Here is a 115,343-nt window from a genome sequence, read left to right as displayed (position 1 = left end):
GCGCCGCTCGACCATCGCGGCAGCCGCAGCGTCGTCACGAAGCTCGCCGCATGCAGTGCGCAAAGCAGGCCGAACGCCCACGCGTAGGCGGCCCCGTGCGTGCCGCCGGTCGACACGGATTCGGCCTGCAGCCGCCATGCGAGAAGCAGCGTGCAGATCGTCGTGAACGTCGGGCCGCCGAGGCGCTGGACGATATTGAGCGACGTCGTCGCCATCGGCAGGTTGCGCCGTTCGACCGACGCATACGCGGCGGAAATCGACGGTGCGCCGATCGCGCTCTGGCCCATCCCGCGCAGAAACAGCGCAGGCACCAGCACGTAGGGATCGTAGCCGGCCAGCGCGAGATACACGAACGGCAGCGTCGCGGCGAGCGCGAGCAGCGCGCCGGCGGCGGCCAGCCGGCGCACGCCGAACCGGCCGGTCAGCGCGCCCATCGACGGATAGGTGACGAGCATGCCGAGCCCGAGCGGCGCCAGCAGCCAGCCCATTTCGCCGGGGGAGCGGCCGCACGCTTCGATCAGGAACACCGGAATCAGCATCTGGCCCGCGTAGATCGCGCCGTTGGACAGGAACTGCGTGGCAGCGGCCGCGCTGAATACGCGCGAGCGAAACAGCGCGAGGTCGATCAGCGCATGCTCGCCCTTGCGCCGCGCGACGCACAGGAACGCGGCGAGCAGCAGCACCGAACCCGCGATCGCGGCGATGCCGGGCACCGCGTCGATGCGCTCGGCGCCATACAGGAACAGCACGAGCGCCGGCGACAGCAGCGCGAGGCCGACCCAGTCGAGTTCGCGCCGCTGCGTTTGCTCGCGGTCGCCGGGCAGGAACCACACGGCCAGCGCAAGCGCCAGTGCACCGACCGGCAGATTCACAAGAAACAGCCAGCGCCATGATGCGTGCTGCAGGATTGCACCGGCGATGACGGGCCCGAGGATCGGCGCGATCAGCACGGGCACCGCCGCGTAACCGATCACGCGCGCCATCTGCTGGCCGGCCACGCGCGCGATCATCATCTGCGCCATCGGCGCGAGCAGCCCGCCGCTGACGCCCTGGAGCACGCGGAATGCGATCAGCGACGGCGCGGACCACGCGAGCCCGCACAGCGCGGACGTCAGCGTGAACGCGGCGAAACACCACAGGTATAGCGCCTTCGCGCCGATGCGGTCGACCAGCCAGCCGTTCAGCGGCAACACCAGCGTGAGGGCGAGCAGGTAGGCGCTCGTCACCCACTGGATCGTCGACAGGCTCGCGTGCAGGTCGGTCGCGAGGCTTGCCAGCGATACGTTGACGATCGTCGCGTCGAGTTGCGACAGCAGCGAGCCGAGCGTTGCGACCGCGCTGACTTTCCAGATCGATGGATCGAGCCGGCCGGCCGCGTGGCCCGGCACCCGCTGAGCGCGTTTGTCGCTCACGCGCCGCGCCGGTCGAGCAGCGCGAGGATTTCTTGCGTCGGGCCCGTCTCGCCTAGACGCGGGAACAGCCGTTCGACGCTGTTCGTGTGCGCGTCGGCGTTGAGGTCGGTCATCGCGTCGACCGCGAGCGTCACGTTGTAGCCGAGCTCGTGCGCCTGGCGGGCCGTCGATTCGACGCCGATGCTCGTCGCGATGCCGGTCAGCACGATCTGTGTGACGCCGGCCGCTTTCAGGTGCGCGTCGAGACCGGTGCCGGTAAACGCGCCCCAGGTCTTCTTCGTCACGATATGGTCGCTCGGCTGGCGGTTCAGTTCGGGCAGAAGATCGGTCCAGTCGGCGGGAAGGGCATCCACACGCACCTGCTGCTGCGTGCGGCCCGGCGCGCTGCCGGCGACGTTGACGAGCACGACGGGCAGGCCGCGGCTACGGAAGGCGTCGAGCAGTTCGCGCGCACGCTCGATCACCGGTGCGACCGGGTGGGCGGTGGGCAGCGCAACGATGCCCTTCTGCAGGTCGATGACGACGAGCGCCGTTTGCGTGTCGAGACGGGTTGTGCTCATGGCGTGATGCTCCGTGAATTGGGCGAAGAAAAGCGTGCGCGCGGATGCCGCGCATCACGCAGGCGGGGTCATTGCTCGCCGATGCGCCGGATCAGCGGAATCGCGGCGGCGAGTGTGCAGATGTCTTCCGGGCCGAGCTTCTCGATCGCGGCACCGAGCCACTTGTGCTTCGCGCTGTCGCGCTTGCGACGTGCCGCGAGGCCGGCTGCGGTCAGCAGGAACAGGATCTGGCGGCCGTCGGTCGGATGAGGCTCGCGTTCGACGAGCCCGTCTTCTTCGAGGCTTGCGAGAATGGCCTTCATCGACTGCGGCTTCATCGCCTCGGCGCGGGCGAGATCGGCGGTGGTCATCGGGCCCTGTCGTTCGAGCCGCGCGAGCGCGCTCGTCTGCGACATGCCGAGCCCTTCGGATTCGATCTCGGAACGCAGCCGGCGGATCAACTGGCCGACCGCGAGGGTCAGTTCGGCGGCGACGGTATCGGCGGAAACGCCGGGTGTGCGTGGCGGTGTCATGCGGCGGATCATATAACACGACAGTTTAACTTGCAAGTTAAACTGTCGAATTTGACATCGATGCGGTCGGAGTGGCGGGTGGTGGCGCGGCAACCACCGGTGGGCGGGACGTCGGCGGCGGGCGGCGGCGCGTTACGCGCGGCGCGGCGACGGAATCGGCACGACGTCGTTGTACTTCGGCGATGCATCCTCGTGCAGCAGGTCGCCGAGATATTGCGCAAGTTCGTCCGCGGCGAGCGCGGACGGAATCTGCAGGTTGGCCGGTCGTCGCTTGCCGTCGGCGCCGAGATCGAACACGGCCCAGCGGCCGTTCGAACGCACGACGGCGAGCAGGCGTCCGAACGCGTTGAAACGGTATTCGTCCTGCATGGCATCGCTCCTTCGTGAATGAGCGCGCCGGCCGCGCGCGTCGTGCCTACTGGATCGAGCAGGCCAGCCAGCGATGGATCTTCAGTGCATCGCTCGACACGCCGGCGCGCGTCGGCGCGCCAAGCAGCACGACAGTTTCGCGGCGGCCCTTCACGTGCATGCGCATGACGACGCCGTGCCCCGATTCGTTGATGAAGCCGGTTTTCTGCATCCGGATCGGCAGTCGGCCGTAGCGGACGAGCGGATCGGAGTTCACGTACAGCAGATCGCCATCGCCGGCCTGCACGGTGGTCGACGTGTCCGTCGAGAAATAGCGGATCAGCGGATCCTGCGCGGCTACGTCGACGAGCCGCGCGAGATCCTCGGCGGTCGACACGTTGTGCGGCGACAGGCCGGTCGGTTCGCGGAAATGCGTATGGCGCATCCCGAGCCGGCGCGCCTCGCGGTTCATCGCCTTCACGAACGCGGCGCGGCCACCCGGATAGTCGCGGCTCAGCGCGGCGGCCGCGCGATTTTCCGACGACATCAGCGCGATATGGAACATCTGGCGGCGCGACAGTTCGGCGCCGATCGGCAGCCGTGAACCGGTGAACTTGATCGTGTCGCGGTCGCGCGAGCTGACGCGCAGTACGCCGTTCAGCGGCCGGTCCGCGTCGCGCGCGACGACGGCGGTCATCAGCTTCGAGATCGACGCGATCGGCCGCACCGTGCGTGCGTTGCGGGCCAGCAGCGGCGTGCCGGAGTCGACGTCGAGCACGTAGGCCGCGCGCGAGTGCAGCGAGCGTACCGCGCGCGGGCTGTAGCCGCAGCTCGCGAGCAGGCGCGGCTTCGCGGCGGGGCGTGGGTGGACCGCGTTCGTGCGTTTCGCGCGCCGGTGCGGTGCGGGCGCCGCGTGACGCTTGACCGCATGATGCTTCACGCGCGGGCGGCGATGCTTGACGGCCTTGTGCTTGCGGGTCGCGGGTTTCTTCTTGACGACTTTCGCATGCGCATGCGGCGACGCGGTCCGGTGCGGCTGCGCGGATGCGTTTGTCGCGAACGCGAGTGTCAGCAATGAGAGGGCGATGATCAGGGTGGTCCGGGCGCGAGGCAGGCGCGCGATGAGGCCGGTCAAGCGAAAGTCTCCTTTTCACGCGCGTTGCGGCGGCGCGAAATGCGTGGGCGGTCAGTGGCTGCGGGAAATTATAAGGTCGATCGCGTGGAGATGACGATGGATGTGTGCGCATTGATGCGTGATGCGCGCGGATTTCTGCTGTTTTTTTGCGGAGGGTCGAACGCGTGCGTTCGTCGGCGGGCGCCTGGCGTGTCGACTCAACGCGGCCAGTTCCGCCGCGATACGACCGCGAAGCTGATCGCGATCGAACCGGTGACGGCACGCGGCTGCGCGTCGTCCAGCGCATTGCCGAAGCGGAAGCGGCGGCTGCGACCGTCGGCGCGTGCGGTGCGACGCTCGGGCGCCGGCGCGTCGGGCTCGGCATCGCTTGCGTCGGTGACGACCGTGTCGTGCGGCACGTCGGTCAGGCACTCGGCCGCATGATCGAGAGGCATGATGGTGAATTCCGAAAGGGGTGTGCCCGTATTGAACGTCACGCCATTCGATCAGTAAAATGAATGTTTCGATCGATACGATTCCTTTGAAGAATGGAATTGAAACTGCTGCGCACTTTCCTGACGGTCACCGAGCTCAGCCATTTCAGCCGCGCGGCCGACACGCTGCACATGAGCCAGCCGGCGCTGAGCAAGCAGATCGGCGCGCTCGAGGCGAGCCTCGGCGGCAAGCTGTTCGAGCGCGGGCGGCATGGCGCGGAGCTGACGCCGTTCGGTGAACGCTTCCTGCCCGACGCGCAGGCGCTCGTGCGCGATGCCGACGAGATGCTCGCGCGCGCACGGGAGGCGACCAGCGGGCAACGCGGGCATTTGCGGCTCGGCATCTGCCTGTCCGTGCTGACGCTCGTGCCGAAACTTGTCGCGGAATTCCGGCGCAGCAATCCGGGCATCGCGGTCACGCTGAGCGACCTGTCGTCGTCCGAGCAAACGCGTCGGCTCCGCGCGGGCAAGCTCGACGCGGGGTTCCTGCGATTGCCGCCGGATGAAGGATTGTCGTCGTTCAAGGTGATCGACGAAGGGCTTGCGCTCGCGGTGCCGCCGCACCTCGGCTTCAAGCGCGTGCCGGCCGATCTCGACGTGCTCAACGAGATCGGCTTCATCGCGCTGCAGCGCGCACGCGGCCCCGGGCTCGCCGCGCAGATCGACCGGTGGTGCGGCGAGCGGCGCTTCGTGCCGCAGGTCACGCAGCAGGCGGAGGACGTTCAATCGGTGCTCACGTCGGTCGCGGCCGGGGTCGGCGTTGCGTTCATTCCGTCGCGTGCGCAGTACCTGCTGCGCGACGCGACCGTGTTGCCGCTCGCCGGCAGGGACGCGAAATGGCGCGTCGGGCTGGCGTGGCTGTCCGGCCGCGACGATCCCGTGACGACGCGTTTCGTGTCGTTCATGCGCGCCGCGATCAAGGGCGCGTGACCGGGCGTATAGTGTCCGCGATTGCATCCGTCCTGAATGCCGGTCCCGCGCCGGCTCGCGAACCCGAACCGATGACTTCAGAATCCGACGACGCCCCGCTCGATCCCGCACTCGTTGCGACGCTCGCGACGCTGCACGAAGCCGCGACCGATCCGTCCGGCAGAACGTGGTCGCTGCCGAAGATCGCGAAGCGCGCGCAATTGCCGATGAGCACGCTGCGTCGCGTGCTGACGCAACTCGACGCCGCCGGCCTGAGCGCGACGACGCTGAACGACGACGGCACCGGCAGCGCCGCATTGACCGAAGAGGGGCGCGCCGTGTGCGCGCAACTGTTCGGCGCGAACGACGGCCAATGAGAAAACGGGCCGCCCGAAGGCGGCCCGTGGTGGTGCGGTCAGACATGCGGCGTCGGCCGCATCACCGCGGCATCACCACCGCGCCGTTACGCCACCCATGATGGAATGACGGTAGGTCTGGTCGTTCAGCCCGTGCCGGTAGCCGATGTCGAGATCGAACCAGCGCTTCGGCGAGTAGATCGCGCCGGCGATCACGAACGCAGGATTCGCGCCGGCCGTGCTTTCGGTGTTGCGCGACAGGCCGATGTCCGCCACGAACTGCAGCGTGTCGGTTGCCTTGTAGAGCGCCGCGGCCGACACGGCCCAGACCGAGCGCAGATCGCCCTGGCGGTTCGGCTGGTAGGCGAGACCCGCATTCGCGAGCAGCGAGAAGCGCGCGACGTCGGCTTGCGCGAGCAGCGTCGCGCCGGTGCCGACGCGGCCCGTGCCGAGCCCGCGTCCGTCGTTGCCGGTCGGCATCGTCACCTTCGGTTTCAGCGCAAGCGATAGCGGCCCGTGTTCGACGAAGCGCCATTTCATGCCGATCTCGACATCGCCGATGCCCGCGCCGTTGTCGTCGGTCCGCGTTTGCAGATGCGTGTAAGGCGCGTTCACGTAGAGATCGACGTGCTCGCCGAACCCGCGCGTGAGCGTCGCGTTCCACAACTGATGGCGGCCGTTCTCGTCCTGTTTCGGGGTTTCCTCGCCGTTGAACTCGAACTGCCAGTTCGCATTGCCCTGCGTGCCCGTGTCGTCGCTGACGAGCGGATGAGCCGCGTAGGCATCCAGCGGCGCGAGGAGGGCGCTCGCGGCCGCGAGCGGAAGCATTCTTCTTTTCATCATGTCACCTGTAGTGCGTCGTGGGCGGCCGGCCCATGCGGGCCGGCACGCCGTCGCCCGGGGGAAATCAGAACCACTGCTTGTAGCGGCGCACATAGATCGTCTTGACGATCTGCGCGAGCAGGATGTAGCCGACCATCGTTGCGGCGAGCCACAGCCAGTAGGTGCCCGGCAGGTGCATGAAGCCGAGCGAATCCGCGAACGGCGAGAACGGCAGCCAGCAGCCGATCGCGATCGCGGTGAATGTCGACAACAGCACAGGCAGCGCGGCCGTGCTCTGCAGGAACGGAATCTTCTGCGTGCGCAGCAGGTGCACAACGAGCGTCTGCGATACGAGGCTCTCGATGAACCAGCCCGAGTTCATCACGATCTGGCCGCCCGAGCCGCCTTGCAGGTGATACATCGCGCCCGCACCGAACACGGTCCACATCAGCACGTAGGTCGTGATGTCGAACACCGACGACGTCGGCCCGACCCACAGCATGAAACGGCCGATGTTGCCGGCTTCCCATTTGCGCGGCTTCTTCAGGAACTCCGGATCCATCTTGTCCCACGGCAGCAGCATCTGCGACGTGTCGTAGATCAGGTTCAGCACGAGCAACTGCGTCGCGAGCATCGGCTCCCACGGCAGGAACGCGCTGGCGACGAGCACCGAGAATACGTTGCCGAAGTTCGAGCTGGCCGTCATGTTCAGGTACTTCAGGATGTTGCCGAACGTCTCGCGGCCCTTGATCACGCCTTCCTCGAGCACCATCAGGCTCTTTTCGAGCAAGATGATGTCGGCGGTTTCCTTCGCGATGTCGGCGCCGCTGTCGACCGAAATGCCGACGTCGGCGTCGCGCAGCGCGGGTGCGTCGTTGATGCCGTCGCCGAGGAAGCCGACCGTGTGGCCGTTCGCCTGCAGCGCCTTCACGATGCGCGCCTTCTGCAGCGGCGTGAGTTTCGCGAACACCGTCGTGCGTTCGACGACTTGCGCGAGCGTCGCATCGTCGAGCGCCTCGATTTCGGCGCCGAGCACCGGCTTGCCCGGTTCGAGGCCGACCTGGCGGCACACTTTCATCGTGACGGTCGGGTTGTCGCCCGTCAGCACCTTCACCGACACGCCGTTATCGCGCAGCGCGGCGAGCGCCGGTGCGGCCGATTCCTTTGGCGGATCGAGGAAGGTCAGGAAACCGCGCACGACGAGGTCGCGCTCGTCGGCGGTGCGGTATTGTTCGCGTTCGTCGCCGCGCGGGATCGCGCGCGTCGCGAGCACCAGCACGCGGAAGCCGTCCTCGTTGTATGCGTTTGCCTGTTCGAGCAGTCGCTTGCGCGCGACGAAGTCGAGCGGACGCACGCCGTTCTCGTCCTGCACGTGGGTCGATACCGCGAGCATTTCCTCGACCGCGCCCTTGCAGATCAGCAGGTGCGCGCCGTGCGTGTCCTCGACGACGACCGACAGGCGGCGGCGCACGAAGTCGAACGGCAGCTCGTCGATCTTCCTGTAGCCCTGCGGCTTCACGCGCTCGCCGATCTCGTCGGCGCGCGCGACCACCGCGATGTCGATCAGGTTCTTCTGGCCGCTCTGATGGAAGCTGTTGAGCCAGCCGAGCCGAAGGATGTCCTCGTTCCGGTGGCCGGACAGGTCGAGATGGTGTTCGAGGATGATCTTGTCCTGCGTGAGCGTGCCGGTCTTGTCGGTGCACAGCACGTCCATCGCGCCGAAGTTCTGCACGGAGTTCAGCCGCTTCACGACGACCTTGCGGCGCGCCATCGCGATCGCGCCGCGCGCGAGGTTCGCGCTGACGATCATCGGCAGCATCTCGGGCGTGAGGCCGACGGCCACCGCAAGCGCGAACGTGAGCGCGCTCAGCCAGTCGCCCTTGGTCAGGCCGTTGATCATGAACACGATCGGCACCATCACGAACATGAACCGGATCAGCAGCCAGCTCACGCTCGCGACGCCGCGGTCAAAGCTCGTCTCGATGCGCTTGTGGCTCACCACGTTGCGCGCGAGCGATCCGAAATACGTGTCCTCGCCGGTCGCGACGACCACGGCCGTCGCGGTGCCGCTGACCACGTTGGTGCCCATGAAGCACACGTTCTCGAGATCGAGCAGCGACGTCGACGCGTCGTTCGCCGCGCCCGGCGTGCCCGCCATGCCCGCGTGGGCCGACTTGCCGGCAACCGCGCCGAGCGTGTCGTACTTCTCGACCGGCAGCGCTTCGCCGGTCAGCACCGCCTGGCTGATGAACAGGTCGCGGGACGCGAGCAGACGCACGTCGGCGGGAATCATGTCGCCGGCCGACAGGTGCACGATGTCGCCGACCACCACTTCGCGCATCGGCACCTCGCGTCGCGCCGGCTCGGACGTTTCGGTCACTGCGCGCTGCACGGTCGCCGTCGTGCGAACCATCGCCTTGAGCTTTTCGGCCGCGCGCAGCGACCGGAATTCCTGCACGAAGCGCAGCAGCGCGCTGATCGTGACCATCGCCAGCAGGATCGTCATGCCGACGTAGTCGCGATCGTCAGGTGCCGCGAAATAGACGTCGGTGAAGAAGCTGATCGCGGCCAGCACCAGCAGCACGTAGACGAACGGATTGTGGAACGCATGCAGCAGCTGGCGCGTCCAGTGCGGCGGCTTGTCGTGCGCGATTTCGTTCGGGCCGTCGTGCTGCAGGCGGTCGGCGGCCTGCGCGCAGGTGAGGCCGCGCATGCTGGTATGCAGCGACTTGAAGGTTTCTTCGAGCGGGCGAGCCGCTTCCTGCGCGGCGCGCATGACGCGCGGTTCGTTCTGCTGACCGGGGCCGGCGTTGATGAAGCCGCGCTGTTTCTTTTGCGAGGTGTTTCGTTGTGTCATGAGTCGCTCCTTGCGCACGCGGCGGCGGACGGGAAGCGACCGTGACGTTATCGACGCACGAACGCTTCCCGCCGCGTCGCGCCGGGCGCGATCGGCTGTGGATCGGTGAAGGGAGGAAGGCTCGCCGGCGCGCGGAGTGCGGTCCGCAGGACGAAGCGCGGCGTCGCACCGGCGAGCGGTAATCGACTACTGTCGTCTGAGTTCATCTGTACTCCTGTCGGTTGCGGGTCGGCGGCACGGGCGATCGGCAGCCGCGCACGCTCGAGGGCGCGCGGCCGGACGGCACGCGAACGGAACACGCACGCGGCGTGCGCTGCGTGCGGCGCGAACGTATGCGCGCGGCAACGCACGGTTGCGCAGCGCGTACGTTCGGCGATATTGAAAAAATGGGCGGGGGATTCTGGCCGGTCAGGCCGGAAGGGCGCCGCATCCTGCTTCCCGGGATGCGGCAGAAGACGAGGCTCTGCGCGGTTTCCTCAGGCAGCAGTCAAGTCGGTCGAGGACCAACTACAACTCGCATCGGTGTTCACAGAACACTCCATGTAATCAGACGGGGGCGATGGTAATGGGTCGTCGTGCGAAGCGTCAACCCTTTTTCCGCCCTTTTTTCAGGCAATTCCTGGAATACGTCGGCGCAATGGCGCCGGCTCCGCGGACGAAAAAATGCGCGCACGCCAGGCAGGCATGCGCGCGGTTGCGTCGAGGCGACGTACCGGTTACTGCGTGGCCGCGGTGACGGCAGCGCCTGCATCGGCGATACCGGAACCGGCCGGCAGCGCGGTGCACGACGTGCTGGCCGGCAGCATCGCCGCACGCGCGCCGCCTTGCAGCTTCTGCTGGATCTGAGCGGGCGTGAGGTTGCCGTTCACCGACAGCATCAGCCCGACGATGCCCGTCACCTGCGGTGTCGCGAGGCTCGTGCCGCTCGCGGTGCCATACGTGTCCGTGCCCGGTGTCGTCGTACCGCTGTTGGCCGTCGACAGGATGTTGACACCCGGCGCGCTCAGCGCGACGTCGGAGCCGAAGTTGCTGAACGATGCGCGGCGCCCGGTCGCGTCGGTCGCGCCGACGCTGATCACGCCGCGGCAGTTCGCCGGCTGGTCGAGCGCGGTCGACAGGCCATCGTTGCCGGCGGCGACGACGACGGTCACGCCCTTCGCGTTCACATCGTCGATCGCCTGCTGGAACGTCGCGCTGCACGCGCCGACGCCGCCCAGGCTCAGGTTGATGATCTTCGCGGGATTCGGGTTCGTCGGCACGCCGGCGACCGGGATGCCGGCTGCCCAGCGCATCGCGTCCGCGATGTCGCTCGTCGTGCCGCCGCACTTGCCGAGCACGCGCACCGGCAGGATCCGGCCGAGCCACGACACGCCGGCGACGCCGATGCCGTTGTTGGCGGCGGCGCCGATCACGCCCATCACGCGCGTGCCGTGCCAGCTGCTGGTGCTCGGTTCGCTCGCGCAGTGATAGTACGGGCCGCTGGTGTCGTCCAGTTCCTGCTGCGTGACCCAGTCGCCCGGATCGGATGCATCGGTGCCGCGCGTCTGACCGTTGTTGCTGGTGTTGGCGTTCGAGATGAAGTTGTAGCCGGACAGCAGGTTGCCGACGAGGTCGGGGTGCGGCCGGTAGCCGGTGTCGAGCACCGCCGTGACGACGGTCGGCGCACCCTTGGTTCGCGTCCATGCGGGCGGCGCGTTGATGCCGACGCTGGCGTCGGACAGATACCACTGCTGGCCATATGCGGGGTCGCTCGGCGTGTCGCGGATTCGCATCGGGTGATCGGGTTCCGCGTAGTCGACGTCGCCGTCAGCCGCGAATGCCTGCGCGAGCGCCGCCGCGTCGCCGGACGCGATGCGCTGGCCGATCGATAGCACGGCCGCGCCGTCCGAGAGGGTTCGCTCCACCTGCACGTTCAGCGGTGCCTGCGACGTCGTCACGGCGGCATACGTCCGTGCGGCGCCGGTCGTCGTCGGCGCTGTCCAGCGCGTCATCGAGCGCTGGATCACCGCGTCGAGCCGCGTGCCGGTGTCGATGGCCGCCATCGCGCGCGCGGCTGTCGGCGTCTTCAGCCTGACGATCAGGTGATCGACCGGCGGCTCGGCCGGCGCGGTCGGCTGGGCAGCCATCTGCACGGCGGCCTGCTGCGTCGCGCATGTATTGCTGCCGTTGGTCGCGGGCGGGGTCGTCGGGGAAGGCGAGGGCGAGGGGGCCGGCGCTGCATTGGAAGGCGACGGACTGCCGCCGTCGCCGCCACCGCCCCCGCAGCCGGCGATCGGAAGAAGGGCCGCGGCAGACAGCATGCCGGCGAGCATGCGCGCATGAGCGGAGCGGGCCAGCGCGAAATTGAATCGTTTGGCTCTCATGGTGAAACTCGATCCTCGTAGATAACCGTCGTGCTGGCGGTTGTGCCTGGCCGGCGTAAACCGGACCTGTTTTTTATCGGGCGTGCACGGGACTGCTGCGACGCGCCATGCATTGGGTAACGGCTGATGAGGCGGTTTCTTGAATATGTTTTCGGGTGAAAAAGTGCGAAACGCAAACGATTGCCTTGCTGTATCGCAGCATGAACGCGCGTTTGGAACGGATGATCTGTTCACGCGGTGCAAGATCGCAGGCGGTTGATCGGGCGAAACGTGCGGCGCGGGCGCTTTTGCGCGCCACGGAAACGATTGTTCGCGGCGTGGCCTCGACGATGGTGTTTGGCGCTTTCCCCGATGAGGTGCGAATTTTGTCAGGCGTACGATCGCGATTCGATCAACGTTTCGTCAGGAGAAAAGCATGGATCGCCGCTTCCGTTGGCTGGCCGTCGCACTGACCTGCGCGCTGGCGGGCACCGCGCATGCGCAGGCGCTCACCGGCACGCTGAAGAAGATCAAGGACACGGGCATCGTGTCGCTGGGTATCCGCGAATCGTCGGTGCCGTTCTCGTATTCGGACAACCAGCAGAAGAACATCGGTTACTCGCGCGACATCGCGGCGCACATCATCGATGCGCTCAAGGCCGAGCTGAAGACGCCGAACCTGACGGTGAAGGAAATCCCGATTACGTCGCAGAACCGGATTCCGCTGCTGCAGAACGGCACGATCGACTTCGAGTGCGGGTCGACGACCAACACGCTGGAGCGGCAGAAGCAGGCCGCGTTCTCGAACAGTATTTTCCTGTACGGGATCCGCTTCAGCACGCGCAAGGATTCGGGTGTGAAGGACTTCACGGACCTGGCCGGCAAGACGGTCGCGACGACGGCCGGCACGTCCGACGAGCGCCTGCTGCGCAAGCTCAACGAGGAGAAGGGGATGAACATGACGATCATCAGCGCGAAGGACCACGCTGAAGCGTTCATGAACGTCACGACGGGGCGCGCGGTCGCGTTCGTGATGGACGAGCCCCTGCTGTATGGCGAGATCGCAAAGGACCGCAATCCGGGTGCGTACACGGTGACGGGCACGCCGCTCGTTCACGAAAACTACGCGTGCATGATGCGCAAGGACGATCCGGCGTTCAAGCGCGTGGTCGATGGCGTGATCGCGAAGATGCAGACCTCCGGCGCGGCCGAGAAGCTTTATGACCAGTGGTTCATGCAGCCGATTCCGCCGAAGGGCGTGAGCCTCAATTATCCGCTGTCGCCGGAGATGAAGCAGCTGTTCAGGAATCCGACGGATCAGGCGCAATACTGATCGAAGCGTCGTCGTGGTATTGCATCGCACATGAAAAGCCGCCGGCAGATGCCGGCGGTTTCCGTTTCTGGTGCGCTCGCTGGCGCGGCGAAAGTGTGCGTCAGACCTGATTTCCGGCCCGGGTGCTGCCGGCCTGTCAGGTGTGCCGAAATCGGCATTCAACCGTGCCCGCGCCATGGGATTCCTGTCGCGCTGCGCAACAACAGGCACAATACGCACTTCGCCGCGCACCGTTGTTCGTTGTTCGAACAGCACGGCGCGTGTCGCCGCCGTCCGAATCTTTCCCGGTTGTCATGAACGCCTCGCTCACACCCGCGCGCGAATCGAACTCGCCGCGCTTCCTGTTGTTCCTGATCTGCCTGTTCGCCTCCGCCGGCCAACTCGCGATCGACATCTACGTGCCCGCGCTGCCCGATATGGCGCGCTCGTTCGCGACCACGCCGCAGGCGATCCAGTCGAGCGTCTCCGGCTACATGGCCGCCTACGCGCTCGGCCAGCTGATCTTCGGCCCGGTCGCCGATGCGTACGGGCGCAAGCGCGTGCTTGCGTTCGGGCTCGTCATCTACACGATCGGCTGCCTGCTGTCGCTCGGCGCGCCGAACCTGGAGACGTTCGTGCTGGCGCGCTGCCTGCAGGGCTTCGGGATCGCGACCACGAACCTGCTCGCGAAGGCGATCATCACCGACTCGTTCTCGGGCCAGGCGCTGATGCATGCGTTTACGTACATGTCGATCGCGTGGGGGCTCGCGCCGATCATTGCGCCGGTGATCGGCGCGCACCTTCAGGAATGGTTCGGCTGGCGCGCGTGCCTCGTGTTCCTGCTGGTGTACTCGCTGGTGATGTGGGCGCTGCTGTGGCGCTATCGCGAAACCTTGCCGAAACCGGTCCATCTCGAGCCGCGCACGCTGATGGCGAACGCGGGCAAGGTGCTCGCGAGCCCGGTGTTCCAGAGCTGCTTCCTCGCGCAGGGGCTGTGCTACAGCATCCTGCTGGTGTTCAACATCGTCGGGCCGTTCATGGTGCAGACCACGCTGCACAAGCCGCCGACCTTCTTCGGCTATCTCGCGCTCGGGATCGGACTGATGTATTTCCTCGGCGGGCTGTCGAACCGGATTCACGGGCGCGGGCTGCCGAGTGCCGAGCAGCGGCTGCGCATCGGCGCACGCGTGATGGCGGTCGCGGCGGTCGCGATGCTCGTGCTGGCGCTGACCGTCGGCCTGCGCGTGTGGACGCTCGCGACGCCGGTGCTCGTGATGGGCTTCTGCGCGGGCGCGATGTATCCGACGCTGATGGCCAAGGGCAATTCGCTGTTTCCGCATATCGCGGGGCTGACGAGTGCGATCCTCGGGTGTGCGCTGCTGCTCGTGTCGTCCGCGATGATGGGCCTCGCCGGTTTCGTGTCGGTGCAGGTGCTGACGCCGCTCGCGGTGTTCTTCGTCGTGCTGTCGTTTATCGTCGTATGGATGGTGACGAAGCTGCTGCGCTACCTGACGCAGCAGCAGGCCGCGAGCGTGGCGTGCGGGCGCGGGGAAGCCGCGTAAGCCATATAGGCCGCGTGAACGCGTGCCGCAACGGCACGCCGGCCGCTCACAGCGGCTGCGCCGCGCCCGCCTGCGCCAGCAGCGAAATCGCGGCCGGATCCGGCATTCCGTTCGAATCGATCGCGCCGGCCTTGGCCAGTGCGTCTAGATCGCTGTCGACGCCCGGCTGGCCGACCACGAACGGCGTCGTCAGGAAGGCCGGTGTCGACAGTGTGACCGAATAGCGCTGCTGCAGATTCGTCACGACCGCCGATTGCGCGGACTGCACCGCACCCGGGCTGCCCATTACGCTCTGGAAGTGCGCATTCCCCTGGAAATTGCCGATCAGCCCGGCCGTGTTGGTGCCGAGTTGCGCGGCGAGATAGACGAGCATCAGCTCGGTCTCGGGCGTCGTGTTGAAGGTGCCGCCCGCGTAGGCGAGCGAATGCAGGCTCGTGCCGCTAGACGCGACGGTGATCACGCACGGCAGCACGGCGTTGACCGTCACGCGGTAGTTGCCGCCGCCGTCGGTCAGCGTCGTCGCCGAGCCTTGTGCGCAACTGACCGTCACCGACGCGCTCGCGAGCGCGGCGCCCGTGGCGGCCGTGCCCGACAGCGCGATGGTCTGCGTGTTGGTGTTGTTGAAGCAGACGTCGACGCCGAAGCAGGCGTCGCCGTTGCAGCCTGCAAGTGCCGCGACGGCGGCGACGCAGGCGGTGCCCAGCGCGGGGCGGATGAAGCGCGGGTGGCGAAGGTTCATGGTCGCGGGCCTTTGGGCGAGTGAAGCAACCGGTGGGCGCCGGCGGGGCGGTGCCGCTCCTATTTTATGTCTCGAATCCGGGCGGTGCTTGCCCGTTTTCCTGACGGGACGCGGCCGAACGTGCCGGATCCTGAACCTTTCGATTCCCTTCGCAATTGGTTATGCTGCGGGACGATTAAAAAACGACGAGAGAACGCGCCGTTCCCGACGGAGCCGGTGCGCCGTTTCCGACATGAACCTGAAACGACTGATGGGGCGGTCAAGCCTCCCGGATTGCGAGGGCGATCCGGCATCGATGGCATGCACGCCCCGCGACGCGGTGCGACCCGCGCGTATCCGCGGCAAGGCCCGCATCGGCAACGCGGCGGTGGCCGCCGCGCTGCTGGCCGGCGCGGCGTTCCTTTGCGTCCCGGCCTTAGCCGCCCCGGCCGACGCCGGCGATGGCGCGATTCCGTCGGTAGCCAATGCGCCTTCGGCCTGCACGAACGTGGCTGCCGCAGCCTCCTATCCCGTGGCCCACGACCCCGAAGCGGCGCCGCCGCTGACAGGCCGCGTGACCGACATGACGGGCGTGCTCAGTGTCGCCTGTGCGTCCGAATTGACCGACCGTCTCGCCGATCTCGAGCGCCGGCTCGGCGTGCAGATGGCGATCCTGCTGGTCGGGTCGACCGGCCACGCGACCATCGAGCAGTTCGCGACCACGGTGTTCGAGAAATGGCGTCTCGGCGAGAGCAAGATCGACAACGGTTTGCTGCTGGTCGCCGCACTGAACGATCGCACCGTCCGGATCGAGGTCGGATACGGCCTCGAAGGCGCGATTCCGGACATCGTCGCAGGGCGAATCATCCGCGAGCGCATCGTGCCGGCGTTTCGCGAGAAGCGTATCGAAGCCGGCGTGAGCGATACGGTCGATGCACTGGTGCGGGAGATGACGCCGCCGCAAATGGCGGCGTCGGATAGCGCACTGCCCGACGAGGACGCTCGGCGCGCGGCGTCCGGCGATGCGAAGCGGCTGTCGAACGGCTTGCCGGAGACTCCCCCCGACGACGTCGGGAGCTTCCTGTTCTGGTTGCTGCTCGGCCTGACCGGCGTCACGCTGGGTGTCGTCACCGAATGGCGCAAGCTGCGTTGGCAGGTGATGTTGCCGGCCAGCTTCCTCGTCGCGACGATCGTGCCGGTTGCGATGTTGCCGGTCGGCGCGATTTTCAGAGGCGATCTGGAAGCGATCCTGGGTGCGCTGGCGATCGTCCCGACGAGCATCGGTGTCGGTGCGTGGCTGCTCGGTATCGGCGTCGTTCGCTCCGCACGCGTGCGCAAGAATACGGCGATCATCGGCGGGACGTTGCTGGCGTTGATCGGGATCGGGCATCTGATGGGATATTCGCCCGGCGAGGTTCTGGTGGCGGTCTTCTGCGTGGTGGTGGCGATCCTGTGGATCGTCGAAAAACTGACGGGCAGCGATGGGTCGTCATCCAGCTCCACGTCCTCGTCTTCGTCTTCGTCCTTCAATTGGCCATCGTCCGGCTCGGGCTCGTCCAGTTCCAGTTCCAGTTCGTCCGACTCATTCACCGGCGGTGGCGGCTCGAGCGGCGGCGGCGGGGCATCGGGCCGCTGGTAACCGCCATGCGCGGCGCGTGCGCGAACGTTTCTTTTCAACTTACCGCTCCAGCCGGAGCGTTCAACCGGAAGTCACAAACAATGAAATGGTTTCGAATCCTGCTCGTGTGCTGCGTGCTCGCGCCGCTCGCCGGTTGCGGCTACAACGCGATCCAGTCGTCGGATGAGGACGTTAACGCCGCGTGGTCGGAGGTGCTGAACCAGTATCAGCGTCGTGCCGACCTCGTGCCGAACCTTGCCGCGTCGGTGAAGGGCTACGCGTCGCACGAGGAACGCGTGCTGACCGAGGTGGCGTCGGCCCGCGCGCGCGTGGGTAGCGTGCAGATGACGCCGGAGATGGCAAAGGATCCCGCCGCGTTGGCGGCGTTCGATCAGCGGCAGGGTGAACTATCGGGCGCGCTGAGCCGGCTGATGGTGGTGTCGGAGCGATATCCGGAGCTGAAGGCGAACGAGGCGTTTCGCGACCTGCAGACGCAGCTCGAAGGCACCGAAAACCGCATCGCGGTCGCGCGCGGCCGCTATATCAAGACGGTGCAGCAGTACAACGTGCAGATCCGCCAGTTCCCGGGTGTCGTGATCGCGCGGATCTTCGGCTATCAGCCGCGCCCGAACTTCAGCGTCGCGAACGAATCCGCGATTTCGACCGCGCCCGTCATCGACTTCTCCAATCAGCCGCCGAAGACGAACGCAGCCGGCCAGTAAGCGGCCTGCCCGCGCACTCAGGGCTTGCGCGCGGCCGGCTTCGCGAACGCGCCGCGCACCTCGAAGCCGATCGCATCCGCCACGTTGCCGCGCGCGTCGACGAGTTCCAGCCGGTGCCTTCCCGGCCACGGCATCCACGCGAGGCGGTCGGCGTGCCCGATCACCTTGTCGTCGAGCCGCCACGCGAACCGCGCCGCATGCCCGGAAGACCGCTCGAACCAGATCCGCTGGTTCTTCGGCGGAATGTCCGGATCGATCGCGAAGATCGTGCCGTCGGTCGGCGCACCGATCGTCAGCGGTGCGCGCGCGCCGTTCTTGCCCGGCGTGACGGGCGCCGCGAGCCGGATCGTGTCGAGCGCCGTGCCCGCGATGAACCACTCGTCGCGCGACGGCTCGACGTCGCGCTCGAACGTGATGCGGCGCGTTTCGACACCGGCCGGCGGACGTGGCGCGCGGCTCGGCAAGTCGCGGTGCAGGTAGCCGACGACGGCCGACCACACGGGCGACGCGCCCGTCACCCCTGACACGTCCCACATTGGCGAGCCGTCCGCATTGCCGACCCACACGCCGACCGTATAGCGCGACGTGAAGCCGACCGTCCAGTTGTCGCGCATGTCCTTGCTCGTGCCGGTCTTCACCGCCGAGAAGAAGCGCGTCGCGAGCGGATTGTCGAAGCCGAACGTGCGCACGCGCGCGTTGTTGTCGGAGAGGATGTCGGTGACGACGAAGCTGGCTGCTTCGCTGAATACGCGCGTGCCGTTGTCCGTGCGCCCCGATCCCGATATGCCGGACGTGGGCGACGGCGCGGGCAAGTCGACGATCTTGCGCGCGACACCGCCGTTCGCGAGCGCGCGATACGCGTTGGTCAGCGACAGCAGCGTGACGTCCGCGCTGCCGAGCGCAAGGCTGAAGCCGTAGTAATCGCCTTCCTGCGCCAGCGGCAGGCCGAGCGCGGTCAGCGTGCGCGCGAAGCGGTGCGGCGTGACGAGCACGAGCGTGCGCACGGCCGGCACGTTCAGCGACCCGCCGAGCGCGCTGCGCACGCTCACCCAGCCCTTGAAATCCTTGTCGTAGTTCTGCGGAATGTAGAGTCCGCCACCGGCCGCGAGGTTGATCGGTGCGTCGTCGAGCAGCGATGCGGCGGTCAGCCGTTTCTCGTCGATCGCCTGCGCATAGAGGAACGGCTTGAGCGTCGAGCCGGCCTGGCGCGGCGCGAGCACGGCGTCGACGTCGCGCGCGCTCGACAGCGCCCCCGACGAACCGACCCATGCGCGAATCTCGCCGGTCGCGTTGTCGATCACGACGACCGCGCCGTCCTGCACGTTGCGCCGGTGCGCGGGCGCGTTGAGCTCGGTTAGCGCGCGCGTCAGCGTGTCGCGCGCGAAGCGCTGCAGCGGCGCATCGAGCGTCGTGCGCACCTGCGCGCCGGCCGCCGGTCTGACCTCGGCCGCGATGCGGCGCGCGAAGTGCGGGGCGAGGGCGGCGCCGTCGTCGCGCACGGCGTTGGCCGGGCGTGCGATCACGAGCTGCACGTAGCCGTCGAGCGATGCGCACGCCTGTTCCGCGTGCATGTCGCGCAGGATCCGGCACGCACGCTCGGCGACCTTCGCGCTTGCTGCGTTGGGAGCACGCACCAGCGCGGCCGCGATCGCGGCTTCACGCGCGTCGAGGCCGGACGGCGCCTTGCCGAACAGCACCTGCGACAGCGCGGCGAGCCCGACCGTCTCGCCGCGGAACGGCACGAGGTTCAGGTAGGCCTCGAGGATCTGGTCCTTGCGCCAGCCGCGCTCGAGCAGCAGCGCGTTCATCGCCTGCGTGGCCTTCTGCGGCAGCGAGCGCTGGCCTGAGCGGCGCGGCGAATCGCTGAGCAGCCCGGCGAGCTGCATCGTCACGGTCGACGCGCCGCGCGTGCGCTCGTTCCACAGATTGCCCCACGCCGCGCCGGCGATCCCGCGCCAGTCGACGCCGCTGTGTTCGTAGAAACGCTTGTCCTCGGACACGACGATCGCCTCGCGGAACGCGGGCGACACGTCGGCGAGCGATACCCAGTCGCCGCGCCGTTCGGTGAGGTCGACGCGCGTGCGCTGCAGCGGCGTGCCGTCGCGCGCGAGCAGCACCCAGTCGGAACTGCGCCAGTTGCGGCGCACGTCGTCGTAGCCGGGCAGCGCGTGCGCGACCAGCGGCGCGGCGAGCACGACGGCGACGAATACGCGGCCGGCGAAACGCACCGGCCGCGGCAATACACGATCGATCATCACGTACTCGTTACTTGCCCGCGTCGGCCGGCTTCACGGTCATCGGCGGGTTCGGCCACAGGCCATATACGGACGGCGCGTACAGCGCCTCGACGCGCGTCGGCGGCAGCCCGAAGGTGCCGACGTTGTTCAGCCGCACCGTGTATTCGACCGAGAGTTTGCCCTTCGGCAGATAGTCGTAATACGCGCGGTAGCCGTCGAAGTCGCGTTCGATGAACGCCGGCCACGCGCCGTCCGGGGATTTTTCGCCCTGCGTCGCGGCTTCGGAGTCGCGGCCGAGGCCGGAGCCGAGGATCGTCGCGCCGGACGGGATCGGATCGTTGACGACGACCCACGTCATGTCGCTCTGCGCATCGATGTCGAGATGCACGCGCACGACGTCGCCGCGCGTCAGCACGCCCTTGACGGCGGGCGACACGGGCGTGACCGTCTTCGTGATCCGGTAGCCGGCCGCGAACGGCGCGCGCAGCGGAACGGCCGCGAGGCTTTCGACGGTCGCCCACGGGCGGCCCGTTCCGTCCTGGATGACGGACAGCGTGGCCGGCGCCTGCGCCGCACGCGGCCACGGCATCAGCACGCTGCGCGCGGCGGCGGCGCGGGTCGCGGCGGTGGCCGACGCGGGGGCGTCGGCGGGCGCCGGCGGCTGCGACCAGGAAATCGCGCGCTCGTTGCCGCCGAGCGCGACCTTCGTCGTGCCCGCCACCGGCGTGCTCTCGTAGGTGCGCGAGAAGCGTTCGATCGCGAGCTGGCCGAGCGCGTTCGACGTCGTCGTCTGCCATGCGCCCTGGCGTTGCAGCGCGAGGAGGCCGGTCGCGATGCGCGGCATCTCGTCCTTCCACGCCGGGTCGCCCGCGAATTCCAGCGCGAGACGCGCGGCGTTGGTCTCGTTGCTCGTCATCAGCCACCACAGATCGTCGTCGCGCGCGGTCGAGAACACGAGCTGCGTGCCCTGGTACGTGAGGCGCGCACGCAGGATCTGCTCGACCTGCGCGCGTTTCTCGTCACGCTGCGGGATGTCCTTCACACGCGTGAGGATCGCGTGATAGTCGATCACCGCCGACGTCGGCCACTGGTTCGGTGCGATCTCGATCGAACCGAGCATGCGGCCCTGCGCTGCACCGTAACGCGACAGCGCCTCGATCGCGGCGAGCTTGCGCAGATCGCGATCCTGGCGCGGCGCCCACGCGTTGCGCTCGATGCGGCCATCGACGAAGCGTGCGAGCCCGGCCTCGAGCTGCGTGCGCAGGTCTTCCGGCAGCGCGAAGCGCGCGTCGAGGCGTGCGGCCTCGTCGGCGACCACGAGCAGGTAAGACGACAGCGTCGGGCTGCCGTAGTGTGCATCGTCGGACGACGGTGGGAAGTAGCTCGCGAGGCCATCGCTGTCGAGGTACACGGGCATGCGTGCAACCAGCGCCTGCCATTGCGCGGCGTCGTGCAGGCCGATCGCGCGCGACGTCTGCTGTTCGAGGCAGCGATACGGATAGCGCTCGAACCAGCGCCGCACGCCGGGCAGGCCGTCGGCGAGCTTCGACTGCAGCGACACGGCGATGCCGCCGCGCGGCGCGCCCTGTGCGTTGTTGACGGCGCCGGCCGGAGCCGACACGGGCACCGTCAGCGTGCCGTCGACCTGCGTGAGCGTGGCCTGCTGCACGGTGACCGGCAGCGCGGGCACGACCTTCTGCGCGACGGCCAGCGCATCGGACGCGCGCTTGCCACCTTGCTCGGCCGCCTCGATGCGCCAGTTCAATGCGCCGGCCGCGTCGAGCGCCTGCTCGGGCACGGTGATCGTCCATGCAACCTCCGTCGCCGCATTGGCCGCGAGCGACACGGTTTGCGGCGCGACGTCGAGGCCCGTCACGCGCGGCGTCACGACGACCTGCATCGCGCGGTCGGTCGTGTTGCGCAGCGTGACCTGCGCGCGGAACGCATCGCCTTCACGCACGAGCGGCGGCAGTCCGGAGATCAGTTGCAGATCCTGGGTGCTGCGAATCGACGTGCTGCCGGTGCCGAAGCGATCGGGGCCGACCGCCGCGATCGCGACGATCCGGAAGCGCGTGAGCGCGTCGTTCAGCGGCACTTCGACGGTCGCGCTGCCGTTCGCGTCGAGCGTCACGCGCGGGTTCCACAGCAGCAGCGTGTCGAACAGCTCGCGTGTCGGCGAGCTGCCGCCGCCGCCGCCCGCCGGCACGGCCTTGCGGCCGAAGTGGCGGCGGCCGACGATTTCCATCTGCGCGGTGGCCGTCTCGACACCGTACGCGCGTCGCTGCAGCATCGCGTCGAGCAGGTCCCAGCTGTTGTTCGGCATCAGCTCGAGCAGCGCCTCGTCGACGGCCGCGACCGCGATCTGCGTGCCGGCTGGCGCCGGCTGGCCGTTCGGCAGCGTGACCTTCACGTGCGCCTGCGCCTTGCTGCGCACCGTGTACCGCGTCGCGTCCGTCGTCACGGACACGCCGAGACGATGCACGCCCGTGCCGACCTTGATCTCGCCGAGGCCATAGCGGAACGCGGGCTTCGACAAATCGACGAACGCGGTCGGCGCTTCATAGTGACGGCCTTCGCGCCAGAACGCGCGGGCCCATTCGACCGGCGCCTTCCAGCCCCAGGTGAAGAACGAGTACCACGGCACTTCGCGAATTCGGCCGCGCAACGCGAGCACCGACACGTACACGTTCGGCCCCCACGATTCGCCGACCTTCAGGTCGACGGTCGGGTTCTTGCCGTTGAGTTCGACGATGTGCGTTTCCATCACGCCGCCGCGTTCGACCGCGACGAGCGCGGTTGCGTAGCGGAACGGCATGCGAACCTGGAAGCGGGCCGTTTCGCCCGCCTCGTAGGACGTCTTTTCCGGGATCACGTCGATCCGGTCGGTGTTGTCGCCGCCGAACCAGAGTTCGTCCTCGCGCGTGACCCAGACGGACGTCGACGCATTCGACGTGCGGCCGTCGCCGTCCTTCGCGACCGCGATCAACTGGACGTTGCCGGCCTGTTCGAGCGTCGCGTCGCAGGCCATGCGGCCCTTGTCGTCGGTCTTGCCCGAGCACAGCACGCCGAGGTCGCGCGTGTCGCTCTTGTTGTCGTATGCGTAGAAGCCGCCGACCATCCGCTTGCGCGACGACGTCGTGATGTGCGCGACGCCCTTGATCTCGACCGCCACCGATGCGCGCGGCTTGCCCTGCAGGTCGACCGCGAGCGCCTGCACGGGCACGCGCTGGCCGACCGACACCCAGCGGCCGGCCTTGATGCCGGCCACGACCGCGGCCGGCCACAGGATCGTGTCGCCGCGGATCGTCTGCACTTCGCCGTTCGGGTCCGCGAACGTCGCCTCGAGCGCGATGCGCTTTGGCGCGTCGACGTCGGGCAGGCCCTTGAGCGTGACGGTGCCCGCGCCGTTGCGGTCGAGCGTCAGCGGCAGCTTGTCCGCGATCAACCGGGTCGCGTCGGGATCGTTGTTCGCGGCCGATGCGCTGTCGCCGTCCTGCGCATCGTCGTCGGCATTGCCGTCGCTGCGCTCCGGACGATACGGCGTGAAGCTGAAGTCCTCGAAGCGATCCGCGAACGGCGGCGACGCCCACTTCATCAGCGCCGACACCTGCACGGGCAGGTTCGATGCGCCGCCGCCCGACACGTAGTCGATCTGCACCGCGAGCGGCGCTTCCTTGACCGCGACGAGCGGGCTCTTCTGCGCGTCGCGCGCGCCGATCGACCCCTTGAGCACCGGCAGGCGGAATGCCTCGACACGGAAGCTGCCGCTGTAGTAGCTGGCGGTCGGTGCATCGTCGGGGCCGCCTTCGAGCGAGACGCTGTATTCGCCGAGCTTCGCCGCGGGCGGCAGCGTGAATCGCGTGTCGGCGCTGTGGTCGGCGGACCACGTGAGCGGCAGCTTGTAGGTCTGGTCGGAGCCGAGGTGGCGGATCGTCACGCGCGTCGGGTATTGCGCCGGAAACGCGAGGCTCTGCAGCGTCTCGGTGCGCAGGAAGTGTTTCATCGACACGGTTTCGCCGGCACGCAGCAGCGTGCGGTCGAATACGGTATGCGCGCGCACGGTCGGCGCGCTGTCGGTGTCGGTCGGCACGTTGAAGCGCCACGATTCGATCCCGCGGTTCCAGTTCGAGCTGACGAACGCCATGTCCGGGCCGGTCCTGGGATCGTCGACGCGCGCCGACACGAAGTAGTCGTCGAAGCGCTCCGACTGGCTGCATTCGTGCTTCGGCTCGAATGCACCGTCGATCTTCAGCAGGCCGTGCACATCGGTCTTGCCGGACGCGATTTCGTCTCCGTTGCAATCCGACACGCGGATTCGCGCGTTCGGCACGGGCTTGCCCTTGTCGAGCGTCGTGACCCACACGAGGTTGTTCTCGCGGCCCTGTTTCAGATGCACGCCGAGGTTCGTGACGAGCACGGTGGTACGTACGTACATGCTCGACGGCTTCGCGAGCAGCGAGCGGCCGAGCGCGGGCGACGCGAGTTCGAGCACGTAGAAGCCGGGTTTTTCGATCGGCACGCCGACGACCTCGAACGGACGCAGCGCCTTCGGATCGGCCTTCGGCAACGTCAGTGCCTGCGCACCCGGCTCTCCGGCGAGCAGCGACAGCGAGCGCACGTCGATGCGACGGTTCTGCGGCGCGGGCATCTTTTCGCCGGCCTGGAGCGGCACGTAGACGGGGTGCTGGCCCTTGCGACGGAGCAGGCCCGGGATGCGCTCGTCGATCGTGCCGGCCGTCATCGACCAGTTGTCGAAGCGCTCGACGGTGCGCATCCATTGACGAATCGCGGTGTCGTCGTCGACTTTCAGGTTCGAGAATTGCGCGCCGCTCGTGTTGAGGCCCGCGACATGCAGGTCGGCCTCGACGTTGCGCAGTGTGACGGGCACGAGCGCAGGCGTATCCGGTTCGGCGAAACGCTCGACGATCCCGAAGGTGCCCGACGAGAATTTCGCGAGCGGCGGCATCGGCGCGGTGCGCGTTGCGAGCGGGAACAGGTCTGCGTTCGCGAGCGCGCGGTCGGTCACGTCGTGCAGGCCGGACGGCAGCTCGATCGTCAGGTTCTCCTGCGCGGGCAGCGGCGGGTTGAAGGTGACGGTCGTCACTTCGTCGCTGTGATCGTCGGCCGCGAAGGTCGGTGAAAGCGAACCGTCAGGGCCGCGCAGCTTGATCGCCTCGGCGTTCTTGCGCGAGATCGGCGCATTGAACGACAGCGTGAGCGGACGCAGCGGCGTGCAGGGCGCCTTCGCATTTTCGCGCTCGCACGAGAAGCTCGCGGCGAACGGCGCGCGCACGGTGAAGTCGAAGCGGCGCTCGGTGTCGTTCGCGATGCCGCTCGGGCTCGCGACGCCCTTGCCGTAGACGAGTTGCATCTTCGCGCTCGCGGGCAGCGCCTGCGCGCACGACAGCGTCAGCACGCGCGCGGCGTCCTTCTTCAGCCCGAAGTGGTCGAGCAGCGCGTTGCGGGTATCGTCGTCGGCGGCCGTGACGGGGATGCGGTTGCCGATGCCGACCGCTTCGCACCAGATGTTCGCGAGCGCGGAGCGCGGCTCGGCCGGGCCGTTCAGCTTCAGCACGAAAACCTGGCGCTCCTCGATCTCGCGCGAGCCGGGGCGCACCGTCACAGGGAACGGGCCGCCGGTCTGAAACGTGAAGCGGCGCGGGCCGCTGACCGCATTGCCGGCGACCGAGCGCAGCGTGTCGTTGAGCGCGACGGAGCAGCGCACGCCGGGCGGCAGGTCGTTCTCGAAATCGTAGACCCACGTCTTGTCGTCGAGCCAGTGTCCCTGGCCGCGTGCGGCGGTGGAGTCGTTGCAGGTCATGCGCGCGGGACTCGGCGCGGAGGCGGAACCGAACGCGACCATCGGTTCGTCGAACTTGACGACGCTTTGCCGCACTTCGGTGACGGTGCCTTGCGGCGACACGCTCACCGTGCGTGCGGCGCCCGCATGCAGCGACAGTGCCGCGGCAGCGCCGAGCGCCGTGACCGCGCCGATGCGCCAGAGCAGCCGTTTGGTGTGACGGGTTGAATTCGTATTGTTGTGCTTGTCGTGCTGCTTCATCGCTCGATGCCCTCGGAGGGAAGCTTTCTGTTTGATTGCACGCGATTCTAACCGACGCGCATGTGAGCGGATGAATGGAGACGGCGTGTCGCCGGCTTGCGACACGCCGGCATTCCGAAGCAGAATTGTCGCGTCGACGACACAAAAATGCAGCGAAATGTCGATTGTCTCGGATTGCGGAACATTTATTGGACTATAAAAGCATTGTCCAATTCGAATTGTGCGCGTACATTTCAGGGCCGCGCGAAAGTTTGAGAAATATCAAGCGTGGTTTTCCCGAATCCGGTGTTCGAGAGAAGGAAACATGCACAACGACAACACCCCCCACTCGCGTCGCGATCGCGACGCAGCCGCATCCGGCATCACGCGGCGTCAATGGCTGCAGGGCGCACTGGCGCTGACGGCGGCAGGCCTCACCGGCTCGCTGGCGTTGCGAGCCTTGGCCGATAATCCCGGCGCCGCGCCGCTCGATACGTTCATGACGCTCTCCGAAGCACTGACAGGCAAGAAAGGGCTGAGCCGCGTGCTCGGCGACCGCTTCCTGCAGGCCTTGCAGAAGGGCTCGTTCAAGACCGCCGACGGTCTGTCGCAACTCGCCGGCGCGCTCGCATCCGGTTCATTGAGTCCCGATCAGCAGGCCTCCGCGCTGTCGATTCTCGAAGCGTGGTATCTCGGCATCGTCGACAACGTCGTGATTACGTACGAGGAAGCATTAATGTTCAGCGTCGTATCCGATACGCTCGTGATTCCTTCGTATTGCCCCAACAAACCCGGCTTCTGGGCCGAAAAACCGATCGAGAGGCAAGCCTGATGGCCGATACCGATACGCAAAAAGCCGACGTCGTGGTCGTCGGATCCGGTGTCGCAGGCGCGATCGTCGCGCACCAGCTTGCCATGGCCGGCAAGTCGGTGATCCTGCTCGAGGCAGGCCCGCGCATGCCGCGCTGGGAAATCGTCGAACGCTTCCGCAACCAGCCCGACAAGACGGACTTCATGGCGCCGTACCCGTCGAGCCCGTGGGCGCCGCATCCGGAATACGGCCCGCCGAACGACTACCTGGTCCTGAAGGGCGAGCACAAGTTCAACTCGCAGTACATCCGCGCGGTGGGCGGTACGACGTGGCACTGGGCTGCGTCGGCGTGGCGCTTCATCCCGAACGACTTCAAGATGAAGACCGTGTACGGCGTCGGTCGCGACTGGCCGATCCAGTACGACGACCTCGAGCATTACTACCAGCGCGCGGAGGAAGAACTCGGCGTGTGGGGCCCCGGCCCCGAGGAGGACCTGTACTCGCCGCGCAAGCAGCCGTATCCGATGCCGCCGCTGCCGTTGTCGTTCAACGAGCAGACGATCAAGAGCGCGCTCAACGGCCATGACCCGAAGTTCCACGTGGTGACCGAACCGGTCGCGCGCAACAGCCGTCCGTACGACGGCCGGCCAACCTGTTGCGGGAACAACAACTGCATGCCGATCTGCCCGATCGGTGCGATGTACAACGGCATCGTGCACGTCGAGAAGGCCGAGCAGGCCGGCGCAAAGCTGATCGACAGCGCGGTCGTCTACAAGCTCGAGACGGGTCCGGACAAGCGCATCGTCGCCGCGATCTACAAGGACAAGACGGGCGCCGACCATCGCGTCGAGGGCAAGTATTTCGTGGTCGCCGCGAACGGCATCGAGACGCCGAAGATCCTGCTGATGTCGGCGAACCGCGACTTCCCGAACGGTGTCGCGAACAGCTCCGACATGGTCGGGCGCAACCTGATGGACCACCCGGGCACGGGTGTGTCGTTCTATGCGAGCGAGAAGCTGTGGCCGGGTCGCGGCCCGCAGGAAATGACGTCGCTGATCGGTTTCCGCGACGGTCCGTTCCGCGCGACCGAAGCCGCGAAGAAGATCCATCTGTCGAACATGTCGCGCATCAATCAGGAGACGCAGAAGATCTTCAAGGCCGGCAAGCTGATGAAGTCCGACGAGCTCGACGCGCAGATCCGCGATCGTTCGGCCCGCTACGTGCAGTTCGACTGCTTCCACGAAATCCTGCCGCAGCCCGAGAACCGCATCGTGCCGAGCAAGACCGCCACCGACGCGATCGGCATTCCGCGCCCGGAAATCACCTATGCGATCGACGACTACGTGAAGCGCGGCGCCGTGCACACGCGCGAAGTCTATGCGACCGCGGCGCAGGTGCTGGGCGGCACGGACGTCGTGTTCAACGACGAGTTCGCGCCGAACAACCACATCACGGGCGCGACGATCATGGGCGCGGATGCACGCGACTCGGTCGTCGACAAGGACTGCCGCACGTTCGACCATCCGAACCTGTTCATCTCGAGCAGTTCGACGATGCCGACCGTCGGTACGGTGAACGTGACGCTGACGATCGCGGCGCTGGCGCTGCGGATGTCGGACACGCTGAAGAAGGAAGTCTGACCGTGCGGAAATCTACTCTCACCTTCCTCCTCGCTGGCTGCCTCGCGCTGCCGGGCCTCGTGCGCGCGGCCGACTCGGCCGATCCCGCGCAGATCAAGCGCGGCGAATATCTCGCGGTCGCGGGCGACTGCATGGCCTGCCACACCGCGAAGGGCGGCAAGCCGTTCGCCGGCGGCCTCGGCATGCCGGTGCCGATGCTCGGCAAGATCTATACGAGCAACATCACGCCCGACCCGGACACCGGCATCGGCAACTGGACGTTCGACGACTTCGAGCGCGCGGTGCGTCACGGCGTGTCGAAGAACGGCAACAACCTGTACCCGGCGATGCCTTACGTGTCGTACGCGAAGATCAACGACGACGACGTGCAGGCGCTGTATGCGTACTTCATGCACGGTGTCGAACCGGTCAAGCAGACGCCGCCGAAGAACGAGATTCCCGCGCTGCTGAGCATGCGCTGGCCGCTGAAGATCTGGAACTGGCTGTTCCTGAAGGACGGCGCGTACGCGCCGAAGCCGACGCAGAGCGCCGAGTGGAACCGCGGCGCGTACCTGGTGCAGGGCCTCGCGCACTGCAGCACGTGCCACACGCCGCGCGGCATCGCGATGCAGGAGAAGTCGCTCGACGAGACGGGCGGCAGCTTCCTGTCGGGTTCGGTCCTCGCGGGCTGGGACGGCTACAACATCACGTCCGACCCGAACGCGGGGATCGGCGGCTGGACGCAGCAGCAACTCGTCCAGTACCTGCGTACCGGCAGCGTGCCGGGCCTCGCGCAGGCGGCCGGTCCGATGGCCGAGGCGGTCGAGCACAGCTTCTCGAAGATGACCGACGCCGACATCGGCGCGATCGCGACGTATATCCGCACGGTGCCGGCGGTGGCCAGCGGCGACGCGAAGCAGTCGCGCTCGTCGTGGGGCAAGCCGGCGGAAGACGGCCTGAAGCTGCGCGGCGTGGCGCTCGCGTCGTCGGGCATCGATCCGGCGCGGCTGTATCTCGGCAACTGCGCGACGTGCCACCAGATGCAGGGCAAGGGCACGCCGGACGGCTATTACCCGTCGCTGTTCCACAACTCGACGGTGGGTGCGTCGAATCCGGCGAATCTGGTGCAGGTGATCCTGAACGGCGTGCAGCGCAAGGCCGGCAGCGAGGACGTCGGCATGCCCGCGTTCCGCAACGAGCTGTCGGATGCGCAGATCGCCGCGCTGGCGAACTACCTGACCGGCCAGTTCGGCAATCCGGCCGCGAAGGTGACCGAGCAGGACGTCGCGAAGGCGCGTTGACGCCGGACGCGACGCGGCACGAAGCAGGGCAACACTGACAAGAGGAGGCGCACAGCACATCGGGCGGACCCCGATGCCGGTTGTTGCAGAGCGGGGCGGGCGGCCGGCAGCCGCCCGTTCCGGTTCACAGGCAATCCGGTGCGCGCGGTTCGCGCACTGCTTTCGTTGATCACACCATGACACCGAATCAACCGTTTCTCGCTTCCCAGCGCGATGTGCTGCTGCTGCTGTCCCGAATCCTGCTCGTGATCCTGTTCGTGATGTTCGGCTGGAAGAAGATCGTCGACTTCTCCGGTACGATCGCGTTCATGGGAAGCGAGGGTGCGCCTGCACCGATCGTTTCGGCGGCAATCTCCGTCGTGATGGAGCTGTTCGCCGGCATCGCGATCCTCGTCGGTTTCCAGACGCGGCCGCTCGCGCTGCTGCTTGCGCTGTATGCGATCGGCACCGGCTTGATCGGCCACCACTACTGGACGATGACGGGCGGCGAGCAGATGAACAACATGATTCATTTCTACAAGAACATCGCGATCTCGGGCGGCCTGCTCGCGCTCTGCGCGGCGGGCCCCGGACGTTTTTCGATCGATCGCGGGTAAACGGATCGCCGGCGCGCGCATGGGGCGCGTGTCGGACGGTCGGGACTCCGAGGGGGCAACATTTTGCGACTCAAACATTTCGCATGGCTGATCGTGGCCGCCACGCCGGCGGCCGCGTTCGCACAGACAAGCGTGACGCTGTACGGCCGGATCGACGGCGGCGTCGAATACCTGAACCACATCGCGACGCCCAACGGCAGCTCGACGCGCTGGAGCGCGGAAGGCGGCGACTGGGGCACCAGCATGTTCGGCCTGAAAGGCGTCGAGGATCTCGGCGGCGGGATGTCGACGGTCTTCAACCTGGAAACCGCGTTTCAGGTGATGAACGGCACGACGGGCGGCGGACGCATGTGGTCGCGCCGCGCGTATGTCGGGCTGAAGAGCGACACGTGGGGCCAGTTGCAGGCCGGCCGCAACCTGTTCATCGACAGTGATGGCGTGTGGGAATTCGATCCGTTCGTGCAGCAGGCGTTTTCGTCCGCATCGCTCGTGCGCGGGCGCAACTGGCAGCAGAGCAGCAACAACATCGAATATCACAGCCCGGTGATCGGCGGCTTCGACGTGCAGGCGCAATATGCGTTCGGCAACCAGTCGCGCGGCTTCAACTACGGCGCGGCCGACGACTTCGGCCGCTCGGACGGGATCATGATCTCGTACCACTCGCCGGTGCTCGACGTGCGCGGCATCTACGACGAGCTGCGCGACAACAACGGCAAGTTCAGCAATATCTTCACCGCGTCGCGCGAGTATTTCGTCGGCGCGAACGTGAAGGTGTCGAAGTTCAAGATCCAGGGCGCGTATACGCACTACCAGGCGCCGGATAGCCCGGCGGGCGTCGCCGATCGCGCCGATCACTACTGGCTCGGCGCGACCTACACGGCAACGCCGCAGTGGGCCGTGACGGGCGGCGGGTATTACGTGAAGGTCGGTGACGGCGGCGGCGATGCGTCGCACGATCCGTCGGGGCACGCGATCATGTACGTGCTCGGTACGACGTACAACCTGTCGAAGCGCACGTTCCTGTACGGGACGGTCGCGTATGTGCGCAACGGCGGCAACTCGAACTTCTCGCTGCTCGCGTCGCCGCGCGACGCGACGTCGGGCACGAGCCCGATGACGGGCGAGTCGCAGACGGGCGCGTATGTCGGGATGATGCATACGTTCTGATCGAGGCGTAGCGCACGCAAGGCACGGGTGACGGTGGCCCGTGCCTTGTTGCGTTTACGGCGACGGACGGTCCTCCGGCGCTGCCGGTTCATGTGAGCAGTGTCGATCACACAAAAGGAAAGACCCCGCCGAAACCGGCGGGGTCGGTGGATCGACGACGTTGCGGCCGCGCACGTGCCGCGCATCGCCTGTCAGTTAATCGAGTGCCTTCCCGGCCTTCTCGTCCATGCAGCGAATGGCGAGCAGCGTCATCGCACCACAGCCGATCGCATACCACGCGGGTGCGTTCGGGTTGCCGGTCGCCGCGATCAGCCAGGTCACGAAAAACTGCGCGAAGCCGCCGAAGATCGCGACGCCGACGCTGTAGACGAGCGCACCGCCGGTCGCCCGAACCGCACGCGGGAACAGCTCGCCGAGCATCGCACCGGTCGCGCCGATGTTGATCGCGTGCACGACAGACAGCGCGGCGATGATCGACAGCAGCGACGCGGCGCCTGGCCACCGGTTCAGCGCGACGAACGCGGGGTAGATCGCGGCCATCAGCACGATGCGCGTCCACCAGACGATTCGGTTGCGCCCGTAGACGTCGGACAGGTGGCCGCCGATCGGCGTCACCAGCATCAGGATGGCGCCGGCGACGCAGCCTGCCGTCATCGACAGCCAGGTCGGAAGATGCAGCACCTGCACGCCGTAGATCGCCATGTAGAACACGATGATGTAGTGGATCGACGTGCCGCCGATCGTCACGCCGAGGCCCGCGAACACGGCCTTGCCGTGGTGGCGCAGCACGTCGGCGAGCGGCAGCGACGCGACCGGCTCGTCGTGCGTGGCGGCGTGCGCGGCAGCCGGCACTTCCTCGACGGTCTTGCGCAGCCAGTAGCCGAGCGGTACGAACAGCGTGCCGATGATGAACGGCACGCGCCAGCCCCAGCTTTCGAGCTGCGCGGCATTGAGCGTCGACGTGAGCGCGACGCCGGTCAGCGCGCCGGCGAGCGCGGCGAGCCCCTGGCTCGAGAACTGGAACGACGCGTAGAAGCCGCGGCGGTGCTGCGGTGCCTGTTCGAGCAGCAGCGTCGTCGACGCGCCGACTTCGCCGCCCGATGCGAACCCCTGCAGCAGGCGTGCGAGCACGAGCAGCAGCGGCGCGGCGATGCCGATCTGCGCGAAGGTCGGCGCGACCGCGATCGTCGCGGTGCCGAGCGCCATCAGCAAGAGCGTCAGGATCATCGCCTTCTTGCGGCCGGCGCGGTCGGCATACATGCCGATCACGAGGCCGCCGAGCGGACGCGTGACGAAGCCGACGCCGAAGCTCGCGACCGCGAGCATCAGCTGCCCGAACGACGAGTGGACCGGAAAGAACAGCTTGCCGATCAGGATGGCGAAGAAGCTGTAGACCGTGAAGTCGTAGAACTCGAGCGCGTTGCCGACCGCGGCGGCCGCGATCAGGCGGCGTTTCTTCGCGGCGGCGCGGGCATCGGCCGGCGACCCGGCGAACGGAAGGGCGGACGTTTCCATGGGGTTCCCCTGCTAAAGCGCGAAACTGCGTGATGAAGGGCCGTCAGGCCGCGAGCCAGGCTTCGGCGACGCGGACCCAGTAGCTCGCGCCGATCGCGAGGATGTCGTCGTTGAAGTCGTAGCCGGGGTTGTGCACCATGCAGCCGCCCTTGCTGCCGATCCCGTTGCCGATGAACGCATAGCAGCCGGGGCGCGCCTCGAGCATGAACGCGAAGTCCTCGCTGCCCATCAGCGGCGCGGCCTCGGTCTCGACACGCTCGGCGCCGAGCATCCGGCGCGCGATGTCGGCTGCAAACGCGGTGGGTTCGGGATGGTTGACGAGCACCGGGTAGCCGTAGTCGTAATCCACTTCCGCGGTGAGGCCGAAGCTTTCTGCCTGGCCCTTCGCGAGCGCTTCGATGCGGCGGGCGAGCAGCGCGCGCACGTCGGCGTTCAGCGCGCGCACCGACAGCTTCATCACGACGGTTTCGGGAATGATGTTGAAGGTCTCGCCGGCCTGCACGCTGCCGACCGTGATCACGGCCGCATGCTGCGCATCGACCTCGCGCGCGACGATCGTCTGCAGCGCGACCATGATGCTGCCCGCGGCCGACATCGGATCGCGTGCGAAGTGCGGCATCGCCCCGTGACCGCCGACGCCGCGCAGCGTGATCGTCACGCGGTCGGCCGACGCCATCGCGGCGCCGGCGCGGAATGCCATGTCGCCGGCGGCGCGGCCCGGCATGTTGTGGATCGCGAAGATCGCATCGCACGGGAAGCGGTCGAACAGGCCGTCGTCCATCATCGATTTCGCGCCACCGAAGTTTTCCTCGGCTGGCTGGAAGATCAGGTTCAGCGTGCCGGAGAACTGGCGCGTCGCGGCCAGGTGACGCGCCGCGCACAGCAGCATCGCGGTGTGGCCGTCGTGGCCGCATGCATGCATCTTGTTCGCATGGCGGCTCGCGTAGGGCAGGCCGGTGGCCTCGGCGAGCGGCAGCGCGTCCATGTCGGCGCGCAGGCCGACGGTGCGCGTGCCTTGTCCTTCGCGCAGCACGCCGACGACGCCCGTCTTGCCTATGCCGCGATGCACTTCGTAGCCCCAGCCGGTGAGCAGTTCCGCGACGAGATCGCTCGTCAGCGTTTCCTCGAACGCGAGTTCCGGGTGCGCATGGATGCGGCGGCGCACTTCGATGAGGTCTGGGGCGATCGCGGCGATGCCGGGGATGACGGGGTTCACGGCTTGCAGCATGGTGTCTCCTGTGGGGCCGGTGGACGTTTGACGCGCATATGACGGTAAAGGATATAAATTTCTTTTGCGCACCAGAAGCTGCTAAATTGCTTTGGTGCACACCACCGGTTGCCGCTCGGGAATACCCTGAGCCTGCATGCGCCGCGCTGCACGGGGGTTTCCACGAATCACGCATGCCGCCATGAAATACCATCAGTTGAAAGCGTTCGTCACCGTCGCGGACGAAGGGAGCATCCGAGCGGCCGCGCGGCGCCTGAACGTGTCGCCGGCGGCGTTGACGAAGGCGGTCAAGGAACTGGAGATCGCGCTCGGCGTGTCGCTCGTCGTGCGCACCGCGCGCGGCGTGCAGCTCACGGCGTTCGGCCAGCAGTTGCAGGTGCGCGCGCGGCTGATCGTCGCCGAGATGCAGCGTGCGCGCGACGACATCGAGCAGGCGCAGGGCGCGATGACGGGCTCGGTCGCGGCGGCGATCACGCCGGCCGCCGCGGTGACGATCCTGCCCGACGCGTTTCGCGCGTTCCGGCGGCGCTTTCCGGTCGCGCGCGTCAATCTGATCGAAGGGTTTCCGGGCGTCGCGCTGCCGCGGCTGCACGACGGATCCCTCGATTTCGCGGTGGCCGTCGTCGTGCCCGAACTGCTGGCGGCCGAGTTCGATCACGCGGAACTCTATGCGAGCCGATCATTGATCGTCGCGCGCAAGGGGCATCCACTCGCGTCGGCCACGTCGCTCGCCGATCTCGTCGAGGCCGACTGGCTGATGAATCCGTCGCCGGAAAGCTCGACCCAGGTGCTGTTCAACACGTTCATCGCATACGGGCTGCCGGTGCCGCAGCGGGTCGTCGAATGCCCGAGCTTCGGCCTCGCGCACAGCCTGATGACGGGCTGCGACCTGATCGCGTCGATGCCCGAACAGCTGCTGCAAGGGGAGTGGGCGCGCGACCAGCTCGTGGTGCTGCCGATCCGCGAGCGGCTGCCCGGCGTGTCCGTGCAGGTCGTCACGCGCCGCGACAGTCCGCTCACGCCGGCTGCGGCAATGCTGCTCGACTGCCTGCGCGATTCCGCGCGACGCAAGGGGCTCCGTTGAGCATGCTCCATGCGGGCCACACAATGCATCGAATAGTGATCCTGATTATTGGTCGCACGCCTAGGATCGGCCCCGCTTGCGGCACGCCCGCCGCGAGCCGGTATCATAGCGGCCGGCCTGCCGCCCCGGCCGGCTTCCGACAACACGCCATCCGGCATCCAGCAATCAGAGGCATCACATGACCAGTGCAACCCAATTCGACAACGTATCGGTCGTCAAGCGCGCGAACGTCTATTTCGACGGCAAGTGCGTGTCGCATACCGTGCTCTTCCCGGACGGCACGCGCAAGACGCTCGGCGTGATCCTGCCGTGCGCGCTCAACTTCGGCACGGACGCGCCCGAATTGATGGAAGTGCAGGCCGGCAAGTGCCGCGTGAAGCTCGACGGCAGCAGCGACTGGCAGACCTACGGCGCCGGCGAATCGTTCTCGGTGCCGGGCAAGAGCCGCTTCGACATCGAAGTGCTCGAGACGCTCGACTACGTCTGCAGCTACCTGTAAGCGCGCAAGCACGGTCGCGACGCGTGCGTGCGGCCCGTGCGCCCACACAAAAAAGCCCCGCCTAGGCGGGGCTTGTCGCATGCGGACGGCGCAACGCCGTCCGGCGCGGGGCTTACAGGCAGGCGCTGATGTCGCCGGCGGCAGCCGCGTCGCCGCGCACGCCGACCCACGTCTTCGCGTCCGGCTTCGACGACGGGCGAACCATCGCGGCCACGCCGTTCGGCGGCTGCTGGCCCGGTGCGTAGACATCGGTCGCGAGGCCGTTCGCGAGCACGTTCTGCGAGATCACCTGCTGTTGCGACTTGTCGGCCCAGGTCTTGGCGATGCACGCCGAGACGTCCGGGGCGGCCTTCTGGCTTTGTCCCACGTTCTGCACGGCCGGATCGGCCGCGTGAGCAGAAATTGCCACGGTCAATGCGATGAGCGGTAAGTATTTCACGTTCACGTTTTATCTCCCTCGAGTCGTGATTGATTGAGTGGGATGCGCAGCAGAACTGCGTGCCTGTGAGATTGCATCGGACAAATGCGGTTCCGGCGATTCCGAAACAAGTTGTTAACGCGCTTGCCAAACGGCACTCCGGATGCAATGCGTTCTGTCGCGCGGCGGCATGCGTCGTGCGCGGTCCGTGTGGAGACGCGACAACGACGTCATGCGTCGTGAGGTCGGCTCGCTGCCCTGAGGTGTGGCGGATTGACGGCCGCGGCGTGCTGCATGTGTCTGCATGTCGCGCCGCGACGCTTCTTTATTGGATGACGATGTGGAACGGCTGAATGATGGCCCCGTCGCATGAGTACCATGATGACAAACTTTCGTCCGATCGATTGTCAACGAAGTTTAAACGCCGGACGCGGCGGCGCGCGCGGTGCGTATCAGCCCGCCTTGCGCATACCTGCGTCGCGCAGGTTGACGGGTACGACCGGACGGAAGCGTTCGCGCTTCTGTTCGTCGTCGAAGTGCTGGAGCGCGGGCTTGATCAAGTCGCTGCGCGACACGATGCCGATGATGCGCAGCGATTGCGGATCGTCGACGACCGGCAGGCGTTCAAGGCCGAGCATCGCGAGCCGCGATGCGACCACGCGGCACGTTTCGTGCGCCTGCGCGACGGCCGGCACATGCTCGGCGAACGCGTTCGCGACCACGCCGCCGGGACCGGCCTGCGCGCGCTGCGCGTCGAGCGTCGCGCGATCGACGATGCCGAGCAGGCGGCCGTTCTGCACGACCGGGTATGCACGGTGTGTCTGCTTTACGCCGAAGTACTGCGACTCGACCGCGTCGAGCGTCATGGCCCCGTCGATCGCGACGAGTGCGTCGGCCGAGGTCATCACTTCGGCCACGTCATGGCGTTCGAGCGGATCGACGCCGTATTCGCGGTAGATGTGATACCCGCGGCGCGCGATCTTTTCCGTCATGATCGAACGCTTCATCACGACGGTCGCGAAGCCGTGTGCGACGAGCGTCGCGGCGAGCAGCGGCAGCAGTGCGTTCGCGTCGTGCGTGAGGCCGAACGCGAACACGATCGCGGTCAGCGGCGCGCCGAGCGTCGCGCCGAGCGTCGCGGCCATGCAGACGAGCGGCCAGAGTGCCGGATCGCCGCCGGGCAGCACCGGCGACAGCACGGTGCCGAGGCCGGCGCCGAGCATCAGCAGCGGGGCCAGCACGCCTCCCGACGTGCCGGAGCCGAGCGCGATCACCCACATCACGGCCTTCACGATCAGCAGCGCGAGCGCGATCTTCAGCGCGATGTGCTGGTGCAGCAGGTCGCCGATCACGTCGTAGCCGACGCCGAGCGCGCGCGGCTCGAGCCAGCCGCCGACGCCGATCACGATCGCGCCGAGCGCCGGCCACCACATCCAGTGCACAGGCAGCTTCGCGAAGGCGTCCTCGACGCGGTACAGCGCGGCCGACAGGCCGCACGCGAGCATGCCGGACAGCAGGCCCGCGACGATGCACGACAGCAGAGCGACGGGCGTCGGCGATGCGGTGGCCAGCGGAAACAGCGGGCCGACACCGAAGAACACGGCGCGGGCGAAACCGGCCACCGCGCACGCGAGCGCGACCGGCAGGAAACTGCGCGGACGCCATTCGAACAGCAGCAGTTCGACCGCGAGCAGCACGGCGGCGACCGGCGTGCCGAACACGGCGGTCATGCCGGCGGCCGCGCCCGCGACGAGCAGCGTCTTGCGTTCGGCCGCGGTCACGTGCACACATTGCGCGATCAGCGAGCCGAGCGCGCCGCCCGTCATGATGATCGGGCCCTCGGCACCGAACGGGCCGCCGCTTCCGATCACGACGCCGGACGACAGCGGCTTGAGGATCGCAACCTTCGGCGACATGCGGCTCTTGCCGAACAGGATCGCCTCGATCGCTTCGGGAATGCCGTGGCCGCGGATCTTCTCCGAACCGAAGCGTGCCATCAACCCGACGATCAGCCCGCCGATCACCGGCACGACGATCACCCACGCGCCGAGCGTGTTGTGGGCGGGCGAGCGGTCGGCGAACGAGAACTGCTGGAAGAAGAACAGGTTCGTGAATAGGTGGATCAGGCTCAACAGCACGAACGCCGCCAGCGTGCTGAGCACGCCGATCCCGGCAGCCAGCAATGCTATTCTGGGCAGGCGTTCGTTGGTCGAGAAATCGCGTTTGTGTGGTGCGTTCATCGGAGCAGGGAAAGGTTGGTCAAGCCTGGGTCAATAATCGATCTGCGGAACCTGGAACGTGCCCTTGAGCGATTTCAGTTCCGTGCGGTGCATGGCCGCGAGGCGGGCGAGCAGCGTTTCGCCGGCTTCCTCGAGGTGGACCTCGACCTGCCGGCGGTCCGCTTCGCTCGTCTTGCGCTTCACGAGCCCGAGCGCCTCGCAGCGCGTCACCAGCGCGACGACGCCGTGATGCTGCGCCTGCAGGCGTTCGGCGAGTTCGCCGATGGTGGCCCATTCGCGATGCGGGTAGCCCTTGATGTGCAGCAGCAGCAGATACTGCAGCGGCGTCACGCCTTCGCTTTGCGCGGCGCGTTCGGAGAAGCGCTCGAAGCGGCGCATCTGGTAGCGGAACTCGGACAGTTGCTGGAAATCGGCTTTGGTCAGCGAGCGTCGGGTATCGGTCATTGCGGTCGGTCGGGCAGGAGTTTCGGCAACGTGAAATATATCACAATATGATATAAATGGACGATTTTCAGCGGAATGGAGCACATTTCGTTGTTCGTCGGCGTTACGCGGCCTCGAGCATCCGCGTCTGCTGGTACAGGCCCGTGACGAGATCCGTCTGCGTAATGATGCCGACGAGCCGTCGCGATGCGTCGACGACCGGGATGTGGTGGTGGCCCGAATGTGTAAACAGCGGCACCAGCGCGGTGATCGGCATGGTCTGCGGCACGGACGCGACGTCGGGGGTCATCACTGTCGCGACGCTGGGCGGCTGGCCGCCGAACGACTGCGGCAGCCGCGCGGCCAGCTGCTGCCACAGCGGAGCGGGGCGGCGCAGCTGGCGCGTGAGGTCGGCGCGCGTGACGATGCCGATCAGGCGATCGTCGCCGTCCACGACGGGCAGTGCCTTCACGCGATGGCGGTCGAGCAGCGTCAGCGCCGCCGTCACCGAGGTCGACGGGGCGACTTCGATCGCGTTCTTCGTCATCAGGTCGGCGCACGTGAGCTGGCTGAACGTGCGCGCATACGCTTGCATCTCGGTTTCGCGCAGCAGCATCTCGAGGTCGTCCGGATCGACGTCGAGCCATTCGCCGCGGCGCTTCAGCACGGCGTCGAGATCGGCGCGCGTGAAGCCGCCGCGTGCCGGCGCGGCGTTGGCGCCTTGCGGCTTCGCGTCGGGACGCACGCCGCCGTGCGGATAGCGGTGGCCTGTCAGCGCGTGGTACACGAGCGCGGCCGACAGCAGGATCGCCGATTGCAGCGCGATCGGCTCGACCACGAAGCCGAAGCCGAGCGAGTGGATCGCGGGGCCGCCGAGCACGGCCGTCAGCGCGACCGCGCCCGACGGCGGGTGCACGCAGCGCAGTACGAACATGCCGCCGATCGCGAGGGCGACCGCAACCGCGGCGGCCGTGATCGGATCGGCGATCGACTGCGCACACGCGACGCCGACGGTCGCCGCCACCAGGTTGCCGCCGATGATCGACCACGGCTGCGCGAGCGGACTCGCGGGCACCGCGAACAGCAGCACCGCCGACGCCCCCATCGGCGCGACGAGCAGCGGCACGAGGCCCGGCACGCCGGGCAGCAGCCGCATCGTGACGCCGACCGTCGCGATGCCGACGAGCGCGCCCGTGCACGAGCGCATGCGCTCGCGCCAGCCGAGCGTCATCGGATGGGGAATGAAGCTGTGCAGCCATTGGCGGAATGTGCGGCGCGACGGGGAGGAGCCTGACGACATGGACGATAAGCGGTAAAAATGACGACGCGGATGACGCAGCGCAAGGAAGGCGTAGATTATATCGTGTTGTGATATAAATTGTCGCGCTGCATCAAGGCGTGGCAGGCGCGCGACGCGTCCGTCTTGCAAAAACCTTTCATCAGATGAAAGCTTGGCGACGCTGCAACCGCGCAAATTTGTCTGCGGCGGCGTACAATTCGGGCCACCGAATCCCCCGATATGCCACAACCACGCACGCGATGCCCGCTCTCCCGCCCGTTCCCCGGCATGGCGATCGCTTGCGCATCGTTCGCGCGCACGCCCCGATTCCCGTCTGACGCGAGCGCCGCCGACGTTTTCCCACCGACACTCCCCAAGCCAATTCAATGGACATGCTCGAAAACATGCGCCTGTTCGTGCGCGTTGTCGAAGCCGGCAGTTTCACCGCGGTCGCCAAAGAAATCGATGCGACCACCGCGCAGGTATCGCGCGCGGTGTCGAATCTCGAAGCTCACGTACAGACGCGGCTGCTGCATCGCACGACGCGCCATCTCGGCCTCACCGAAAGCGGCGAACGCTACTTCGAGCGTGCGAAATCGATCCTCGCCGAATTCGACTACGCGAACGCCGAGGCGCGCAACGCGCTGCTGCGGCCGAGCGGCAAGATGCGCATCCATGCGATGACGGGGCTCGGGCAGAGTCATGTCGTATCGTCGATCGTGCGCTACCAGGAAGACAACCCGGACGTTTCGATCGAGCTGACGCTCGCGCAGCGGATGCCGAACCTCGTCGAGGAAGGCTACGACGTGTCGATCGTGACCGCGTCGCAGCTGCCCGATTCCGGCTACGTCGCGCAGACTTGCGGAACGAGTTGCAGCGTGCTGGTGGCATCGCGCGAATACCTGGCGCGGCATGGCACGCCGACGACGCCCGATGATCTGCCGAACCACGTGTGCCTGCGCCTCGATACGCCCGCATCGCCGGCCAGCGAGTGGCGGCTCGAGCGTGGCGACGACGAGGATACGGTGTACGAGCTGCAGCCGGCACCGTTCCAGGTCAACGTACCGGATGCGCTGTGCGTCGCGGTGCGGGCAGGGCGCGGCATCGCGTGCGTCGCGCTGTACACCGTGCTCGACGACATCCGCGAAGGGCGGCTGATTCGCGTGCTGCCCGATTACCGGCTGCAGACGGTCAGCGTGTATGCCGTCTATGCGACACGCCGCTATCTCGACGCGAAGATCCGCACCTTCCTCGACCATCTGCGTACGACGCTCACGCCGGCGCTGGAGAACGATCTGCGCGAACTCGACCGGCTCGCCGTCGAGCCGGCGCCGGGCAGCCGCCAGCGCGCGTGATGCTGCCGCCGTTCGCTCGCCCGGCGGCGCCGGGCGTCATGCGTGCGGCGTGACCCGAATCCGTTCGAAGCGGCCGGCGAGCCACGCGTAGGCGGCGATGCCGATCAGCCCGTGTGCTGCGACGAACCACAGCGCGCCCGCGAACGAGCCCGTGTGCGCGACGAAATAGCCGATCGCGAGCGGCGTGACGATCCCCGCGATGTTGCCGAGGCCGTTGAACACGCCGCCGCTCAGGCCGACCATGCCTTCCGGCGCGGTATCGGCAAGCACGGCCCAGCCGACCGCCGCGAGGCCCTTGCCGAAGAACGCGATCGTCATCAGCGCGATCACGACGGTGTTCGACGACGCGCCGTTCGCGAGCACGAGCAGCGTCGCCATCGCCATCCCCACGACGAACGGCGTCTTGCGTGCGCGCGACGGATGCACGCCGCGCCGGATCAGCCAGTCCGACAGCACGCCGCCGAGCACACCGCCGGTGAAGCCGCAGAGCGCCGGCAGCGCGGCGACCCAGCCGGCCTCCATGATCGTCATTCCGCGTCCCTTGATCAGGTAGATCGGGAACCACGTGATGAAGAAATAGGTGAGCGCCGTGATGGCGTACTGGCCGACATAGATCGCCCACAGGTTCCGGTGGCGGAACAGCTGCGATGCGTCGCGCCACGATACGCGCTGCCGGTGCCGGACGCGGTTCGCCTCGAGATCGACGAGCGCGCCGCGTTGGCGCAGGTCGTCGCGCTCGGCGTCGCTCACGCGCGGATGGCTGTGCGGCTCGCGATACCACGCGAACCAGAGCGCCGACAGCGCGACGCCGAGCATCCCCATCCACAGGAACACGTGTTCCCAGCCGAGCGCGTGCGTCAGCCAGGCCATCGCGGGCGCGAACAGCACGACGGCCATGTACTGCGCGGAATTGAACAGTGCCGATGCGGTGCCGCGCTCGGCAGTCGGGAACCAGCACGCGACGATCCGCGAATTGGCCGGGAACGCCGGCGATTCGACCAGGCCGAGCATGAAGCGCATCGCGAACAGCGCGAACGTCGCGGCGGCCCCCTGCACGGCAAACCAGCCGACCGTGCCCTGCAGCATCGTGAAGACCGACCACAGCAGCAGGCTCAGGCCGTACACGCGGCGCGCGCCGAAGCGGTCGAGCAGCCAGCCGCCCGGAATCTGGCCGATCGCATAGGCCCACGCGAACGCGGAAAAGACGATACCGAGCTGCACGGGCGTCAGCCCGAGGTCGTGCGCGACGCCGGTGCCGGCGATGGACATCGTCGCGCGATCCGCATAGTTGACGACGGTGACGGCGAAGATCAGTGCGAGGACCGTGTAACGGACGCGGCCGATCGTGCGCGACGCGGTGGATGAGGCGGGCGACGCGGCGACGGCGGCGCTGCCGCTGGATCGATTGGGCATGCGAGTCTCCTGGCCTTCGTCGTGCGAAGGTGATTGGTTTGGTGTCGTGGTCGGGGAAAGCGGGCGGCGCTCAGTTCGTGACGCTGGTCGGCGGGCGCTGGCCCGCGAAGCACGCGGCGAGGTTGGCGAGCACGATCCGGCCCATGGCGTCGCGCGTCTCGTGCGTGGCGCTCGCGCGGTGCGGCTGCACGACGACGCGTTCGAGTTCGAGCAGCGCGGCCGGCACGCGCGGTTCGTCCGCGAACACGTCGAGGCCCGCGCCGGCGATCGTGCCGTCCGCGAGCGCGCGCACGAGCGCGGCTTCGTCGACGAGCTTGCCGCGCGCGACATTGATCAGGAATCCTTGGTGGCCAAGCGCGGCGAGCACGTCGGCCGTCACGAGCACGTTGCCGTGATCGGCCGATGCCGCGAGCACGAGCACGTCGCTGTCGCGCGCGAGCGCGACCAGGTCGGGCACGTAGCGGTAGCCGCTGTCGCGATGTTCGCGCGGGCCGAAGTAGCTGACCGGCATCCGGAACGCCTGCGCGCGCTGCGCGATCGCGCGTCCGACGCGGCCGAGGCCGACGATGCCGAGCCGCTTGCCCGTCACCTGCGTCGCGAGCGGCTGCGCGGTCTTGCCCCAGCGGCCGGCGCGCACGATGCGCTCGCCGGCGCCGAGGTCGCGCAGCGTCATCAGGATCAGCCCCATCGCCATGTCGGCGACGTCGTCGGTCAGCACGTCGGGTGTCGTCGTCACGTGAATGCCGCGTGCGCGGGCGCGATCGAGATCGACGGCGTCGGTGCCGATGCCGTTGATCGCGACGATTTCGAGCGCGCTCAGCCGGTCCATCAACGCGGCGGACAACCCGTTCGCGCCTCCCGTGACGACGCCGCGGATGCGCGACGCGACGCGGTCGAGCAGCGCGTCCGGCTGGTCGGCAGCGTACAGGCAATGCACCGCGTAGCGCGCGGACAGTTCGGCGTCGATGGTGTCGGGAAGCGGCTGGGTGAGCAGGATGTCGATGGTCATGAAGGTCTCGGTCGTCGTGCGCGGCGCGGGCCGCGCATCAGGTGCAACCGAGTATAGGAACCGTATCGATATCGGTCTAACATCAAGAGACTATTGATTGATTCACGATTTGAATGATTGAACTGAACCAGCTTCGTTGCTTCGTCGCCGTGGCCGAGGAACTGCACTTCGGCCGTGCGGCCAAGCGGCTCTTCATGACGCAGCCGCCGCTCAGCCGGCAGATCCAGTTGCTCGAACATGCGCTCGGCATCGCGCTGCTCGAACGCAGCAGCCGGCAGGTCAGGCTGACCGCGGCCGGCGAGCGCTTCCTGCGCGATGCGCGGCACATCCTCGAGTTTTCCGCGCGGGCCGAGCAGGCCGCGCAGCGCGTCGCGCACGGCGGGGCTGGCCGCATCACGCTCGGCTTCACGGCCGTCAGCGCGTACCGAATGATTCCGGCGCTGCTCGCGCATGCGGCGCACGCGCTGCCGGACGTCGACGTCGAACTGCGCGAAATGGTGTCGACCGTGCAGATCGACGCGCTCGCGTCGCGCATGCTCGATGCGGGCTTCGTGCGCCAGCGCGCGGCGCGCCATCCGCTCGAATACCGGCTCGTGCAGCGTGAGCCGATGCTCGTCGCGGTCGCGCAGGGCACGCCGCTGGCGGCGTACGAGCGGATCGGCCCGGACGAGCTGGACCGGCAGCCGTTCATCGCGTATTCGCCGAACGAGGGCAAGTACTTCCACGACATGATCTCGGGGATGTTCGCCAGCGCGGGGCGCTTGCCGAACTACCTGCATTACGTCGGGCAGACCCATACGATCCTCGGCCTGGTGCGTGCCGGGCTGGGTGCCGCGCTGGTGCCGGCTTCGGCGCGCGAGCTGCATGTCGACGGTGTGGTGTTCCGGCCGCTCGCGGGCGTCGACGTGGCGGCAGAGCTGTATCTCGCGTGGCGCGCGGACAACGACAATCCGGCGCTACCGCTGTTCAACGCGATGGTCGGGCAGTTTCTGACGGAAGGGGCGGACGGCGTCGTCGTTTAGAAAAAGTCAGTTGTCTGACGATATCCGCCGGCACGCCTGACGCACGCCAGGGGCCCGAGAGACCGTAATGCGCCGGCTCCGCGTTGCGCTCCGGCCCGAAATTGCCACCAGCAATCCCGGTTTTTTCATGCCCGTCACGGGAAAACCCGCATTTCGCCCTCATCGGTCGTCGTATTACTGTATCGATACACTAAATCGATACAGTCGCATCGGAAGACGCGATTGAAAAGGAGACGGCCATGAGTACCTTCACCCGGCGGCGCTTTCTGCAAACGGCGTCCGCCGCCACGCTCGCGGTCGCGGGCGGCTTGCCGGAAATCGGCCGCGCGGCGCAGACCGTGACGCTGCGCTGCTCGTCGTCGATGCCGGCCGACCAGAACGCCGCGCACTACGTGTGGTACGAGCGCCTCGCGGCGAACCTGAAGGCGAGCGTCGGCGACGCGATTCGGGTCGACTACTTTCCGAACAGCCAGCTCGGCAAGGAGAGCGACGTCGCGCAGCAGGTGAAGATCGGCGCGATCGACATGATGATCGCGGGCTCGTCGATCTGGGCCACGATCGCGCCGGAGCTCGGCATGCTCGATCTCGGCTACCTGTTCGACAGTTATGCGCACGTCGCGAAGGTGCTCGACGGCCAGGTCGGCACCAGCCTGAACGCGCTGCTGCAAAAGCGCGCGGGCTGCTCCGTGCTGACCTGGGGCTCGCACTTCGGCGGACGCTGCGTGTTCACGAAGCAGCCGGTGACGGCGCTGCAGGGCGTGAAGGGCACGAAGCTGCGCGTGTTGCCGACGCCGGCATTCATGGACACCTTCAAGGTGATGGGCGCGGTGCCGACGCCGATTCCGTTCGGCGAGCTCTACATGGCCGTGCAGACGGGCGTCGTCGACGGGCTCGAGCACGATCCGGCCACCGTGCTCGCGAGCCGCTTCGACGAGATCGTCAAGTCTTGCTGGCAATCGCACCACGTGTTCGCGGCGATGACCGTCGTGATGGGGCGGCGCGCGCTCGAGCGGATTCCGGCAAACCTGCGCCCGGCGTTCGACCGCGCGGTGGCCGACGCGACCGCGCAGCAGCGCGCGATCGCGACGCAGAAGGCCGTGCAGGCGGAGGCGGCGCTGAAGCAGCACGGGATGACGTTTCATCCGATGGCGGATGCCGAGCGCACGGCGCTGCGGCAGGCGATGCACGACCGCCTCTATATGGCATTCGCGAAGCAGTATCCGGCGACCGCGCCGCTGTTTCCGGCGATTGCCGCCGCGCGGGGTTGAGCGATGGATACCGGTTCCGTTTCGAGCGTCGCGCCGGCCGTCGACTCAGGGCGCCCCGTGCGCGCCGCCCGCGCGCTGGATGCGGCGATGCGCTGGATCGAATACGTGTCGGCCGCCGTGCTGGCCGTCGACGTGCTGGTCGTGTTCGTGTCGGTCGTCTTCCGCTATTTCCTGCACGATCCGGTCGACTGGGCCGAGGAAGTCGCGAGCGCGCTGATGATCGTGCTGGTGTTCTTCGGCGCGGCGACGGTGCTCGGCCGCAGTCAGCACGTCGGCATCGACCTGTTCCGCGGCTGGCTGCCGGCACGCTGGCAGGGCGCGCTCGTGCAGATCGGGCACTGGATCGTCGCGGCGGTGTCGCTGAACCTGCTGGCGTCGTCGTGGCAGTTGCTCGGCGACTCGTACGATCAGTTGACGACCGGCGGCCTGCCGGGATGGATCAACGTGTATCCGATGATGTTCGGCGCGCTGTTCATGAGCGTGTTCGCGCTCGCGAACGCACTGAACGCGCCGCGCCGTCGCGTGCTCGGCACGCTTGCGTGCTGCGCCGTGCTCGCAGGCGCCGTGTACGGCTGGAACGCGCTGCGGCCCGAGCACGCGATCGCGCCGGGGGCGCTGCTGATCGCCGGCTTCGTCGGCGGGCTCGTGCTGGGCGTGCCGATCGGCTTCGTGCTCGCGTTCTCGGCGCTGCTTTACTTCCTCGCCGATCCGACGCTGCCGTTGCTCGTCTACTCGCAGCAGGTGATGGCAGGTGCCGATCACTTCGTGCTGCTCGCCGTGCCGTTCTTCGTGCTGGCCGGCTTGCTGATGGAGTCGAACGGGATGTCCGCGCGGCTCGTCGAGTTGTTGCTGCGGATCTTCGGGCGCGTGCGCGGCGGGCTCGGGCTGATCGTGATCTTCGCGACGGCGTGCTTTTCCGGCGTGTCGGGTTCGAAGCTGGCCGATATCGCGGCGGTGGGCAGCGTCGTGATGCCGGCCGTGCGCCGCGCGCGGCAGGATCCCGACGAAACCGCGGCGCTGCTTGCGTGCAGCGCGGTGATGGCGGAGACGATTCCGCCGTGCGTGAACATGATCATCATGGGCTTCGTCGCGAACATCTCGATCGCGGGGCTGTTCGTCGCGGGCATCGTGCCGGCGGCCGTGCTCGCCGCGTCGCTGGCGGTCGTGACCGTGATCTGCGGACGCCGGATCGACATCGACGCGGTGTTCGTCGAACGCCGCGCGTGGCTGCCGCTCGCGGGCGGCGCGCTCGTCGCGCTGATCATGGTCGCGATGATCGGCAAGGGCGTGACGTCGGGCATCGCGACGTCGACGGAAGTGTCGGCGTTCGCGGTGGTCTATGCGCTGGTGGTCGGCTGGGCGGCGTTCCGCGAACTGACCTGGCGCTCGGTCGGCCGCGTGTTCGTCCGTGCGGCGTCGATGGCGAGCGGTATCCTGTTCATCGTCGCGGCGGCGTCGAGCGTGTCGTTCGCGTTGTCGATCGAGCAGATTCCCGCGCTCGTCTCGGGCACAATGACAGCGTTTGCCCATCAGTACGGCTCGACGGCGTTCCTGTTGCTGGCGGCGCTGCTGATGATCGTGTTCGGCGCCGTGCTCGAAGGCGCGCCCGCGCTGATCATCTTCGGGCCGCTGCTCGCGCCGATCGCGCTGCAGCTCGGCATCAACCCGCTGCATTTCGGTACGGTCGTGGTGGTGGCGATGGGGCTCGGTTTGTTCGCGCCGCCCGTCGGGCTCGGGCTGTTCACGACCTGTGCGATCACGGGGACCGAGGTCGCACGCGTGGCGCGGCCGATGGTGAAATACCTGCTGGTGCTGTTGGTCGCCCTCGTGGCGCTGATCTTCGCACCGGCGTTTTCGTTGTGGCTGCCGGCCCGTTTCGGCCTGTAGCCCGTTCATTGCAAGACGACATGAGTACGATTCAGGACGTGGCCCGTCATGCGGCCGTTTCGGTCAGCACGGTTTCGAACGTGCTCAACGGCCGCACCGATCAGATGAAGCCGGAGACGCTCGAACGCGTGAAGGCGTCGATGGATGCGCTGCAGTACCGGCCGAGCACGCTGGCGCGCCAGCTCAAGACGGGACAGACGCCGCTCGTCGGGCTGCTGGTGCCGTCGATGGCGAACCCGATGTACGGCTACATCGCGCGCGAGATCGAGGCTTGCGCGCAGGAGCAGTATGGCCATCGCGTGCTGATCGGCAACACGTACCGCGACGCGGGCAAGGAGGCGTCGTTCTTCGACGACCTGTTCGCGCACGGCGTGCGGCGCGTGATCGTGATCTCGTCGCTTGCCGACGAAAGCCACCTCGAACGCGCGGCCGAACGCGGGATGACGGTCGTCAGCTACGACCGCCGCGCAACGCCCGGCGCACAATCGAAGGTCGATCACGTGACGGCCGACAACGAGGCGGCCGCGCGGCTCGCGACCGACTGCCTCATCGCCGCGGGCCATACGCGGCTCGCATTCGCGACGGTGGCCGGCGTCACCGTGAGCCGCAGCGACAAGATTCGCGGCTTTCTCGCGGCAGCGCGCGACGCGGGCGCCGATGCGCAAGTGCTCGATGGCGGTCCGGCGAACGAATATGGCGACGCCGTGATCGTCGAAGTCGGACGTGCGCTCGGCGCCGCGCTGGCGGCCGATCCCGCGCGGCCGACCGGCATCGTCGCGGTCAACGACCTGTTCGCGCTGGGCCTGATGGCCGGGCTGCGCGACGGCGGATTGCGCGTGCCGGACGATGTGTCGGTGGTCGGGATGGATGGTCACTTCCTGTCGGCGATCTCGTGGCCGGCGCTGACCACGGTGCAACTGCCCGTCACGGACATGGCCGCGGAGATGGTGCGGCGCGTGATGCGGCACGACGGCGACCTGTCGGAGCCCGGGCAGTGCGTGTTCCCGGGCGTCACGCTCATCGAGCGCGCATCGGTCGCGCCGCCGCCGCGTGCGGTCGAATCGAACGGAGCCCCCGCATGACGCGTGTCTACGTGACCCATCCGTCCGGGATGCTCGATTACTACTTCGGTGCGAAGGCGCTGCGCGCGCTGCAGGCGATCGCGGACGTCACGTGCAATCCGCTCGACCGTGAGCTCGGCACGGACGAGCTGATCGCCGCCGCCCAAGGATGCGATGCGATGATCGCGTACCGGCAGACGCCGGCGCCGCGCGCGCTGTTCGCGGGGCTGCCCGCGCTTGCCGCGTTCCTGCGCTGCGCGGTCGACATTCGTACCGTCGACGTCGACGCGGCGAGCGAATTCGGCGTGCTGGTCACGCAGGCGAGCCCCGGTTTCGGGCCGGCCGTCGCGGAGTGGGTGATCGGCGCGATGATCGACCTCGCGCGCGGGATCGGCGCCTATGCCGCTACGTACCACCGCGGCACGCCGCCGCTGCCGCGGATGGGCCGCGAATTGCGCGGCAGCACGCTGGGCGTGGTCGGCTATGGACAGATCGCGCGCCATCTCGCGCCGATCGCGACGGCGTTCGGGATGCGCGTGCTCGTGTGCGATCCGTACGTGCGGGTCGACACGCCGTCGATCGAACAGGTCGACCGCGCGACCCTGCTGCGCGATGCGGACTACGTCGTGTGCCTCGCGCCGGCGACGCCCGCCACCGCGAACCTGTTCGACGCGGGCGCGTTCGCCGCGATGAAGCCGGGTGCGTGCTTCATCAATGCGTCGCGCGGCGAGCTCGTCGACGAGCAGGCGCTGGCCGACGCGCTCGACGGCGGCAGGCTGGCCGGTTGCGCGCTCGATGTCGGCCGGGCGACGGACCAGATGCCCACGCCCGAGCTCGCCGCGCATCCGCGCGTGATCGCCACGCCGCATATCGGCGGACTGACGCGGCCGGCGGTCGAGCACCAGGCACTCGAGACGGTCGAACAACTCGCCGCGCTGCTTGACGCACGCGTGCCGAACGGCGCGGTCAACGCCGCGCACGCGACGCGGCTCGCACGCTGGCGGTCGGTCGACGCATCCGCCGCGCCGGGCGCGCGATGACGCACGACCTGGCCGGTACACGGTCGTCGCCCGCATGCGATTGCCATATTCACATTTACGACGATGCGTATCCGCTCGCGCCGACGGCGACGTTCCGCCCGCCGCATGCGCCGGTGGACGCGTATCGCCGCGTGCAACGGGCGCTTGGCCTCGCGCGCGTGGTCGTCGTGCAGCCGACCGGTTATGGGTTCGACAACCGCTGCACGCTCGATGCGCTGGCCGCGCTCGGCCCGCAGGCGCGGGGCGTGGTGACGTTGCCGGTCGACGTGCCGGACGCCGAGCTCGAGCGGCTGCACGCGCGAGGCATCCGCGGTGTGCGGTTCATGACGCTGTCGGGCGGCGTTGCGCGATGGGACGAGCTCGAGCGGATGGCCACGCGAATCGCGCCGCTCGGCTGGCACATCGACCTGCAGCTCGATGGCCGGACGCTGCCCGACGTCGAGGCGATGCTGACGTCCTTGCCGGCGCGTGTCGTCATCGATCACACGGGCAAGTTCCTGACGCCGGTGGCTCCGGGTGCGCCGGCGTTCGTCGCATTGCGGCGCCTGCTGAATCGCGGCCACGTTTGGGTGAAGCTGTCCGCGCCTTACGAGACTTCACGATCCGGTGCGCCCGGTTACGACGACGTCGCACGCCTTGCCACCGTGCTCGCGCGCGAACATTCGGCGCGCTGCGTGTGGGGCAGCAACTGGCCGCATCCGAACGCGTCGCCGGTGCCCGACGATGCGCATCTGCTCGGCTGGTTGCACGCCTGCGCGGCGGACGAGGCGGTCGGCCGCGCGATACTCGTCGACAATCCCGCGGTGCTGTACGGGTTCGATGCGGACACCTCGATCGGCGCCGCGACGTAAGATCCTGTCGGCCGGACGCGGGCCGCGCTTCGATGGAAATCAATCCCGACCGGGTGCGATGCGTCGCGGCGTCGGCAACATCCTTACTGTTCGGAAAGCTGACGCGCCGCGCACGCTTTCGATCGCGAAAAGGCAACGCGCCGCCGTGCCGACCGCTTGACGCTGCATGCCGGTCGGCGCAGGATACGTGCGTGCATTTGGAGCGGGGCGCGCTGGCCGCGTGTTCCCGCATCAGCGACGCGCACAAGAACAACGATGAGCCTTCACGCACTCGTACCGGAATCCCGGCGCCGCAGCCGCCGGCCCGCCACGATTTTCCCGACGCCCGTCGCGTCACGTATCCGTCATCCCGTTTCGTACCGTGCATCGGTACACTTTCCCGTCCGCGCGCTGGCCGCGACGACGAGCGGTGCCGATCGGCGCCGGCGCGTCGCGCGCCAGCCCGTCGCGCCCGAATACCGTATCGCGCATGACGCTTACACCGGCGTGTCGTGACGCCGCCGCCACGCGTCCACGCATCGTGCCGTTAACGCTCCCGCGCGCGCGGCGGCACCGGAGTCCGAAGCATTTCGATTGAGCATGACGCAGCTTACGCACGCAGTTCAGTTCGAGGTTCAAGGAGAAAAACTCATGTCGCAGCTTTCGAATGAAGCAAACGGCAGTTCGGGGAGTGGCAAGGCAAAGCTGATCAAATGGGCGATCATCATCGCCGGCGTCGCGATCGCGGCACCGGCCGCGCTGTTCGTCCTGAAGGGGATGATCGCGCTGATCACGGCGGCCGTGATCGGCCTCGGGGCGATCTATCTCGCGCCGGTCGTCGCGATGAAGTTCGCGAACCAGAAGGTGAAGATGATCGTCGAGGAAGCGCAGTCGAATCCGATCGAGACGCTCATCAACCAGCTCGCGGAAAAGCGCCAGGCGGCGCAGAAATTCGCGGACAGCATCACCGCTTTCCGCACCGAAGTGAAGAACTTCGAAAACAAGACCGAGCTGTTCGAGAAGCAGTATCCGGAAGACGCGCCACGCTTTCGCGCGCAGCTCGACACGATGAAGCAACTGCTTGCGTTTCGCGAAAGCCGCTACAAGCAGGTGCAGGCGGAACTGAAGAATTTCGCCTCCGCGATCGACCGCGCGAAGGCGATGTGGGACATGTCGCAGGCGGCCCAGCACATGAACAAGCTCGCGGGCCGGCAGACGGCCGATACGTTCGAGCAGATCAAGACCGACGTGGCCGTTGATTCGGTGATGCGCTCGGTGAACAAGGCATTTTCCGAAATGGAGACGTCGCTGCTGGACAATCCCGAGGTCAAGCAGGCGCAACAGCAGGCGGTGATGAACGGCACGCCCGTGCCCGGCCCCGATGCGGCACAGGCCGCTGCATTGCCGTCGAAACCACAATAACTTCCCGCAGGCACGCAACCATGAAAAAACTTCTCGGTGCAGTCGTGTTTCTGGTGGTGCTCGTCGGCGTTTGGATCGTCCACCAGGGCGGCCTGTCGACACTGATTCCCGCGCACGATGCGGCGCCGGGCGCGACGTCCGCACAGGCAGGCGACGCGGGCCAGCCCGCGCAGACGTCGACGTCCTCCAACGTGCTGCCGGCCGGCTTCACGCCGCAGACGAGCACGCTGAAATCGATCGCCGAAAACGGCGTCGTGCGCGTCTCGGTGCAGAACCCGAGCGAGCCGTTCTTCGGCGAGGACAAGGGCGCGCCGCACGGCTTCAACGTCGAATTCGCGCGGCTGCTGTTCTCGGATCCGTCGTTCTCGCATGGCGGCAAGCCGGTCGTCGTCGATACGCGTCACGAAGTCGACACGTACCCGGGCGTGCCGAAGCAGCTGCTCGACACCGATGCGAAGGGCAACCATGTCGTCGATGTCGCGATGGACGGGCTGACGTTCCCGGACAACACGCCGGCGGGCGTCGTCTACTCGGTGCCGTACGTCGATGATTTCGGCTATTCGCTGATCGTGCGGCAAGGCTCCGCGATCCGCTCGGCCGACGATCTGGCCGGCAAGACGGTCGGCATCCTGAAGGGCGACCCGGACGTGCGTGCATTCGTCACGCGCCAGTATCCGAACGTCCGGTTCGTCGAGGTCGACGATTCCGATCCGGCGTTCATCGCGAAGAGCCTCGACGGCCATGCGGTCGACGCGTTCATCTACGACTATCCGTTCGCGGTCAGCTCGATCAAGGGCACCGACCTGAAGTTCGCGGTGACCAAGCTCGACGGCTCGAACATTGCGTACAAGATCGGCGTGCGTGCCGACGACCAGGACCTGCTGATCTACCTGAACGCCGCGATCGCGAAGCTCAAGCAGTCGCCGCAGTATCTGGACCTGCTGCGCAAGTACTTCGTCAGCGACCAGACGATGACGACCGCGGCCGCGTCGGGCGAAAAGACGTACGTGGTGAAGGCGGGCGACACGCTGAACATGATCGCGGCGAGCAAGCTCGGCAGCGGCCAGCGCTATCGCGAGATCCAGCGCCGCAACAACCTCGCGAACCCGAACCTGATCCTGGCTGGCCAGCATCTCGTGATTCCGGTCCGGTAGGCGCGGCGTGGAGCGAAGAAGGTGAAGTGGGGAAGGTGAAGCACGGCGCGCGGCACGGCGGATCGTTTTCGCCGTGCCCCGCGACGCTTTGCATCAGTGCGTGATCGACAGGAACAGGTAGGCTGCGAACAGCGACAAATGCACGACACCGTGCAGCACCGTCGTGCGTCCCTGGCTGAGCGTCAGCGTGCTGACCAGCAGCGTCAGGGACAGCAGCACGGTTTCCATCGCGCCGATGCCGAGCGTGAGCGGCTGGCCGACCCAGATGAACACGGCCGCGACGGTCGGAATCGTCAGCCCGATGCTCGCGAGTGCCGAGCCGAGCGCGAGGTTCATGCTGGTCTGCAGGCGATTCGCGCGTGCGGCGGTGACGGCCGCGAGCCCTTCGGGCAGCAGCACGAGCGCGGCGATCACGATGCCGACCGCCGCTTCCGGCGCGCCGAGCTTCATCACCGCATGCTCGACGGCCGGCGACAGCAGCTTGGCGAGCAGCACGACCGCGACGAGGCTCGCGAACAGCAGCACGAGGCTGGTCAGCGCGGTGCGGCCGCTGGGCGGCGCCGCGTGCACCGATTCGTTCGCGCTGTCGTGCTCGGTGAGGAAGTAGTCGCGGTGGCGCACGGTCTGCACGAACACGAATGCGCCGTACAGCACGAGCGACGACACGCCGGCGAACGCCAGCTGCGATTTCGAAAAGAACGGGCCCGGCGCGGCGTTCAGATAGTTCGGCATCACGAGCGACAGCACCGACAGCGACGCGAGCACCGCGAGCGCCTTGCTCGCGCCGCGCCCCTGGAAATCCTGTTCGCCGTGCTTCCACGCACCGACCAGCAGGCAGAGGCCGACGATGCCGTTGCAGATGATCATGACGGCGGCGAACACGGTGTCGCGCGCGAGGCCCGATTTCTCGGGGCCTGCGCCGAGCATCACCGACACGATCAGCGCGACTTCGATGACAGTCACGGCGACTGCGAGCACGAGCGTGCCGAACGGCTCGCCGACGCGGTGCGCGACGACTTCGGCATGGTGGACGGCGGCGAACACGGCGCCGGCGAGCGCGGCGGCGAACACGGCGATGACGAGGCCTTCGGCCGGCACGACGCGCGACAGCGCGAGTACCAGCCATGCGGCAAGCGGGGCCCAGAGGGTCCAGCGCGGGAGCTGGTTGGACGAGAGCGGCATGGACGGTTTCCTATGCGAGTGACGGCGCGCGACGTGCCGTCACGGGTTGACGAAGCCCGGCCGGATGATCCGCCGAACGAGGATGATGAAGCCGATGCGCGGCAGCACGGAACTGCGCTGCCACGGGTTCGCCGCCGTAAGGCGGCGAGGGGCGCGGGCGGGCGGAGGCCCGTCGCTGGATGAAACGGTTCGATGCGACCGAGTGCTGGAGGCGGGCACTCGCACGTGACGACAGGCATGCCGGGCGGTATTGAACCGACCCCGAAAGGGCGCGGACGATGGACGGCAACGTCGTGACACGCGGTTTCCCCCTGAAATCCGGCGAATTGTCGAATTTTATCAGGCGTTCGGGGGGCACTATCTCATATTCGAACGCTTTCATTGACCTTTCGATTTGCAAAAAGTGCCCCGACCGTTCGATTTTTTGAGTTTTACAGTTTCCGTAACGGTCTCTTGCACGACAAATTCGGGCTCGCCCTGACATAAATCTACCGACCGGTCGGTTTATAATCGCTCGCACCTCCACTTCATGACGGATCGCAAGCGATGGCTGTTTCTTCTGCACATTCGGTGAATTCGGGCGCGCTGGCGCCGTCGGCGGTCGTCGGCGTGATCGGCGCGGGCGCGATGGGCGCGGGCATCGCGCAGGTTGCCGCGGCGGCCGGCCATGCGGTGCTGCTGTACGACCTGAACGAAGCCGCGTGCGACAAGGCGCTTGCCGGCATCCGCGCGCAGTTCGCGCGGCTCGCGGAGAAGGGCCGTCTCGAGCCGGCGCAAGCGGAGGCGGCCGGCAGCCGCATTCGCGCGGTGCGCGCGCTGGACGAGTTCGCCGGCGCGGCGCTGATCGTCGAGGCGGCGGCCGAGCGGCTCGACGTGAAGCGCGAGATATTCGCGACGCTCGAGCGCCATGTCGACGATCGCTGCGTGCTGGCGACCAACACGTCGTCGATCTCGATCACGTCGATCGCGGCCGGGCTGCGAGCGCCGCAACGCGTGGCCGGCCTGCATTTCTTCAATCCGGCGCCGCTGATGGCGCTCGTCGAGGTGGTCAGCGGGCTCGCGACCGCGCCGGAAGTCGCGCAGGCGCTGTACGACACCGCCGCCGCGTGGGGCAAGCGGCCGGTGCTGGCGAAGTCGACGCCGGGCTTCATCGTGAACCGCGTCGCGCGGCCGTATTACGCGGAGGCGCTGCGCGTGCTGAACGAGCAGGGCGGCACGCCGGCGTCGATCGATGCGGTGATGCGCGAAGCCGGCGGCTTCCGGATGGGGCCGTTCGAGCTGATGGACCTGATCGGCCACGACGTGAACTTCGCGGTGACCGAGTCGGTATTTCGCGCGTACTTCAATGACCCGCGCTACACGCCGTCGCTGATCCAGCAGGAACTCGTGAACGCGGGCTTCCTCGGGCGCAAGTCGGGGCGCGGCTTCTATTCATATGCCGACGGTGCGACACCGCCCGCGCCCGAGCTGGAAGCGCCGCGCGATGCGCCGGCCGACGTCGCGCTGTTCGCGCAGGACGGCCCGGCCGCCGCGCTGCATGCACGCTTCGCTGAACGCATCGCGGGCGCACGGCAGAGCGGCGCGCATGCCGACGAACTGCTGGCCGTGGCCGGCCGCGCGTCGATCGCGCTGACCGACGGCCGCACCGCGACCGCGCGCGCCGCGCAAACCGGCGTGGCCGATCTCGTGCTCGTCGATCTTGCCCGCGATTACGCGCAGGCCGGGCTCGTCGCGCTGACGCGCGCGCTCCAGTGCAGCGATGCGGCCTATGCGGACGCGGTCGGCCTGTTCCAGCAGGCGGGTTTTCGCGTCGTCGGCGTCGCGGACGTGCCGGGCATGGTCGCGATGCGCACCGTCGCGATGCTCGCGAACGAGGCGGCCGACACGGTGAACCAGGGCGTGTGCTCGCCCGCCGATCTCGATCTCGCGATGGAGAAGGGCGTGAACTACCCGTGCGGCCCGCTCGCGTGGGCCGATGCGATCGGCATCGGCCGCGTGCATCGCGTGCTGTCGAATCTCGCGGCGAGCTACGGCGAGGACCGCTATCGCGTGTCGCCGCGCATCGCCGCGCTGCACGCGGCCGGCCGCACGTTCCGGTCGTAGCCGCCGACCCCGTTACCCCGAACACGATAACGACATCACTCCATTGGAGGAGCACCCCGATGACTCACCCGACGCATCCCGCCGCCGCCTTCGAGCCGATCGAGACCGCCAGCCGCGACGAACTGCACGCGCTGCAGCTCGAGCGTCTCAAGTGGTCGCTGCGCCACGCGTACGACAACGTCCCGCACTATCGCCGCACGTTCGATGCGGCGGGCGTGCATCCGGACGACCTGAAGTCGCTCGCCGATCTCGCGAAATTCCCGTTTTCGACCAAGAACGATTTGCGCGACAACTATCCGTTCGGGCTGTTCGCGGTGCCGCGCGAGCAGGTCGTGCGCGTGCACGCGTCGAGCGGCACGACGGGCAAGCCGACGGTGGTCGGCTACACCGCGCGCGACATCGATACCTGGGCGAACGTCACCGCGCGCTCGATCCGCGCGGCCGGTGGCCGCCCGGGCGACACGCTGCACAATGCCTTCGGCTACGGGCTCTTCACGGGCGGTCTCGGGATTCACTACGGCGCGGAACGGCTCGGCTGCATGGTCGTGCCGATGTCGGGCGGCCAGACCGAGAAGCAGGTGCAGCTGATCCGCGATTTCGAGCCGAAGATCATTCTCGTCACGCCGTCGTACATGCTGAACCTGATCGACGAGATGGTGCGGCAAGGGATGGACCCGGCCGAATCGTCGCTGAAGATCGGCATCTTCGGTGCCGAGCCGTGGACGCAGGCGCTGCGTGAGGAAGTGGAGACGCGCGTCGGCATCGACGCGCTGGACATCTACGGGCTGTCGGAAGTGATGGGCCCGGGCGTCGCATGCGAATGCGTGGAGACGAAGGACGGCCCGGTGATCTGGGAAGACCATTTCTATCCGGAGATCATCGATCCCGTCACGGGCGAAGTGCTGCCCGACGGCAGCCAGGGCGAGCTCGTGTTCACGTCGCTGACGAAGGAAGCGATGCCGGTGATCCGCTACCGCACGCGCGACCTCACCGCGCTGCTGCCGCCGACCGCGCGCACGATGCGCCGTCTCGCGAAGATCACCGGCCGCTCCGACGACATGCTGATCGTGCGCGGCGTGAACGTGTTCCCGAGCCAGATCGAGGAGATCGTCGTGGCGCTGCCGCAGCTGTCGGGCCAGTTCCAGATCACGCTGTCGCGCGACGGTCACATGGACCGGCTCGACCTCGCGGTCGAACTGCGCTCCGAAGCGGCCGCGTCGGTCACCGAAAGCGCTCGCGCGGCGCTCGCGCGCGAGTTGCAGCACCGGATCAAGACGATGGTCGGTGTGTCGTCCGGCGTGACAGTGCTGGCGGCTGGCGGCATTCCCGCGAGCGCGACCGGCAAGGCCCGGCGCGTGATCGACCGCCGCCAGGCCGCGTAATTCGGATGTTTGCCGTTCTACCTGAGGAAACCTGTTCGATGGATGGATTGAAGACCCTGGCTGTCGCCGTCGATGCGCGCGGCATCGCGACCGTCGCGCTGCAGCGCGGTGACGTGCTCAACGCGTTCGACGAGACGATGATCGCCGAGCTGACCGACGCGTTCACGACGCTCGGCGGGCGTGACGACGTGCGCGCGATCGTGCTGCGCTCGGACGGCCGCGCGTTCTGCGCGGGTGCCGACCTGCAGTGGATGCAGCGCGCGAGCGCGAACGACGCGGCCGCGAACCTGCGCGACGCCGAGCGGTTCGCCGCGATGATGCGGGCGATCCGGCAGTGCCCGAAGCCGACGGTCGCGCGCGTGCAGGGCCACGCGTTCGGCGGCGGCGTCGGCCTGTGCGCGGCCTGTGACATCGTGATCGCGAGCGATCACGCGCGCTTCTCGGTCAGCGAGGCACGTTTCGGGATCCTGCCGTCGGTGATCGGCCCGTATCTGGTCGAGGCGGTCGGCCAGCGCCAGGCGCGCCGGCTCGCGCTGACCGCGACGCAGCTCGCGGCCGCCGAAGCCGTCGCGATCGGGCTGATCCACCAGGCCGTGCCGCCCGACGCACTCGACGCGGCGCTGGACAAGACGCTCGCCGAGCTGAGCCGCAATGGCCCGAACGCACTGATGGAGATCAAGCGCTTTTTCGACGCGATCGGCGAGTATCCGCCGTCGGACGAACGCGCGGCGTTCACCGCGCAGACGATCTCGCGCGTGCGGGCGACGCCCGAAGCAAAGGAGGGCTTCGCCGCGTTCTTCGCGAAGCGGCCGCCGGCGTGGGAGCCGGTCGCCGAATAAGGGCGGGGCGCGGCCCGTCGGGCCCGCGGCGCGATTTGCGTCGCGGGCGCGGGCGCTTGCTCTACAATGCGTGACCCCCGGCGCGCCGCCGGCCCAGCCCTGACCGCTTCTTCGCTTCCGATGATCGTCAATCGCCTTATCTCCGAGATCCTGTTCGGCTTCACCGGCTTGATCGGCATCATCAATCCGATCGGCATCGCGTTCCTGTTTCTCGAGCGCACCGAGGCGCTGACCGAGCACGAGCGGAACCTGCTCGCGAAGAAGGTGGCGTTCAACGCGTTCATCGTGTTGCTGGTCGCGTTCTTCGCTGGCACGCCGGTGCTGCACTTCTTCGGGATTTCGATGGAAGCGCTGCGGATCGGCGGCGGCTTCGCGGTCGCCGTCGCGGGGTGGCAGATGCTGAACGAGCCTGACGGCCCGGCGGGCGGCGGCGATACGCCGATCAAGCCGATCAATGCGAACGCGATCATGACCCGCGCGTTTTTTCCGCTTACCGTCCCGCTGACGGTTGGCCCCGGCTCGATCGCCACCGCGATCGCGCTGAACGCGAATCGCACGCACAAGCTGTCGGAGTTCATGCTGTCGAGCATCGTGTCGATCGCGGTTTCCGCGCTCGTCGCGGTCGTCATCTGGCTGACCTACAGCCGTGCCGCGCTACTCTCGCGCTATCTCGGCACCGAAGGCACCAAGGTCGCGAAGCGCGTGTCGGCGTTCCTGCTGCTGTGCATCGGCGTGCAGATCATGCTGACCGGCTTCTCCGAATTCCTGCAGCCGCTCGCCGACCAGATCAAGTAACTTCGTTCGTCATTCGACGCGCAACCCGGGCCCGAGCGACGTGTCCGGGCTGCGGGGGGCGTTCGTCCGTCCGGCCTTGGCCGGCAGCGCGCGTGCGCACCGATACGCGTTTGCGCGCCGCGGGATACCATGCGACGTCCGGCGGATGCATGCCCCGGCGTTCGCGCCCGGCGCGGCGAACCGGGGTGCGCATCCGGCCGTCACCCCACTTCAATGACGAGGCGCGCGATGGAATACGTGAAATTCGGGTCGACCGGGATGGACGTGTCGAAGCTGGTGCTGGGCTGCATGACGTTCGGCGAGCCGTCACGCGGCACGCATCCGTGGACGCTGCCGGAAGCGGAAAGCCGCCCGATCATCCAGCGCGCGATCGAGGCCGGCATCAACTTCTTCGATACCGCGAACATGTATTCGGACGGCACGTCGGAAGAGATCGTCGGCCGCGCGCTGCGCGACTTCGCGAAGCGCGACGACGTCGTGATCGCGACCAAGGTGTTCTACCGGATGCGGCCGGGGCCGAACGGCGCGGGGTTGTCGCGCAAGGCGATCATGACCGACATCGACCAGAGCCTGAAGCGGCTCGGCACCGACTACGTCGACCTGTACCAGATCCACCGCTGGGATTACGGCACGCCGATCGAGGAGACGCTCGAGGCGCTGCACGACGTCGTGAAGGCCGGCAAGGCGCGCTACATCGGCGCGTCGTCGATGTTCGCGTGGCAGTTCGCGAAGGCGCTGTACACGTCGAAGCAGAATGGTTGGACCCGCTTCGTCAGCATGCAGAACCACCTGAACCTGCTGTATCGCGAGGAGGAGCGGGAAATGCTGCCGCTGTGCGAGGCCGAAGGCGTCGCGGTGATTCCGTGGAGCCCGCTCGCGCGAGGTCGGCTGACGCGCAACTGGGACGAGTCGTCCGGCCGGCAGCAGAGCGACGACGTCGGCCAACGGCTCTACGACGCGACGGCCGATGCCGATCGCGCGGTCGTCGAGGCCGTTGCCGCGATCGCCGCCGCGCGCAACGTGCCGCGTGCGCAGGTCGCGCTCGTGTGGGTCGCGCACAAGCGCGGCGTCACCGCACCGATCGTCGGCATCTCGAAGCCGCATCATCTGGACGATGCGCTCGGGGCCCTGCAACTGAAGCTGACGGACGACGAAATCGCGGCGCTTGAGGGCCCTTACGTGCCGCACGCGGTGGCTGGCTTCAACTGACCAACCGCGCGAAACCGGCGGGCTGCCGCCGCCGCCCCGTCGCGCACGGCGTTCAGCGCGCGGCGGCGAACATCGGGTAGGTGAACAACCCGAAGTGGATCGCGTTCAGCCCCGCATGCGCGAGCGCGGACGCGAGCAGCCCGCCGCGCCGCCAGGCGAGACCATAGCCGAAGCCGGCCACCGTGCCGAGCACGATCCAGGGCCAGCCGCCGGCCGCGTGCGCGGCGCCGAACAGCACCGCGCCGATCGCAAGCGCGGCCCATGGCCCCCATCCGAACCGTCCGAGCACGCGCGTGAGTCCACCCTGCACGTAGCCGCGGAACAGCGCTTCCTCGGCGAGCGTGACGAGCAGCACGTTGTTGACGAGCCACATCCAGCCCGACGCCGGCCATTTCGGCGCCCAGCCGACCATCCCGAAGGCGAGCGCGCCGGCCAGGCAGGCCGCCGCCGTCGCGACGGCCGCCACGGCACCGGTGCGCAACGCGCGCGCCGGCGGGACGTCCGGCGCGGTCCACGGCAGCGCCCACAGCAGCCACAGGCCGACGAGCGGCTTGTCGAAATTCAGGTACATCGTGAACGGCACGGCATCCGGCGTGAAACGCATCGGCTCGATCACGCGCGGATTGTGGAAGCCGGGGATCAGGTGCAGGGTCAACGCGATCGCGAGCGCGGCAAACACGACGTGCGCGCCGATCCGCACCGCGAACGGACGGCCCGGCGCGACGCCCCAGGCGGCGGCCACGAGCAGCGCGATCGGCGCGAGCACGATCGGCTCGAGCTTGCCGAACGCCAGCGCAGCGGCATAGCCGAGCGCGGCAAGGGCGATGCTCAGGACGTGCAGCGGGCGCTGCCACGCGAATGCAGCGGCCGCGAACAGCGCGAGCCAGATCGTGGCACACGGGAGAAGCGAGAGAGACATGGGGCGATGCAGGGTCGGACGAAACGCCGCGCATCATACCCTAGCGGCCGTGACATGCCGCGGGGCGGGCAGTCAGCGGCCGGCGATTTCGGTGACGCCGTCGCGGCCAGGGATGTCGACGCGGTTGCGCTCGCGCATTCGCCGCCGGTACCAGAAGGTCCACAGCAGCAGCGTGCCGAACACCGTGTAGCCCATGATCGGCGACACGACGAGCACGCGCTCGACGGGCCATGTGACGACCATCCACAGGCGCAGCAGCATCTCGAGCGTCATGCACGCGCCCCACACGAAGGTCATCAGCCGCAGCATCTGGCGCAGCCCCGGCTGCTCGGCCCAGACCGCCTCGAAACGCGCGGCGCCGCCGGCCATCTCGCGGGCCACCGTCGCGCGCGCGAGATAGAAGATCAGCGGACGATCGCGGAACAACGACAGCAGGAACACGACGCCGATCGTGCCGGACGCGAGCGATTCGCGCATCAGCAACGTGCGCGCGCTGCCCCCGAGCGCCATGCCGGCGATCGACAGCGCGATGCCGAGCAGCACGACGGCAGCCACCGCATCGATGCGGCGCGAGCGGATGAATTCGACGACGGACCAGACGATCGGTGGAATCGCCGACGCATACAGTGCACCGGTTTCGCCGAAATACGGATGCGCCACCCGGTATGCGACCCAGGGCAGCAGCAGGTTGACGACGAGTTCGAGGATCAGGCCGGCTCGTGGTTTCACGGAAGCGGGTGCGCGGGCGGGGCGCGGGGCGGTGATGTCGCTTCGAGTATATCGAAGTCCGACCCCGCGCGCCCGCGCCCGGTGCCGTTGCGCGCGCACCGAGAACGGGCGGGACCATGTACCGGCCGGGCGGGCGTCGCGGCGGCGACAGGGTTGCCCCGGCACCGTTCGGCGCCGCGTCCGTCCGGCACGCGGCGGTCATCGGCCGGTCCGAGGTTCGTCAGGCGGTCGCGGGCTGGACGATGATCTTCACGTTCCGATCCTTGTGGTTGACCAGTTCCTCGAAGCCATGCGTGACGATGTCGCCGAGGTTGATGCGTCCGGTGATCAGCGGCTGCACGTCGATGCGGCCGTCCGCGATGAAGCGGATCACGTCCGCGAATTCGCCGTTGTACGCGAGCGATCCGATCACTTCCTTCTCGGTCGACACGATGTCGAAGAAGTTGAACGACGTCGGCTCCTCGAAGATGCCGACCATCACCGACCTGCCGGCCTTGCGGATCACGTCGATCGCAAGCTGCGCGGTGGCCGTGTGCCCGATGCACTCGAACGACACGTCGGCACCGTAGCCGCCCGTCAGCGCCTTGACTTCCGCGATCGCGTCGGACGCCTTCGGGTCGATCACGACCGTCGCGCCGACTTCCAGCGCCTTCTGCTTGCGCGCGGCCGACATTTCCAGCGCGATCACGCGTCCGGCGCCCGCGGCCTTCGCGCACATGATCGTGCACAGGCCGATCGTGCCGGCGCCGACTACGACGACGGTCTGGCCGACGATGTTGCCGGCCTTCTTCACCGCATGCAGCCCGACCGCGAGCGGCTCGATCAGCGCGCCGGCCTCGGTCGGGAAGTCGTCGGGCAGCTTGTACAGCAGTTCGGCCGGCACGTTGACGAATTCGGCGAACGCACCGTTGTTCATCAGCCCGGTGAACGCGAGGTTCTCGCAGATGTTGTACAGCCCGTGCCGGCAATACCAGCAGGTGCCGCAATGCTGGCACGCGTCGGCCGTCACGCGCTCGCCGACCGTGAAACCCGTCACGCCGGCGCCGAGCGCCGCGATTTCTCCGCTGAATTCGTGGCCGAGGATGCACTGTCCCTTAAGGCCCGTCAGCGGATGCGGCGCGTCGACGGGGATGAACACGGGCCCGGCGACGTACTCGTGCAGGTCGGAGCCGCAGATCCCGCACCAGTGCACGCGGATCTGGACCCAGCCGGCCGGCGGATGCGCCGGAACGGGAACCTCCTCGACGCGGATGTCGTTGCGGCCGTGCCAGACGGCGGCCTTCATGCTGGGAGCGGTGTTCGGTGCCGGTGTACTCACGTTGCTGTCTCCGTCAGGTTGTTGTCGGACGCGCGGCAAGGGGTTGATGCGTCCGTCGCGCGATTGCGCGAGCGACCGACATGCAGGAACGGGGCCAGCCCGAATGGGCGGTCGGGTGGTGACGGAGCGGGAGGGGCGGTGTGCGGTGCAGCAACTGGCCTTGCACCGGCATCAGCGCGTGCAGAGCGAATCGTGCCTGAAATTTGCTGCGCTTGCGACGGGTTGGGGCGGGTGAGACCCCGGGACATTCGTCTCAGCTGATTGAGACGAAACGTGAGACGCGTGGCTGGGTGGCTGCGCCTCCACCACCGTCGTGCCAGCCAATTGTGCCGATCGGTGAAACGCATCGTTGCGCCCACTCCCCCCTTTACTTGAAGTCAAGTTCAATTTGTATCATCTGCGGCAATGTCCGATCGCATGCGTGCGCGGCGGTGGCACCGGAGGCGGCGCATGACCGAATCGGCCGGCGCTGCTGCGCGAAGGGCCGAGCGCGGCGCGGCTCGTTTCAATCTTCACTGAAGGTCGTCCAGGATGCCAAACTTCATCGAAAGCCTGATCTGCGGGTACGTCTCGTACCACATGCTGGTAGCCGACGAGCGGGACGCGATGCCGCTGCCGGCAGAGGTCGGGGTGGCCCGGCCGCCGGAGCGCGCCGGTCGTGCGTCATCTCCGGAGCCTGTCGCACCTGGCGTTTCACCGTTGCGGCCGCAACTGTTCGTGTCGGTTCTGGAAGCTGGCGACGACGGCTTGCTGGTGCGCTGGAGCGAAAGCGGGCGCTGCCATTACGGCGAGCAACGCTGGCGCTTGCGCGTCGCGTTGCAGGCGGGCCGCTGCGCGATCTCGGGGCAGGCGATCGAGCCGGGTGAACCGGTGTACCGGCCGGTGCGGCGGCCGGTGCCCGTCAACGGCGACGAGATGATCCACCCCGCGTCGGTGCCGCCTGCGGCCGGCGCCGCGCGTCACGTTGCACCAGCCTGCGGCGAGGCGACGGATCCGGACGATGCCCTGGGCTGAGCGCGACCGGTTGCACCTGCGTGTTACTTGAGATCTTTCCGGTACTGAATGAACCCCGCGTTGGTCGCGAGCTTGTCGTACAGCGCGCGCGCGGTCGTATTGGTTTCGTGCGTGAGCCAGTACACGCGGCTCGCGCCGGCTTCGCGGGCCCGCTCGTACACGGCCTCGATCAGCGCACCGCCCGCGCCTTGTCCGCGTGCGTCGGCCGCCGTGAACAGGTCCTGCAGATAGCAGTACGGCCCTTCGGTCCAGCATGAGCGGTGATAGATCGCGTGCACGATGCCGACCAACGTGCCGGACGCATCGAAGGCGCCGAGCGCGAACATCGGTTCGGCGGGATCCATCAGGCTCGCCCATGTCGTCGCGAACACGGCGTCGCTCAGCGCGGTCTCGTAGAACCGCTGGTACCCCTGCCACAGCGGGCGCCACGCGGCTTCGTCGGCGGCGACGAGCGGTCGGACCGTGATGCGCGTCGCGTCGTTCTCACGGCTGGCTGCGTCGCGCGCCCGCGCCCGCGCGTGGCGGATCGTAACGAGCGACTCGCGTTGCGTACCGCTGGCGTCGAAGTTTTCCGGCGAGAGCCACGCTTCGAACGCGGCGCGCACGTCCGGCCATTCGCCGTCGATGATCGAGAACCATGCCGTGTCGCGATTGCGGCCCTTGTAGATGATCGCCTGCCGGAACGTGCCCTCGTAACGGAAGCCGAGCCGCGCGGCCGCCTTGCGCGACGGCTCGTTGAGCGCGTCGCACTTCCATTCGTAGCGGCGGTAGCCAAGCGTGTCGAACGCGTACTTCATCAGCAGGTACTGCGCTTCCGTCGAAATCGGCGTGCGCTTGAGCCGCGGCGAGAACGTGACGGAGCCCACCTCGATTACGCCGTTGGCCGGGTCGATGCGCATCAGCGCGAGCGTGCCGACCGCGCGGTTCGTCGCGCGGTCGATCACCGTGTAGTGCAGCGGATCGGCGCTCGCCGCCGCGCCGCGCGCGTAGTCGCGGTAGCTCGACTCGTCGGCGTACGGCCCGTGCGCGAGATAGGTCCAGTCGCCGCCGTCGGGCGCCAGCGCATATGCGGCGTACAGGTCGGCGGCATGGCGGTCGGCGTCGAGCGGTTCGAGGCGGCAGTAGCGGCCCTCGAGCACGATGCGCTCCGGGCGCGCGCGCGCGGACCAGTCGGGAACGGGGTGGCCGATGGGCTGCTGGAAGTCGTTGGTGAGCGTGGACAAGGTCGATCTCGCTTCGGTTGGCGGCCGGCGACATGCCGGCATGCAGACGATCGTAGTCCCGGCGAGGTACCATGAGAAGCGCCAGACGATGGCAAATTTATGGTGCCACGAAGGCGCGACGATGGCGCCATGCACCGAGACTTCCACGCCGCGATATTCCGATGACGACTGCCATTCCTTCCGGTGCCGCGCCACTGCTGCCGCTCGACGCGCCGCTCACGCGCACGGCCGGCGCGCCTTCCTTGCAGCGGCAGTTGCTGCGCCGCGTGCGCGATGCGATTCTCGGCGGCGCGATGCCGGCCGGCACGCGGCTGCCCGGCACGCGTGCGCTGGCCGAGACGCTCGGCGTGTCGCGCAACACGACGGCGGCGGTCTACGAGCAGCTCGTCGCCGAAGGATTCCTGCAATCCGATCGTCGCGGCACGCGCGTGGTCGGCCTGTCGCGGCCGGCCGCGCCGCGTCGGCGGGCCGCACCGCCGGCCGTCGCGCAGCGGCTCGGCCGGATCCGTCCGAGCCTGATCGGCACCGGCGAATCGGACGGCTTCCGGCCGGGCGTGCCCGCGCTGTCGCATTTCCCGGTCGATGCGTGGCGGCACGCGATCGACCGTGCATTGCGCCGCGCCGGCCGCGACCTGCTCGCGTACGGCGACCCGCTCGGCGAGCGCGCACTGCGCGAGTCGATCGCGCGCCATCTGGCCGTGACGCGCGGCGTGCGCTGCGATCCCGAGCAGATCGTGATCACCGAGGGCGCGCAGGGTGCGATCGCGTTGTGCGCGCAACTGCTGACGAACCCGGGCGATACGGTCTGGGTCGAGGAACCCGGCTATCGCGGCGCGCGCACCGCGATGCAGGCGGCCGATCTCGACGTCGTGCCGATGCCGGTGGACGCGGAGGGGCTGCGCGCGGAGGACGCGAACTGGCGCGAGCGGCCGCCTCGGCTCGTCTACACCACGCCGTCGAACCAGTTCCCGACCGGCGCGGTGCTGTCGATCTCGCGCCGGCTCGCACTGATCGACGCCGCACGCCGGCATCGCGCGTGGATCATCGAGGACGATTACGACAGCGAGTTTCGGCATACCGGCGAGCCGATCGGCGCGTTGCACGGGCTCGCGGCCGACTCGCCGGTCGTCTATCTCGGCTCGTTCAGCAAGACGATGTTTCCGGCGTTGCGGATCGGTTTTCTCGTGCTGCCCGACGCGCTGCTGGCCGCGGTGCGGCCGGCGTTGCCGGAGATGCTGCGCGGCGGGACGCGCCACGTGCAGCTCGCGCTCGCCGATTTCATCGAGACGGGGGAGTACGGGCGGCATCTCGGGCGGATGCGCCGGCTGTACCGCGACCGGCGGCGCTTGCTGCTCGCCGCGCTGGACGACGCGTTCGCCGTGCCGCATCAGGTCGAGGGCGGGCCGTGCGGGCTGCATCTGGCGCTGCGGCTGCCGGCACGCTATCGCGACCGCGCGATCGTCGAGGCGGCGCGCGTGCACGGGATCGGGCCGTTTCCGCTATCGGGTTTTTCGATCCATGCGACGTCGGCGGCCAACGGGCTCGTGCTCGGGTTCGGCAATACGTCGGCCGATGCGTTCGCGCCGATGCTGCGGACGTTGTCGACGATCGCGTATCGGGTCGCGGGCGATTGAGTCGCGTCGCTGCGCATCGCCGGGAGGCGAAGCGGGCGAATCGGAACTTACCGCACGCGTTCCTCGCGCATGATCCGGCGGGCAGCCGCCAGGCCGAGCACGAGCAGCACCGCGACATACGCGGCGACCGCAGACCACGCACCGTGTTGCCAGAACGTGCCGCCGACCGAGCCCAGCACGCTCGACCCGAGGTAATAGGCCAGCAGGTAGAGCGACGCGGCATGCCCCTTCGCGGAACCTGCAAGGTGGCCAACCCAGCCGCTCGCGACCGCATGCGCGATGAAGAAGCCGATCGTGATCAGCACGATCCCGACGATGATCGCGACGAGCGAATGCGACAGCGTCAGCGCGAGGCCGGCCGCGAACACGAGAATGCCGCTGATGAGGACGGGCGCGCGCCCGAGACGATCGGCGAGTGCACCGGCGCTCGATGAAGACACCATCCCGAACAGGTAGGCGCCGAAGATCAGCCCGCATGCGGTCGCGCTCAGGTTGAACGGCGCGGCCGTCAGCCGGAACCCGGCGTAGTTGTATACGGTCACGAACGCGCCCATCATGAGGAAGCCGACCGCGAATACGAACGGCAGCCGCGCATGATGCAACTGCGCGTTCCACAGCCGCAGGTGGTGACGCACCGTCAGGTCGGTTCGCTTCACGAAGCGTCGCGACTGCGGCAGCAGCATCACGAACGCGACCGACGCGACCAGGTCGATGATCCCGATCGTCAGCATCGCGGTGCGCCAGGAGAAATACTCCTCGAGCGCGCTCATCCCGATTCGCCCGATCATGCCGCCGAACGCGGTGCCGCCGACATAAAGACCCATCGACAGGCCCAGCCCGTCGGCGGCGATTTCCTCGGCCAGATAGGCCATCGCCACTGCCGGAACGCCGCCGAGCGCGAAGCCTTCGAGCGCGCGCCAGATCAGCAGCAGGTTCCAGTTCGGCGCGATCGCCGAGAGCACGTTGAACAGTGCCGCGAGCGTCATCGACGCAAACATCAGCCCGCGTCGGCCGAAGCGTTCGGACAGCGCGCCGGCGCACAGGATGGAGACCGCCAGCATCCCCGTCGACAGCGACAGGGATAGCGAGCTCGACGCCGCGCCCAGGTTGAACTCGCGCGCGAACGCAGGCAGCAGCGGCTGCACGCAGTACAACAGCGAGAAGGTGGAAAAGCCGGCCAGGAAGAGTGCCAGTGCGATGCGCTTGTAGGCCGCCGAGCGGGGCGACACGCCGGCGGGCAGCGCATCCGGCGCGGCGCTCGGGGCGTGCGTCGCGGCGGACGAAATCGCGGGATTCGACATGGTATGGACCCGATGGGCTGCGGAATAGCCGAATTCTTGCGCACGGTCATATATATGTCCAATATATGAAATGAACCGTAGCAATACCTTTTGCGAATGGCTGGATCGCCATTTCCGTCGACCGAGATCACATGGAACTTCGACATCTCCGATACTTCCTGGCCGTGGCGGCCACGTTGAACTTCACCAAGGCCGCGGAGGCGCTCGGCATGGGGCAGCCGCCGCTGAGCCAGCAGATCAAGGCGCTCGAGAACGAACTCGGCGTGGAGCTGTTCAGGCGGACCGCACGCGGTGCCGAGCTGACCGTTGCGGGAGAGGTGTTCGCGGAAGAGGCACGGCGCGTGCTCGACGATGCGGAGCGCGCGGCGCGGGCGGCAAAACGGGCCGCGCGTGGGGAAATCGGGCAACTGCGGGTCGGATTCACGGGGACGGCCGCCTTCAACTCGAAAGTGGCCGACCTGATTCGCCGCTTTCGCGAAGCGTTTCCGGATACGGACCTGACGTTGCAGGAGGCGACCTCCGGCGTATTGCTCGAGGCGCTGGAAGCCGGGCGGCTCGATGTCGCGATCGTGCGTCCGGAGCGTCGTATCGCGGACACGTTGCGGGCAGCGGACTGGGACGAGGAGTCGATGTTCGTCGCGATGCCGGTCGCGCATCGCCTCGCGCAGCGGCGTCGCATCGACCTGGCGGAACTGGCCGACGAGGCGTTCGTGCAGGTGCCGCGCGAAGCGGGCAGTGCACTGTTCGACGACATCGTCGCGGCGTGCAATGCCGCCGGCTTCCAGCCGCGCATGGCGCAGCCGGCGCCGCAAATCGCGTCGGCGGTGACGCTCGTCGCGGCCGGGCTCGGCGTGTCGATCGTGCCGAAGGCGATCACGCAGGTGCGGGTCGCAGGCGTCGTGTATCGGCAGGTCGCGGGCAACGGGCTGCGCGCGAGGCTCGCGATTGCGTCGCGACGCGACGACCCGTCGGCGGTGGTGCGCAACTTTCTGCTGCTGGCCTGGTAGCGCGGGACGCACGTCGTCGTGCGCATCGCCGCGGTATCGGGTGGATATTCTGATTGACGAACCGTGAACTTTGCCCGGACCGAACGCTGTCGCGGCTCCTCCGTCGCGTGACGACCCGGCATGCGGGTTTCGATTCGTATGTTCCGGATGCCGCTTGGACTATAAATGGAGGGGTGTACCGGTGCTTGTCGGGCGCCCGCGCGTGGCGCGCGGGGCGGCGCCGCGACTGCCGGGGGAGGTGCACCGTGGTTCGCCAGACGCTTGCTCGCGCCGTGCTTCGCACCGCGTTGATCGGGGGCGTATTCGCCTCGTTGCTGTCGCCATCGCCAGCTGTTGCCGGAGCCGTCGCACCGCCCGCCACACCGCCTGTCATGAAGAACCGGCTCGCCGCATCGCCTCACTCGATGCCGGTCGACTTCCCGGCGATCGTCGACCGTTACGGCCCGGCGGTCGTCACCATCATGACCGCCGCGCCCGACCAGCAGGCCGGTGGCCCGTCCTTCGCGATTCTCGATTCCGACGATCCGCTTGCCGCGTTCTTCCGCCGCGGCGGTCCGCCGGCGTCCGCACAAGGTCCACTGGCGCCGGCGCCCGATACGTCGCCGCGCACGCTGTCGGGCAGCGGCTCGGGCTTCATCGTCAGCGCCGACGGGCTGATCCTCACGTCCGCGCATGTCGTCGACGATGCGACCGATGTCACGGTGCGACTGGCCGATCGTCGCGACCTGAAGGCGACGGTGCTGGCCGTCGATCCGCAGAGCGACGTCGCCGTGCTGCGCGTCGACGCGACGAAGCTGCCGGTCGTGCGCATCGGCGATTCGTCGAGGGTGCGCGCCGGCGAACCGGTGATGACGATGGGTGCGCCGGACGGCTCTGGCAACACGGTCACGGCCGGCATCATCAGCGCGACGTCGCATGCGCTGCCGGACGGCAGCGGGTTTCCGTTCTTCCAGACCGACATCGCGGTGAATCCCGACAACTCGGGCGGCCCCGTGTTCAACCGCGCGGGCGACGTGATCGGCATCGCGGTGCAGGTCTATACGGGCGCCGACCGGTACGCGAGCACGACGTTCGCGATCCCGATCGCGCTCGCCGTGAAGGTGCGTGCGCAGGTGCAGGCACAGAGCCGCGCCAATGCGCAGGCGCAGCGCGCGTCGTCCGGCAACGCGCTCGGCGTCGACGTACAGGACGTCGGCGTCGGGCTGGCCGCTGCGTTCGGCCTGCCGCGTCCGGCGGGCGCGCTCGTCAACGGCGTCGATCCCGGCTCGCCGGCCGCCGCGGCGGGCGTGAGGCCCGGCGACGTGATCGTCAAGTTCGGCGACAGGCCGATTGGCCAGTCGGCCGAACTGAACGACCTGGCCGCCGCATTGCCGCCAGGCGCAAAGGCGCCGGTGCGGCTGATCCGCAACCGCGCGCCGATGATGCTGACGGTCACCGGCGCGGCGACCGGCGACGCGATCGACAACGCGGGTGCGACGGGCAGCGCGGGCACGGTTGGCGCGGGCGGTGCCGCCGGCGTGGCGATGGCGGCCGCGCGGCCGGCTGACAGCGGCGATCGGCTCGGGCTGACGATGCATCCGCTGAGCGACGCCGAACGGCGTTCGACCGGGCTCGCGGTCGGGATGATGGTGGATGCGGTGCGCGGGCCGGCCGCGAACGCGGGCATCCGTCCGGGCGACGTCGTGCTCGAGCTCAACGACACGCTGCTCGAAACGCCGGACGACGTGCAGTCGCTCGAGGCGAAAGGCGGTGTGATCGCGGTGCTGATCCAGCGCGAGAATGCGCGGAAGTTCGTGTCGGTGCGTGCGCGGTAGGGTGTTGACGGGAGGGTGGGAAGAGCGTCGGTGTGCGGCCAGAGGCGTCACTCACGAAGGCGTTTGACCGGATGTTTGTAAGGCGGCTACACCTCCGCCATCGGCCGTTCGCGGCTTGCGCGTAGCGACGTGCCTGGTCCATTCATTGACGCTGCCCAGACGGAAATCCATGGGCATTCGCTTGCCATGCCGCTAACACGCCAATCACCAGCAGCGACGCGACCACCCACGGAAAAGAAGCGACGCCTACCGTCCCGAGTAGTACCCCACCGACAATTCCACTACCGGCAAACGAAAGATTGAACACCGTCACCAATGCGGACTGCGCGATGTCAGCCCCCTCGCCGGCTGCATCGGCCAAAGCAGTCTGAAGAAGGGTCGGCGCTCCGCCGAAACTGAAGCCCCAGATCGCAACGCCAACGCAGATGACCGTGGGTGACGTGGCGCCTAACCCAAATATCACCGAAACGCAGGCGAAGGCTCCGAGCCCGCCCAATACCAACAGGCGCAGCCACCCGTCAACGAGAGAACCGATAACCCAAATGCCGAGCATGGAAGAGATACCAAAGATCAGCAGCACAGAATCCACATCGCGCGCCAGTCCGACCGATGCCAGGTAAGGCGCAATGTACGTGTAAAGAATGTAATGTGGAAGAATCCAGGCCATCACCACGAACAGCACGGGTCGCACGCCCCGGATCATGAGGACTCGCCGCATCGGCAAACGGTGGTTCGTCATCTCGCCAGGATAATCCGGCACTTTCCAGCACACCAAGGCCATTAACGCCAGTGACATCCCGGACATAATGCCAAAGATGCTGCGCCAGCCGACCATACTGCCGAGCCAGACGCTTAACGGCACCCCGACCGACAACGCCAAAGGAATGCCGATCATCGCCACCGCAAGCGCGCGTCCCTGCATCGACGCGGGAACCATACGCCGCGCGTATGACGCCAAAAGGCACCAAGCCAGTCCGGTGGCGAGTCCCACAGCAAAGCGCGTAGCCAGCGTCAGCACGTAATTCGTCGACACCGCAGTGATCGCATTGCAAACGAGAAACGCGGCCAACACCAGCAACAAGACATGCCGCCGTTGCCACTTACGGACAACTGCGGTCAGCGGGATGGCTGCTACACCCGACCCGAGCGCACAGAGGGTTACAAGTTGCCCAGCCCAGGCTTCGCTGACGTGGAACCCTTGTGCAATCTCTGGAAGCAAGCCAGCCGGCACAGTTTCGTTCGCTGTGGCGATGAAACTGGCCATCGCCAATGCAAACAACGCTCCCACGGGGAGACGATTCACCGTCTCAGCGCATCCGATACCCACGGTCGCTGCCCCGCAATTTTTATCCATCTTGTTCTCCAGATTTCAACGTTTTCCCTCGTTGGGGCTTGCAGAGTGGCAGTCTGACTAGTAAACATGGATTTGATAATTGGCCGCGCATTTGAATACTTTTCAAATCTGGATGAAGAATGGCAACTGATCGACTGGGCGACATGCGTTTGTTCGTGGAGGCAGCGGCACTGGGCAACTTGTCCGCTGCCGGTCGTAAGCTGGGATTCTCACCGGCAGCAGCGAGCGCGCGGCTCACCAAACTGGAAGCGGCACTCTCAACAAGGCTATTCGACCGCAATACAAGGCAACTACGCCTAACCGAAGAGGGCCGGCTATACCACCACCACTGCCGCATCGCATTGAGGGCCATCGAGGATGCCGAGGCCGCACTCAACGCGAGCCAGGGGATAGCGCGCGGCAAGGTTCGGATTTCGGCATCGGCCGATTTCGGCCGCAATCTACTGAGTAGCTGGCTAGAAGACTTCGTTCGCACGCAGCCCGAGCTGAAAATCGCACTTAACCTGACCGACTCCGTCTCCGACTTGCTGCAAGACGACGTGGATCTCGCAATCCGATTTGGAAGGCCAAACAATCCTTCACTTATCGCACGGCAACTTGCACCGAACTGGCGAGTGCTATGTGCGTCTCCTGAATATCTGACCAATCACGGCACGCCGCGGATCCCGGCTGACCTGGTTGCCCATCAGTTTGTCGTTCTGGTTACGGCTGCAGGCCCGTTGAACGAATTTCACTTCGTGTCCGAAGGCAAGCGTTGGAATCACACCGTAGCAATGGAAAACGCATGGGAAACAAATGATGGCGCCTTGGCACGTGCGTGGACACTTGCCGGGTTCGGCATAGCCCGCAAGACAATATGGGATGCCGCAGCGGATATTCGTGCAGGCAAACTTCAGGTCGTGTTGCCGGAGTGGGTCGAAGGTGAGCCCGGCATATATGCCGTGTTGAACCGAAATCGCTATATGACTCCACGCGTGAGGGTGCTACTGGACTTCCTGGTCGACCGCTTCCAGCGTGCGATGTCCGAGGGCATCCTGGCCGGGATGCCCGCGCCATCAGGGTCGGAAAACCTAGGCTAACTTGCGATAGTCACTGACTTTCAAAGTGCGCCAGCGGTGAGATTCCCGATTAGGGCGTCGCTAGCAGGTGCGGCTCGTGACATGCGGTGAACAGACATTCGAGGTGCGCTATGTGAGTGTCCCGGATGAGTCGGCAGCGGTCAGTTGCTTTTGACCGCAGCCGGCCAGGTTCCGTCATTCGCTCGCGCGACGCGACGGACACTCGAATGTCCGCATCGGATAGTGACGATTTGCTTGAGGGGCGCCTGCACCAACCGTGTCGGGCAGTCGTGAATCGACACAGCGAAGCTGACACGTTCGATCTCACGCGACGTCCACGACGATTTTCCCGCGTGCGGTGGCGTTCGTGATGGCGTCGTAGGCGCATTCTGCGGATCGCAGGTCGAACCGGCGCGGATCGAGATTCGGAGTGAGCTTGCCGGCTTCGACCAACCGTGTGGCCTCGCGCAGTATCGCTCCGTGATGCGCGCGATGCATGCCCGTCAGGAGCGGATAGAGGGTGAAGACCCCAGAGTACGTGGCTTCTCGGAAAGACAGCGGCGCCAGCGCATGCGTACCCCAACCCAACGCGCTGACAACATGGCCAAAATGCTTGACCGCAGCAAACGAAGCATCGAGCGATGGGCCGCCGACGGTGTCGACAACGAGGTCGAAGCCAGTGTCGTGCGTCAACGATGCGACATACTGTTCGACGGATTGCGACCGGTAGTCTATTGGCTTAGCGCCGAGCCGCGCAACGAGATCGTGGTCGCGTGAACTTGCTGTTGCAAAAACTTGAGCACCGAGTGCGCGCGCCAGTTGCACCGAGATATGTCCGACACCGCCTGCTCCACCTTGCACCAGCACCGTTTCGCCCGCTTGCAGATGGGCCCGATCGACAATGCCGGAATAGGAAGTGATGAACGCGAGGGGTAGCGCCGCGGCTTCACGCATCGATAGGTTGGAGGGCTTGATCGCAAGCAGATCGGCATCCACCGCCGCATACTGGGCCAGCGAGCCCTGAATGCCGCCGACGCCGCCCGTCATACCGTAGACCTCGTCGCCGACATGGAAAGCGGTCACGCCCGGCCCGACGGCATCGACTACGCCAGCCATATCGATGCCGAGCACCAGCGGGAGCGGATGCTTCGCATGCGCCGCGCTGCCAGCGCGGATCTTGGTGTCGAGCGGATTGAGACCGCTTGCGGCAATGCGCACGCGCACCTGGCCGTGTGCGGGTTCAGGCATCGAGATTTCAGTCAATTCGAGCGGGCCGTTGTAGCGGCTGAGGACGAGCGCTTGCATAGTCATGGTGGTTTCCAATCGGGTTGTCTTTCCGTTGAGCTAATGGGTCGATGGGTTCATCGTGACGTATGCTATAACGCATGTAAATCAAAGTTTTAGCACGGAGTCCATGCAAAAATGAATGACCCGTACCTGGATTGGGGCGATGTCCGGATTTTTTTGGCGATTGCCCGCTGCGGCACGCTGGGGGCGGCAGCGAAGCGCGTGGGCCAGACTCAGCCCACCATGGGGCGCAGGTTGCGCGCACTCGAAGACGCGCTCGGACATATGCTGTTCCAGCGCACGAGCAATGGCTTTGTGCTGACGGATGAGGGTGCTACGGCGCTCGCCTATGCCGAGCGAATGGAGGAGGAAGCGCTTGGATTCACGCGCGCGCTCACCGGGAAAGAGACCCAGTTGACGGGTCTGCTCCGTGTCTCCTCGTCGGACTGGTTCGGCGTGCACATACTAACCCCCGTGTTCGCGCGCTTTCTAGCGAAGTACCCGGGCATCTCGTTGGAACTCGTCACGGATTCGCGCCTCTACAACCTCGCGCGGCGCGAGGCGGATCTGCTATTCCGCATCACGCCATTCGACGAACCCGACGTCATCCAGCGCAAGCTGATGCACATCGATTATGCGTTGTACGGGCACGTCGATCTCGTCCCGCCGACACGCGGGGACGGTGACGGCTACACGCTGATCAGCATGGACAGCGAGTTCAGCTCGCTGTCCGACGTCGAGTGGGTCAAGCGCATGCTGCCCCGGGCCAGGATCGTGTTCGGCAGCAACAATCGTGGAGTACAGGCGCGCATGTGTGCCGAAGGATCTGGCTTTGCAGTGCTGCCCTGTCCGCTGGGTGATGCGACGCCGGGCATCCGACGAGTCGATTTAGGCGAAGCCCCGCCGGGTCGCGATGTTTGGCTTGGCTTTCACCGCGATTTACGTCGAGTCGCGCGACTGCGCGCACTTCTGGATGCAACGATTGATTCGCTAGCGAACCTTTGAGTGAGGCGGGCGATCAATGCCTCCGTGCGATGTACGTCCGCTTCGCTGGACCGCCTTTCAAAGAATGCCCCCAGGGTATCGCAACAATTGTCCTCCAGTGGCTATACGGGTTTGCTCGCGCCCGGCCGTGCGAATGACCGTTGTTGCCAGGAACCGGCCAATTCACACATGGCAACTCGAAGTGCCCTTATGGGTCGAGATGCACCGCTCGGACGTCGCCCGCTCGCTCGAGCGGCGCGACAGCATCGTATGGCGCAGTTCGGCCACGAGCCGCCGGACGGTCAGAACATCTGGACGTCGGATATCGGCCCGAGACCTGCCCCTGTCCGACTACCGGCGGATGCGTTTGGTCGCCGGGCTCGCCCTCATATTTGCACGACGTCTCGCGCCCGTGTGAACCGATTGCCATCGGCCGAACCGCGGCTTGCCTTTACCTCTCGGATACGCGACATTTCTGGAACCGCCCTCAGGGGAGCAGAACACCCTGATCCAGGACAGTTTGTCACCGCAGCATCCAGGAACAATGCGCATCCCACCGCTAAAAGCCATCGTCGCGTTCGAGAGTGTCGCCCGGACAAAGAGTGTCAATCGGGCGGCCGATGAATTAGGGTTAACGCCGTCGGCGGTCAGCCATCAGATTGCCAATCTCGAATCCATGGTTGGAAGACCCTTGTTCATGAGGCTGGGGCGGGGACTGGTGCTGACGCCAACGGGTCAGCAGTATCTGGCCGATGTCACCGGATCGCTCGCCGACCTGAGCCGCGCGACGGAGCGCGCATCGAGCCAGTCGGGTATCGAGATTCTTCGCATTCATTCGAGTCCCAGCTTTGGGTTGATGTGGCTGCTGCCGCGGCTGACCTTGTTTCAGGAAGCGAACGGCGACATTCAGTTGAATCTCGCGTGCTCGTACGAGGACGTGTCGTTCACCTCGGGCCACTATGACCTCGACATAAGGCATGGCTACGCCCATTGGACCGATGGCGAGATCAAGACGCTACGCAACGAGTTCATCACGCCTCTTGCCTCGGAGGAATACCTCAAGCAACACCCGGTGCGTACCCCCGAGGATCTGCTCGAACGGCGCCTGATCTTTTCGGAGACGCCTCTCGTACAGTGGAAGCAATGGTTCGGCAAGTTCGGCGTCGCGGTATCGCACAAGGCATACGATTTCGCGTTCGACCGCTCGTACATGTCTCTCGAGGCCGCGGCATTGGGACACGGCATTGCGCTCGAAAGCACGATGCTCGCATCCGTCCATCTCAAACGAGGTTCACTCATACCGGTCTTCGATCGCACGTATGCGGTCGAGGTCGGAGCTCATCACCTCGTTTACCCTGCCAGGAATCTGGACTTGCCACGCGTGGCCAAATTTTTGGACTGGGTCGAGCAAGAGACCAGCCGCGCCGCCTTGTAGCGTCGGGCCGCGCAGGGCGGGGCGGCGGCGCCCCAGCGTTATGCCAAAGGGGCGCATTCTGACACCCGTGAGTCCACGTTCCAGCCACACCTGAAAATTCTTCAGCAATAGTTGAGCCGAACTGCATTGATCGAGATAGTTGAAGCACTGAAACTGCGTCTACCAACTAACGTGATCGATGGAGACAAACATGTTGCTCGACAGCAAAGTGGTCATCGTAACCGGTGCCGCCTCGCCGCGCGGCATCGGCAAGGCGACCGCAAAAGCGCTCGCTGCGCAAGGCGCGCGCGTAGTGATTCTGGATCTTCACAAGGGTGATGCCGAGAGTGCTGCGCGTGAGTTCGGCGAGGACAACCTCGGCCTCCACTGCGATGTGACCGACAAAGCCGCATGTATAGCTGCCGCCGCGGCGGTCATCGAGAAGTACGGCCGTGTAGATGGATTGATCAACAACGCAGGTATCACGCAGCCTTTGAAGACGATGGACATCGGCGCCGACAACTTCGATGCGGTCATCGACGTGAACCTGCGCGGCACGCTCTATATGTCGCAAGCGGTCATTCCGCAAATGCGGGCGCAAAGGAGCGGCAGCATCGTCTGCATGTCATCCGTTTCCGCGCAACGCGGCGGCGGCATCTTCGGCGGTCCGCACTACAGCGCAGCCAAAGCCGGTGTGCTCGGTCTCGCTCGCGCGATGGCGCGTGAACTCGGCCCGGACAACATCCGCGTCAACTCGATCACCCCGGGTCTCATTCAGACCGACATCACAGGCGACAAGCTCACGACCGAGATGCGCGCCGAAGTCATCAAGGGCATTCCGCTCGGCCGACTCGGCGATGCCGCGGACGTCGCGAACGCCTGCCTGTTCCTCTCGAGCGACCTGTCGACTTACCTCACGGGCATCACGCTCGACGTCAACGGCGGAATGCTGATCCATTAAGTACGACATCGGCCGCGGTTGCGGCAGATGGGGCAATGCACCCGGCGGTAAAACCCGGGGCGATATGGCAGGAGACAACCATGAAAACGAAGGCCACCGCGCCGTCAATGGCGGGCGATGTCACGAAGCTCGCCGACCCGGCGAGCTTCGAATCAAAAACGTATGCGAAAGTCGGACGGCGCCTGATACCGTTCCTGATGCTGTGCTACCTGGGCGCTTATCTCGATCGTGTCAACGTGGGCTTTGCAAAACTGCAGATGCTCAACGACCTGCGCTTCAGTGAAACCGTGTATGGCCTCGGCGCCGGTATTTTCTTTCTCGGTTATTTTCTCTTCGAGGTACCGAGTAATCTCATGTTGCACAGAGTAGGCGCACGAAACTGGCTCGCTCGCATCATGCTGACCTGGGCTGTGATTTCGGCCTCGTTTGTCTTCGTCAAGTCGCCCACAACGTTCTATATTCTCCGCTTTATGTTAGGCGTGGCCGAGGCGGGGTTCGCGCCGGGCGTCATTCTGTATCTGACATACTGGTTTCCTTCGGCACGGCGCGCAAAAGCACTCTCACTCTTTTTCATGGCTATTCCGCTGGCCGGCATTGTCGGCGGCCCGCTGTCCGGTTACATCCTGCATGCGTTCCAGGGCGTGCAGGGATTGGCTGGCTGGAAGTGGCTGTTCATCCTCGAAGCCCTGCCGTCGCTGCTCCTTGGTGTCACGATCCTGTTCTACCTCGATAACGGTATCGCTGCCGCGAAGTGGCTCACCGATGCGGAGAAAGCACTCCTCGCACGCAACGTGGCGAACGACAACGCGCACAAGATCGCGCATGTGTCGATCAGGTCGTTCATCGGCGATCGTCGTTTGTGGTTGATGGCCTCCATCTACTTCTGCGTCGTGCTCGGTCAATATGGGCTCACATTCTGGCTGCCGACGATCATCCGCAAATCCGGTGTGGCCGATCCGCTGTGGGTGGGCGTCTTTACAGCCATCCCGTACCTGTGCGCGATCATTGCGCTGCCGCTGGTGGGAGCGAGCGCTGACCGGCATCGCGAACGCCGTCTGCATCTTGCGATCCCGATGCTCGTATCGGCAGCGGGCTTCGCAACGCTTCCGACACTGGGCGGAGTCGGCGCGTCGCTGGTGTGTGTCAGCGTCGCCGCCGCAGGCATTCTCGCTTCGTCTTCGCAGTTCTGGTCACTGCCGACCGCGCTTCTCGGCGGCATGTCCGCCGCGGCGGGTATCGCGGCGGTGAACTGCTTCGCCAATCTCGCCGGCTTCTTCTCGCCGGCCATCGTGGGCTGGTTGAACGATCTGACCGGTAAATCGACGGCTGGGCTCATCTTCATCTCCGTCGCGATCGTCATCGGTGCCGGGCTTGTTTTCCTCGTGCCGGCCAAAACCGTCAATCGCTGACACCGTCCGCTGCAAAGACTCACCTTTTTGAATCAAGGATCCACCATGAACAATCCGTCATCAGATGGGCTGACGCTCGCCGAGCGCGCCTACCGGATTCGCAGAAACGCATTGCTGATGGGCGAGGTACAGGGCCAAGGCTATATCGGCCAGGCGCTCGATATCGCCGATGTACTCGCGGTTGCCTACTTTGGCGCGATGCGCTACCAGCCCGACAGTCCGGACTGGGAAGGCCGCGATCGCTTCCTGTTGTCCAATGGTCACTATGCAATCGCGCTCTACGCCGCGCTTTTCGAAGCCGGCTTCCTGCCACCGGAAGAACTCGAAACCTACGGCAGCGACGACAGCCGGTTGCCGATGTCCGGAATGGCGAGCTACACGCCCGGCATGGAGATGTCCGGCGGCTCGCTCGGCCACGGTCTCACGATCGCGGTGGGCCGCTGCCTGGGACTGAAGCGCAAGGGCTCGAACGCCTTCGTCTACACGCTCTTCTCCGACGGTGAACTCGACGAAGGCGCCATCTGGGAGGGCCTCATGTCGGCCGCTCACTGGAAGCTGGACAACCTGATCGCCATGGTCGATGTCAACAACCAGCAAGCCGACGGTCCGTCCTCGACGATCATGGCGTTCGAGCCGCTCGTCGAGAAGCTCGAAGCATTTGGCTGGTTCACCCAGCGGGTGGACGGCAACGACATTGACGCAGTGAAGGCTGCCTTCGATGCTGCACGCAATCATCCGAAAGAGCAGCCCCGGATCATCGTTTGCGATACCCGCATGGGCTGCGGCGTGCCGTTCCTCGAAGAACGGGAAAAGAACCATTTCATCCGCGTCGACGCCCATGAGTGGCAACTGGCGCTCGCAGCACTCGAAGCAGGGAGACAAGCATGAGCGACACCACTCTCACCACGAAGCCGCGCCTGAAGACCTCGGCGATGATCGCGTCTATTGCCGGCGAAGGACAGGTCACGCGTTCCGCCCCGTTCGGTCATGCGCTGGCCCGGTTGGCTCGGGAGAAGACGAACGTAGTTGGCATGACTGCCGACCTCGGCAAGTACACCGACCTGCACATCTTCGGAAAGGAGTTTCCAGACCGTTACTATCAGATGGGCATGGCCGAGCAATTGCTGATGGGCGCGGCCGCCGGTATGGCGCATGAAGGCGCCCAGCCGTTCGTGACGACGTACGCCGTATTCGCAACCCGTCGCGCGTATGACTTCATGCACCAGGCCATCGCGGAAGACAACCTCGACGTAAAGATCATCTGCGCACTGCCGGGGCTTACGACCGGCTACGGACCGAGCCATCAGGCGGCCGAGGATCTTGCGCTGATGCGCGCGATGCCGAACATGACGGTCATCGATCCGTGCGATGCGCTCGATACCGAGCAGATGGTGCCGGCGATCGCCGCGCATAACGGGCCGGTGTATGCGCGCCTGCTGCGTGGCAACGTTCCGGCCGTGCTCGATGAATACGACTATCAGTTCGAACTCGGCAAAGCCAAGCTGCTGCGCGACGGCGCCGACGTTCTGATCATCTCCTCGGGCATCATGACGATGCGCTCGCTGGAAGTCGCGAAGGTGCTCGAAGCGGACAACGTAGGCGTTGGCGTATTGCACGTGCCGACCATCAAGCCGCTCGACACCGAGACGATCTTGCGTGAAGCCCGACGCACGGGTCGCATGGTCGTGGTCGCCGAGAATCATTCGGTGATCGGCGGTCTTGGCGAAGCGGTCGCGACCTCGCTGCTTACGGCGGGCGTGACGCCAATGTACCGTCAAATCGCACTGCCCGATGAGTTCCTCGGTGCGGGCGCGCTGCCGACCTTGCACGATCGCTATGGCATCTCCACCCACGTCATGGCCAATACCATCAAGGGCTGGCTTGGTTGAGCCCACAGCGTTGTCCCGGCGCAGCACCACGGCGGACATCGCTTCGCCTGCGTATGAAACATGTCCTCGGCTAGCTTGAGCGGGGAGGGTGCGTCGGTTCCATCGACGCACCCTCCTGAAAAAGTAGGCTGCTGACATGTGTCAAGCAAAGCCTGCCCGACTGAAGAAGAGCGCTGACGGGCCGCTTGCCGCTTGTCATCGGCCTCTCGGAATGAGCGAGCGACTGGCAGCGCCGGGTCGGCCGCGGTCGGTTGCTTTTGACCGCAGCCGGCCACGACCACTCATTCGCCAGCGACTCCACATGGCCGTGCGAGCGTGTGTTGATACCTTGGTAACTGCGGCCCGGCCTCGATCCACGCCGCCTGCCACATGACCGAGACGTGGCGTGGCAGAAAAAAGGGGCGATGCCTCATTTGCGATGCCCCTATCACCGGCTACGGTGCCGATGTGCTGCGCGGCTGTATAGCGCGCAGATATCGGGCTATATCCCCCGCTGCGTCGCGAGCGCTACGCATTACACCGATGAGCGTGGCAGACGCGGCGCCGCACCACTCGCCGTAACCGACAAACCACAAGCGTTCCTCGTCGCTGGCTCGCGTCCCGTCTGTCCTCGGCAATCCGTTTGCATCACAGATCTGCAGCGGGTCAAGATGTTTGAGTGCGGGGCGGAACCCGGTGCACCAGATCACGACATCGACGCGGGAATGCGTGCCGTCGCTCCACGCGACGCCGTCTGTATCGAAATGGCTGAACGGACGCATTGCGTGCAGAACGCCACGCGCACGCGCGTCCCGTACAGGTGGCACCATGACGATGTCGCCCAAACCACCTACTGGTGCCGTCATCGTGTGCCCATCGCGAAGAGCCTGCCATTTGGCTGTCGCGCGTTCGAACAAGACCCGGCCATCTACGTCGTCTGGAAGAAAAACCGGTTCCTGCAACGTCACCCACATGGCGTTGCAGACGGTCGATACCTCCGCCAGGATCTGCGCGCCCGAGTTGCCGCCGCCCACCACCAGCACGTTTTGTCCGCGCAGATCGTTCGGATTGCGATACTGAGCCGAATGCATCTGACGACCGCGAAAGATCTCGCGTCCAGGATAGTCGGGGACATACGGCGCGCTCCAGGTACCGGTCGCACTCACGATCGCCCCGGCGAGCCATTCCCCGCGATCAGTACTGACCAGCAACCCACCCTGAACGCGTGAAACGGATTCGACATGAACGGGGCGTCGGACAGGGATGTGATAACGCTCCTCATATCGCGCCAGATAGTCGATAACCTCGTTGCGCGACGGGTATCTGTCGTGTGATACGGGCATCTGCCAGCCTGGCAGCGAACTCCATTGCGACGGCGAAAACAGGTGTAGCGAGTCCCAGGTATGTCGCCAGGCGCCTCCTGGGGCGCTTTGGTTATCCAGCACGAGATAGTCGAGCCCCGCGCGACGCAGAAAGTAGGCGGTGGCAAGCCCGGCCTGGCCACCGCCGATTACCACGACATCAATGTCTACAGGCATCCGCTTTCGTCCCATCTCATGATTCGGATTCCGGCGGTCACGCCGCCCATTGAGCTCAAAGGCGGTGGGCGGTGCACTGCACTACGTGGCCACCCGCGACGTAATCACGTGCTCGAGGCCAGCTGGCCCGACCGGTGCCTCGGCGAGCCACGGAATGAGTGCGGTGCGCTGGGCCAGATCGTCCGCCACGCGGCGGACGAACGGCACCTCGTAAGTGCCCCGCTGGCACAGCATCGGGTCGGTCGTGCCACTCGCCAGCAACGACTGGTTGATGACCCACGCGTACGGCGTAATTCCCGCGCGCGCGAGGTCGGCGCTCAGGCGTTCCGCTTCGTGAACCGGCGTGGCTTCCGGCAACGTGACGATCAGGATGCGGCTGTAATCCGGGTCCCGCAGGCGCGGCAGCAGTTGACGGACCGACTCCGGCATGTCGCCTTGTGTGCGCATCACTTCGCGGTGATAGGCCTCGGCAGCGTCCAGTAGCAGAATGGTGTGCCCGGTCGGCGCGGTGTCAAGCACCACGAAGCCGGACTTGCCTTGATCGACCGTGCGCGCGAAGGCCCTGAAGACGGCGATTTCCTCCGTGCAGGGCGAGCGCAGATCTTCCTCGAGCATCGCCCGGCCGCCCGCATCGAGGTGCGATGCCGCTTTGGCCAGCACCTCCTCGGTGTACTGCTGCACTTCGCGCGCCGGGTCGATGCGTGTGACGCTCAGGCGAGGCACGACGCCATCGACGGTGGCGGCCACGTGCGAGGCCGGATCGGTGGTCGAGAGGATCACGTCGTGTCCGCGCCCGGCCAACGCAACTGCGATCGCGGCTGCTACCGTGGTCTTGCCCACGCCGCCTTTACCCATCGTCATGATCACGCCGCGGCCCGCGGCCGACAACTCGTCTACCAGGCCGCCCAGGCCCGGCGGCAAGGCGGTGTCGGGCATCCGGTGTTCGCTCGGCATGCGCACGCGTTCGGGATGCGCCATGTCGCGCAGCGCATCCAGCCCGACCGTGCCGCGCGGCAGAAACGGAATGCGCGTCTGCGGCAAGCCCGCCAGTTCGTGCGGCATGTCGGCCAGTGCCTGTTGCGCACGCCGGGTCATGGCGGTCGCAATCGCGTCGTCGTTACGATCTGTGTAGAAGAGTCCGTTGATCGCCAGCACCTGGTTGCAGATGCCGAGGTCGGCCAGTTCGTGCCGCGTGCGATTCGCTTCGCGCAGTGCTGCGACTTCGGGCCGGCTCACCAGCACGACGGTGGTCTGGGCTGCGCTCGAGAGCCGTTCGACGGTTGCCGCGTAGAGCGCTTTCTGCTTCTCCAGTCCGGCCAACGGTCCGAGGCACGAGGCGCCCCCCGTCGACGACGAGATGAACTCGTTCCACGCCGAAGGCAGCGTCAACAGGCGCAGCGTGTGGCCGGTCGGGGCGGTGTCGAAAATCACGTGATCGAAATCGGCCGTTGCGGCGGGGTCGCCGAGCAGTTTGGAGAATTCGTCGAAGGCAGCAATCTCGACCGTACACGCCCCGGAAAACTGCTCTTCCATGTTGCGGATCGCCGCGGCCGGCAAGACGCCGCGATACGGTTCGACCATGCGTTCCCGGTAGGTCTGCGCGGCCGCTTCCGGATCGATGTTCAACGCGAACAGGCCCGGCGCGCCCGGCACCGCGGTCGGCAACTGACTCAGGCGGACGCCGAGCACCTCGTCGAGATTGGAGGCCGGGTCCGTGCTGACGATGAGCACCCGCTTGCCGGCATCGGCCATGGCAAGGCCCGTGGCACAGGAAAGCGATGTCTTGCCGACGCCGCCTTTTCCGGTGAAGAAGAGATATCGGGTCTGCGTTTCAGGAAGGGACATGAGTGCTCCTTAGCAGCAGCCCGAGCCCGGCGAACAGCAGCTGCCGGCCTTGATATGAGGCTTTTCCTCCGTCGTCAGCGCAATGCCGAGTTTCTGCGCAAGCTGCTGGCGCGACGGATACATCCCCGTCGAGACGATATGGCCGTCGACCACGAGGATCGGCAGCCGCTCCATGCCGGCTTCCATTTCCTTGACCACCGCGGCGTTGGCGGCGAACGCCTGCGGCGCGTGGCCCAGGTTGTAGCGGGCCACCGTCACGCCGTGCGCCTCGACCCACTTCAGATCGGCGGCGAATTGCGCCAGTACGGGGTCGACGTCTACGCCGCAAACGCCGGTCGAGCAACACATGGCGGGATCGAACACTTCGAGATTCTTCATGGCAGGCACCTTGGAGCAATTGGAATTCAGCGACTTCCACAAGCTCGGATGCGTCTGCGGACAAAGATGCGTGAATTCGGGCAGACCGCGGATCGCTTCGGGAATGAGGGTTCGCTCAATGCGTGTGAATCCGCGGCGCGCAAAAAAATTGAGGGCGGATTCATCGTTCGGAATAAGGTATAGCGCGCGCAGTGATCGCGTTTGCGCCAGCGCAATGGATGCGTCGATAAGTCGGCCACCCAGACCGGATGCGCGCAGCCGCGGGTGAACGGCGACCGAACGCAAAAGGGCCGCATCGCCAACTTGCTCCAGCCCGGCCACCCCGACGATCCCGGCGTCCCGTACGGCGACGTGGAAGCCGTCGAGGCTTTGCGCCGTGAGGTCGCTCGCGGGTAGCCCGCACAGGTCCAGCAACGCAAGGATGCCGCCGAAGTCTGTGGCGACTGCCGGGCGAATCTCATCAACGGGCGTGCTCATGCCAATTCTCCCTTACGTTCACGGTGTGTAAGTGGCTGCCGGATGATCAAGGTGATTTTTGTGCGGAGGCTGCCAGTGTAGTCCCGCGTGGTAACGGCAAACACCGGGTCGTAGAGGGGCGCCGGCGTCGCGGCGAAAAGGGAGACGGCGTAGCAGATGGTTCCCCACGAGACAAGCTGGGCGATTGCCAGCGCCCATGTCACGGTGTTGTCGTTCTCGTTGCGACGGGGAGCGAAGGCCGGCATGCGGTCAATCCGTTTCCAGAGTTTGTCGATTTCCCGATCGATATCTTTCACGTCAGGCTCTCCGTTCTGTCATAGACCATCTGGCTCGACCATTGTGGTGCCTCAGCTTGCAGAGTGGCGACGGTACGCGTCTTGACGCACGTCAAGGAGGACCGGACTGCCCTTGCCATCATGGAAAGCCGTCTTCAGTGCGACCAGAACAGTGCGGGGACCGACTACCGACGTATGCGCAAGAGCACTACACCGGACAACATCGCTCTTCGTAAAAGTGAGGTGACGGTCATCTGCGATGTGACCGTGCGGACGTCCCCTTATAGGCCCAAAGCCGTCATCGGCCTCAGTGCTTGCAGAAGGACGGATTTGGGTCGGCAGCGATCAGTTGCTTTTGACCGCAACCGGCCATATCCGGCCATTGGCATCAGCCGCATCAAGGGCTGCTCTTCGATCGAAAGCAGACGTCTCCGCTTGAACGGTGATTGGCCATAACGGTTCTACATTCTATCGATACGCTGCACCACGTGCGGCAAGATAGGTGCCATTTTGAGATTGATGCGCGGCTTAAGCATCTTGTCGACGACGCGTCAACCGGCGCCACTCTCGCTGCACGCGAGTCGTCTCTGTTAGAGGCGTCGGGATAGAAGTGAACGCAACACTTTGAGATAAACGACACAACCGGATGCGAACGCAGAACAAGCGGAACCTGTCCACCTGAGCGCTTTGTCAGCGATTAGCGTCCCGAATCGAGTATGTGGATTCCCAGCCGCCACCGAGCGCCTTGCACAGCGTGACGAGGTTAGTGTCGGCGGTTGCCTTGCTCTGCTCGAGATTGCTCTGCGCCGCCACCAGCTGCTTCTGCACGTTCAGTACGTCGAGGTAATCGACCGCGCCAGCTTTGTACCGTTGCTGTGCGATCGCGAGCGCGCGCTGGTTCAGCGTTACCACGGATACGAGCCGATCGCGCCGGCGCTGTTCGGCAGCGTAGACGACAAGCGCGTCGTCCACCTCCCGCCATGCCTCGAGTACGGTACGTTGGTAGTTGATCGCAGCCTCCTGTTGTTGCGCTTCACGCAGGTGGAGCATTCCCTTGAGACGCCCGCCCTCGAAGATCGGAAGTGTAATCGACGGTCCGATCACGAACTGGCCCGATGCCCAGTTGGCGAGGCTCGACAGCTGCAGGCTCTGGAATCCCGCGCTGCCGTTCAACGAAATGCGCGGATAGAAGTCGGCCTTCGCCATTCCGATCGACGCCGTCGCGGCATGCAACTGTGCCTCCGCTCGCCGGATATCCGGTCTGCGCTGCACGAGTTCGGACGGAAATCCGATCGGCACCTGCTCGGGGAGCGGCGGAACGTCGCGAGACTCGCCGAACGCATGCCGCAGCGCCCCCGGCTCCTGGGCGAGCAACACGCCAATCGCGTTGATCGTCGTCTCGCCTTTCGCTTCGAGCGTCGGAATCAGGCTTTCAATCGATTCGGCCTGTGCTGACGCATTTGCGACGTCCAGCTCCGTCGTGACCCCTTCGCGTACGCGAACTTGCGCGAGGTTTACCGCGTCCCGGGCAATCTCGAGGTTCTGCCGCGCGATACGAAGCTGAGACTGCGTATCGCGCAACTCGATATAGTCGCGCGCAAGCTCGGCCCGGACCGACAGCAGCACCGCATTGCGGTCCTCGTATGACGCGTCGCTCAATGCGGTCGCCGCTTCGACGCCACGTCGAACCCGGCCCCAGATGTCGATCTCCCACGACGCATCGAAGCCCGACTGATACAGATTGTAGGCCGGCGAACCTTTGGACCCCGGCAATGCTGCCACGCCGACCGGCGAGGTTCCCGATGCCGATTGCGGTTGCGTCTGTGTCGGCGTGACGCCAAGCAACGACAATATCCCGTTCTCGCTTCCACGCTCGCGGTCATACGATGCAGCGCCGACGATGGAAGGAAGTTCCGCGGCACCGGCGACCCGCTGTTGCGCACGGCTCTGGCGCAGGCGCGCCGACGCCACCGCCACGTCCAGGTTCGCGTCGGCGAGCTGCTTTTCCAGCGAGTCGAGCACCGGATCGCCGAAGAGCGTCCACCAATCTGCATTGAATTGCGATTCGACGGTCTTGCTCGATGCTTGCGCCGCTTCCGTGCGGCTGAAGACATCGGGGGTCGAGGTTTTCGGACGCTCGAAGTCCGGACCCAACGTGCATCCCGCCATCACGAGACACGCGAGTATCGCCAGTACCGTCTCGCGGACGGAGAATTCGTTCGTATTCATTTCCCGTTCCCTCCCGCCGTCGGCGCATCGCGATGCTTGCCAACAGCTACCTCCGCTTCGACGGAAAGCCCGACGCTCAGTGCGGACGCTGCCTGCTGTCCGCGGTCGATCGTGATCTTGACCGGTACGCGTTGCACGACTTTGGTGAAATTGCCCGTCGCGTTGTCGGGCGCGATGGGCGCGAAGCTTACGCCGGTCGCGGGCGCGAGACCGTCCACGTGACCTCGAATCACCACGCCCGGAAAGCTGTCGACCTTGATGCGTACGCCGGCACCGCGCCGCATGTTGGTAATCTGGTTTTCCTGAAAGTTGGCCACGACATACGCGTCCCGGAGCGGAACGATCGCGAGAATCGCCGCGCCGGGCGTCACGAACGCGCCCACACGCGCGGAACGTCGCCCGATCTTGCCGTCGACCGGTGCGCGGATCTCGCTATAGGACAGGTTGAGCGTCGCCTGTTCCAGTGCCGCCTCGGCACGCGCCAGTGCCCCTGCCGCCTTGTCGCGCCCGGCGCGCAGGACGTCGAGGTTCTGCTCGGTCGCCGTCAACACGGCCCGATCGCGCGCTTGCTGTGCAAGCTGCTCGGCAAGCGTCGTCGCAGCATGCTGCTGCTCCTGTGCCGTCCCTGCACCAGCTTCCGAGAGATTCTGGTAGCGCGATGCATTGGCCCGCGCAAACGCGATACTGGCATCGTCGGACCGCAGCGTCGCGCGCGCCTGCTCGACGAGCGACGGCTGCCGTGCGATCTCGGCGTCGAAATTGGCCACGGACGCCTTGGCCGCGACCACATCCGCCTGGGCACTCAGCAATGCTGCGCGGAAGTCGCGATCGTCGATGCGTACCAGCAACTGGCCGGCCTTCACCGACTCGTTGTCGTCCACCAGGACATCGGAAATCTGGCCGGCGACGCGTGGCGCCACGAGCGTGAAGTCGGCTTGCACGTAGGCGTCGTTCGTGGATTCGGTTTCGGGTGCGGAAACGAGCCGTGCGCAGCCCCATACGGCCATGCCTGCCGCGACCAGGGATGCGGCAACGTAAGTGGTCTTGAACGGAAAACGGGTGGCGGTCGACATGATTTCGTCCATCAACGGGAAGGAGGCGGCGTAATGGTCCACGGCGGATAGATCCGCACGGGCAACACCGGAACAAGGAAAAGAAGTGCAACGGCGACGCCCGCCATCACGCGATAAAGATCGGCCGACGTCAGCACGAACGCCTGCTCGTGGACTCGGTGCGCAAGTTCGCCGAAATCATGAAGGCTGTCGATGCTCTGGTCCGTCATCGCCATGTGGTTGCCCAGGCGGTCCACCAGCACGTTCGAATGGAAGCGTTCGCGAGCGGTACCGACACCTTCGATCAGCGCAGTCGCCGCAGCGGCGGAGAACGTCTTCAGCGAATTGAACATGGCCGACGCGAACGGGCCCTCGGTCGGCGGCAAGCCCGTCGTCACGCCCATCAGGATCGACAGGATCACCATCGGCTGGGCCGCGATCTGTAACGACTGAAGCAGGTAGAAGTTGTCGCGAATCCACTCGGACGTCATCACGCTGCCCATCGCGCAGGTCGTTGCCATGAGGGCAAGGCCGATACCGAGCACCCAGCGGCGATCGATCTGCCTAAGGTTCAGCACGGCGGCGGTCAACGGCAGCGTGATCAGCAGCGGAAGCGCGACCAGCAGCGACAGCGGAGCCGTCTGCAGCGCTCTGTAGGCGTGAACCTTCGCGAGATACTGTCCCGGTATCGCAGCAACGCCGACCAGCAGCACCACAGCGCCCGTGAGCGTGAGGAGGCCGTGCGCGAAGTTGCGGCGGCCGAGCATCTGCAGCTTGAAAAAGGGCAGCGGGTGAAACCATTCGTTGACGAAAAACACCGCAAGCAGGAGCGCCCCGCCGGAAAACATCGCGCAGACGAAGCCGGAATTCAGCCAGTCGAGGCGATCGCCTTGCAGAAGACCGATCACGAGCATCGCCACGCCGGGAAAGCCGGTGAGGAATCCGATCCAGTTGAACGAACCGAACCGTTCGAGTTTCAGCGGATCGGCCGGAAGGCCGAACTGAATCGCCACACAGCTGCCGATCCCGAGCGGCACGATCTGAAGAAAGGCCATGCGCCAGCTGACATACTCCGTCCACAACGCAGCCAGCGGCGTGCCGAGCGCGGGCCCGAACGTCGCGGTCAGCGCGTAGCCTGCTAGCCCGTACAACTTTACCTTGGGCGGCAGATAGCGCAGCGCGACGATGATCAGCATCGGCGGCAGGCAGCCGCCCGCCACGCCCTGCAGCACGCGCAGCACGTAAAGCGCGGGCAGGGTCGGCGCGATCGGGCAAAGCATGCCGAAGATCAACGTGGCGACGACGGCGCCGATCGTGAATCGCTTCAGCGTGAAGGTCATGCCAAACCACGGGGCGAACACCATCGTCGCCACGTTGGCGGCTTCGAACAGCGCGGTCAGCCACGTCCCGTCGTCATGTCCGATCGACAGTGCGCCTTGAATGTCGGCCATCGCCGCTGCGGTGACTTGTTCGTTGAGTATCGCCAGCAACGACGCGAACAGCATTCCGGTCAGGCCGATAGCGACACGCGGCGACAATGCAGCGTGACCGGAGCCTGTTTGCACCGGCGTCTGCGTGCTCCGCACCGGCGCGTGCGCCGGTGCGGGTACGCCGAGCGGCTCGCTCGTTCCGGTCGTCGAAGGGTTGGCGGAACTCATAGGATCCCTTGGCTACTGAGATTGGAGAAATGACGGCATGGGCGCGACGCCGTCAGCGTGCGCCCGGTTCATGGCGACGCGCTTCGTCGAAGTACTGCGGCGCTTCCCGGCGATCGAACATGCCGTACTCCCGCACGATGCGGATATGCCGAACGCGCGTATCGGAACGCAGATTCGCTCCGCGTTCGAACGCGGCGGCGGCAGCTTGGTCGCGCCAGGTCGCGACGACGATCACATCGCCGGGCGTCAACAGCGCGTCGAATGCGTCCCATGCAACGAGGCCGTGCGCCTGCGTGTCGAGCCCCAACCATCCGGCAACCGCTCGCGGACTTGCCTGCCTGGGCCAGTCCGGCGCGCACGTCGCGTCCAGCAGCGTGACGGCCGTGCCTGCGCCGACCTCGGTCACGTCGAGGCGCTGTTCCTGCAGGACCTGGCCTGCCGGAACACACGTATCGGCCACGACCTGGCCGATGCGCAGCTGGTAGTCGGAAAATATGCGATCGCGCGCGACCTGCTGAATGGTGTGGTGCTTCGTCGAGGTTCGCCAGCGCACCAGCGACTTCTCGTCGCGCCAGCTCGACAGCGACAGAAGCCATCCGTCCCGGGTCAGGCTTCCATAGCGCGTGTTGTCGACGAACCCGTCGATCTTCTCGAGTTCGGGCCGAAGCATCTTCGCCATGCCGAGATAGGCATCGAACTGTTCCGGTATCGGCTTGACTTCAAGCATTGCAGCAAACATGGCGGACTCCTTCATTCGGTTAGCGATACGACGCAATGCGCAATGCGCGCGGCGCCTTTGATGCGGGCCGGTATCGTCGTGCTGTCGCAGCCACGCGGTGATGGAGTTCATTGTCGGAGATGAAGTGGCGCTCTCATAGCGCGGGCAGTTTCGGTTTTGGGCCAATGAGTGAGCGAATTGCGCCACGGCCGCAATGGACGTCTTCATTACCTGCACGACCAGAAAGACGCTGTTGCCGTCCGGCCGGCACGACCGGCATCGGCGAACCGCGAGTGGCACGATCGACATGCTTCATGCCGAATGAAAATGGATCGATTGCGGCCATCCTGACGCGCTTTTGGGTCACCCGAACGTGTGAAAGCTCGACGTGCAGCATCGCGCGCATACAATCGCGACGTAGGGATTCAATCGACCGCGTCGGGAGGCGGAATGGACAAGTTGCGCGAGATGGAAGTCTTTGTGGCCGTCGTCGACCGCGGCAGCTTCACCGCCGCATCGGAGAAGCTCGGCTTGTCGACGGCAGCGGTTTCGCGGGCGGTGCATTCGCTCGAAACCCGAATCGGCACGCAACTGCTGGCGCGCACGACGCGCTCGGTGCGGGCGACGGACGCGGGCACAATCTACGCCGATGCGTGCCGCAAGGTGCTGGACGTGATCACGGACGCGGAGGTGAATATCGCCACGGATCATGAAAACCCCGTGGGCACGCTGACCATTTCAGCCCCGGTGCTGTTCGGCCAGCGATTCATCGCGCCGCTGGTGAATGCATTCGTATTGCGTTATCCCGATGTCGACGTCAACGCCGTGTATGTCGACCGGACCACGCGGCTGCTCGAGGAGGGTGTCGATATTGCCATCCGGATCGGCCACTTGGGCGACTCTTCGGTATTCGCGCTTCCGTTGGGTGTCGTTCGGCGGCGAACGTATGCAGCGCCTGCCTATCTCGCTGCGCACGGAGAACCCGCGCATCCGCGCGACCTGCTCCATCACGACTGCGTGTCATGCACCGGCGTGTCGCTTCCGCTCGAGTGGGTGTTTCACGACAACGGTTCGCGAGTGCCCGTTCGACTTCGGCCGCGGATGATCGTCGATCTGGTTCCCGCCGCCGTTCTGGCTGCCGTCGATTGCGTGGGCGTGACCCAGCTCTTGTCGTATCAGGCTGCCCCGGAGGTGCGCGACGGCAGGCTTCGGCCAATCCTGACGGCGTTCGAGCACGAGCCGATTCCCGTAAGCCTGCTCCATGTCGAGCGGCGAGGCGCGAGCGGGAAGGTCCGGGCCTTCGTGGATTTCGTTACCCACACGCTGCGCAACAATGCAGAACTTCAGGGCACGGACGTGATCGCGACACGGAGCTCGCGGTAGGCGGCCACCAGCGAATCGAGGTCGAACGCGCGGTTCAGGCCGCTCGGATTCGGCAGCACCCATACACGCGCACCGCCGAACGTATCGGATTGCGCGCCCCACTGGATGTCGCGCTTGCCGGACATCGCCGCAAGGGCGGTCTTGCCGAGAAACGCGACGTACCGCGGCGCATGGTATTGGATCTTCCGCTCGAATCCCGATGCGGCCGCTTCGAACTCCGATCGCGACAATTCGGCGGCACGGGCCGTCGCACGCGAAACGGCGGTGGTGAGCCCGCAACCATATCGAAGCAGCGTGCGATCGTCATCGGGACGAATCCGTTCGGGCGAAAAACCGGCCAGGTGAACGACGCGCCAGAATCGGTTGCTTGCGTTCGAGAAATGATGGCCCGCCGAGGCCGAACCGAGCCCTGGGTTGATGCCGCAAAAGATCACCGACAACCCGCGTTCGAGAATGTCCGAGAGCGGCTGAACCGGATTGGCGTGACTCACGGATGCAATTGCCGTTGCGAATGCGAACCGGCCGCGTCTCCCGCACCGGCCTGCGCGTGCCGATTCGAATCGGCCGTGCTCCTGAACCGTTGCCGGTACTGTTGCGGCGTGACGTTGAGCCGCCGCGCGAACGTCGCGCGCATGTGCGTGGCACTGTGGAAGCCGCATTTGAACGCGACGGTCTTGAGCGGTGCATCCGACGTTTCGAGCAATGTCCTCGCGGTATCGACGCGAATCTGTTCGACGAACGCGGACGGCGTCACCTTTGCATGCTTGGCGAACAGCCGCGAGAAGGTCCGGCGGCTCACCGACACGGCGCTCGCGAGCTGCTCGATCGACAGTGTATCGGCGATGTGGTCGGTCACGTACTGGTGGACCTTGCCGATGATCGGGTCCTCGTCCTTGCCGGCCGAAATGAACGGACTGTACTGCGACTGCCCGCCTTCGCGCTGAATATAGACGACCAGTTGCTTCGCGATGCGTACGGCCATCTCGTGTCCCCAGTCTTCCGATACGAATGACAGGCAAAGATCGATGCCTGCCGTCACGCCGGCGGACGTAAACAGTCGCCCGTCCCGGATGAAGATGCTGTCGGGTTTTACGCTGGCCAGCGGAAACTCGTTTGCGAGGCGCGCTGCAACCGCCCAGTGCGTCGTCACGGCCTTGCCGTCGATCAGGCCCGCATGGCCGAGCAGAAACGTTCCGTTGCACACGGAGCCGAATCGCGTCGCGCCCCGTGCCTGGCACTGCAGCCAGCCGAGGACGTCGCCGGAGGGGCAGGCGTCCGGCAATTGCGGGCCGCCCGCGACCAGTATCAGGTCATATTGCGCGTCGAGATCCCCGAAGCCGAACTGAACGGACAACTGCATTCCGTTCGAACACGTCACGGTGCCGGCCCTCTTTCCGACGAGGGAAACCTCATACCTCTGATGAACAGGAAGATACGTGTTGGCTTCCGCAAATACGTCCAGTGGGCCTGCGACATCCAACGCCTGCACACCATCGAAGACGACAATGGCGACTTTCATTCCTGACCTTCAGCAAATAAGAGCCCGCTCGCGCGGAGGCACCACGTACCGCGACTGCTGCATCGCGTTTCGAGCCGGCGCGGCGACCTGGTGACGAGCGTTGCGCCAGATTACCGCAACGGACGGACCGCGTGGACACACGGTCCGGTAATTGACTTTTGCGGCGCAGGAAGAAGGCTGAATGTAAGCCGTGCCGGCGTGCTCCGACGTTTGTGGAGCGGTAGCAGTGTGTCGGGCGCCGAAACCGGCGACGCGACGTGGCCGAAATCTCGCCGCGATTGGCCGCGCAAGGTTGCATGTCCGGGTTTCCGCTCCCGCTCCGCCTGACTAGACTGGGTTCGGCAACGCGCGAGGCAACGACGCCGCCGAAGATGGGCACGGAACCGAATCGTCGTATCGCTCGCAACGCGTCACGTGGCGCCGCTGTTTCGAAGGAACGACGCGGCCCGTCTGCGACCGGTATCGGCGTCGAAAGCGTGGCCTCGCCCGGAATACGTTTGCGGAGGAATGTGTCATGGATGTCGGAATCATGCTGTATGCCGGCTTTCGGCTGCTCGAGGCAAGCGGTCCAATGGATGTTTTTCAGGAAGCGAATCGCCAGTGCGGCCGGATCGTCTACGAACAGCACCTCGTCGGACCGGTGCCCGGGCCCGTCGTCTGTTCGAACGGAACCGCGGTGGGCACGACAGCGTGCCTGGCGGACGCGGCCGCATCATTCGACATCGTCGTGATACCCGGTTCTCCGTTCGACGGTCCGGAGCGAGAGCATCGTGCGCTCGTGGACTGGCTTCACGAAACCGGATGTCACGTGCGGAAGCTCGCGACGGTATCCAACGGAGCGTTTCTGCTCGCACGTGCCGGCCTTGCCGATCGTCGCTGGCTGGTCACGCATCCGTGCGGCGGACAGCGTCTTGCCGACGAGCATTCGCAGGTGAACGTCGTCGCCGGTCAGCATTGCGTGAAGGACGGCAACGTCTATTCGGCGGACGGCGTGCACGCCGGCATTCGCGTTGCCCTGGCGCTCGTCGGCGAGGATCTGGGCCAGCGCGTCGTCGAGCGCATTGCCAGAAGATTGTTGGCGTAACCGCACTGAAGTGGCGCACGAGCGGGCGCCATCGGTCACGCGCGCTCGGTCCGGGACATCGCGTCGATGAGCAGGCGCATCGCGTCGCAACCCGCCGTGGCCCGGAAAGCGCTCATTTTGGCCTGCAAGCGCGGTTCGTCCGCGCACCGACGGCTTCGATCGTTGGCAGAATGATCTCGACTCCTTCGCAATTCTTTCATGTGTGCGCGCACGAACGTGCGCGATGAGTCGGGCCTGATACAACGAGTCCGTTGGAACGATCGTCCGTGAACGGGTTTGGAACGCACGCTGTTCTCGAGTTGGAAGGCAAATCATTCATCGTCATCGGTCGCCGACGCGGTCGGCGCCCATTTCCCTACGAGGCAGTCATGTCCCGGAATCCCGCTGTTACGTCGCAGATTCTTCCGCCACCTGCTCACGCCGGCGAACTGATGTCCGGCGCGGACATCATCCTGCGGGTGCTCGCCGAACAGGGCGTCGATACGCTGTTTGGATACAGCGGCGGTGCAATCCTGCCCACATACGACGCCGTGTTTCGTTTCAACGAATTGCACAAGGCAAGCCCCAAGCGCCAGATCCGGTTCGTCGTTCCTGCGAACGAGCAGGCTGCAGGCTTCATGGCTGCCGGCTACGCGCGTGCCAGCGGAAAAGTGGGCGTGTTCATGGTGACGTCCGGCCCGGGCGCGACGAATGCGGTCACGCCGATCGCCGACTGCAACGGGGATTCGGTTCCTGTCGTCCTGATCTGCGGACAGGTTCCGCGCGCAATGGTCGGCACCGATGCGTTTCAGGAAGCGCCGGTCTTCAACATCATGTCGGCGTGCGCAAAGCAGGTATTTCTCGTCACCGATCCGGCGAAGCTGGAGCAGACGCTGCGAAGCGCATTCGAAATCGCTCGCACCGGCCGTCCGGGACCGGTGGTCGTCGACGTGCCTAAGGACGTTCAGAACTGGGTGGGACCTTATCTCGGCCACGGTACATTGCAGTTTCGCGGGTACTCGGATCGACTTCGAATGGTGGCAAAAGGCGCCCGTCTGGACGACGACAAGCGTGCGGCATTCTTCGACCTGCTGGCGCAGAGCCGGCGCCCGCTGCTCTATGCGGGCGGCGGCATTGTCGCAGCGGAAGCGGCAGGCGAGCTGCTGCGGTTTTCCGAGCGCTACAGGATCCCCGTCGTGACCACGCTGATGGGCATCGGCGCGATACCCGCACGATATGAGCTGGGGCTTGGCATGCTCGGCATGCATGGCACCGCCTGCGCGAACTACGCGGTCGAAGACTGCGATTTCCTGATCGCAGTGGGTGCCCGGTTCGACGATCGGGTCGTGGGCGGCCGCCCTGATCGATTCGCGCCACGCGCACGGCATGTGGCTCACATCGACATCGACGAGGCGGAAATCAACAAGGTCAAGCGGGCGCAGTGGAGTCACATCGGCAATGCGAAGGACGCGCTGCGGTCGTTGATGACGCATGACCGGATCGTGCAAAGCTCCGCGGACTGGCTAGATCGAGTCGCGGAACTCAAGCGCCGCCACGGGATGAATTTCGACCGGAACAAGTCAGCGATTCAGCCACAGTACGTGATCGAGAAACTCAGCGAGATGACGGGCGGGCGCGCGATCGTCACGACTGGAGTAGGCCAGCATCAGATGTGGGCCGCTCAGTATTTCGATTTCGTCGAGCCGCGCACCTTCCTCACATCGGGCAGCATGGGCACGATGGGCTTCGGGCTACCGGCTGCGATCGGTGCGCAGTTGGCGAGGCCGGATGCCCTGGTAATCGATATCGACGGTGACGGCAGCATCCGGATGAATGTCGGCGAACTCGAGACGGCGAGTACGTATGGTGTGCCCGTGAAGGTGCTGCTTCTCAACAACTGCGGCGACGGGATGATCCGGCAGTGGCAGCGGCTCTTCTTTGATGGACGGATGTTCGTGAGCGACAAGGCGCTTCATCGAAAGGACTTCGTGATGGCGGCTCGGGCCGATGGATTCGAATTCGCTTGCCGCGTCGATACAATCAGTGAATTGGAGGCCAAGCTTAGGGCGTTCATTGAATTTGAGGGGCCAGCCTTCCTCGACGTAAGGATCGACCCAGGTGCCGATGTGTTCCCAATGGTCGGGCCGGGTCAAAGCTATTCGACGATGGTCACGGGGCCCTTTATCGCGGCCCGAGCGGGCATTGAGCGTGGAGCGCACCACGAAGGCCCCCCGAACAGGACCGATATGTTCTGATGCTGCTGCACTCTGGCGCTGCGGCACATAACGCGTGCACGAACGTGAAGCAGAGCGGTCGGGGCGGAGCATATCGTATGCCAGCCCCCCGCATTGCTTCATATCGCCGACTTCTATCCCGATGCTGGTCGAACATCATGATTGACGAAAATCTGATTCATAAGGCGCTCGCAAACCCCTTGAGGCGCGAAATTCTGGCGTGGCTGAAAACGCCGGATCGAGGATTCGCGAGAGGAGTCGTCGACTTTCGTCATGGCGTGCCGTCGAATGCGATCCATGCACGTAGCGGTCTATCGCAGTCTACGGTATCTGCACATATCGCGACGTTGATTGACGCCGGGCTTCTCGTTTCGAACCGAGTGGGTCAGTGGATTTTTGTGTCTCGTAATGAAGAGGTAATACGCGCGTTCGGCAAGCATGTCTACTTGCATCTTTGACAAGTTCGTTGGCGCATCGCGGACAGACGAGTGTCTAACGTCGGCGGCTCTTATACATCTGTTTGCGGACGTTCCAGGCAAGTACACTGAAGATCCGCTTCGGGTCGATCTGCGTCGGTCGCGCGTCGCAGGGCGGCGGACGGCCGCGTTCGGTCACAAGCGGTCGGTCGACTTCAACGTCCAGATCGTTGACAATTGCGTATGGGTCTTTGGCCACTCCCAGTCACGAAATCGTATGAGGTGCCTAGTCATACATGAACTACCCTCCACTTGAACTTGGTGCTGTTTTCCAAACGGACTGGACAGAGCATCCTATTCGCGTGATCGCGTTTGATGCAGATGCGGTCATGTATGACGCTTGGTGGCCACACAAGCAAGCCTGGGGCATGGAGAACCTGTCCGGCACCTTTAGCTACTACCGCGTGCGACGCACCTTGTTCTTGTCACGAGCGCATTATCTGCGAACCGATGAATACACTGAGCTCGAGGCTAGCATTCACAGGCCAGATCTTCCCTTGGCCTACGCGCAGTTCGAATCGTTGAACTGGTATGACCAAAGGCCCGAATCTCTATCGCAACTGGCTCAACAGATCGCCCAAGCACGAGGCCATCAAAACCCGAGCGATGATGCTTCGCTTCTAAAAACATCAGCCATCTACCTCGCGCCTTTCGGTCCAAAGGGCAGCCAGAAGCCGCCGACGGTATGCTATGCGCAGGACGGCTATGCGTTCAACGAATCAGAAGTTCTATGGAACGCGTGGCAATTGCAGGCCGCGCACCTAGGTGATCGCCATCTCACGAGCGGCATCGGCATCTATCGTTTGGGGGTTCGGCGGCGCACCCCGACTTTCTATATCTGGGGTTCTTTGAGCCAGTTGAATGGAGGAACGAATAGCTCGTAAGAAAGGGGAGCCACGATTGCTCCTGTCGCTGCTCTGCGTCCCGCGAACGGCCGCTTCCGGGATAGCCCGATGGCTGCTTCGGGTCGATCTGCGACGGTCGCGCGCGCTGGGCTACGGACATTGGCGTGGCGGTAGTCTTGAGCGCGTCGTTACCCTGCCTCAGGGCTCCCCAATCGTTGTCGCCTCAGTTCGGCCCAGTCAATGAGCGCCTCCATTGACGGTCCGAGCGCAACTCCCATCTCGCTCAGCACATATTCGACCTTCGGGGGCACCTGAGGATACACGGTACGTTCGACGATACCGTCTCTCTCAAGCTGGCGAAGCTGTTGAATTAGCATCTTTTGATTGACGCCCTCGATCAGTCGCTCCAACTCGGAAAAGCGGACCGGTCCTTTGGCGGCAAAAAGCTGGCAGATGATGATGATCTTCCATTTTCCATCGAGCACCCGTAACGCCTCGGTGGTCGCGTTAGCCCATACGACGCGCTGCTGCGGATCATCGCAGTTCCATTGTCTGATTTTTCCCATACATACCTTTTGGTGCGTTACCCACTTTTCTGTAGGTTCTTGTCACTGTGGGGTGTACTACTTAGTATAAAGCCCGACAGCAACGACAAGTTCGAGAACAAGGGCAACATCATGGAAATCGGCATCATCGGTATCGGCAATATCGGCGTCACTCTTGCACGCCGTCTGAAGGCCGCGGGTCACAACATCCGCGTCGCGAACTCGAAGGGGCCGGCGGCGGTTGTGCATTTCGCAAACGAAATCGGCGCGACGGCGTGCGATGTCAAGGGGGCGATCGCACGAGCGGACGTGATTGTCCTGGCGATTCCACTACCCGCAATGACCAACCTGCCGGCCAACCTGTTCGACTCGGTTCCTTTACATGTTCCGGTGGTCGATACCAGCAACTACTATCCTGGCCTGCGCGACCCGAGGATCCCGGAAATCGACGCCGGGATGCCTGAGAGTGTATGGGTATCCCGACAGCTGCGCCGGCCAGTCATCAAGGCCTTCAACAACATTCTCGCGTATTCGCTGGCGCATCTCGGTCTGCCGGAAGGGTCGCCCGACCGTTTGGCGGTTGCTGTTGCGGGCGATGACGACGATGACAAGCAAACCATCATGGAATTGGTCAATCAAATCGGCTTCGATCCCGTCAATGCCGGTTCGCTGCAAGACTCGTGGCGCCAACAGCCGTCGACGCCTGCCTACTGCTGCGATTACGGTGCGCAGATGATGCGCAAAGGCCTAGCTGCTGCGATCAAGGAAGAAGCCGCTGTGAAGCGAGATCGGATGCCGGAGCTTTTCGCGAAGCTCGGCCCGACTCCCAGCCATGACGAAGTCGTTGCGATGAACCGAGCTGCGAACGCCGTGGCAGGCTTCTCGTCGCGGTAGGTGATTGGCAACACACCTGATTGTTCAGGAAGGCACCGCTGATCTCACTGTTTCTGCGCACAAGCGACTGGCATGTCGGGGCCATTGCCGCCTGCGCCGTATTGCAATCGATCGAGGACCGTGGCCGCGTAACGCGAAGGCGTGTCATCGCCAACCCGCCCATCGTTACGGGCGGGCGTACGGCCGCTTGACTCGGCGCACGTGTGCGAAGCGGTCGGGCGAATAGAACGGCTCCTATGGGTCGATCGGCGCCGGTCGCGCGTTGCAGGGCGGCGGCCGGCCGGGTTCGGCCATGAGCAGACACTTAGACGCCGATGTACTCCAAGTGAATGAGTGGATATGGTCTTCCCTGTCCATCCAGTGGAGAACGGCCCGTCCGTTTGAAACCCATTTTTTCGTAAAAACCAACGGCTTGACCGTTCTGCTCATTGACATCGGTTGTCATTTTGGGGTGAAGCTTCAGGCCATGACGGACTAGGGCTGCACCAATGCCAGTCCCTCGGCAGGCTGGATCAACGAACAGTGCCTCCATGTGGCCGTTGTCGATGAGCATGAACGCCTGGGCGTAATCATTGGCATCCACTGCCAACCAGAGCGGAGCTTTCGGGAGGAAGTCACAGACCAAATCATCAATGGCTTTGCGGTCCTCGGGGGACAGGAAATCATGTGTAGCGTCGACTGCACGGCGCCAAATTTCAAAGGCACGAGCGCCTTCCTCGGGACGGGAATTTCGAATAGTAATCATTGTTTGATTATAAGCACTGCGAGGCTTGGAGGCTGAATCTGGTTCAGAGAGGCCCGCCTAGGAAGGGCCTCGACCTGTCGTCAGAATGACCGCAACGGGTTGCGCCGGTCGCGTGCGCTGGGCGGCGGCCGGCCGAGTTCGGCCACAATCGGTCATTCGACACTTGGGCTCAAATTGCCGACAATTGGGCACGTCCGATCTATAGAGAACTCATATGCCGGCTGATCGCGATTTCCACTCGACCTGGAGCAAGACCTCGGAGTATCTACGCGAGGCGCGAGTTCACCTCTCCGAAACTGCCGAGGGAGTGTGCACGGATGAGATCGCCGAATTTGAGGAATTCTTGAATCACAACGAGTTCGAACTGGCGCTGGACGCCATCGAAGCCTCTTTCAGGAAGGGAGACGATGCGAACTGGCGCGTACTGGAGTATATGGCCATGGCAGCGCTGAGCATGGAGCTGGTAGATCGCCAAAGGACGTACGATCAATGGCTAACACAAGCGCGAGGCTGGAATTACAGGACGGTTCTGCCACGATAGGTTGCAAGACGAATGGCCGGTTTGCGTCGAATTGATGGACCGCTCCGGGTCGATGCCGGACGCCGACTTCGCGCGAAAGCGCATCGCTCGATGCCCGTCATGGACGGGATCACACCGATAAGCGCAAGCGTTGAATGCCGGCCCCGGTCGAAACAGCGGCCATCTGATCGTGGAGTAGTATTCCCCCATGTCCAGGTTATTGCTCGGCCTCTGCTGCGCGCCGTCAACCATCCGTGACGAGGGTGGCAAGCTCATCAAAGGGTTTGGAAACTCCTTCAACGATGCGTGCGGTGGCGTCGGCCGCGACGACGGCATTGATGGGAATGCATCATGTCAATCGAATGGAAGCACCGTGCAAGGCTATTTATCCAGCGTTTCTGGCAGCCGACCAGTGCGTGCATGACCTGCATGCCGGGGAGCTGGGGCAGTATTACGAGCGTTGCCCACTGGACGATTGCATTGCATACAGGTCTGCTTACCGGGCTTCTGGCCGTACTTTTGACTTTCACGCCTGCGGCAAAACTCTACACGCATCGATACGGCAATGCGCTGGTCGTCGGCTTCCTGACAATGCTGGGCGACGTCTACTCGCACACGAGTCACTACCGAATCCCCTATGTCGAGCACATCCTGACGGGTGTAATTTCAGGTCTCTTGACACTGGCAGCCTCATATCTCTTCGAAGACCGCGCGCGACGTCTTCGGGCGGTATGGGCTCGAGTTTTCGGATAGCGTATCCGTTGACTTCCTGAGCCCTTTCGGCCGAACGGCAAAAGGCTTCCCGGTGTGGCTACGCTTCATGATCGGGAGACTGCGTAAGGACAACGGGAGTTCGCGGCTGTGACATGCCCCAGCGTCAGCGTGCGGCCAGCTCGAGCCGGTCCGACGAAATTGGCGAGCGTCGGCTTCGCGTCCCGAGTGCGATGGTCGCGGGCCGCACCGAGAACGTTGGTGTTCCGGTGACGCAAAACCATTTGTACCGCCCGGCAATCAACGGTATTCGCCAAGACAGCGACTGTTCCGCAGTGCCTGACTCGATGCGGGACGTAACGTGATCTGCATCAAAGCTCGCATGCGATGTGCCACGTTTAATGTGCGGAGCGGAATCGCTCGTTTTTGAGGCTGCCGTGCGCCGTGACCGACGCTGGCGTCTGCCCGCGCAGCGGCGCGCCGCCGCCTCGGCTTGGGCCGGGAAGCAATCGGGAGACTGGACATGCTGCGCGATGTGCTGGTGCACGTAGACGGGAGCGAGTCGGGGCGGCGCAGGGTGCAATTCGCCGTCGACTTGGCAATGAGCGTCGGTGCGCGACTGAGCGGAATACACGTGACCCCGCCGGCGGAGGTTCCGCCTCTGTACAAACCGACCCGCGTGGCGGAAGTCACTGCATATCTCTCCGCGAAGCTGGCACAGGACAGTACCGCGGCAACGGTGGCCTTCAGGGAAGAAGCCGTGGCGCGCCTTGCTGATGCATGCTGGTTCGAAGCGAAAGGCGACGTAGCCAAAGGCATCAGCGACCGAGCCCGCTACGCGGACCTCGTCATCATTGGCCAAGACGAATGGCAAGGCTCGCCCGAAACGCATCCCTTGCCGATCGCCCACTCGGTTGCCGTCCGATGCGGTCGCCCGGTCCTGGTTGTGCCTGCCGCGGCACCACCATCACTGGTCAGGGCCGCCGTTGCCTGGGATGGCAGCCGTGAATCCGTGAGGGCCGTCCACGATGCCTTGCCGCTGCTGCGGCTGTCGCGGTTGGTCCGGATCATCGCGTTCGTTTCTCCGACGGCGGAGGGCAGCGAGGACGACGCGGAGAGTCTCCTGGACCACCTGACCCGACATGCCGTCGCTGTCGATTCAGCCGTACTTCGGATCGGTTCCACGGAAGAGCATGGTTCACTGCGTGAACACATTGAGAACGGGCCATACGACTGGCTGGTGATGGGCGCTTACTCTCATCCCATGTGGATGGAGTTCATCCTCGGTGGCGTCACTCAGTCCATCCTCCTGTCGGCGAAGATACCCGTGCTGGTTTCCCATTGACGAGGTGAGTGGATGGACGCCAAAGGATTGCAGCGCACGGGCGTTTTTCGGGGCCTTTGGGGGCGTCTGAAGGAGCACCCGCTATCCCGGGTCGGGCCGGGGCTGATCACCGGCGTCGCCGACGATGACCCCAGCGGGATCGCCACCTATTCCCAGGCGGGTGCCCAATTCGGGCTGAACATGCTTTGGACGATGCCGCTGGCGTACCCGTTGATGGCGGCGGTTCAATCGATGTGCGCGAACCTTGGCAGGGTCACTGGAAAAGGGCTCGCGGCCAACATCAAGACCGCATTCCCGCCGAGCGTGCTGAGGAGCGTCGTGTTGCTGCTGCTCGTTGCGAACACGCTCAACATTGCTGCCGACGTTGCTGCCATGGGCGAGGTTGCGGAGCTCGTCTCCGGTGTCGATCGTCACCTCATGACGGCGTTCTTCGTGTTCGGGACGCTTCTGCTGCAGATGTTCGTTCCCTACCATCGCTACGTCTTCTTCCTGAAGTGGCTCACCGTCTCCCTGCTCGCTTACGCGGCGGTTCTCTTTACGGTTCATGTTCCGTGGGGGCAGGTTGCACTGCGCACGGTCTGGCCCAGGTTCACACCCAATGCCAGCGCCGCCGCCGTGGTGGTCGGTGTCTTTGGCACGACCATCAGCCCATACCTGTTTTTCTGGCAGGCCTCCGAAGAAGTCGAGGACATGCAGGCGAACCGCGGCAGTGCGCCGCTGGTAAGCGACGCGCGTGTCGCCGACGCGGAACTTCGACGTATCCGGTGGGATACGTGGAGCGGCATGCTGTACTCCGACGTCGCCGCCTACTTCATCATTCTTGCGACCGCCGTCACCCTCCATGTGGCTGGCGTCACCGACATCAACACGGCGGCGCAGGCAGCTAGCGCACTGCGGCCGCTCGCCGGCAACTTTGCGTACATGCTTTTCGCGCTCGGTATTCTCGGCGTGGGGCTGATCGGTGTGCCGGTGCTGGCGGGTTCCGGCGCTTACGCCCTGTCCGAGGTGATGGGCTGGAAGGAGGGGCTCGAACGCAAGGTGGGCGATGCGCGCGGGTTCTACGGGATCATCGCCGTCAGCGTGCTTGCCGGACTCGGAATCCAGTATTCGCCAATCAGTCCGATGAAGGCTTTATTCTGGAGCGCGGTGATCAACGGAGTGGTCGCCGTACCGCTGATGGTCGTCATCATCATCCTTGTCTCGAAGAAATCGGTCATGGGCGCTTTCACGGCGAGTCGGCCGCTGATTGTCCTTGGCTGGATTGCGACCGCGATCATGGGGGCGGCGGCCGTGGCAATGTTCATCCCTGGCTGACCATGCGGTGAACGTTCGGTTCACGTTGCGACCATCGGCTTTCGCCAGCACGCGAGCCGGATCGGCAAGGAGCGGCACGATGCGACGCGACGGCCGTCGGACGGACGGCGCGTCACGGCGCGTCACGTGCGTCCGCACGATGCCTTACGGCTTGGCCCCCATCACGAACTCGAACGTCGCCACGCCGTCGACGCCACCCGTCACGCGGTCGCCCGGCTGCAGCGCGCCGACACCGGCCGGCGTGCCGGTGAAGATCAGGTCGCCGGCCTTCAGCTCGACCGAGCGCGACACGTACGCGATCACGTCCGGCACGGCCCAGATCATGTCCGCGAGATCGCCTTGCTGGCGCGTTTCGCCGTTGACCGCGAGCCAGATCCGGCCGCTTGCCGGGTGGCCGGTCGCGGTCGCCGCGCGCAGCGCGGTCACGGGACCCGACGCATCGAAGCCCTTCGCCCAGTCCCACGGCCGGCTCAGCTTCTTCGCCTCGGCCTGCAGGTCGCGGCGCGTGAGGTCGACGCCGACGCCGTAACCCCACACGTGCGACAGCGCGTCGGCCGGGTCGATCGACCGGCCGTCCTTGCCGATCGCGACGACCAGCTCGATTTCGTGATGGAGGTCGCTGGTCAGCGGCGGATAGGGGACGGTGCCGGCGGCCGGGACGATCGCGTCGGCCGGCTTCGTGAAGAAGAACGGCGGTTCGCGGTCGGGATCGGCGCCCATTTCGCGTGCGTGGTCGGCGTAGTTGCGGCCGACGCAGAAGACGCGGCGCACCGGAAAGCGCGCGGACGACTGTTCGACTTCGACGGAAGGACGCTCGGAAGCGTCGATGACGTATGCGGACATCGGATGGCCTCGTTCGATGAAAAGACGGATGCCGTCGCCCGCGCAATGCACCACGGGCCGGCATGCATGGAACGATACCCGACGCATGCGCGCCCGGATGCGACGCAACTGCGTTTTAACCGGACAAATCTACGCGTCGCCGGCCGCCGGCGCATCGTCGCCGGCCGGCAGCGCGGCGTTCGCGTCCCGGTACGCCTTCGGCGACACGCCGACCCGCGCGCGGAAGCGCCGCGCGAAATACCCTTCGTCGCGAAAGCCGACGGAGCGCGCGATGTCGGCGATGCGCCGGCTCGTATGGGCGAGCAGCGATTGCGCGAGCGCGATCCGGCGCTCGGTCACGAGATCGGTGAAGGTGCTGCCGGTTTCCTTGCGCACCAGGTGTGCGAGGTAGTTCGGCGACAGGAAGGCGGCCTCGGCGGTGGCCGCGAGCGTCAGGTCCTCGCGGGTCAGGTTCGCGCGCACGTGGCGCAACACGCGCGCGAGCGCGTCGCGCCGGCCCGCGCGCTGGGCGCCGCGCTGCGCGAGCTTGTCGAGCGCGCCCGCGTATTGCGTGCAGACGAGGCCGATCAGTTGCAGCAGATAGCCGCGCAGCAGCGTGGTCGAGCCGAAGGTGCGCACGCGGTCGGCATCGAGCATGCACAGCGCGAGGCGGCGCGCCTCGTCGAAGGCGTCGCCGGTCAGGATGAAGTCGAGATGTTCCTGGAAGCGGAACGGCGTCAGCTCGGGAAAGCGGTGCGCGGGGACATCTTCGAGATCGAGCGGATCGACGTCGAGATCGGCGCGCATGAACGCCTGGCTGAAGTTGATCACGACGAAGTGCGCGCCTTCCGGATGCGGAATCAGGTGCTCGCGGTGCGGCAGCACGAACGCGAGCGCGCCGCGCGGAAACGGTCGCGTGACGCCGCCGATCCGCTGTTCGGTGTCGCCGCCGAGATTGAACTGGATCTGGAAATACGCGTGCCGGTGCGGCTCGGTGATCGCCTGGCGCGACGCCTGGTCGCGGATGTAGAAATCGAGCCGGTCGCTGCGTTCGGGCATCCCGTACAGGCGCGGCGGGGCGGTGGATGGCATGAAGGATTCTGCTGTTCGTGACGCGGTTGAGCCGCGATGGTACAGCGAACCGGGCGCGGCCGGAATCCGTGGGCGCGAGCCGCGCAGGCCGGCCGGGCGGTGTGCGCCCGCCCGGCGACAGGGCAATCAGGCGGCCGGATGAAAGCCCAGGTAGCGGCAGCGCGTGCCGGCCTCGTCGGTCGCGAGCCGGCTGGATGCGCCGACCGATCGGAGCGTGTCGGCGGTCGCGGTGCGATTCGTGAGCAGCGTCCATGCCGTCGGGGCGGCCTCGGCGGCGCCCGTCGCGCGCGCATCGTCGAGCGTGCTCAGCGCGGCCAGCAGGCTGTCGGCGGGCGGCGCATGAATCGCGAAGCCTTCGTTCGCGACGGCTGCCGTATCGATGCCGAGCGCCGCGCACAGTCGCGCGCGCAACGGCGTCTCTGCCTCGCTCGCGGCCCGCGCGCGCGCGATGTCTTCGCGCGTGTGCGCATCGACGATCGTGCCGCCGCGGGTGAGCGGCGCCTGCTGCCATGCGTCGGGCGGGCACTGCTTGCCGTCCGGCATCAGCGGTACGAACGGATTGACCTCGGCCGGGTAGATCCGGCACACCAGCGGCCGTTCGTCGTAGATCCCGCAGCGCAGGTCGTCGAGCAGATTCGGGCACGGCCCGGCATGCGACGCGGTGAGCAGGGTGGTGACGCGTACCGGCAGCGAGCCGCTGAGCGCGGGCGACGAACGTGCCCGCTTGTAGGCGGCGAACGCGTCGTCGGGGGCCGGTTCGACGGGCCATGGCATGGCGTCGCACAACAGCTCCACGTGGCCACCGTGCCGCAGCCATGCGGTGGCCTCGGCGACGGTCAGCGGAATGCGCAGGTCGTGGCAGCAACGGCCGCAGCCGGTGCATGAAAAGTCGATGTCGTTCTGAGTCATTCGGATAGGGAGTGGGATGCGACCGGCTTCGTCAGCCGGCGATCAGCGGCGCGACGCGCCGGCGCAGTTCGGGCACGATCTCGGCGTCGAACCACGGATGGTGCTTGAACCATGCCTGGTTGCGCGGCGACGGATGCGGCAGCGGCAACACGTCGCGGCCATAGTCGCGCCATGCCTGCACGGTGTCGGTCAGCGTCGCCTTGCGCGTGTCGCGCAGGAAATGCCGCTGCGCGTACTGGCCGACCAGCAGCGTCAGCCGGATCGACGGCAATTCGGCGAGCAGCCGGTCGATCCACAGCGGTGCGCATTCGGGGCGCGGCGGGTTGTCGCCGCTCGCGCCGCGGCCCGGGTAGCAGAAGCCCATCGGCACGATCGCGAAGCGTGTCTCGTCGTAGAACGTGTCGGCGTCGACGCCGAGCCAGTCACGCAGCCGCTTGCCGCTCGCATCGTCCCACGGGATGCCGCTCGCATGGACGCGGGCGCCGGGCGCCTGCCCGACGATCAGGATGCGGGCGTCACGATGTGCGCGCACGACGGGGCGCGGGCCGAGCGGCAGGTCGGCTTCGCAGGCGCGGCACGCGCGGATTTCGGTGAGCAGCACGTCGAGCGGCGTGCGCATTCGTTTCGGCATCGATTCTGAACGGGGACGGATCGGCGGCACGAACGCAGGTGCGTCCATGCCGCGCGGCGCGCCGGCGCGGACCGGCGCATCGCGTAAGGCGTTCCGCGGGGCACGGCATAGCGTTGCGCGGCGGCCCCGGCACCCCGTGCCGGGATCACCCGCCCGCCGCATCGCCTTCGGCAACCGCAGCATCATACAACGCCGTCTGCGCGATCGCCGCGGCGATTGCCGCGTCGTCCTGCGTGCCGTCGAGCATGCCCCAGCGCCGGTATTGCAACAGGAACCAGCGGCCTTCCTGCGGATCCGGCCGGTTCACGGCGCCGCCGTCGTGGAAACGGATCGGCAGCGGCGGCTGCGCGAATGGCCCCGCGCCGTAGTCGCCGAGCAGGCGCGGCGCGATCAGCCGGGCCGGCACGCCGAGCGCGTCGGGCGACGCGAGCCAGTCGGCCGCGTCGCGACGGTGCGCGGCATCGTCGAGCCACGCGCACGCATCGACGAGCGTGCGGATCAGTGCACGCGCGGTGGCGGGATACAGTGCGACGAAATCGCGCCGGGTCGCGAGCACCTTCTCCGGATGATCGGGCCAGACCTCGCTGGTGACGGCGACGGTCCGGCCCGCGCCGCAGGCTTCGGCCACCGCGTGCCACGGCTCACCCGCGCAGAAGCCGTCGAGCTCGCCGCTCGCGAGCGCCGCGACCATCTCGGGCGGCGGAATCACGACGCTGCGCACGTCGCGCAGCGGATCGACGCCGTGTGACGCGAGCCAGTGGTTCAGCCACATCGCATGCGTGCCGGTCGGGAAGGTCTGCGCGAGCAGCGGCTTGCGGCCGAGTGTCGCGAGCGCCGCGCGGACGTCGCCGCTTGCGCGGTACGCGTCGGCGAGGCCGCGGGCGAACGTGATCGCCTGTCCGTTGCGATTCAGCACCATCAGCGCGGCCATGTCGGTCTGCGGGCCGCCGATGCCGACCTGCAGCCCGCACACGAGCCCGTACAGCGCGTGCGCGGCGTCGAGTTCGCCGGTCAGCAGCTTGTCGCGCACGGCGGCCCAGGATGGCTGGCGGCACAACTCCAGCGTCAGGCCGTGGCGTGCGCCGAGATTCAGGTGCTGCGCGACGATCAGCGGGGCGGCGTCGCTGAGCGCGACGAACCCGAGGCGAAGATGCGCGCGTTCCGGCGCGGGGGGAGGCGAAGGTTTCATGGCATTCATGACGGGTGGGTCGCATCGAGCAGTTGCCGCGCGATGTCGACGATGCGCTGGCCCTGATCCATCGCGCGCTTGCGCAGCAACGCATACGCATCGTGCTCGGACAGCCTGCGCTGATCCATCAGCAGGCGCTTCGCGCGATCGATCAGCTTGCGTTCGGCGAGCTCGCGCTCGACATCGGCGAGCCGGCGGCGCAATGCATCGTCGTGCGAGAAGCGCGCGAGCGCGACTTCGAGGATCGGCGCGAGGCGCTCGGCCGACAGGCCTTCGACGAGATACGCGCTGACGCCGGCGCCGACCGCCGCGTGAATCAGCGCCTGGTCGGCATCGTGGCTGAACATCAGCACGGGGCGCGGCGCGGTCGCGTGCATCACGGCCAGTTGCTCGAGCGTGTCGCGCGACGGCGAATCGGTATCGATGATCACGACGTCGGGGCGCTGCTCCTCGACGGCGGCGGGCAGGCGCGCGGGCGTCGCGACGTCGTTGAGCATCTCGTAGCCGAGGCGCGCGAGCGCGTCGCCGAGTTCGCCGATCGGCTTGTCGGTGTCGGTGACGAGCAGCACGCGCAGGCGCAAGGGTGGAGCAGGCGTACTCATGAGGCAAACGGCGGCGGCAAAATCGCGGCGCGACGATACGCGGATCGGGCGCAGTGGCCCCGTGCGGACATCGTGTCGGCACCGCGTGCGGCGCTCTGGCGGCCGGTGCGAGCCGCGCCGCTGCTTTCATGATAGATGGGCGGCCGGTGCCGCGTGGTGTCACGCATGCTACGCGGCCCGGGACAGGGTCGTTTCGATCGCGGCACCTGCGTGTGGCACATCGTGCACGGCCGCTTCCCCGATCGCGCCGCCGACGAGGATCACGGCCGGGCTGCCGAGCCGCGCTGCCTCGATACCGCGCGCGAGATTGCCGAGCGTGCCGGTCCAGCGGCGTTCGTCGGGCGTGCCGGCCCATTGCACGGCCGCCGCCGGCGTCGACGCCGGCAATGCGGCGAGCAGGCCCGCCGCGATGCTGTCGACGCGGCTCATGCCCATGTAGATCGCGAGCGTGGTGCCGGTTGCGGCAAGTGCCGCCCAGTCGGGCTCGCCGTGGTCCTGGCGGTGTGCGGTGACGAACGTGACGCCCTGGCAGTGCTCGCGGTGCGTGAGCGAGATGCCGAGGCTCGCGGCCGCCGCGAATCCCGACGAGATGCCGTTGACGATGTCGACCGGAATCCCGGCGGCGCGCAGCGTCGCGAGCTCTTCGCCGGCGCGGCCGAACAGCAGCGCGTCGCCGCCCTTGACGCGCACGACGTGCGCGCCGCGCAGCGCATGGCGGCGCATCAGTTTCTCGATGAATGCCTGCGGCGTGGAGCGGCAGCCGCCGCGCTTGCCGACGCGGATCACGCGCGCGTGCGGCGCGAGTTCGACGATGCCGGGCGCGACGAGATCGTCGAGCAGCAGCACGTCGGCGGCCGCCAGCGCCTTCACGGCCTTCAGCGTAAGGAGATCGGGATCGCCGGGGCCGGCGCCCAGCAGCGTGACTTTACCAGTCGTCATGTCGTATTCCAGTGCCGCGTGCGTGCGGCGATCGATAACGCGTTGTTGCTTGCGGCGGCGGCGGGCGGTCGAAGCGACCACGGCATCCGGCCGTGCCGAACACGGGGGACGTCGTTGTCCTGGTCTGCTGCGCCCGCCTGCGACGGCGGGCCTGACTTGCGGGGACTGCCCACCGGCGCCGTTGCCGGTGTAGACAGGTTTCAGCAATATCCGGGCCAACCTGCGCGAGCCTGGCGGCGAGCGGGGCGATATGCACGGCGATATGCGCTGCATGGCGCGCCACGATGGATGCCGACCCGCATACGGCCGGGGGACAGCGGCGCACGCGATGCCGTATCGGCGTGCATCGCGCCCCGTCAGCACGCACCGCGATGTCGCACGGCGACAGTGCTGCAGCGCACCACATCTGTGCCTCGTTGCATCCCGACGCGTCGTGCACGGCGCACCGCAGCGATGCGTGCGACGGCCGGCGAGCCTTGTGCGGCGGGGCCGCGCGCGCGATTCGGGCCGACATGGCATGGCGTTTGCGTAAGCTGGTTCGGGCGGATCAACGGCGATTCGTCCGCAGTACCGATTACAGACGCGCCCGGCAACGGGCTTCATGGGCAACGGCGTCCTACACATCGGGTCTCGACGAGACCGGGTGTGCAGGACGCCGTTTTTCGTTTGGCGGATGACATGACCGACAAAGCTACCCGTATCGATCTCTTCAGCTTCCGCACCGCGCCGATGCGCGCGTTCCACATGACGTGGATGGCGTTTTTCGTGTGCTTCTTCGCGTGGTTCGCATGCGCGCCGCTGATGCCGCTGATCGCGCGCGAATTCCACCTCACCGCGGCACAGGTGGCGAACATCAACATTGCCGCGGTGGCCGCGACGATCGCCGTGCGGCTGCTGGTCGGCCCGATGTGCGACCGCTTCGGCCCGCGCCGCGTGTATGCCGGGCTGCTCTTGCTCGGTGCGATTCCCGTGTTCGCGGTGTCGTTCACGCACGACTACCTGTCGTTCCTGATCTGCCGGCTCGGCATCGGCGCGATCGGCGCGGGCTTCGTGATCACGCAGTACCACACGTCGGTGATGTTCGCGCCGAACGTGGTCGGCACCGCGAACGCGACGACGGCCGGCTGGGGCAACGCGGGCGCAGGCGCGACGCAGGCGATGATGCCGCTCCTGGTCGCCGCCGGCCTGATGCTCGGCTTCGGCGACGACGCGTCGTGGCGCATCGCGCTCGTCGTGCCGGGCGTCGCGATGCTCGCGATGGCCTGGGCGTACTGGCGCTTCACGCAGGACTGCCCGCAAGGCGACTTCGTCGCGCTGCGCAAGCAGGGCGTGACGGTCGACAGCGGCAAGAAGGGCGGCTGGGCGAGCTTCTTCGCCGCGTGCGGCAACTATCGCGTGTGGATGCTGTTCGTCACGTACGGTGCGTGCTTCGGCGTCGAGGTGTTCATCCACAACATCGCCGCGCTGTACTACGTCGATCACTTCCAGTTGTCGCTGAAGGATGCTGGTTTCGCGGTGGGCCTGTTCGGGCTGCTCGCGCTGTTTGCCCGCGCGCTCGGCGGCTGGCTGTCGGACAAGATCGCCGCGCGCCGCAGCCTCGACGTGCGCGCGGCGCTGCTGTGCGCGCTGATCGTCGGCGAAGGGCTCGGGCTGATCTGGTTCTCGCATGCGCAAGGCATCGGCATGGCGCTCGTCGCGATGCTGACCTTCGGCCTCTTCACGCACATGGCCTGCGGCGCGACCTATGCGCTCGTGCCGTTCATCGACCGCAAGGCGCTCGGCGGCGTCGCGGGGATCGTCGGCGCGGGCGGCAACGTCGGCGCGGTGGCCGCGGCCTTCCTGCTGAAGGGCGTCGGCGACGTGCAGCACACGCTGAGCCTGCTCGGGCTCGCCGTCACCGCGACCGCATTGTGCGCGATGGCCGTGCGCTTCAGCGAAGAACACAAGGCACGCGAGGCCGAGCTGCGCGACCGCGCGCTGGCCGCCGCGAACGCCATGAACTGATCGACCGAAGGAAACGTCATCATGAAACTCATCGTCATCGGCCACGGGATGGTCGGCCACAAGCTCCTCGAATGCGTCGCCGCGCAAGCCGGCGCGGCGGGCGCGCTGCAGGTCACGGTGCTCGGCGAGGAACCGCGCCCGGCGTACGACCGCGTGCACCTGTCGGAATTTTTCGCGGGCAAGTCGGCGGACGATCTGTCGCTCGTCGAACCCGGCTTCTTCGAGCGTCATCCGCAGTTCGACCTGCGCCTGAACGCCCAGGTCGCGTCGATCGACCGTGCCGCGCACACGGTCACGCTCGCATCCGGCGAAACGCTCGCATACGACAAGCTGGTGCTCGCGACGGGCTCGCGTCCGTTCGTGCCGCCGGTGCCGGGCCGCGATCGCGCGGGCTGCTTCGTGTACCGGACGATCGAGGACCTCGAGGCGATGCAGGCGTGCGGCACGCACGCGAAGCGCGGTGTCGTGATCGGCGGCGGGCTGCTCGGCCTCGAATGCGCGAAGGCGCTGCGCGACATGGGGCTCGACACGCACGTCGTCGAATTCGCGCCGCGGCTGATGGCGGTGCAGGTCGACGACGGCGGCGGCCGGATGCTGCGCGCGAAGATCGAGGCGCTCGGCGTGACCGTGCATACGGGCAAGAACACGCTCGAGATCGTCGACGGCGAGGAAGGCACGCACCGGATGGCGTTCGCCGACGGCTCGCATCTCGACACCGACATGATCGTGTTCTCGGCCGGTATCCGCGCACGCGACGAGCTGGCGCGTGCGTGCGGCCTCGACATCGGCCCGCGCGGCGGTGTCGCGATCGACGACGCGTGTCGCACGAGCGATTCGGACATCTACGCGATCGGCGAATGTGCGGCCTGGAACGGCATGGTGTACGGCCTCGTCGCGCCGGGCTACGACATGGCGCGCGTGGTCGCGAAGCAGCTCGGCGGCGGTGTCACCGATGCGGCCGATGCGGCCGACGCCGCGTTCGCCGGTGCCGACATGAGCACCAAGCTGAAG

99 protein-coding genes (2 of these 99 cut by a window edge) are annotated in these 115,343 nt (G+C 66.3%); 51 read left to right on the top strand and 48 right to left on the bottom strand.

The genetic code is table 11. The features are described from left to right. From LGM71_RS07140 to LGM71_RS07115, 6 genes are all read right to left on the bottom strand, one after another. A protein-coding gene (locus LGM71_RS07140) for a DHA2 family efflux MFS transporter permease subunit (protein ID WP_226114424.1) crosses the window boundary here: on the bottom strand, positions 1-1,412 show its 5' portion. 43 nt of this gene lie to the left of the window's left edge; only the first 1,412 of its 1,455 coding nucleotides appear in the window; it begins with the start codon at positions 1,410-1,412; its stop codon lies off the left edge, out of view. Beyond that, positions 1,409-1,972 (bottom strand): isochorismatase family protein, encoded by a 564-nt coding sequence (locus tag LGM71_RS07135; protein WP_226114423.1) that lies wholly within the window; start codon positions 1,970-1,972, stop codon positions 1,409-1,411. The genes LGM71_RS07140 and LGM71_RS07135 overlap by 4 nt, the downstream gene beginning before the upstream one ends. 68 nt (positions 1,973-2,040) lie before the next feature. Then, positions 2,041-2,496 (bottom strand): MarR family winged helix-turn-helix transcriptional regulator, encoded by a 456-nt coding sequence (locus LGM71_RS07130; protein WP_226114422.1) that lies wholly within the window; start codon positions 2,494-2,496, stop codon positions 2,041-2,043. A 120-nt stretch (positions 2,497-2,616) separates the two neighbouring features. Then, on the bottom strand, positions 2,617-2,853 hold the full coding sequence (locus LGM71_RS07125) for a hypothetical protein (protein WP_175815676.1): 237 nt from the start codon (positions 2,851-2,853) through the stop codon (positions 2,617-2,619). 46 nt (positions 2,854-2,899) lie between these two features. Beyond that, positions 2,900-3,967, bottom strand: coding sequence for a serine hydrolase (locus LGM71_RS07120; RefSeq protein WP_226114420.1), 1,068 nt, complete (start codon positions 3,965-3,967; stop codon positions 2,900-2,902). Positions 3,968-4,164: 197 nt separating this feature from the next. After that, positions 4,165-4,401, bottom strand: a complete 237-nt coding sequence (locus LGM71_RS07115; RefSeq protein WP_226114419.1) for a hypothetical protein — start codon at positions 4,399-4,401, stop codon at positions 4,165-4,167. Between the two features lie 93 nt (positions 4,402-4,494). On the opposite strand from LGM71_RS07115, the gene LGM71_RS07110 reads away from it, so the two are divergent. Together LGM71_RS07110 and LGM71_RS07105 are read left to right on the top strand one after the other, a co-directional pair. Beyond that, positions 4,495-5,370, top strand: a complete 876-nt coding sequence (locus tag LGM71_RS07110; protein WP_226114418.1) for a LysR family transcriptional regulator — start codon at positions 4,495-4,497, stop codon at positions 5,368-5,370. A gap of 71 nt (positions 5,371-5,441) precedes the next feature. After that, entirely contained in the window at positions 5,442-5,726 is a 285-nt protein-coding gene (locus LGM71_RS07105; RefSeq protein ID WP_124623046.1) for a transcriptional regulator, read from the top strand. Positions 5,727-5,798: 72 nt separating this feature from the next. On the opposite strand, the gene LGM71_RS07100 is transcribed toward LGM71_RS07105, so the two are convergent. The 3 genes from LGM71_RS07100 to LGM71_RS07090 form a co-directional block, all read right to left on the bottom strand. After that, on the bottom strand, positions 5,799-6,545 hold the full coding sequence (locus LGM71_RS07100) for a transporter (protein WP_226114417.1): 747 nt from the start codon (positions 6,543-6,545) through the stop codon (positions 5,799-5,801). A gap of 67 nt (positions 6,546-6,612) precedes the next feature. After that, positions 6,613-9,384 carry a magnesium-translocating P-type ATPase gene (gene mgtA / locus LGM71_RS07095; protein WP_226114415.1) on the bottom strand — a complete coding sequence of 924 codons (2,772 nt, stop codon included), beginning with the start codon at positions 9,382-9,384 and terminating at the stop codon, positions 6,613-6,615. Between the two features lie 716 nt (positions 9,385-10,100). Then, the gene (locus LGM71_RS07090; protein WP_226114414.1) at positions 10,101-11,747 is read right to left on the bottom strand and encodes a S8 family peptidase; all 1,647 of its coding nucleotides are present in this window, start codon (positions 11,745-11,747) and stop codon (positions 10,101-10,103) included. Positions 11,748-11,902: 155 nt separating this feature from the next. Here LGM71_RS07090 and LGM71_RS07085 point away from each other — a divergent pair, with 155 nt between their 5' ends. The 3 genes from LGM71_RS07085 to LGM71_RS07075 all read left to right on the top strand — a co-directional run bounded on the left by LGM71_RS07085 (position 11,903) and on the right by LGM71_RS07075 (position 14,600). Next, the gene (locus tag LGM71_RS07085) at positions 11,903-12,199 is read left to right on the top strand and encodes a hypothetical protein (protein ID WP_226114413.1); all 297 of its coding nucleotides are present in this window, start codon (positions 11,903-11,905) and stop codon (positions 12,197-12,199) included. Then, entirely contained in the window at positions 12,163-13,059 is an 897-nt protein-coding gene (locus tag LGM71_RS07080; protein ID WP_226114411.1) for a glutamate/aspartate ABC transporter substrate-binding protein, read from the top strand. Before LGM71_RS07085 ends, LGM71_RS07080 begins: the two co-directional genes overlap by 37 nt. A gap of 293 nt (positions 13,060-13,352) precedes the next feature. Next, positions 13,353-14,600 (top strand): multidrug effflux MFS transporter, encoded by a 1,248-nt coding sequence (locus LGM71_RS07075; RefSeq protein WP_226114409.1) that lies wholly within the window; start codon positions 13,353-13,355, stop codon positions 14,598-14,600. Between the two features lie 46 nt (positions 14,601-14,646). On the opposite strand, the gene LGM71_RS07070 is transcribed toward LGM71_RS07075, so the two are convergent. Beyond that, entirely contained in the window at positions 14,647-15,339 is a 693-nt protein-coding gene (locus LGM71_RS07070; RefSeq protein ID WP_124904169.1) for a hypothetical protein, read from the bottom strand. 88 nt (positions 15,340-15,427) lie between these two features. On the opposite strand from LGM71_RS07070, the gene LGM71_RS07065 reads away from it, so the two are divergent. Together LGM71_RS07065 and LGM71_RS07060 are read left to right on the top strand one after the other, a co-directional pair. Continuing rightward, the gene (locus LGM71_RS07065) at positions 15,428-16,957 is read left to right on the top strand and encodes a TPM domain-containing protein (protein ID WP_226114407.1); all 1,530 of its coding nucleotides are present in this window, start codon (positions 15,428-15,430) and stop codon (positions 16,955-16,957) included. Between the two features lie 80 nt (positions 16,958-17,037). Beyond that, positions 17,038-17,658 carry a LemA family protein gene (locus LGM71_RS07060; protein ID WP_059607227.1) on the top strand — a complete coding sequence of 207 codons (621 nt, stop codon included), beginning with the start codon at positions 17,038-17,040 and terminating at the stop codon, positions 17,656-17,658. Positions 17,659-17,675: 17 nt separating this feature from the next. On the opposite strand, the gene pbpC is transcribed toward LGM71_RS07060, so the two are convergent. Continuing rightward, positions 17,676-19,913, bottom strand: coding sequence for a penicillin-binding protein 1C (pbpC, locus tag LGM71_RS07055; protein WP_226114399.1), 2,238 nt, complete (start codon positions 19,911-19,913; stop codon positions 17,676-17,678). Positions 19,914-19,923: 10 nt separating this feature from the next. After that, entirely contained in the window at positions 19,924-25,956 is a 6,033-nt protein-coding gene (locus LGM71_RS07050) for an alpha-2-macroglobulin family protein (protein WP_226114398.1), read from the bottom strand. Between the two features lie 304 nt (positions 25,957-26,260). On the opposite strand from LGM71_RS07050, the gene LGM71_RS07045 reads away from it, so the two are divergent. The 5 genes from LGM71_RS07045 (at position 26,261) to LGM71_RS07025 (ending at position 31,429) form a co-directional block, all read left to right on the top strand. Beyond that, complete coding sequence (locus tag LGM71_RS07045) at positions 26,261-26,767, top strand: sugar dehydrogenase complex small subunit (RefSeq protein ID WP_124623025.1); 507 nt, start codon at positions 26,261-26,263, stop codon at positions 26,765-26,767. Then, positions 26,767-28,386 carry a GMC family oxidoreductase gene (locus LGM71_RS07040; RefSeq protein ID WP_059607234.1) on the top strand — a complete coding sequence of 540 codons (1,620 nt, stop codon included), beginning with the start codon at positions 26,767-26,769 and terminating at the stop codon, positions 28,384-28,386. The genes LGM71_RS07045 and LGM71_RS07040 overlap by 1 nt, the downstream gene beginning before the upstream one ends. Positions 28,387-28,388: 2 nt before the next feature. Then, entirely contained in the window at positions 28,389-29,666 is a 1,278-nt protein-coding gene (locus LGM71_RS07035; protein WP_124623021.1) for a cytochrome c, read from the top strand. Positions 29,667-29,842: 176 nt separating this feature from the next. After that, positions 29,843-30,262, top strand: coding sequence for a DoxX family protein (locus LGM71_RS07030; protein ID WP_174910266.1), 420 nt, complete (start codon positions 29,843-29,845; stop codon positions 30,260-30,262). 63 nt (positions 30,263-30,325) lie between these two features. Next, a complete protein-coding gene (locus tag LGM71_RS07025; RefSeq protein WP_059533872.1) occupies positions 30,326-31,429 on the top strand; it encodes a porin in 1,104 nt (367 codons plus the stop codon). Positions 31,430-31,624: 195 nt separating this feature from the next. Here LGM71_RS07025 and LGM71_RS07020 read toward each other — a convergent pair whose 3' ends face one another. Next, the gene (locus LGM71_RS07020; protein WP_226114396.1) at positions 31,625-32,944 is read right to left on the bottom strand and encodes an MFS transporter; all 1,320 of its coding nucleotides are present in this window, start codon (positions 32,942-32,944) and stop codon (positions 31,625-31,627) included. A 43-nt stretch (positions 32,945-32,987) separates the two neighbouring features. After that, on the bottom strand, positions 32,988-34,172 hold the full coding sequence (locus tag LGM71_RS07015) for a M20 aminoacylase family protein (protein WP_226114390.1): 1,185 nt from the start codon (positions 34,170-34,172) through the stop codon (positions 32,988-32,990). Positions 34,173-34,353: 181 nt separating this feature from the next. On the opposite strand from LGM71_RS07015, the gene LGM71_RS07010 reads away from it, so the two are divergent. Together LGM71_RS07010 and LGM71_RS07005 are read left to right on the top strand one after the other, a co-directional pair. Further along, positions 34,354-35,256: a LysR substrate-binding domain-containing protein gene (locus tag LGM71_RS07010; RefSeq protein ID WP_059607242.1), complete on the top strand. Its 903-nt coding sequence runs from the start codon at positions 34,354-34,356 to the stop codon at positions 35,254-35,256. 178 nt (positions 35,257-35,434) lie between these two features. Further along, a complete protein-coding gene (locus LGM71_RS07005; RefSeq protein WP_124623015.1) occupies positions 35,435-35,755 on the top strand; it encodes a pyrimidine/purine nucleoside phosphorylase in 321 nt (106 codons plus the stop codon). A 112-nt stretch (positions 35,756-35,867) separates the two neighbouring features. On the opposite strand, the gene LGM71_RS07000 is transcribed toward LGM71_RS07005, so the two are convergent. From LGM71_RS07000 to LGM71_RS06985, 4 genes are all read right to left on the bottom strand, one after another. Then, complete coding sequence (locus LGM71_RS07000; RefSeq protein WP_174919636.1) at positions 35,868-36,200, bottom strand: hypothetical protein; 333 nt, start codon at positions 36,198-36,200, stop codon at positions 35,868-35,870. Between the two features lie 425 nt (positions 36,201-36,625). Then, complete coding sequence (locus tag LGM71_RS06995; protein WP_226114389.1) at positions 36,626-38,413, bottom strand: chloride channel protein; 1,788 nt, start codon at positions 38,411-38,413, stop codon at positions 36,626-36,628. Positions 38,414-38,443: 30 nt separating this feature from the next. After that, entirely contained in the window at positions 38,444-38,857 is a 414-nt protein-coding gene (locus LGM71_RS06990; protein WP_059607248.1) for a MarR family winged helix-turn-helix transcriptional regulator, read from the bottom strand. 103 nt (positions 38,858-38,960) lie between these two features. After that, positions 38,961-40,136 carry an HPP family protein gene (locus tag LGM71_RS06985; RefSeq protein WP_226114388.1) on the bottom strand — a complete coding sequence of 392 codons (1,176 nt, stop codon included), beginning with the start codon at positions 40,134-40,136 and terminating at the stop codon, positions 38,961-38,963. A 365-nt stretch (positions 40,137-40,501) separates the two neighbouring features. Here LGM71_RS06985 and LGM71_RS06980 point away from each other — a divergent pair, with 365 nt between their 5' ends. Then, positions 40,502-41,470 (top strand): LysR family transcriptional regulator, encoded by a 969-nt coding sequence (locus tag LGM71_RS06980; RefSeq protein ID WP_059607251.1) that lies wholly within the window; start codon positions 40,502-40,504, stop codon positions 41,468-41,470. 36 nt (positions 41,471-41,506) lie between these two features. On the opposite strand, the gene LGM71_RS06975 is transcribed toward LGM71_RS06980, so the two are convergent. Together LGM71_RS06975 and LGM71_RS06970 are read right to left on the bottom strand one after the other, a co-directional pair. Beyond that, positions 41,507-42,883 carry an MFS transporter gene (locus LGM71_RS06975; RefSeq protein WP_175815663.1) on the bottom strand — a complete coding sequence of 459 codons (1,377 nt, stop codon included), beginning with the start codon at positions 42,881-42,883 and terminating at the stop codon, positions 41,507-41,509. A gap of 70 nt (positions 42,884-42,953) precedes the next feature. Next, on the bottom strand, positions 42,954-43,892 hold the full coding sequence (locus LGM71_RS06970; protein ID WP_226114387.1) for a 2-hydroxyacid dehydrogenase: 939 nt from the start codon (positions 43,890-43,892) through the stop codon (positions 42,954-42,956). Positions 43,893-44,005: 113 nt separating this feature from the next. Between LGM71_RS06970 and LGM71_RS06965 the strand changes: the two genes are divergently transcribed. The 6 genes from LGM71_RS06965 to LGM71_RS06940 all read left to right on the top strand — a co-directional run bounded on the left by LGM71_RS06965 (position 44,006) and on the right by LGM71_RS06940 (position 51,021). Further along, complete coding sequence (locus tag LGM71_RS06965; RefSeq protein ID WP_059607255.1) at positions 44,006-44,914, top strand: LysR substrate-binding domain-containing protein; 909 nt, start codon at positions 44,006-44,008, stop codon at positions 44,912-44,914. 239 nt (positions 44,915-45,153) lie between these two features. After that, positions 45,154-46,182 carry a TRAP transporter substrate-binding protein gene (locus tag LGM71_RS06960; protein ID WP_226114386.1) on the top strand — a complete coding sequence of 343 codons (1,029 nt, stop codon included), beginning with the start codon at positions 45,154-45,156 and terminating at the stop codon, positions 46,180-46,182. Positions 46,183-46,185: 3 nt separating this feature from the next. Beyond that, positions 46,186-48,069, top strand: a complete 1,884-nt coding sequence (locus LGM71_RS06955) for a TRAP transporter large permease subunit (protein ID WP_226114385.1) — start codon at positions 46,186-46,188, stop codon at positions 48,067-48,069. Positions 48,070-48,077: 8 nt separating this feature from the next. Next, on the top strand, positions 48,078-49,151 hold the full coding sequence (locus tag LGM71_RS06950) for a LacI family DNA-binding transcriptional regulator (RefSeq protein ID WP_226114383.1): 1,074 nt from the start codon (positions 48,078-48,080) through the stop codon (positions 49,149-49,151). Continuing rightward, on the top strand, positions 49,148-50,170 hold the full coding sequence (locus tag LGM71_RS06945; protein ID WP_124906354.1) for an NAD(P)-dependent oxidoreductase: 1,023 nt from the start codon (positions 49,148-49,150) through the stop codon (positions 50,168-50,170). The genes LGM71_RS06950 and LGM71_RS06945 overlap by 4 nt, the downstream gene beginning before the upstream one ends. After that, positions 50,167-51,021: an amidohydrolase family protein gene (locus LGM71_RS06940; RefSeq protein WP_226114381.1), complete on the top strand. Its 855-nt coding sequence runs from the start codon at positions 50,167-50,169 to the stop codon at positions 51,019-51,021. Before LGM71_RS06945 ends, LGM71_RS06940 begins: the two co-directional genes overlap by 4 nt. A gap of 333 nt (positions 51,022-51,354) precedes the next feature. Here LGM71_RS06940 and LGM71_RS06935 read toward each other — a convergent pair whose 3' ends face one another. Then, the gene (locus LGM71_RS06935) at positions 51,355-51,639 is read right to left on the bottom strand and encodes a hypothetical protein (RefSeq protein WP_226114380.1); all 285 of its coding nucleotides are present in this window, start codon (positions 51,637-51,639) and stop codon (positions 51,355-51,357) included. A gap of 12 nt (positions 51,640-51,651) precedes the next feature. Here LGM71_RS06935 and LGM71_RS06930 point away from each other — a divergent pair, with 12 nt between their 5' ends. Continuing rightward, positions 51,652-52,422 carry a hypothetical protein gene (locus LGM71_RS06930; protein ID WP_226114378.1) on the top strand — a complete coding sequence of 257 codons (771 nt, stop codon included), beginning with the start codon at positions 51,652-51,654 and terminating at the stop codon, positions 52,420-52,422. 20 nt (positions 52,423-52,442) lie between these two features. Continuing rightward, on the top strand, positions 52,443-53,576 hold the full coding sequence (locus LGM71_RS06925) for a LysM peptidoglycan-binding domain-containing protein (RefSeq protein ID WP_226114377.1): 1,134 nt from the start codon (positions 52,443-52,445) through the stop codon (positions 53,574-53,576). 93 nt (positions 53,577-53,669) lie between these two features. On the opposite strand, the gene LGM71_RS06920 is transcribed toward LGM71_RS06925, so the two are convergent. After that, positions 53,670-54,758 (bottom strand): calcium:proton antiporter, encoded by a 1,089-nt coding sequence (locus LGM71_RS06920; RefSeq protein WP_059607271.1) that lies wholly within the window; start codon positions 54,756-54,758, stop codon positions 53,670-53,672. A gap of 546 nt (positions 54,759-55,304) precedes the next feature. Between LGM71_RS06920 and LGM71_RS06915 the strand changes: the two genes are divergently transcribed. The 5 genes from LGM71_RS06915 (at position 55,305) to LGM71_RS06895 (ending at position 61,086) form a co-directional block, all read left to right on the top strand. Continuing rightward, positions 55,305-56,861: a 3-hydroxyacyl-CoA dehydrogenase gene (locus tag LGM71_RS06915; RefSeq protein ID WP_226114375.1), complete on the top strand. Its 1,557-nt coding sequence runs from the start codon at positions 55,305-55,307 to the stop codon at positions 56,859-56,861. A gap of 59 nt (positions 56,862-56,920) precedes the next feature. Then, entirely contained in the window at positions 56,921-58,243 is a 1,323-nt protein-coding gene (gene paaK / locus LGM71_RS06910) for a phenylacetate--CoA ligase PaaK (protein WP_226114374.1), read from the top strand. Between the two features lie 38 nt (positions 58,244-58,281). Then, positions 58,282-59,082 (top strand): enoyl-CoA hydratase-related protein, encoded by an 801-nt coding sequence (locus tag LGM71_RS06905; RefSeq protein WP_226114372.1) that lies wholly within the window; start codon positions 58,282-58,284, stop codon positions 59,080-59,082. 120 nt (positions 59,083-59,202) lie between these two features. Beyond that, positions 59,203-59,877, top strand: coding sequence for a MarC family protein (locus tag LGM71_RS06900; protein WP_059819240.1), 675 nt, complete (start codon positions 59,203-59,205; stop codon positions 59,875-59,877). A 228-nt stretch (positions 59,878-60,105) separates the two neighbouring features. Further along, positions 60,106-61,086 (top strand): aldo/keto reductase, encoded by a 981-nt coding sequence (locus LGM71_RS06895; protein WP_226114371.1) that lies wholly within the window; start codon positions 60,106-60,108, stop codon positions 61,084-61,086. A gap of 52 nt (positions 61,087-61,138) precedes the next feature. Here the strand turns inward: LGM71_RS06895 and LGM71_RS06890 are convergent, their stop codons facing one another. From LGM71_RS06890 to LGM71_RS06880, 3 genes are all read right to left on the bottom strand, one after another. Beyond that, the gene (locus tag LGM71_RS06890) at positions 61,139-62,005 is read right to left on the bottom strand and encodes a CPBP family intramembrane glutamic endopeptidase (protein WP_226114370.1); all 867 of its coding nucleotides are present in this window, start codon (positions 62,003-62,005) and stop codon (positions 61,139-61,141) included. Positions 62,006-62,077: 72 nt separating this feature from the next. Beyond that, positions 62,078-62,734: a VC0807 family protein gene (locus tag LGM71_RS06885; protein ID WP_059607286.1), complete on the bottom strand. Its 657-nt coding sequence runs from the start codon at positions 62,732-62,734 to the stop codon at positions 62,078-62,080. A gap of 220 nt (positions 62,735-62,954) precedes the next feature. Then, positions 62,955-64,019, bottom strand: coding sequence for a 2,3-butanediol dehydrogenase (locus LGM71_RS06880; protein WP_226114765.1), 1,065 nt, complete (start codon positions 64,017-64,019; stop codon positions 62,955-62,957). A 564-nt stretch (positions 64,020-64,583) separates the two neighbouring features. On the opposite strand from LGM71_RS06880, the gene LGM71_RS06875 reads away from it, so the two are divergent. Then, positions 64,584-65,066: a DUF3331 domain-containing protein gene (locus tag LGM71_RS06875; protein WP_151052376.1), complete on the top strand. Its 483-nt coding sequence runs from the start codon at positions 64,584-64,586 to the stop codon at positions 65,064-65,066. A 23-nt stretch (positions 65,067-65,089) separates the two neighbouring features. Here LGM71_RS06875 and LGM71_RS06870 read toward each other — a convergent pair whose 3' ends face one another. Continuing rightward, positions 65,090-66,289, bottom strand: a complete 1,200-nt coding sequence (locus LGM71_RS06870) for a GNAT family N-acetyltransferase (protein ID WP_226114369.1) — start codon at positions 66,287-66,289, stop codon at positions 65,090-65,092. Positions 66,290-66,450: 161 nt separating this feature from the next. On the opposite strand from LGM71_RS06870, the gene LGM71_RS06865 reads away from it, so the two are divergent. Next, positions 66,451-67,923, top strand: coding sequence for a PLP-dependent aminotransferase family protein (locus LGM71_RS06865; RefSeq protein ID WP_226114368.1), 1,473 nt, complete (start codon positions 66,451-66,453; stop codon positions 67,921-67,923). 47 nt (positions 67,924-67,970) lie between these two features. Here the strand turns inward: LGM71_RS06865 and LGM71_RS06860 are convergent, their stop codons facing one another. After that, positions 67,971-69,224 carry an MFS transporter gene (locus tag LGM71_RS06860; protein ID WP_226114367.1) on the bottom strand — a complete coding sequence of 418 codons (1,254 nt, stop codon included), beginning with the start codon at positions 69,222-69,224 and terminating at the stop codon, positions 67,971-67,973. 131 nt (positions 69,225-69,355) lie between these two features. Here LGM71_RS06860 and LGM71_RS06855 point away from each other — a divergent pair, with 131 nt between their 5' ends. Beyond that, complete coding sequence (locus LGM71_RS06855) at positions 69,356-70,231, top strand: LysR family transcriptional regulator (RefSeq protein ID WP_226114366.1); 876 nt, start codon at positions 69,356-69,358, stop codon at positions 70,229-70,231. A gap of 245 nt (positions 70,232-70,476) precedes the next feature. Then, positions 70,477-72,045, top strand: a complete 1,569-nt coding sequence (locus LGM71_RS06850; protein WP_226114364.1) for a trypsin-like peptidase domain-containing protein — start codon at positions 70,477-70,479, stop codon at positions 72,043-72,045. Between the two features lie 142 nt (positions 72,046-72,187). Here the strand turns inward: LGM71_RS06850 and LGM71_RS06845 are convergent, their stop codons facing one another. After that, complete coding sequence (locus LGM71_RS06845) at positions 72,188-73,399, bottom strand: MFS transporter (protein WP_151047356.1); 1,212 nt, start codon at positions 73,397-73,399, stop codon at positions 72,188-72,190. A 119-nt stretch (positions 73,400-73,518) separates the two neighbouring features. Between LGM71_RS06845 and LGM71_RS06840 the strand changes: the two genes are divergently transcribed. Further along, the gene (locus LGM71_RS06840; protein ID WP_124906447.1) at positions 73,519-74,478 is read left to right on the top strand and encodes a LysR family transcriptional regulator; all 960 of its coding nucleotides are present in this window, start codon (positions 73,519-73,521) and stop codon (positions 74,476-74,478) included. A 303-nt stretch (positions 74,479-74,781) separates the two neighbouring features. Here the strand turns inward: LGM71_RS06840 and LGM71_RS06835 are convergent, their stop codons facing one another. Further along, positions 74,782-75,768: a zinc-dependent alcohol dehydrogenase family protein gene (locus LGM71_RS06835; RefSeq protein ID WP_124622963.1), complete on the bottom strand. Its 987-nt coding sequence runs from the start codon at positions 75,766-75,768 to the stop codon at positions 74,782-74,784. Positions 75,769-75,879: 111 nt separating this feature from the next. On the opposite strand from LGM71_RS06835, the gene LGM71_RS06830 reads away from it, so the two are divergent. From LGM71_RS06830 to LGM71_RS06805, 6 genes are all read left to right on the top strand, one after another. Beyond that, positions 75,880-76,749 (top strand): LysR family transcriptional regulator, encoded by an 870-nt coding sequence (locus tag LGM71_RS06830; RefSeq protein ID WP_059607304.1) that lies wholly within the window; start codon positions 75,880-75,882, stop codon positions 76,747-76,749. A 523-nt stretch (positions 76,750-77,272) separates the two neighbouring features. After that, positions 77,273-78,163 (top strand): LysR substrate-binding domain-containing protein, encoded by an 891-nt coding sequence (locus LGM71_RS06825; protein WP_226114764.1) that lies wholly within the window; start codon positions 77,273-77,275, stop codon positions 78,161-78,163. A gap of 190 nt (positions 78,164-78,353) precedes the next feature. Beyond that, positions 78,354-79,103, top strand: coding sequence for an SDR family NAD(P)-dependent oxidoreductase (locus LGM71_RS06820; RefSeq protein WP_124622959.1), 750 nt, complete (start codon positions 78,354-78,356; stop codon positions 79,101-79,103). Between the two features lie 80 nt (positions 79,104-79,183). Continuing rightward, positions 79,184-80,512, top strand: coding sequence for an MFS transporter (locus LGM71_RS06815; protein ID WP_226114363.1), 1,329 nt, complete (start codon positions 79,184-79,186; stop codon positions 80,510-80,512). Positions 80,513-80,557: 45 nt separating this feature from the next. Continuing rightward, positions 80,558-81,400, top strand: a complete 843-nt coding sequence (locus LGM71_RS06810; RefSeq protein WP_124622955.1) for a transketolase — start codon at positions 80,558-80,560, stop codon at positions 81,398-81,400. Continuing rightward, positions 81,397-82,401: a transketolase family protein gene (locus LGM71_RS06805; RefSeq protein WP_124622953.1), complete on the top strand. Its 1,005-nt coding sequence runs from the start codon at positions 81,397-81,399 to the stop codon at positions 82,399-82,401. The genes LGM71_RS06810 and LGM71_RS06805 overlap by 4 nt, the downstream gene beginning before the upstream one ends. A gap of 434 nt (positions 82,402-82,835) precedes the next feature. Here the strand turns inward: LGM71_RS06805 and LGM71_RS06800 are convergent, their stop codons facing one another. From LGM71_RS06800 to LGM71_RS06765, 8 genes are all read right to left on the bottom strand, one after another. Then, on the bottom strand, positions 82,836-83,918 hold the full coding sequence (locus tag LGM71_RS06800; RefSeq protein WP_226114361.1) for an ArsO family NAD(P)H-dependent flavin-containing monooxygenase: 1,083 nt from the start codon (positions 83,916-83,918) through the stop codon (positions 82,836-82,838). A gap of 81 nt (positions 83,919-83,999) precedes the next feature. Continuing rightward, positions 84,000-85,763, bottom strand: a complete 1,764-nt coding sequence (arsA, locus tag LGM71_RS06795; protein ID WP_226114359.1) for an arsenical pump-driving ATPase — start codon at positions 85,761-85,763, stop codon at positions 84,000-84,002. 9 nt (positions 85,764-85,772) lie between these two features. Further along, positions 85,773-86,618 carry an arsenite efflux transporter metallochaperone ArsD gene (gene arsD, locus LGM71_RS06790; RefSeq protein WP_124903850.1) on the bottom strand — a complete coding sequence of 282 codons (846 nt, stop codon included), beginning with the start codon at positions 86,616-86,618 and terminating at the stop codon, positions 85,773-85,775. After that, a complete protein-coding gene (locus LGM71_RS06785; protein WP_226114357.1) occupies positions 86,615-86,914 on the bottom strand; it encodes a hypothetical protein in 300 nt (99 codons plus the stop codon). Before LGM71_RS06785 ends, arsD begins: the two co-directional genes overlap by 4 nt. Positions 86,915-87,583: 669 nt before the next feature. Then, positions 87,584-89,122 (bottom strand): efflux transporter outer membrane subunit, encoded by a 1,539-nt coding sequence (locus tag LGM71_RS06780; protein ID WP_226114356.1) that lies wholly within the window; start codon positions 89,120-89,122, stop codon positions 87,584-87,586. Further along, positions 89,119-90,195: an HlyD family secretion protein gene (locus LGM71_RS06775; RefSeq protein WP_124623168.1), complete on the bottom strand. Its 1,077-nt coding sequence runs from the start codon at positions 90,193-90,195 to the stop codon at positions 89,119-89,121. The genes LGM71_RS06780 and LGM71_RS06775 overlap by 4 nt, the downstream gene beginning before the upstream one ends. 11 nt (positions 90,196-90,206) lie before the next feature. Continuing rightward, complete coding sequence (locus LGM71_RS06770) at positions 90,207-91,832, bottom strand: MFS transporter (protein ID WP_226114354.1); 1,626 nt, start codon at positions 91,830-91,832, stop codon at positions 90,207-90,209. A gap of 52 nt (positions 91,833-91,884) precedes the next feature. Further along, on the bottom strand, positions 91,885-92,571 hold the full coding sequence (locus LGM71_RS06765) for an antibiotic biosynthesis monooxygenase family protein (protein ID WP_226114763.1): 687 nt from the start codon (positions 92,569-92,571) through the stop codon (positions 91,885-91,887). Positions 92,572-93,000: 429 nt separating this feature from the next. On the opposite strand from LGM71_RS06765, the gene LGM71_RS06760 reads away from it, so the two are divergent. After that, positions 93,001-93,933, top strand: coding sequence for a LysR family transcriptional regulator (locus LGM71_RS06760; RefSeq protein WP_124648323.1), 933 nt, complete (start codon positions 93,001-93,003; stop codon positions 93,931-93,933). Here LGM71_RS06760 and mug read toward each other — a convergent pair. Together mug and LGM71_RS06750 are read right to left on the bottom strand one after the other, a co-directional pair. Further along, complete coding sequence (gene mug / locus LGM71_RS06755) at positions 93,894-94,424, bottom strand: G/U mismatch-specific DNA glycosylase (protein ID WP_059599029.1); 531 nt, start codon at positions 94,422-94,424, stop codon at positions 93,894-93,896. The two genes, LGM71_RS06760 and mug, sit on opposite strands and share 40 nt — an antisense overlap. Further along, positions 94,421-95,452, bottom strand: coding sequence for a GlxA family transcriptional regulator (locus LGM71_RS06750; protein WP_059599028.1), 1,032 nt, complete (start codon positions 95,450-95,452; stop codon positions 94,421-94,423). Before LGM71_RS06750 ends, mug begins: the two co-directional genes overlap by 4 nt. 529 nt (positions 95,453-95,981) lie before the next feature. Between LGM71_RS06750 and LGM71_RS06745 the strand changes: the two genes are divergently transcribed. The 4 genes from LGM71_RS06745 (at position 95,982) to LGM71_RS06730 (ending at position 100,109) form a co-directional block, all read left to right on the top strand. Next, complete coding sequence (locus LGM71_RS06745; protein ID WP_264160388.1) at positions 95,982-96,536, top strand: DJ-1/PfpI family protein; 555 nt, start codon at positions 95,982-95,984, stop codon at positions 96,534-96,536. A 368-nt stretch (positions 96,537-96,904) separates the two neighbouring features. Continuing rightward, positions 96,905-98,770: a biosynthetic-type acetolactate synthase large subunit gene (ilvB, locus tag LGM71_RS06740; RefSeq protein WP_226114351.1), complete on the top strand. Its 1,866-nt coding sequence runs from the start codon at positions 96,905-96,907 to the stop codon at positions 98,768-98,770. A gap of 137 nt (positions 98,771-98,907) precedes the next feature. Next, positions 98,908-99,207, top strand: coding sequence for an ArsR/SmtB family transcription factor (locus tag LGM71_RS06735; protein ID WP_082728813.1), 300 nt, complete (start codon positions 98,908-98,910; stop codon positions 99,205-99,207). A gap of 254 nt (positions 99,208-99,461) precedes the next feature. Beyond that, complete coding sequence (locus tag LGM71_RS06730; RefSeq protein WP_226114349.1) at positions 99,462-100,109, top strand: hypothetical protein; 648 nt, start codon at positions 99,462-99,464, stop codon at positions 100,107-100,109. Positions 100,110-100,258: 149 nt separating this feature from the next. Here LGM71_RS06730 and LGM71_RS06725 read toward each other — a convergent pair whose 3' ends face one another. Beyond that, positions 100,259-100,636 (bottom strand): winged helix-turn-helix transcriptional regulator, encoded by a 378-nt coding sequence (locus tag LGM71_RS06725; protein WP_226114348.1) that lies wholly within the window; start codon positions 100,634-100,636, stop codon positions 100,259-100,261. Positions 100,637-100,747: 111 nt separating this feature from the next. On the opposite strand from LGM71_RS06725, the gene LGM71_RS06720 reads away from it, so the two are divergent. After that, entirely contained in the window at positions 100,748-101,509 is a 762-nt protein-coding gene (locus LGM71_RS06720; RefSeq protein WP_226114347.1) for an NADPH-dependent F420 reductase, read from the top strand. Between the two features lie 304 nt (positions 101,510-101,813). Here the strand turns inward: LGM71_RS06720 and LGM71_RS06715 are convergent, their stop codons facing one another. Continuing rightward, entirely contained in the window at positions 101,814-102,254 is a 441-nt protein-coding gene (locus LGM71_RS06715; RefSeq protein ID WP_226114346.1) for an acetyltransferase, read from the bottom strand. Between the two features lie 214 nt (positions 102,255-102,468). Between LGM71_RS06715 and LGM71_RS06710 the strand changes: the two genes are divergently transcribed. The 4 genes from LGM71_RS06710 to LGM71_RS06695 all read left to right on the top strand — a co-directional run bounded on the left by LGM71_RS06710 (position 102,469) and on the right by LGM71_RS06695 (position 106,144). After that, on the top strand, positions 102,469-102,795 hold the full coding sequence (locus LGM71_RS06710; protein ID WP_226114345.1) for a hypothetical protein: 327 nt from the start codon (positions 102,469-102,471) through the stop codon (positions 102,793-102,795). Between the two features lie 330 nt (positions 102,796-103,125). Then, on the top strand, positions 103,126-103,527 hold the full coding sequence (locus LGM71_RS06705) for a hypothetical protein (RefSeq protein WP_226114344.1): 402 nt from the start codon (positions 103,126-103,128) through the stop codon (positions 103,525-103,527). A gap of 481 nt (positions 103,528-104,008) precedes the next feature. Further along, positions 104,009-104,830: a universal stress protein gene (locus LGM71_RS06700; protein WP_124903866.1), complete on the top strand. Its 822-nt coding sequence runs from the start codon at positions 104,009-104,011 to the stop codon at positions 104,828-104,830. 12 nt (positions 104,831-104,842) lie between these two features. Next, positions 104,843-106,144 (top strand): NRAMP family divalent metal transporter, encoded by a 1,302-nt coding sequence (locus LGM71_RS06695; protein WP_226114343.1) that lies wholly within the window; start codon positions 104,843-104,845, stop codon positions 106,142-106,144. Positions 106,145-106,288: 144 nt separating this feature from the next. Here the strand turns inward: LGM71_RS06695 and LGM71_RS06690 are convergent, their stop codons facing one another. The 7 genes from LGM71_RS06690 to cobA form a co-directional block, all read right to left on the bottom strand. Then, entirely contained in the window at positions 106,289-106,987 is a 699-nt protein-coding gene (locus LGM71_RS06690; protein WP_151047321.1) for a fumarylacetoacetate hydrolase family protein, read from the bottom strand. Positions 106,988-107,116: 129 nt separating this feature from the next. After that, positions 107,117-108,058: a helix-turn-helix transcriptional regulator gene (locus LGM71_RS06685; protein ID WP_226114342.1), complete on the bottom strand. Its 942-nt coding sequence runs from the start codon at positions 108,056-108,058 to the stop codon at positions 107,117-107,119. A 126-nt stretch (positions 108,059-108,184) separates the two neighbouring features. Then, positions 108,185-108,967 carry a YkgJ family cysteine cluster protein gene (locus LGM71_RS06680; protein WP_226114341.1) on the bottom strand — a complete coding sequence of 261 codons (783 nt, stop codon included), beginning with the start codon at positions 108,965-108,967 and terminating at the stop codon, positions 108,185-108,187. A gap of 31 nt (positions 108,968-108,998) precedes the next feature. Beyond that, positions 108,999-109,598, bottom strand: a complete 600-nt coding sequence (locus tag LGM71_RS06675) for a uracil-DNA glycosylase family protein (RefSeq protein WP_124903874.1) — start codon at positions 109,596-109,598, stop codon at positions 108,999-109,001. A gap of 145 nt (positions 109,599-109,743) precedes the next feature. Further along, positions 109,744-110,787 (bottom strand): CmpA/NrtA family ABC transporter substrate-binding protein, encoded by a 1,044-nt coding sequence (locus tag LGM71_RS06670; RefSeq protein WP_151047306.1) that lies wholly within the window; start codon positions 110,785-110,787, stop codon positions 109,744-109,746. A gap of 5 nt (positions 110,788-110,792) precedes the next feature. Then, entirely contained in the window at positions 110,793-111,389 is a 597-nt protein-coding gene (locus tag LGM71_RS06665) for an ANTAR domain-containing response regulator (RefSeq protein WP_059600584.1), read from the bottom strand. 168 nt (positions 111,390-111,557) lie between these two features. Further along, positions 111,558-112,328 (bottom strand): uroporphyrinogen-III C-methyltransferase, encoded by a 771-nt coding sequence (gene cobA, locus LGM71_RS06660; RefSeq protein ID WP_124903878.1) that lies wholly within the window; start codon positions 112,326-112,328, stop codon positions 111,558-111,560. A 678-nt stretch (positions 112,329-113,006) separates the two neighbouring features. On the opposite strand from cobA, the gene LGM71_RS06655 reads away from it, so the two are divergent. Then, positions 113,007-114,332, top strand: coding sequence for an MFS transporter (locus tag LGM71_RS06655; RefSeq protein ID WP_226114340.1), 1,326 nt, complete (start codon positions 113,007-113,009; stop codon positions 114,330-114,332). Positions 114,333-114,353: 21 nt separating this feature from the next. Next, on the top strand, positions 114,354-115,343 hold the beginning of the coding sequence (gene nirB, locus LGM71_RS06650; RefSeq protein ID WP_226114339.1) for a nitrite reductase large subunit NirB. It continues 1,617 nt past the right edge of the window; only the first 990 of its 2,607 coding nucleotides appear in the window; the start codon lies at positions 114,354-114,356; its stop codon lies off the right edge, out of view.

Source organism: Burkholderia sp. AU33545 (assembly GCF_020419685.1).
GTDB lineage: Bacteria > Pseudomonadota > Gammaproteobacteria > Burkholderiales > Burkholderiaceae > Burkholderia > Burkholderia diffusa.
This window is presented reverse-complemented; position numbering and strand designations above follow the sequence as displayed.

Coding starts and splice junctions, on each gene's coding strand:
- LGM71_RS06775 (WP_124623168.1), bottom strand. CDS start 90,195: ATGTCGACCGCCACCCGTTTTCCGTTCAAGACCACTTACGTTGCCGCA.
- LGM71_RS07060 (WP_059607227.1), top strand. CDS start 17,038: ATGAAATGGTTTCGAATCCTGCTCGTGTGCTGCGTGCTCGCGCCGCTC.
- LGM71_RS06825 (WP_226114764.1), top strand. CDS start 77,273: ATGCGCATCCCACCGCTAAAAGCCATCGTCGCGTTCGAGAGTGTCGCC.
- LGM71_RS06960 (WP_226114386.1), top strand. CDS start 45,154: ATGAGTACCTTCACCCGGCGGCGCTTTCTGCAAACGGCGTCCGCCGCC.
- LGM71_RS06815 (WP_226114363.1), top strand. CDS start 79,184: ATGAAAACGAAGGCCACCGCGCCGTCAATGGCGGGCGATGTCACGAAG.
- LGM71_RS06655 (WP_226114340.1), top strand. CDS start 113,007: ATGACCGACAAAGCTACCCGTATCGATCTCTTCAGCTTCCGCACCGCG.
- LGM71_RS07110 (WP_226114418.1), top strand. CDS start 4,495: ATGGAATTGAAACTGCTGCGCACTTTCCTGACGGTCACCGAGCTCAGC.
- LGM71_RS06915 (WP_226114375.1), top strand. CDS start 55,305: ATGGCTGTTTCTTCTGCACATTCGGTGAATTCGGGCGCGCTGGCGCCG.
- LGM71_RS06800 (WP_226114361.1), bottom strand. CDS start 83,918: ATGCCTGTAGACATTGATGTCGTGGTAATCGGCGGTGGCCAGGCCGGG.
- paaK (WP_226114374.1), top strand. CDS start 56,921: ATGACTCACCCGACGCATCCCGCCGCCGCCTTCGAGCCGATCGAGACC.
- pbpC (WP_226114399.1), bottom strand. CDS start 19,913: ATGATCGATCGTGTATTGCCGCGGCCGGTGCGTTTCGCCGGCCGCGTA.
- LGM71_RS07040 (WP_059607234.1), top strand. CDS start 26,767: ATGGCCGATACCGATACGCAAAAAGCCGACGTCGTGGTCGTCGGATCC.
- LGM71_RS06880 (WP_226114765.1), bottom strand. CDS start 64,019: ATGAAGGCCGCCGTCTGGCACGGCCGCAACGACATCCGCGTCGAGGAG.
- LGM71_RS06945 (WP_124906354.1), top strand. CDS start 49,148: ATGACGCGTGTCTACGTGACCCATCCGTCCGGGATGCTCGATTACTAC.
- LGM71_RS06845 (WP_151047356.1), bottom strand. CDS start 73,399: ATGGATAAAAATTGCGGGGCAGCGACCGTGGGTATCGGATGCGCTGAG.
- LGM71_RS06925 (WP_226114377.1), top strand. CDS start 52,443: ATGAAAAAACTTCTCGGTGCAGTCGTGTTTCTGGTGGTGCTCGTCGGC.
- mgtA (WP_226114415.1), bottom strand. CDS start 9,384: ATGACACAACGAAACACCTCGCAAAAGAAACAGCGCGGCTTCATCAAC.
- LGM71_RS06895 (WP_226114371.1), top strand. CDS start 60,106: ATGGAATACGTGAAATTCGGGTCGACCGGGATGGACGTGTCGAAGCTG.
- LGM71_RS07135 (WP_226114423.1), bottom strand. CDS start 1,972: ATGAGCACAACCCGTCTCGACACGCAAACGGCGCTCGTCGTCATCGAC.
- LGM71_RS06770 (WP_226114354.1), bottom strand. CDS start 91,832: ATGAGTTCCGCCAACCCTTCGACGACCGGAACGAGCGAGCCGCTCGGC.
- LGM71_RS06980 (WP_059607251.1), top strand. CDS start 40,502: ATGGACATGCTCGAAAACATGCGCCTGTTCGTGCGCGTTGTCGAAGCC.
- LGM71_RS06855 (WP_226114366.1), top strand. CDS start 69,356: ATGGAACTTCGACATCTCCGATACTTCCTGGCCGTGGCGGCCACGTTG.
- LGM71_RS07100 (WP_226114417.1), bottom strand. CDS start 6,545: ATGAAAAGAAGAATGCTTCCGCTCGCGGCCGCGAGCGCCCTCCTCGCG.
- LGM71_RS07125 (WP_175815676.1), bottom strand. CDS start 2,853: ATGCAGGACGAATACCGTTTCAACGCGTTCGGACGCCTGCTCGCCGTC.
- LGM71_RS07090 (WP_226114414.1), bottom strand. CDS start 11,747: ATGAGAGCCAAACGATTCAATTTCGCGCTGGCCCGCTCCGCTCATGCG.
- LGM71_RS07030 (WP_174910266.1), top strand. CDS start 29,843: ATGACACCGAATCAACCGTTTCTCGCTTCCCAGCGCGATGTGCTGCTG.
- LGM71_RS07105 (WP_124623046.1), top strand. CDS start 5,442: ATGACTTCAGAATCCGACGACGCCCCGCTCGATCCCGCACTCGTTGCG.
- LGM71_RS06890 (WP_226114370.1), bottom strand. CDS start 62,005: ATGTCTCTCTCGCTTCTCCCGTGTGCCACGATCTGGCTCGCGCTGTTC.
- LGM71_RS06820 (WP_124622959.1), top strand. CDS start 78,354: ATGTTGCTCGACAGCAAAGTGGTCATCGTAACCGGTGCCGCCTCGCCG.
- LGM71_RS06715 (WP_226114346.1), bottom strand. CDS start 102,254: ATGATTACTATTCGAAATTCCCGTCCCGAGGAAGGCGCTCGTGCCTTT.
- LGM71_RS07050 (WP_226114398.1), bottom strand. CDS start 25,956: ATGAAGCAGCACGACAAGCACAACAATACGAATTCAACCCGTCACACC.
- LGM71_RS06670 (WP_151047306.1), bottom strand. CDS start 110,787: ATGAAACCTTCGCCTCCCCCCGCGCCGGAACGCGCGCATCTTCGCCTC.
- arsA (WP_226114359.1), bottom strand. CDS start 85,763: ATGTCCCTTCCTGAAACGCAGACCCGATATCTCTTCTTCACCGGAAAA.
- LGM71_RS06735 (WP_082728813.1), top strand. CDS start 98,908: ATGATTGACGAAAATCTGATTCATAAGGCGCTCGCAAACCCCTTGAGG.
- LGM71_RS06920 (WP_059607271.1), bottom strand. CDS start 54,758: ATGCCGCTCTCGTCCAACCAGCTCCCGCGCTGGACCCTCTGGGCCCCG.
- cobA (WP_124903878.1), bottom strand. CDS start 112,328: ATGACGACTGGTAAAGTCACGCTGCTGGGCGCCGGCCCCGGCGATCCC.
- LGM71_RS06685 (WP_226114342.1), bottom strand. CDS start 108,058: ATGCCATCCACCGCCCCGCCGCGCCTGTACGGGATGCCCGAACGCAGC.
- LGM71_RS06970 (WP_226114387.1), bottom strand. CDS start 43,892: ATGACCATCGACATCCTGCTCACCCAGCCGCTTCCCGACACCATCGAC.
- LGM71_RS06875 (WP_151052376.1), top strand. CDS start 64,584: ATGCCAAACTTCATCGAAAGCCTGATCTGCGGGTACGTCTCGTACCAC.
- LGM71_RS07005 (WP_124623015.1), top strand. CDS start 35,435: ATGACCAGTGCAACCCAATTCGACAACGTATCGGTCGTCAAGCGCGCG.
- LGM71_RS07045 (WP_124623025.1), top strand. CDS start 26,261: ATGCACAACGACAACACCCCCCACTCGCGTCGCGATCGCGACGCAGCC.
- LGM71_RS06725 (WP_226114348.1), bottom strand. CDS start 100,636: ATGGGAAAAATCAGACAATGGAACTGCGATGATCCGCAGCAGCGCGTC.
- LGM71_RS06900 (WP_059819240.1), top strand. CDS start 59,203: ATGATCGTCAATCGCCTTATCTCCGAGATCCTGTTCGGCTTCACCGGC.
- LGM71_RS07015 (WP_226114390.1), bottom strand. CDS start 34,172: ATGCTGCAAGCCGTGAACCCCGTCATCCCCGGCATCGCCGCGATCGCC.
- LGM71_RS07080 (WP_226114411.1), top strand. CDS start 12,163: ATGGATCGCCGCTTCCGTTGGCTGGCCGTCGCACTGACCTGCGCGCTG.
- LGM71_RS06990 (WP_059607248.1), bottom strand. CDS start 38,857: ATGACCGATACCCGACGCTCGCTGACCAAAGCCGATTTCCAGCAACTG.
- arsD (WP_124903850.1), bottom strand. CDS start 86,618: ATGAGCACGCCCGTTGATGAGATTCGCCCGGCAGTCGCCACAGACTTC.
- LGM71_RS06805 (WP_124622953.1), top strand. CDS start 81,397: ATGAGCGACACCACTCTCACCACGAAGCCGCGCCTGAAGACCTCGGCG.
- LGM71_RS06730 (WP_226114349.1), top strand. CDS start 99,462: ATGAACTACCCTCCACTTGAACTTGGTGCTGTTTTCCAAACGGACTGG.
- LGM71_RS06695 (WP_226114343.1), top strand. CDS start 104,843: ATGGACGCCAAAGGATTGCAGCGCACGGGCGTTTTTCGGGGCCTTTGG.
- LGM71_RS06810 (WP_124622955.1), top strand. CDS start 80,558: ATGAACAATCCGTCATCAGATGGGCTGACGCTCGCCGAGCGCGCCTAC.
- LGM71_RS07115 (WP_226114419.1), bottom strand. CDS start 4,401: ATGCCTCTCGATCATGCGGCCGAGTGCCTGACCGACGTGCCGCACGAC.
- LGM71_RS06750 (WP_059599028.1), bottom strand. CDS start 95,452: ATGAAAGTCGCCATTGTCGTCTTCGATGGTGTGCAGGCGTTGGATGTC.
- LGM71_RS07020 (WP_226114396.1), bottom strand. CDS start 32,944: ATGGAAACGTCCGCCCTTCCGTTCGCCGGGTCGCCGGCCGATGCCCGC.
- LGM71_RS06965 (WP_059607255.1), top strand. CDS start 44,006: ATGATTGAACTGAACCAGCTTCGTTGCTTCGTCGCCGTGGCCGAGGAA.
- LGM71_RS06865 (WP_226114368.1), top strand. CDS start 66,451: ATGACGACTGCCATTCCTTCCGGTGCCGCGCCACTGCTGCCGCTCGAC.
- LGM71_RS06760 (WP_124648323.1), top strand. CDS start 93,001: ATGGACAAGTTGCGCGAGATGGAAGTCTTTGTGGCCGTCGTCGACCGC.
- LGM71_RS06975 (WP_175815663.1), bottom strand. CDS start 42,883: ATGCCCAATCGATCCAGCGGCAGCGCCGCCGTCGCCGCGTCGCCCGCC.
- LGM71_RS07075 (WP_226114409.1), top strand. CDS start 13,353: ATGAACGCCTCGCTCACACCCGCGCGCGAATCGAACTCGCCGCGCTTC.
- LGM71_RS06675 (WP_124903874.1), bottom strand. CDS start 109,598: ATGCCGAAACGAATGCGCACGCCGCTCGACGTGCTGCTCACCGAAATC.
- LGM71_RS06860 (WP_226114367.1), bottom strand. CDS start 69,224: ATGTCGAATCCCGCGATTTCGTCCGCCGCGACGCACGCCCCGAGCGCC.
- LGM71_RS06700 (WP_124903866.1), top strand. CDS start 104,009: ATGCTGCGCGATGTGCTGGTGCACGTAGACGGGAGCGAGTCGGGGCGG.
- LGM71_RS06665 (WP_059600584.1), bottom strand. CDS start 111,389: ATGAGTACGCCTGCTCCACCCTTGCGCCTGCGCGTGCTGCTCGTCACC.
- LGM71_RS06720 (WP_226114347.1), top strand. CDS start 100,748: ATGGAAATCGGCATCATCGGTATCGGCAATATCGGCGTCACTCTTGCA.
- LGM71_RS06710 (WP_226114345.1), top strand. CDS start 102,469: ATGCCGGCTGATCGCGATTTCCACTCGACCTGGAGCAAGACCTCGGAG.
- ilvB (WP_226114351.1), top strand. CDS start 96,905: ATGTCCCGGAATCCCGCTGTTACGTCGCAGATTCTTCCGCCACCTGCT.
- LGM71_RS06705 (WP_226114344.1), top strand. CDS start 103,126: ATGTCAATCGAATGGAAGCACCGTGCAAGGCTATTTATCCAGCGTTTC.
- LGM71_RS07130 (WP_226114422.1), bottom strand. CDS start 2,496: ATGATCCGCCGCATGACACCGCCACGCACACCCGGCGTTTCCGCCGAT.
- LGM71_RS06835 (WP_124622963.1), bottom strand. CDS start 75,768: ATGACTATGCAAGCGCTCGTCCTCAGCCGCTACAACGGCCCGCTCGAA.
- LGM71_RS07070 (WP_124904169.1), bottom strand. CDS start 15,339: ATGAACCTTCGCCACCCGCGCTTCATCCGCCCCGCGCTGGGCACCGCC.
- LGM71_RS06955 (WP_226114385.1), top strand. CDS start 46,186: ATGGATACCGGTTCCGTTTCGAGCGTCGCGCCGGCCGTCGACTCAGGG.
- LGM71_RS06745 (WP_264160388.1), top strand. CDS start 95,982: ATGCTGTATGCCGGCTTTCGGCTGCTCGAGGCAAGCGGTCCAATGGAT.
- LGM71_RS06985 (WP_226114388.1), bottom strand. CDS start 40,136: ATGTCGTCAGGCTCCTCCCCGTCGCGCCGCACATTCCGCCAATGGCTG.
- LGM71_RS06995 (WP_226114389.1), bottom strand. CDS start 38,413: ATGAACGCACCACACAAACGCGATTTCTCGACCAACGAACGCCTGCCC.
- LGM71_RS06765 (WP_226114763.1), bottom strand. CDS start 92,571: ATGTTTGCTGCAATGCTTGAAGTCAAGCCGATACCGGAACAGTTCGAT.
- LGM71_RS06905 (WP_226114372.1), top strand. CDS start 58,282: ATGGATGGATTGAAGACCCTGGCTGTCGCCGTCGATGCGCGCGGCATC.
- LGM71_RS06690 (WP_151047321.1), bottom strand. CDS start 106,987: ATGTCCGCATACGTCATCGACGCTTCCGAGCGTCCTTCCGTCGAAGTC.
- LGM71_RS06680 (WP_226114341.1), bottom strand. CDS start 108,967: ATGACTCAGAACGACATCGACTTTTCATGCACCGGCTGCGGCCGTTGC.
- LGM71_RS06830 (WP_059607304.1), top strand. CDS start 75,880: ATGAATGACCCGTACCTGGATTGGGGCGATGTCCGGATTTTTTTGGCG.
- LGM71_RS06780 (WP_226114356.1), bottom strand. CDS start 89,122: ATGAATACGAACGAATTCTCCGTCCGCGAGACGGTACTGGCGATACTC.
- LGM71_RS06930 (WP_226114378.1), top strand. CDS start 51,652: ATGTCGCAGCTTTCGAATGAAGCAAACGGCAGTTCGGGGAGTGGCAAG.
- LGM71_RS06940 (WP_226114381.1), top strand. CDS start 50,167: ATGACGCACGACCTGGCCGGTACACGGTCGTCGCCCGCATGCGATTGC.
- LGM71_RS07010 (WP_059607242.1), top strand. CDS start 34,354: ATGAAATACCATCAGTTGAAAGCGTTCGTCACCGTCGCGGACGAAGGG.
- LGM71_RS06840 (WP_124906447.1), top strand. CDS start 73,519: ATGGCAACTGATCGACTGGGCGACATGCGTTTGTTCGTGGAGGCAGCG.